Source organism: Lentzea sp. DG1S-22 (assembly GCF_036321065.1).
GTDB classification, from domain to species: domain Bacteria; phylum Actinomycetota; class Actinomycetes; order Mycobacteriales; family Pseudonocardiaceae; genus Lentzea; species Lentzea jiangxiensis.
Map to the genome: position 1 here is coordinate 2460649 of NZ_CP143276.1, position 112050 is coordinate 2572698.

Annotated in this window: 114 protein-coding genes and 3 pseudogenes (2 of these 117 cut by a window edge); 60 read left to right on the plus strand and 57 right to left on the minus strand. The window is 71.9% G+C overall.

Annotation, left to right across the window (positions count from 1 at the left end; translation table 11 throughout):
* Positions 1-86, minus strand: partial view of a polyprenyl synthetase family protein gene (locus tag V1227_RS10580; RefSeq protein WP_329792328.1) — the beginning only. The gene continues 991 nt to the left of window position 1, outside the view; 86 of the gene's 1077 nt are visible here — the first part of the coding sequence; it begins with the start codon at positions 84-86; its stop codon lies beyond the left edge, outside the window.
* Positions 87-231: 145 nt separating this feature from the next.
* Here V1227_RS10580 and V1227_RS10585 point away from each other — a divergent pair, with 145 nt between their 5' ends.
* Genes V1227_RS10585 through V1227_RS10600 form a run of 4 tightly spaced genes read left to right on the plus strand, consistent with a single transcriptional unit; the run spans position 232 to position 3183 of the window.
* Complete coding sequence (locus V1227_RS10585) at positions 232-1158, plus strand: phytoene/squalene synthase family protein (protein ID WP_329792329.1); 927 nt, start codon at positions 232-234, stop codon at positions 1156-1158.
* Complete coding sequence (locus V1227_RS10590; RefSeq protein ID WP_442916483.1) at positions 1148-2131, plus strand: DUF5914 domain-containing protein; 984 nt, start codon at positions 1148-1150, stop codon at positions 2129-2131. The genes V1227_RS10585 and V1227_RS10590 overlap by 11 nt, the downstream gene beginning before the upstream one ends.
* Before the next feature lie 21 nt (positions 2132-2152).
* Positions 2153-2320 carry a WhiB family transcriptional regulator gene (locus V1227_RS10595; RefSeq protein WP_329792330.1) on the plus strand — a complete coding sequence of 56 codons (168 nt, stop codon included), beginning with the start codon at positions 2153-2155 and terminating at the stop codon, positions 2318-2320.
* Entirely contained in the window at positions 2317-3183 is an 867-nt protein-coding gene (locus V1227_RS10600; protein ID WP_329792331.1) for a MerR family transcriptional regulator, read from the plus strand. Before V1227_RS10595 ends, V1227_RS10600 begins: the two co-directional genes overlap by 4 nt.
* Here the strand turns inward: V1227_RS10600 and V1227_RS10605 are convergent.
* The 11 genes and pseudogenes from V1227_RS10605 to V1227_RS10650 all read right to left on the minus strand — a co-directional run bounded on the left by V1227_RS10605 (position 3180) and on the right by V1227_RS10650 (position 9988).
* Positions 3180-3581, minus strand: coding sequence for a hypothetical protein (locus V1227_RS10605; protein ID WP_329792332.1), 402 nt, complete (start codon positions 3579-3581; stop codon positions 3180-3182). The two genes, V1227_RS10600 and V1227_RS10605, sit on opposite strands and share 4 nt — an antisense overlap.
* A pseudogene (locus V1227_RS10610) lies at positions 3581-4329 on the minus strand (cryptochrome/photolyase family protein). Before V1227_RS10610 ends, V1227_RS10605 begins: the two are co-directional and overlap by 1 nt.
* Positions 4254-4619, minus strand: a complete 366-nt coding sequence (locus V1227_RS10615; protein ID WP_329792333.1) for a cryptochrome/photolyase family protein — start codon at positions 4617-4619, stop codon at positions 4254-4256. Before V1227_RS10615 ends, V1227_RS10610 begins: the two are co-directional and overlap by 76 nt.
* Positions 4616-5827, minus strand: coding sequence for an NAD(P)/FAD-dependent oxidoreductase (locus V1227_RS10620; protein ID WP_329792334.1), 1212 nt, complete (start codon positions 5825-5827; stop codon positions 4616-4618). Before V1227_RS10620 ends, V1227_RS10615 begins: the two co-directional genes overlap by 4 nt.
* A complete protein-coding gene (locus tag V1227_RS10625; protein WP_329792335.1) occupies positions 5824-7347 on the minus strand; it encodes an FAD-dependent oxidoreductase in 1524 nt (507 codons plus the stop codon). The genes V1227_RS10620 and V1227_RS10625 overlap by 4 nt, the downstream gene beginning before the upstream one ends.
* Entirely contained in the window at positions 7344-8036 is a 693-nt protein-coding gene (locus V1227_RS10630) for a class I SAM-dependent methyltransferase (protein WP_329792336.1), read from the minus strand. Before V1227_RS10630 ends, V1227_RS10625 begins: the two co-directional genes overlap by 4 nt.
* Positions 8023-8340 (minus strand): lycopene cyclase domain-containing protein, encoded by a 318-nt coding sequence (locus tag V1227_RS10635; protein ID WP_329792337.1) that lies wholly within the window; start codon positions 8338-8340, stop codon positions 8023-8025. The genes V1227_RS10630 and V1227_RS10635 overlap by 14 nt, the downstream gene beginning before the upstream one ends.
* Positions 8333-8659, minus strand: coding sequence for a lycopene cyclase domain-containing protein (locus V1227_RS10640; protein WP_329792338.1), 327 nt, complete (start codon positions 8657-8659; stop codon positions 8333-8335). The genes V1227_RS10635 and V1227_RS10640 overlap by 8 nt, the downstream gene beginning before the upstream one ends.
* A gap of 70 nt (positions 8660-8729) precedes the next feature.
* The gene (locus V1227_RS10645) at positions 8730-9173 is read right to left on the minus strand and encodes an alpha/beta fold hydrolase (protein ID WP_329792339.1); all 444 of its coding nucleotides are present in this window, start codon (positions 9171-9173) and stop codon (positions 8730-8732) included.
* A gap of 19 nt (positions 9174-9192) precedes the next feature.
* Positions 9193-9492, minus strand: a pseudogene (locus V1227_RS40625) (alpha/beta fold hydrolase); the annotation flags it as partial.
* A 46-nt stretch (positions 9493-9538) separates the two neighbouring features.
* On the minus strand, positions 9539-9988 hold the full coding sequence (locus V1227_RS10650; protein ID WP_329792340.1) for a hypothetical protein: 450 nt from the start codon (positions 9986-9988) through the stop codon (positions 9539-9541).
* Positions 9989-10203: 215 nt separating this feature from the next.
* Between V1227_RS10650 and V1227_RS10655 the strand changes: the two genes are divergently transcribed.
* A complete protein-coding gene (locus tag V1227_RS10655) occupies positions 10204-10794 on the plus strand; it encodes a histidine phosphatase family protein (protein WP_329792341.1) in 591 nt (196 codons plus the stop codon).
* Between the two features lie 66 nt (positions 10795-10860).
* Here the strand turns inward: V1227_RS10655 and V1227_RS10660 are convergent, their stop codons facing one another.
* From V1227_RS10660 to V1227_RS10680, 5 genes are all read right to left on the minus strand, one after another.
* Positions 10861-11049, minus strand: a complete 189-nt coding sequence (locus V1227_RS10660) for a hypothetical protein (protein ID WP_329792342.1) — start codon at positions 11047-11049, stop codon at positions 10861-10863.
* Between the two features lie 96 nt (positions 11050-11145).
* The gene (locus tag V1227_RS10665) at positions 11146-11466 is read right to left on the minus strand and encodes a DUF3040 domain-containing protein (RefSeq protein ID WP_329792344.1); all 321 of its coding nucleotides are present in this window, start codon (positions 11464-11466) and stop codon (positions 11146-11148) included.
* An 81-nt stretch (positions 11467-11547) separates the two neighbouring features.
* On the minus strand, positions 11548-12561 hold the full coding sequence (locus tag V1227_RS10670) for a sporulation protein (protein ID WP_329792345.1): 1014 nt from the start codon (positions 12559-12561) through the stop codon (positions 11548-11550).
* A gap of 27 nt (positions 12562-12588) precedes the next feature.
* Complete coding sequence (locus tag V1227_RS10675; RefSeq protein ID WP_329792346.1) at positions 12589-13641, minus strand: hemolysin family protein; 1053 nt, start codon at positions 13639-13641, stop codon at positions 12589-12591.
* A complete protein-coding gene (locus tag V1227_RS10680) occupies positions 13638-14936 on the minus strand; it encodes a hemolysin family protein (RefSeq protein ID WP_329792347.1) in 1299 nt (432 codons plus the stop codon). Before V1227_RS10680 ends, V1227_RS10675 begins: the two co-directional genes overlap by 4 nt.
* 378 nt (positions 14937-15314) lie before the next feature.
* Between V1227_RS10680 and V1227_RS10685 the strand changes: the two genes are divergently transcribed.
* Positions 15315-15485: a CsbD family protein gene (locus V1227_RS10685; RefSeq protein ID WP_329792348.1), complete on the plus strand. Its 171-nt coding sequence runs from the start codon at positions 15315-15317 to the stop codon at positions 15483-15485.
* A gap of 103 nt (positions 15486-15588) precedes the next feature.
* Here the strand turns inward: V1227_RS10685 and V1227_RS10690 are convergent, their stop codons facing one another.
* A complete protein-coding gene (locus V1227_RS10690) occupies positions 15589-15813 on the minus strand; it encodes a hypothetical protein (RefSeq protein WP_329792349.1) in 225 nt (74 codons plus the stop codon).
* 187 nt (positions 15814-16000) lie between these two features.
* The gene (locus V1227_RS10695) at positions 16001-16825 is read right to left on the minus strand and encodes an SDR family NAD(P)-dependent oxidoreductase (RefSeq protein WP_329792350.1); all 825 of its coding nucleotides are present in this window, start codon (positions 16823-16825) and stop codon (positions 16001-16003) included.
* Between the two features lie 81 nt (positions 16826-16906).
* Between V1227_RS10695 and V1227_RS10700 the strand changes: the two genes are divergently transcribed.
* Positions 16907-17815 carry a LysR family transcriptional regulator gene (locus tag V1227_RS10700; RefSeq protein ID WP_329792351.1) on the plus strand — a complete coding sequence of 303 codons (909 nt, stop codon included), beginning with the start codon at positions 16907-16909 and terminating at the stop codon, positions 17813-17815.
* On the opposite strand, the gene V1227_RS10705 is transcribed toward V1227_RS10700, so the two are convergent.
* Positions 17812-18555 carry an alpha/beta fold hydrolase gene (locus V1227_RS10705; protein ID WP_329792352.1) on the minus strand — a complete coding sequence of 248 codons (744 nt, stop codon included), beginning with the start codon at positions 18553-18555 and terminating at the stop codon, positions 17812-17814. The genes V1227_RS10700 and V1227_RS10705 overlap by 4 nt on opposite strands.
* Before the next feature lie 126 nt (positions 18556-18681).
* Here V1227_RS10705 and V1227_RS10710 point away from each other — a divergent pair, with 126 nt between their 5' ends.
* A complete protein-coding gene (locus tag V1227_RS10710; protein WP_329792353.1) occupies positions 18682-19074 on the plus strand; it encodes a hypothetical protein in 393 nt (130 codons plus the stop codon).
* Between the two features lie 120 nt (positions 19075-19194).
* Positions 19195-20415 (plus strand): cytochrome P450, encoded by a 1221-nt coding sequence (locus tag V1227_RS10715; protein WP_329792354.1) that lies wholly within the window; start codon positions 19195-19197, stop codon positions 20413-20415.
* A 12-nt stretch (positions 20416-20427) separates the two neighbouring features.
* Here the strand turns inward: V1227_RS10715 and V1227_RS10720 are convergent, their stop codons facing one another.
* Positions 20428-21834: a glutamate--cysteine ligase gene (locus V1227_RS10720; RefSeq protein ID WP_329792355.1), complete on the minus strand. Its 1407-nt coding sequence runs from the start codon at positions 21832-21834 to the stop codon at positions 20428-20430.
* A 346-nt stretch (positions 21835-22180) separates the two neighbouring features.
* On the opposite strand from V1227_RS10720, the gene V1227_RS10725 reads away from it, so the two are divergent.
* The 3 genes from V1227_RS10725 to V1227_RS10735 are packed head-to-tail and all read left to right on the plus strand — an operon-like array spanning position 22181 to position 23555.
* The gene (locus V1227_RS10725; protein ID WP_329792356.1) at positions 22181-22732 is read left to right on the plus strand and encodes a hypothetical protein; all 552 of its coding nucleotides are present in this window, start codon (positions 22181-22183) and stop codon (positions 22730-22732) included.
* A complete protein-coding gene (locus V1227_RS10730; RefSeq protein ID WP_329792357.1) occupies positions 22729-23196 on the plus strand; it encodes a hypothetical protein in 468 nt (155 codons plus the stop codon). Before V1227_RS10725 ends, V1227_RS10730 begins: the two co-directional genes overlap by 4 nt.
* A 41-nt stretch (positions 23197-23237) precedes the next feature.
* Positions 23238-23555, plus strand: a complete 318-nt coding sequence (locus tag V1227_RS10735) for an enolase C-terminal domain-like protein (protein WP_329792358.1) — start codon at positions 23238-23240, stop codon at positions 23553-23555.
* Positions 23556-23624: 69 nt separating this feature from the next.
* Here V1227_RS10735 and V1227_RS10740 read toward each other — a convergent pair whose 3' ends face one another.
* A complete protein-coding gene (locus tag V1227_RS10740; protein ID WP_176959741.1) occupies positions 23625-24239 on the minus strand; it encodes a glycoside hydrolase family 11 protein in 615 nt (204 codons plus the stop codon).
* Positions 24240-24852: 613 nt separating this feature from the next.
* Between V1227_RS10740 and V1227_RS10745 the strand changes: the two genes are divergently transcribed.
* Positions 24853-27168, plus strand: coding sequence for a beta-L-arabinofuranosidase domain-containing protein (locus V1227_RS10745; RefSeq protein ID WP_329792359.1), 2316 nt, complete (start codon positions 24853-24855; stop codon positions 27166-27168).
* Positions 27169-27189: 21 nt separating this feature from the next.
* Here the strand turns inward: V1227_RS10745 and V1227_RS10750 are convergent, their stop codons facing one another.
* Complete coding sequence (locus V1227_RS10750; protein WP_329792360.1) at positions 27190-27630, minus strand: hypothetical protein; 441 nt, start codon at positions 27628-27630, stop codon at positions 27190-27192.
* A 119-nt stretch (positions 27631-27749) separates the two neighbouring features.
* Here V1227_RS10750 and V1227_RS10755 point away from each other — a divergent pair, with 119 nt between their 5' ends.
* From V1227_RS10755 to V1227_RS10790, 8 genes are all read left to right on the plus strand, one after another.
* Positions 27750-28517: an IclR family transcriptional regulator gene (locus tag V1227_RS10755; protein ID WP_329792361.1), complete on the plus strand. Its 768-nt coding sequence runs from the start codon at positions 27750-27752 to the stop codon at positions 28515-28517.
* Between the two features lie 91 nt (positions 28518-28608).
* Positions 28609-29643, plus strand: coding sequence for an aromatic ring-hydroxylating dioxygenase subunit alpha (locus V1227_RS10760; RefSeq protein ID WP_329792362.1), 1035 nt, complete (start codon positions 28609-28611; stop codon positions 29641-29643).
* Positions 29628-29792 carry a hypothetical protein gene (locus V1227_RS10765; RefSeq protein WP_329792363.1) on the plus strand — a complete coding sequence of 55 codons (165 nt, stop codon included), beginning with the start codon at positions 29628-29630 and terminating at the stop codon, positions 29790-29792. Before V1227_RS10760 ends, V1227_RS10765 begins: the two co-directional genes overlap by 16 nt.
* Entirely contained in the window at positions 29789-30718 is a 930-nt protein-coding gene (locus tag V1227_RS10770) for a PDR/VanB family oxidoreductase (protein WP_329792364.1), read from the plus strand. Before V1227_RS10765 ends, V1227_RS10770 begins: the two co-directional genes overlap by 4 nt.
* Positions 30719-30855: 137 nt before the next feature.
* Complete coding sequence (locus V1227_RS10775; protein WP_329792365.1) at positions 30856-32103, plus strand: extracellular catalytic domain type 1 short-chain-length polyhydroxyalkanoate depolymerase; 1248 nt, start codon at positions 30856-30858, stop codon at positions 32101-32103.
* Between the two features lie 317 nt (positions 32104-32420).
* A complete protein-coding gene (locus V1227_RS10780) occupies positions 32421-32654 on the plus strand; it encodes a hypothetical protein (RefSeq protein ID WP_329792366.1) in 234 nt (77 codons plus the stop codon).
* A gap of 67 nt (positions 32655-32721) precedes the next feature.
* On the plus strand, positions 32722-33576 hold the full coding sequence (locus V1227_RS10785; protein WP_329792367.1) for a helix-turn-helix domain-containing protein: 855 nt from the start codon (positions 32722-32724) through the stop codon (positions 33574-33576).
* A gap of 28 nt (positions 33577-33604) precedes the next feature.
* A complete protein-coding gene (locus V1227_RS10790; protein ID WP_329792368.1) occupies positions 33605-34846 on the plus strand; it encodes an ATP-binding protein in 1242 nt (413 codons plus the stop codon).
* A 2-nt stretch (positions 34847-34848) separates the two neighbouring features.
* Here the strand turns inward: V1227_RS10790 and V1227_RS10795 are convergent, their stop codons facing one another.
* Complete coding sequence (locus V1227_RS10795; protein WP_329792369.1) at positions 34849-35346, minus strand: MarR family winged helix-turn-helix transcriptional regulator; 498 nt, start codon at positions 35344-35346, stop codon at positions 34849-34851.
* Positions 35347-35505: 159 nt separating this feature from the next.
* Here V1227_RS10795 and V1227_RS10800 point away from each other — a divergent pair, with 159 nt between their 5' ends.
* The 3 genes from V1227_RS10800 (at position 35506) to V1227_RS10810 (ending at position 37995) form a co-directional block, all read left to right on the plus strand.
* Positions 35506-35973 carry a cupin domain-containing protein gene (locus V1227_RS10800; protein WP_329792370.1) on the plus strand — a complete coding sequence of 156 codons (468 nt, stop codon included), beginning with the start codon at positions 35506-35508 and terminating at the stop codon, positions 35971-35973.
* A 106-nt stretch (positions 35974-36079) separates the two neighbouring features.
* On the plus strand, positions 36080-37018 hold the full coding sequence (locus tag V1227_RS10805; protein ID WP_329792371.1) for an NADP-dependent oxidoreductase: 939 nt from the start codon (positions 36080-36082) through the stop codon (positions 37016-37018).
* A 26-nt stretch (positions 37019-37044) separates the two neighbouring features.
* Complete coding sequence (locus V1227_RS10810) at positions 37045-37995, plus strand: alpha/beta hydrolase (protein WP_329792372.1); 951 nt, start codon at positions 37045-37047, stop codon at positions 37993-37995.
* Positions 37996-38001: 6 nt separating this feature from the next.
* Here V1227_RS10810 and V1227_RS10815 read toward each other — a convergent pair whose 3' ends face one another.
* Complete coding sequence (locus V1227_RS10815; RefSeq protein WP_329792373.1) at positions 38002-39165, minus strand: LLM class flavin-dependent oxidoreductase; 1164 nt, start codon at positions 39163-39165, stop codon at positions 38002-38004.
* A gap of 260 nt (positions 39166-39425) precedes the next feature.
* On the opposite strand from V1227_RS10815, the gene V1227_RS10820 reads away from it, so the two are divergent.
* Positions 39426-40748, plus strand: a complete 1323-nt coding sequence (locus V1227_RS10820) for an MFS transporter (protein ID WP_329792374.1) — start codon at positions 39426-39428, stop codon at positions 40746-40748.
* A gap of 124 nt (positions 40749-40872) precedes the next feature.
* Here V1227_RS10820 and V1227_RS10825 read toward each other — a convergent pair whose 3' ends face one another.
* The 3 genes from V1227_RS10825 to V1227_RS10835 form a co-directional block, all read right to left on the minus strand.
* Positions 40873-42084: a PP2C family protein-serine/threonine phosphatase gene (locus V1227_RS10825; protein WP_329792375.1), complete on the minus strand. Its 1212-nt coding sequence runs from the start codon at positions 42082-42084 to the stop codon at positions 40873-40875.
* Positions 42085-42190: 106 nt separating this feature from the next.
* Positions 42191-42607: an ATP-binding protein gene (locus V1227_RS10830; RefSeq protein WP_329792376.1), complete on the minus strand. Its 417-nt coding sequence runs from the start codon at positions 42605-42607 to the stop codon at positions 42191-42193.
* A gap of 122 nt (positions 42608-42729) precedes the next feature.
* Positions 42730-43188, minus strand: coding sequence for a MarR family winged helix-turn-helix transcriptional regulator (locus V1227_RS10835; protein ID WP_236218830.1), 459 nt, complete (start codon positions 43186-43188; stop codon positions 42730-42732).
* A gap of 129 nt (positions 43189-43317) precedes the next feature.
* Between V1227_RS10835 and V1227_RS10840 the strand changes: the two genes are divergently transcribed.
* Positions 43318-44496: a PP2C family protein-serine/threonine phosphatase gene (locus V1227_RS10840; protein WP_329792377.1), complete on the plus strand. Its 1179-nt coding sequence runs from the start codon at positions 43318-43320 to the stop codon at positions 44494-44496.
* A gap of 61 nt (positions 44497-44557) precedes the next feature.
* Positions 44558-45064 carry a mycothiol transferase gene (locus tag V1227_RS10845; RefSeq protein WP_442916527.1) on the plus strand — a complete coding sequence of 169 codons (507 nt, stop codon included), beginning with the start codon at positions 44558-44560 and terminating at the stop codon, positions 45062-45064.
* A 134-nt stretch (positions 45065-45198) separates the two neighbouring features.
* Here V1227_RS10845 and V1227_RS10850 read toward each other — a convergent pair whose 3' ends face one another.
* From V1227_RS10850 to V1227_RS10875, 6 genes are all read right to left on the minus strand, one after another.
* On the minus strand, positions 45199-45351 hold the full coding sequence (locus V1227_RS10850) for a hypothetical protein (RefSeq protein WP_329792379.1): 153 nt from the start codon (positions 45349-45351) through the stop codon (positions 45199-45201).
* Positions 45352-45581: 230 nt separating this feature from the next.
* Complete coding sequence (locus V1227_RS10855) at positions 45582-45854, minus strand: DUF3040 domain-containing protein (RefSeq protein ID WP_329792380.1); 273 nt, start codon at positions 45852-45854, stop codon at positions 45582-45584.
* Entirely contained in the window at positions 45844-46311 is a 468-nt protein-coding gene (locus V1227_RS10860) for a GreA/GreB family elongation factor (protein WP_329792381.1), read from the minus strand. The genes V1227_RS10855 and V1227_RS10860 overlap by 11 nt, the downstream gene beginning before the upstream one ends.
* 116 nt (positions 46312-46427) lie before the next feature.
* Positions 46428-46589 carry a hypothetical protein gene (locus V1227_RS10865; RefSeq protein WP_329792382.1) on the minus strand — a complete coding sequence of 54 codons (162 nt, stop codon included), beginning with the start codon at positions 46587-46589 and terminating at the stop codon, positions 46428-46430.
* Positions 46590-46596: 7 nt separating this feature from the next.
* Positions 46597-47856, minus strand: coding sequence for an NAD(P)/FAD-dependent oxidoreductase (locus V1227_RS10870; RefSeq protein WP_329792383.1), 1260 nt, complete (start codon positions 47854-47856; stop codon positions 46597-46599).
* Positions 47857-47941: 85 nt separating this feature from the next.
* Complete coding sequence (locus tag V1227_RS10875) at positions 47942-49483, minus strand: PucR family transcriptional regulator (protein WP_329792384.1); 1542 nt, start codon at positions 49481-49483, stop codon at positions 47942-47944.
* A gap of 66 nt (positions 49484-49549) precedes the next feature.
* Between V1227_RS10875 and V1227_RS10880 the strand changes: the two genes are divergently transcribed.
* The 3 genes from V1227_RS10880 to V1227_RS10890 all read left to right on the plus strand — a co-directional run bounded on the left by V1227_RS10880 (position 49550) and on the right by V1227_RS10890 (position 50678).
* Complete coding sequence (locus tag V1227_RS10880) at positions 49550-49978, plus strand: hypothetical protein (protein ID WP_329792385.1); 429 nt, start codon at positions 49550-49552, stop codon at positions 49976-49978.
* A gap of 85 nt (positions 49979-50063) precedes the next feature.
* On the plus strand, positions 50064-50372 hold the full coding sequence (locus tag V1227_RS10885; protein ID WP_329792387.1) for an STAS domain-containing protein: 309 nt from the start codon (positions 50064-50066) through the stop codon (positions 50370-50372).
* Between the two features lie 60 nt (positions 50373-50432).
* Positions 50433-50678, plus strand: coding sequence for a hypothetical protein (locus V1227_RS10890; protein ID WP_329792388.1), 246 nt, complete (start codon positions 50433-50435; stop codon positions 50676-50678).
* Here V1227_RS10890 and V1227_RS10895 read toward each other — a convergent pair.
* Positions 50657-52075: an amidase family protein gene (locus V1227_RS10895; protein ID WP_329792389.1), complete on the minus strand. Its 1419-nt coding sequence runs from the start codon at positions 52073-52075 to the stop codon at positions 50657-50659. The genes V1227_RS10890 and V1227_RS10895 overlap by 22 nt on opposite strands.
* 133 nt (positions 52076-52208) lie before the next feature.
* Between V1227_RS10895 and V1227_RS10900 the strand changes: the two genes are divergently transcribed.
* The 3 genes from V1227_RS10900 (at position 52209) to V1227_RS10910 (ending at position 55967) form a co-directional block, all read left to right on the plus strand.
* Complete coding sequence (locus V1227_RS10900; protein ID WP_329792390.1) at positions 52209-54017, plus strand: N-acetylglutaminylglutamine amidotransferase; 1809 nt, start codon at positions 52209-52211, stop codon at positions 54015-54017.
* Positions 54018-54141: 124 nt separating this feature from the next.
* Positions 54142-54819 (plus strand): GntR family transcriptional regulator, encoded by a 678-nt coding sequence (locus V1227_RS10905; protein ID WP_329792391.1) that lies wholly within the window; start codon positions 54142-54144, stop codon positions 54817-54819.
* Positions 54816-55967: an MFS transporter gene (locus V1227_RS10910; RefSeq protein ID WP_329792393.1), complete on the plus strand. Its 1152-nt coding sequence runs from the start codon at positions 54816-54818 to the stop codon at positions 55965-55967. Before V1227_RS10905 ends, V1227_RS10910 begins: the two co-directional genes overlap by 4 nt.
* A 4-nt stretch (positions 55968-55971) precedes the next feature.
* On the opposite strand, the gene V1227_RS10915 is transcribed toward V1227_RS10910, so the two are convergent.
* A complete protein-coding gene (locus V1227_RS10915; protein WP_329792394.1) occupies positions 55972-56397 on the minus strand; it encodes a DUF2231 domain-containing protein in 426 nt (141 codons plus the stop codon).
* A 147-nt stretch (positions 56398-56544) separates the two neighbouring features.
* Between V1227_RS10915 and V1227_RS10920 the strand changes: the two genes are divergently transcribed.
* Positions 56545-57285, plus strand: coding sequence for a GAF and ANTAR domain-containing protein (locus V1227_RS10920; RefSeq protein ID WP_329792395.1), 741 nt, complete (start codon positions 56545-56547; stop codon positions 57283-57285).
* A gap of 4 nt (positions 57286-57289) precedes the next feature.
* Here the strand turns inward: V1227_RS10920 and V1227_RS10925 are convergent, their stop codons facing one another.
* From V1227_RS10925 to V1227_RS10935, 3 genes are read right to left on the minus strand one after another with little or no spacing between them, the layout of a single operon-like run.
* A complete protein-coding gene (locus V1227_RS10925) occupies positions 57290-58111 on the minus strand; it encodes a carbohydrate ABC transporter permease (protein WP_329792396.1) in 822 nt (273 codons plus the stop codon).
* Positions 58108-59004 (minus strand): carbohydrate ABC transporter permease, encoded by an 897-nt coding sequence (locus V1227_RS10930; protein ID WP_329792397.1) that lies wholly within the window; start codon positions 59002-59004, stop codon positions 58108-58110. Before V1227_RS10930 ends, V1227_RS10925 begins: the two co-directional genes overlap by 4 nt.
* Positions 59004-60320 carry an extracellular solute-binding protein gene (locus V1227_RS10935; protein ID WP_329792398.1) on the minus strand — a complete coding sequence of 439 codons (1317 nt, stop codon included), beginning with the start codon at positions 60318-60320 and terminating at the stop codon, positions 59004-59006. The genes V1227_RS10930 and V1227_RS10935 overlap by 1 nt, the downstream gene beginning before the upstream one ends.
* A gap of 633 nt (positions 60321-60953) precedes the next feature.
* Between V1227_RS10935 and V1227_RS10940 the strand changes: the two genes are divergently transcribed.
* From V1227_RS10940 to V1227_RS10955, 4 genes and pseudogenes are all read left to right on the plus strand, one after another.
* On the plus strand, positions 60954-61181 hold the full coding sequence (locus tag V1227_RS10940; RefSeq protein WP_236219427.1) for a DUF2188 domain-containing protein: 228 nt from the start codon (positions 60954-60956) through the stop codon (positions 61179-61181).
* A gap of 153 nt (positions 61182-61334) precedes the next feature.
* Positions 61335-65866: pseudogene (locus V1227_RS10945) on the plus strand (HAMP domain-containing protein).
* Positions 65836-68160: a SpoIIE family protein phosphatase gene (locus V1227_RS10950; RefSeq protein ID WP_329792399.1), complete on the plus strand. Its 2325-nt coding sequence runs from the start codon at positions 65836-65838 to the stop codon at positions 68158-68160. The pseudogene V1227_RS10945 and the gene V1227_RS10950 overlap by 31 nt, the downstream one beginning before the upstream one ends.
* 100 nt (positions 68161-68260) lie before the next feature.
* On the plus strand, positions 68261-68665 hold the full coding sequence (locus tag V1227_RS10955; protein WP_329792400.1) for an ATP-binding protein: 405 nt from the start codon (positions 68261-68263) through the stop codon (positions 68663-68665).
* A gap of 270 nt (positions 68666-68935) precedes the next feature.
* On the opposite strand, the gene V1227_RS10960 is transcribed toward V1227_RS10955, so the two are convergent.
* A complete protein-coding gene (locus tag V1227_RS10960) occupies positions 68936-69358 on the minus strand; it encodes an ATP-binding protein (RefSeq protein WP_329792401.1) in 423 nt (140 codons plus the stop codon).
* Between the two features lie 205 nt (positions 69359-69563).
* Positions 69564-70001 (minus strand): MarR family winged helix-turn-helix transcriptional regulator, encoded by a 438-nt coding sequence (locus tag V1227_RS10965; protein WP_329792402.1) that lies wholly within the window; start codon positions 69999-70001, stop codon positions 69564-69566.
* Between the two features lie 75 nt (positions 70002-70076).
* Between V1227_RS10965 and V1227_RS10970 the strand changes: the two genes are divergently transcribed.
* From V1227_RS10970 to V1227_RS10995, 6 genes are all read left to right on the plus strand, one after another.
* Positions 70077-70607 carry a hypothetical protein gene (locus tag V1227_RS10970; RefSeq protein ID WP_329792403.1) on the plus strand — a complete coding sequence of 177 codons (531 nt, stop codon included), beginning with the start codon at positions 70077-70079 and terminating at the stop codon, positions 70605-70607.
* A gap of 55 nt (positions 70608-70662) precedes the next feature.
* Complete coding sequence (locus tag V1227_RS10975) at positions 70663-70872, plus strand: DUF2795 domain-containing protein (RefSeq protein WP_236219434.1); 210 nt, start codon at positions 70663-70665, stop codon at positions 70870-70872.
* A gap of 227 nt (positions 70873-71099) precedes the next feature.
* Positions 71100-72617: an NAD(P)/FAD-dependent oxidoreductase gene (locus V1227_RS10980; RefSeq protein WP_329792404.1), complete on the plus strand. Its 1518-nt coding sequence runs from the start codon at positions 71100-71102 to the stop codon at positions 72615-72617.
* Positions 72614-73447, plus strand: coding sequence for a carotenoid biosynthesis protein (locus tag V1227_RS10985; RefSeq protein ID WP_329792405.1), 834 nt, complete (start codon positions 72614-72616; stop codon positions 73445-73447). Before V1227_RS10980 ends, V1227_RS10985 begins: the two co-directional genes overlap by 4 nt.
* Complete coding sequence (locus V1227_RS10990) at positions 73444-74562, plus strand: glycosyltransferase (RefSeq protein WP_329792406.1); 1119 nt, start codon at positions 73444-73446, stop codon at positions 74560-74562. The genes V1227_RS10985 and V1227_RS10990 overlap by 4 nt, the downstream gene beginning before the upstream one ends.
* A 1-nt stretch (position 74563) precedes the next feature.
* Positions 74564-76036 (plus strand): phytoene desaturase family protein, encoded by a 1473-nt coding sequence (locus V1227_RS10995; RefSeq protein WP_329792407.1) that lies wholly within the window; start codon positions 74564-74566, stop codon positions 76034-76036.
* Here V1227_RS10995 and V1227_RS11000 read toward each other — a convergent pair.
* The gene (locus V1227_RS11000; RefSeq protein WP_329792408.1) at positions 75998-76714 is read right to left on the minus strand and encodes a CDP-alcohol phosphatidyltransferase family protein; all 717 of its coding nucleotides are present in this window, start codon (positions 76712-76714) and stop codon (positions 75998-76000) included. The two genes, V1227_RS10995 and V1227_RS11000, sit on opposite strands and share 39 nt — an antisense overlap.
* A 21-nt stretch (positions 76715-76735) precedes the next feature.
* On the opposite strand from V1227_RS11000, the gene V1227_RS11005 reads away from it, so the two are divergent.
* Both V1227_RS11005 and V1227_RS11010 read left to right on the plus strand, forming a co-directional pair.
* Positions 76736-77608, plus strand: a complete 873-nt coding sequence (locus V1227_RS11005; protein ID WP_329792409.1) for a YhjD/YihY/BrkB family envelope integrity protein — start codon at positions 76736-76738, stop codon at positions 77606-77608.
* 158 nt (positions 77609-77766) lie between these two features.
* Positions 77767-78339: a hypothetical protein gene (locus tag V1227_RS11010; protein WP_329792410.1), complete on the plus strand. Its 573-nt coding sequence runs from the start codon at positions 77767-77769 to the stop codon at positions 78337-78339.
* Between the two features lie 20 nt (positions 78340-78359).
* Here V1227_RS11010 and V1227_RS11015 read toward each other — a convergent pair whose 3' ends face one another.
* Both V1227_RS11015 and V1227_RS11020 read right to left on the minus strand, forming a co-directional pair.
* Positions 78360-79673: a jacalin-like lectin gene (locus V1227_RS11015; protein ID WP_329792411.1), complete on the minus strand. Its 1314-nt coding sequence runs from the start codon at positions 79671-79673 to the stop codon at positions 78360-78362.
* Positions 79674-79872: 199 nt separating this feature from the next.
* A complete protein-coding gene (locus V1227_RS11020; RefSeq protein ID WP_329792412.1) occupies positions 79873-81792 on the minus strand; it encodes a DUF1996 domain-containing protein in 1920 nt (639 codons plus the stop codon).
* A gap of 268 nt (positions 81793-82060) precedes the next feature.
* On the opposite strand from V1227_RS11020, the gene V1227_RS11025 reads away from it, so the two are divergent.
* Positions 82061-83107: a putative adhesin gene (locus tag V1227_RS11025; RefSeq protein ID WP_329792413.1), complete on the plus strand. Its 1047-nt coding sequence runs from the start codon at positions 82061-82063 to the stop codon at positions 83105-83107.
* 161 nt (positions 83108-83268) lie between these two features.
* Here V1227_RS11025 and V1227_RS11030 read toward each other — a convergent pair whose 3' ends face one another.
* Entirely contained in the window at positions 83269-84654 is a 1386-nt protein-coding gene (locus tag V1227_RS11030; protein WP_329792414.1) for a pectate lyase family protein, read from the minus strand.
* Between the two features lie 366 nt (positions 84655-85020).
* On the opposite strand from V1227_RS11030, the gene V1227_RS11035 reads away from it, so the two are divergent.
* The 8 genes from V1227_RS11035 (at position 85021) to V1227_RS11070 (ending at position 94465) form a co-directional block, all read left to right on the plus strand.
* A complete protein-coding gene (locus V1227_RS11035; RefSeq protein WP_329792415.1) occupies positions 85021-86715 on the plus strand; it encodes an RICIN domain-containing protein in 1695 nt (564 codons plus the stop codon).
* A 353-nt stretch (positions 86716-87068) separates the two neighbouring features.
* Complete coding sequence (locus V1227_RS11040; RefSeq protein WP_329792416.1) at positions 87069-88436, plus strand: glycoside hydrolase family 43 protein; 1368 nt, start codon at positions 87069-87071, stop codon at positions 88434-88436.
* Positions 88437-88447: 11 nt separating this feature from the next.
* Positions 88448-89887 carry a family 43 glycosylhydrolase gene (locus tag V1227_RS11045; protein WP_329792417.1) on the plus strand — a complete coding sequence of 480 codons (1440 nt, stop codon included), beginning with the start codon at positions 88448-88450 and terminating at the stop codon, positions 89885-89887.
* A 51-nt stretch (positions 89888-89938) separates the two neighbouring features.
* Positions 89939-90898: an arabinan endo-1,5-alpha-L-arabinosidase gene (locus V1227_RS11050; protein ID WP_329792418.1), complete on the plus strand. Its 960-nt coding sequence runs from the start codon at positions 89939-89941 to the stop codon at positions 90896-90898.
* 10 nt (positions 90899-90908) lie between these two features.
* Complete coding sequence (locus V1227_RS11055) at positions 90909-92372, plus strand: family 43 glycosylhydrolase (RefSeq protein WP_329792419.1); 1464 nt, start codon at positions 90909-90911, stop codon at positions 92370-92372.
* 38 nt (positions 92373-92410) lie between these two features.
* Positions 92411-93559, plus strand: a complete 1149-nt coding sequence (locus V1227_RS11060) for a hypothetical protein (RefSeq protein WP_329792420.1) — start codon at positions 92411-92413, stop codon at positions 93557-93559.
* Between the two features lie 61 nt (positions 93560-93620).
* Entirely contained in the window at positions 93621-93785 is a 165-nt protein-coding gene (locus V1227_RS11065) for a nuclear transport factor 2 family protein (RefSeq protein ID WP_442916484.1), read from the plus strand.
* A gap of 74 nt (positions 93786-93859) precedes the next feature.
* Positions 93860-94465, plus strand: coding sequence for a TetR/AcrR family transcriptional regulator (locus tag V1227_RS11070; RefSeq protein ID WP_329792422.1), 606 nt, complete (start codon positions 93860-93862; stop codon positions 94463-94465).
* A gap of 9 nt (positions 94466-94474) precedes the next feature.
* Here V1227_RS11070 and V1227_RS11075 read toward each other — a convergent pair whose 3' ends face one another.
* The 4 genes from V1227_RS11075 to V1227_RS11090 all read right to left on the minus strand — a co-directional run bounded on the left by V1227_RS11075 (position 94475) and on the right by V1227_RS11090 (position 96227).
* Positions 94475-95128, minus strand: coding sequence for a hypothetical protein (locus V1227_RS11075; RefSeq protein ID WP_329792423.1), 654 nt, complete (start codon positions 95126-95128; stop codon positions 94475-94477).
* Between the two features lie 101 nt (positions 95129-95229).
* Complete coding sequence (locus V1227_RS11080; protein ID WP_329792424.1) at positions 95230-95784, minus strand: hypothetical protein; 555 nt, start codon at positions 95782-95784, stop codon at positions 95230-95232.
* 45 nt (positions 95785-95829) lie between these two features.
* Entirely contained in the window at positions 95830-95970 is a 141-nt protein-coding gene (locus tag V1227_RS11085) for a hypothetical protein (RefSeq protein ID WP_329792425.1), read from the minus strand.
* Positions 95925-96227 carry a hypothetical protein gene (locus tag V1227_RS11090; RefSeq protein WP_329792426.1) on the minus strand — a complete coding sequence of 101 codons (303 nt, stop codon included), beginning with the start codon at positions 96225-96227 and terminating at the stop codon, positions 95925-95927. Before V1227_RS11090 ends, V1227_RS11085 begins: the two co-directional genes overlap by 46 nt.
* A gap of 399 nt (positions 96228-96626) precedes the next feature.
* Between V1227_RS11090 and V1227_RS11095 the strand changes: the two genes are divergently transcribed.
* Positions 96627-97739 carry a DUF3068 domain-containing protein gene (locus V1227_RS11095; RefSeq protein ID WP_329792427.1) on the plus strand — a complete coding sequence of 371 codons (1113 nt, stop codon included), beginning with the start codon at positions 96627-96629 and terminating at the stop codon, positions 97737-97739.
* On the opposite strand, the gene V1227_RS11100 is transcribed toward V1227_RS11095, so the two are convergent.
* Entirely contained in the window at positions 97724-98851 is a 1128-nt protein-coding gene (locus V1227_RS11100) for a hypothetical protein (RefSeq protein WP_329792428.1), read from the minus strand. The genes V1227_RS11095 and V1227_RS11100 overlap by 16 nt on opposite strands.
* Positions 98852-99089: 238 nt before the next feature.
* On the opposite strand from V1227_RS11100, the gene V1227_RS11105 reads away from it, so the two are divergent.
* On the plus strand, positions 99090-100049 hold the full coding sequence (locus tag V1227_RS11105) for a DUF3068 domain-containing protein (RefSeq protein ID WP_329792429.1): 960 nt from the start codon (positions 99090-99092) through the stop codon (positions 100047-100049).
* Here the strand turns inward: V1227_RS11105 and V1227_RS11110 are convergent.
* Complete coding sequence (locus tag V1227_RS11110; RefSeq protein ID WP_329792430.1) at positions 100030-100710, minus strand: class I SAM-dependent methyltransferase; 681 nt, start codon at positions 100708-100710, stop codon at positions 100030-100032. The genes V1227_RS11105 and V1227_RS11110 overlap by 20 nt on opposite strands.
* Before the next feature lie 186 nt (positions 100711-100896).
* On the opposite strand from V1227_RS11110, the gene V1227_RS11115 reads away from it, so the two are divergent.
* The gene (locus tag V1227_RS11115) at positions 100897-101991 is read left to right on the plus strand and encodes a glycosyltransferase family 4 protein (protein ID WP_236219459.1); all 1095 of its coding nucleotides are present in this window, start codon (positions 100897-100899) and stop codon (positions 101989-101991) included.
* Positions 101992-102096: 105 nt separating this feature from the next.
* Here V1227_RS11115 and V1227_RS11120 read toward each other — a convergent pair whose 3' ends face one another.
* The 4 genes from V1227_RS11120 to V1227_RS11135 are packed head-to-tail and all read right to left on the minus strand — an operon-like array spanning position 102097 to position 104897.
* Positions 102097-103119: a hypothetical protein gene (locus V1227_RS11120; RefSeq protein ID WP_329792431.1), complete on the minus strand. Its 1023-nt coding sequence runs from the start codon at positions 103117-103119 to the stop codon at positions 102097-102099.
* 4 nt (positions 103120-103123) lie between these two features.
* Positions 103124-103291, minus strand: coding sequence for a hypothetical protein (locus V1227_RS11125; RefSeq protein WP_329792432.1), 168 nt, complete (start codon positions 103289-103291; stop codon positions 103124-103126).
* Between the two features lie 2 nt (positions 103292-103293).
* Entirely contained in the window at positions 103294-104214 is a 921-nt protein-coding gene (locus V1227_RS11130; RefSeq protein WP_329792433.1) for a hypothetical protein, read from the minus strand.
* Entirely contained in the window at positions 104208-104897 is a 690-nt protein-coding gene (locus V1227_RS11135) for a hypothetical protein (RefSeq protein ID WP_329792434.1), read from the minus strand. The genes V1227_RS11130 and V1227_RS11135 overlap by 7 nt, the downstream gene beginning before the upstream one ends.
* A 142-nt stretch (positions 104898-105039) precedes the next feature.
* Here V1227_RS11135 and V1227_RS11140 point away from each other — a divergent pair, with 142 nt between their 5' ends.
* On the plus strand, positions 105040-106215 hold the full coding sequence (locus V1227_RS11140) for a polysaccharide biosynthesis protein (RefSeq protein ID WP_329792435.1): 1176 nt from the start codon (positions 105040-105042) through the stop codon (positions 106213-106215).
* On the opposite strand, the gene V1227_RS11145 is transcribed toward V1227_RS11140, so the two are convergent.
* The gene (locus tag V1227_RS11145) at positions 106216-110235 is read right to left on the minus strand and encodes an alpha-(1->3)-arabinofuranosyltransferase (protein WP_329792436.1); all 4020 of its coding nucleotides are present in this window, start codon (positions 110233-110235) and stop codon (positions 106216-106218) included.
* Positions 110236-110371: 136 nt separating this feature from the next.
* On the opposite strand from V1227_RS11145, the gene V1227_RS11150 reads away from it, so the two are divergent.
* Positions 110372-111082, plus strand: coding sequence for a class I SAM-dependent methyltransferase (locus tag V1227_RS11150; RefSeq protein ID WP_329792437.1), 711 nt, complete (start codon positions 110372-110374; stop codon positions 111080-111082).
* 18 nt (positions 111083-111100) lie between these two features.
* Here V1227_RS11150 and V1227_RS11155 read toward each other — a convergent pair whose 3' ends face one another.
* Positions 111101-112050: the 3' portion of a VWA domain-containing protein gene (locus V1227_RS11155; protein WP_329792438.1), read on the minus strand. 598 nt of this gene lie beyond the right edge of the window; 950 of the gene's 1548 nt are visible here — the last part of the coding sequence; its start codon lies beyond the right edge, outside the window; it ends in the stop codon at positions 111101-111103.

Genomic DNA, 112050 nt, shown 5'->3' on the forward strand with positions numbered 1-112050 from the left:
AGGAACTCGTGCAGCGCCTCGTCGAGGAGGACGCGGAAGTCGTCCACCTGCGACGGGCGGGCGTCCACGCTGGTCAGCAGCGACATCGGCGTTCCCTCTGGGAGTAGTCGGGCGTTCGGTGAACTGAGCTAAGCAGCGCGCCGGACGATCTGCATGATGAGCCGTGCCGTTGTGCGGAGCACAACTCGGGGACTTAGCTTGGAGGCACCTTCTCCGCGAAAGGACCGCTTGATGTCGGCTGAACGCGAACTGGACGCCGCGGGCATCACCGCACCGGCGTTGCGCGACGCGTACAGGCGCTGCCGTGAGCTCAACGCGCTGCACGGCCGTACCTATTACCTGGCAACGAGGTTGCTCAGCGCGGAGCAACGCCCCGCCGTGCACGCCCTGTACGGGTTCGCCCGCTGGGTGGACGACGTGGTCGACGACGTCCACAGTGGACCTGACGAGAAGGCGCAGGCCCTGGGCGCGATCGAGGTCCGCCTCCGGGACGCGTTCGAAGGCCGGGCGGGAGACGACCCGGTGCTGTCGGCGTTGATCGACACCGTGCACCGCTACGACATCCCCGTCCAGCACTTCCACGACTTCATGGCGTCGATGCGGATGGATCTCACCGTCACCGACTACCCCACGTTCGGCGACCTCGAACGGTACGTGCACGGATCCGCCGCGGTCATCGGCCTGCAGGTGCTCCCCGTGCTCGGGACCAGCACGTCCAGGGAGGAGGCCGAGCCCGCCGCGGCGGCCCTGGGCGTCGCCTTCCAGCTCACGAACTTCATCCGCGACGTCGGCGAGGACCTCGACCGCAACCGCGTCTACCTGCCCGCCGACGAGCTCGCGGAGTTCGGCGTGGACCGCGAGCGCCTGCTGCACGCCCGCGCGTCCGGCAAGGCGGACCGGCAGGTCAGGGCCGCGCTGCGCGACCAGGTGCGGCGGGCCCGGCGGATCTACGAGCAGGCGTGGCCGGGCATCGGCATGCTCGCACCGCGCTCCCGGCCGTGCGTGCTCACCGCCTACCGGCTCTACGGGCGGATCCTCGACCTCGTCGAGGACGCGGACTGCGACGTGCTGTCGCGCCGCGTCGTCGTCTCCCACGGCAGGCGGCTCGCCGTCGCCCTGCCCGCTCTGGCCAGGGCGGTGTTCGCCCGTGCCGCCTGAGAAGAAGTCGATCCGCGACCGGATTCCGCTGCGGATCTACTCGAGCCCTCCGTGGCGCGAGCAGAGGCCGACGTGGCAGGACGCGAAGCCTGCGCTCATCGAGGCGGCGCTCAAGCGCGCCACCGCGCGCCCGTCCGGCAACTGGTTCGTCGCGGGCGCGAGCAGCGACGTCGTGAAGGGCAAGCCCTGCGGACGCACGATCGCGGGTCAGGAGGTCGTGCTCTGGCGCGGGCCGCACGGCGTGCTCATGGCGGGTTCGGGCTCGTGCCCGCACCTCGGGGCACCCCTGTGCGACGGCGCGGTGGCCGAGGGCAAGCTGATCTGCCGCTGGCACGGGCTCGCGCTCGACGGCACGCGGTTCGGCGCGTGGACGCCGTTCCCGGCTCACGACGACGGCGTGCTGGTGTGGGTGCGCCTGGACAAGGTGGGCGGCGAGGACCCCTTGGACGCTCCCGTGCTGCCGGAGCGTCCGCCGGCCGGGTCGATCGACGCGGTGGCCACGCTGATCGGCCGGTGCGACCCCGAGGACGTGGTGGCGAACCGGCTCGACCCCTGGCACGGCGCGTGGTTCCACCCCTACTCGTTCGCGAACCTGCACGTCCTGGAGACCCCCACCGAGACGGAGGACCGGTTCCTGGTGGAGGTCACGTTCCGGCTCGCCGGACGGGTCGGGGTGCCCGTCATCGCCGCGTTCACCTGCCCGGAGCCGCGCACGATCGTGATGCACATCGTCGAGGGCGAGGGCCGGGGCAGCGTGGTCGAGACCCACGCGACCCCGATCCGCGAGGGCCGCACCGCCGTGGTGGAGGCGACCATCGCGCATTCGGAACGGCCGGGGTTCGCGCTGGCCAGGCCGGCGGCGGGCGCGCTGCGGCCGGTCATGAGGTGGGCGGCCGCCCGGCTGTGGCGCGACGACCTCGCCTACGCCGAACGCCGGTACGCACTGCGCCGGACAGGGCGGTTCCCCGACTGACGGGCTGACTTGCTTCGTTTCGTGCGCGATCAGCGGGAGGCCGTGGCGAAGGCCATCTGCCGACGCTGCCCGGTCATGGAAAAATGTCGCTCGCACGCGCTGGAAGTGCACAAGACCTCCGGCATCGGGGGCGGACCGGGTGAGGGTGAGTTGAGGGCGATGCTCGCGAAACGCGCGCGCAGGACGTGACGTACACGCCGCGCGCGGTGGCGGGGATGCTGGGCATCGCCCCCACCACGCTGAGAACCTGGGACCAGCGCTACGGGCTGGGCCCCTCCATCCGCACGGACGGCGGCCACCGCCGCTACGAGGACGCGGATGTCGAGGTGCTGCGCAGGATGGTCGTCCTGACCGCGCAGGGCGTGTCGGCGGCCGCCGCCGCCGTGCTGGCACGCCAGGAGCCGGTCGCGCCGTCCGACGGCCCGCGCACGCCGATCACCCCTGAGGAAGCGGTGGTGGCCCAGCGGGGGTTCCTCGCCGCCGCGAACCGGCTCGACGAGCCGATGATGGCCGACCTCGCCTCGAAGCTCATCACCGGCCACGGCGTCGTGTCGGCGTGGGAGGACGTGTTCGTCCCGGCCCTGGTGGAACTGGGCGACCAGGTCGTCCGCACGGGGCTGGGCGTGGAGGTCGAGCACCTCGCCAGCGGAAGCGTGCTGCACGCCCTGCGCGCCATCCCCCGCACGAGCAGTCCCGGTGTGCTCGCCGCCCTGCTGTCGTGCGCGCCCGAGGAGCAGCACTGGCTGCCCCTGGAGGCGTTGGGCGCGGCGCTGTCCGAAGAGGGCTGCCTGTGGGGCAACCTGGGCGCCCGCGTTCCCGCCGAGGCGTTGCGCGACGCGGTGACCCGTCTGCGGCCCACCGTCGTGCTGGTGTGGGCGCACCGGCCCGACCTGGCGCGGCGCGTGCCGCTGGAGCGGCTCGGCACCGGGTCGGACCCGGTGGTCGCGGTGGCCGGCTCCGGCTGGGAGGGCGTGCCGCTGCCGTCGTTCGTGCACCGGCCCCGGAGCCTGCGCGAGGCGGTCGAGCTGGTCCTGGACCGCGTGCGCGGTTAGAACACCTCGCGGTCGCGCTCCTGCACGCGCACCTCGTCCACGTCGGGGAGCCGCCGCAGACCTCGCACGGCGCGAGCCATCCGGTGGTTCCCGGCGACCTGTTCCTCGTGCGGGTCGAGCCACGCCCAGTAGCCCGCGGTGAACGGGCAGGCGCGGTCTCCCGTGCGCCGCCTGGGGTCGAACCAGCAGGTCCGGCAGTGGTCGGTCATGCGGTTGAGGTAGGCACCGCCGCTGAGGTACGGCTTGGTCGCGATCGTGCCGCCGTCCGCGTGCTGGCTCATGCCGATCACGTTCACCGGCATGACCCACGGGAAGCCGTCCACGAAGGACGTGACGAACCAGTCGTTGAGCGCGGCCGGGTCGTAGCCCCGTTGCAGAGCGTGGTTCCCCAGCACCATCAGCCGTTGGACGTGGTGCACCCAGCCGTGGCCGCGGACACCCTCCAGGGCGGTGCGCAGGCAGGCCGCCCGCACTCCCCCGGCCGCAGCTCGCTCCACCACCGCGGCAGCTCGGCCGTGGCGTGGAAGCCGTTGCGCCGCCGGTAGTCCTCGCCGAGGTGCCAGTACAGCTGCCACACGTACTCGCGCCAGCCGAGCACCTGCCGGACGAAGCCCTCGACGCTCGCCAGCGGCGCGTGGCCGCCGCGGTAGGCGTCCTCCGCCGCGTGGACGACTTCGAGGGGGTGCAGGAGCCCGTGGTTGAGCGGCACGGAGAGCAACGAGTGCGCCATCGTCCAGTCGCGCGTCAGCACCGCGTCCTCGTGCGGGCCGAAGTGCGGCAGGCGGTCCCGGACGAAGACCTCCAGCGCCCGCAGCGCTTCCGCGCGGGTGATCGCGAAGCGCCGCGGGCCGTCCTCGCCCACTGCGGGCAGGTCCATCGCGTCGAGGTCGGCGCGCACCCCGGCGTCGATCTCGTCCTCCTCCGGCCACCACGGGGTCGCGACGCCGAGCGCGCTCTGCTTCGGCGGCGGTTCGCGGTTCTCGGCGTCGAAGTTCCACCGGCCCCCGACCGGGGACCCGCCCTCCATCAGCACGTCGAAGCGGTGCGCTGGTAGCGGTAGAACTCCTCCATCAGGAACCGCCGGCGTGTGCCGGCCCAGGCGGTGAACTCCGCGCGGGACAACGCGAACCCGGGCGTGGGCAGCACTCGACGCCGAGCTCGGTCAGCATCCGCCGGGCGGCGTGCGAACCGGGCTGGTAGGCGGTGGCAGGGCCTTCGACCTTCCGGATCGCCTCGCCGTAGGTCTCCGCGCGGACCAGCGTGACGCGGCCGGGGAACTCGGCGGCGAGGTGGCGCATGCCGGACAGCACGAGGTGCAGCTTCTGCCGGTGGTACGGCTTTCGGCGCAGCGCGGTGGCCGACTCGACCAGCAGGATCTCGTCGTGCGTCGTGTGGAAGTGCGGCCCGAACTGGTCGCCGAAGAGCAGCAGCGTCACCGCGCACCGCGCAGGTCGGCGAGCACGACGCGGGCCGCCCGCCGTCCCGAGTGCAGCGCCCCCTGGATCGAGCTGGTGTCGCGGTGGTCACCGCACACGTACCGCCGATCGCCCGCGCGCACGGACTGCTTCAGCCTGCGCGGCGCGGTCATGGCCGGGATCGCCCGAGGGATGTCGTAGCGCCGCAGCACCTCCCACCGGCTGGTGTCCGTGCCGTACAGCCGGGCCAGGTGCCGGCGGACGTCCTGCTCACCGGCCTCGCCGACCACGGAAGCCTGCACCAGCGGGGCGTGCGGCGAGTACGGGCGCGACACCTCCGACATCACGGCGGTGTTCACGACCGGACCGCCCCCGGCGTCGACGACCAGGCAGCCGTCCCGCAGCGGGGAGCGCGGCGGGCGGAAGTACCACGTCGTGACGCCGTTCCAGAGCGGGTCGACGAGGCCGGGCAGCAGGTGCGCCGCGGTCGTGCCGTCCGTCGCGACCACCACGGCGTCCGCGGTGACCCTTCCACCGTCCTCGAGGTCCACGCCGTTGTCGTGCACGGCCCGCACCGCGGTCTCCAGCTGCACCACGCCCCTCGGCAGGCGTTCCGCCATCGCCTTGGGCAGCTCCCCCATCCCCAGGGCGGGCACCGCCGCGCCGCCACGGGCGAAGCTGCGCCAGACCAGGTGGAAGAACCGCGACGACGTCGTCAGCTCCCGTTCCAGGAACACCCCGGACAGGAACGGGCGGAACACCGCCTCGACCCCGCGGTCGGAGACCCCCAGCTCCCGCAACCCCTCCCAGGTCGTGCGGTCGGGCGCGCCGAACAGCGGCCGGACCGGGCCGAAGGCGTCCGGCACCGAGAAGCGCGCCACCGCGGCCACGTCCCGCGCGCTCAGGACGTGCTGGCGCAGGAACCCGTCCCACGCGGCGGGTCCGCTGCGCGGGTCGGCGAGCAGGTCGTGCCTGCCGTTGTCGTGCACGAACGCGCCCGGCCGGAAGTGCCGCAGCGGGAACGGGCCCAGCTCCAGCCGCTCCAGCTCGGGGTAGCCGGGCAGCAGGATCTGGAAGCCCCGGTCGAACCGCACGCCGTCCTCGACGTCGGTCCGCACGCGTCCGCCCACCTCGTCCGAAGCCTCCAGCACGGTGACCTCGAAGCCCGCCGCGGTCAGCTCCAGGGCGGCGTTCAGCCCGGCGAGACCGGCTCCCACGACGACGATCACAGCGTCCTCCAGCGACGGGCCGCCGAGCGCAGCAACGGCACCCGGCCCTCGGTCGGCACGCTCCACAGGTCGGTGCCGGCGACGCCCCAGCGGCTCAGCAGGTGGTTCGCGGCGGCGAACCCCGTGGTGGCGGCGCGTTCCATGAGCGCGACCGGCAGGTCGACGCGCACGAGGTCGCCCGCGACCACCACGTAGTCGTCCGGTGTGGTCACCCCCGGCCTGCCCGCGTACCCACCGGCCGGGAACAGCGGGCAGTCCTCGCGCAGCTCGTGCCGTTCGTCCACGATCCCCGCCTGCTTGGTCTCCGGGTAGACCTCGGTGAGCTGGTGCCACAGCCGGGCCCGCGCGGACTGCTCGTCCACGTCGGACGGCAGCGCGTAACCGTGCAGCTCCACGACGGCCCCGCCGGTCCGGGCGGCCCAGGCCCGTGCCTCGTGCTCGTAGTGGTTGAGCACGCTGATGTTGTCGAGCAGGTCGTGGCCGCCGGTGCCGAGGAAGCCGGGCCGGTCGGGGTCGACCGGGGAGTCCAGCCAGTACCGCGACACGAGGAACCGCGGCGCGGTGCGGAGTTCGCCGATCTTCTCGCGCCACGCGGCGTCGCCGAGCGAGGGCGAGCCGCCGACGAGACCCCGCAGACCGGGGACGTCGGCGGCGAGCACGACGGCGTCCGCCTCGATCGCACCGCCTCCGATGGTGACGGAGAAGCGCTTCTGCTCGCCCGGCAGCACCGAGCGGACCTCGACGCCCGTGCACACCGTGGTGCCCAGCGACGTGAGGTGGCGCCGCAGCGGTTCCCACAGCCCGTGCGGGAACGGGTCGGCGGCCACGTCGAACAGCAGCCCCTCGGCCGAGCCGAGGAAGTAGATGTGGAACATCACCGCGAGCTCGGCGGCCGACATCCTGGTCGGGTGCGCGAAGAAGCTGCGGGAGAACACCTCGAAGGCGAGGGCGTGCGCAGCCTCGGGAAAGCGGATCCGCTCCAGGTACGTGGCGGCGTCGATGCCGTCGAGCTCCTCGTACACCCTCGGCACGGACACGTCGAGCAGCGAGAGCGCGGCCCGCGCGTTGATGCCGGGCAGGTCGCGCCACCGGAACGTGGGACTGCTGCGCAGGAAGGCGAGCGCGTTCCACGGCACGGTCGTCGGCAGGTTCGCGAAGCCGTCCCGGTGGCCGGAGGCGTGCTGCAGCGGGTAGTCCGGCATGCCGACCAGGGCCCGGCCCGCCGGGTCGACGCGCCGCAGCAACGCCCGCAGGTTGTAGTACTGCCGGAAGAAGGCGTGGAAGCCGCGGGTCATGGTGACCTCGCTGCCGTCGGCGAGCCGGGTGCTCCAGCCGCCGACGCGCCCGCCGAGGTACTTCTCCCGCTCGCACAGCACCACCCGAGCGCCGCGTTCGGCGAGCAGCGTCGCGGCGGAGAGCCCGGCGATGCCACCCCCCACCACGGCGACCACGGGCGCGTCCCCGCCGAACTGCGCACGCCCGGCCGGCGCCGGGATCCGCACCGCCCTGCGATCCCTCACCGCTGCTCCTGTTCCGGCACGTGCCCGCGGAAGGTGTGCACCACACCGAGCTGCAAGCCGGGCAGCGGTGCGCTGCGCACGCCGTTGAAGCCGTTGCGCCGCAATCGATCGCGCAGCGCGGACGCGCCGTCGAAGTCCATCGCGCTGCGCCACAGGTAGGTGTAGAGCGAGCGGTCCCCGGTGGCGAGCCAGCCCGCGGGGACGATGAACCCGCACAGCGCCGTCCACACCGCCGTGCCGAGCAGCGAGTCGCGCACCGAGTACTCGTGCAGCACCAGCGTTCCGCCGGGCTTCAGCATCGAGCCGATCTTCCGCAGCACCGGGTCCGGGTCGGGCAGGTTGCGCACGAGGTAGGCGGCGAAGACCGCGTCGAACCGGCCCTCGTCGACGTCCTCGGCACGGCTGTGCACGAACCTGACCGTCCTGGGCCAGCGCTTCTGCCGCGCCCGCTCGAGCATGCCCTCCGACGCGTCCACGGCGACGATCTCCACGCCCGGCGCGGCGGCGACCAGGGCCGCCGTGGAGGCGCCCGTGCCGCACCCCAGGTCGAGCACCCGCATGCCGGGCTTCAGGCCGAGCGCCATCGCCGAGCGGCGCAGCGCCTGGTGGTAGCCGGGGTTGAGCCCGACGAGGAAGTCGTAGCCGCGGGCGGCGCGGTCGAACTTCCCCGGTACCTCAAGCTTGTTCACGTGCCAGCCTTCCCCGTTCCCACAACAACAACACGGCGGTGACCATCGCGAACCCGTAGAGGAAGTCCTCCACCGGGATGTCCCACGGCACCCGCACCCCGGTGATCGCCCAGTCCGCGTAGAGCACGACCGGCGCGTCGAGCTTCGTCAGCCATCCGTCCACCGGGACCTGGAAGCCGAGCACGATCGCCATCGTGACCCAGTAGGCGGGCCGCTTGAACAAACCGGTGCGCAACAGGCAGAACTCGAGCAGCAGCACCACCACGACCGCCGCCGTGGCGGCGAGCGAGTACTCCTCAACCATTGCGCGACCAACGTTCCGAATGGCCGCGCACGGCCTCGTACGTCAGCACCGCGCACAACGGGATCACCACGAAGAACAGGATTTCCTCGACCGGCAGCACCCCACCGACCAGCACGCCGGTCGTGGCCTCGGGGTGGAAGTGCCAGTGCCCGCGCAGGATCGCGACGACGTCCCAGACCGCGAGCACGAGCAGCACCGGCGCGATGGCACGCGCCAGGTCCGGGACGCGCCGGTACACACCGCGCCCCATCCACTCCAGCGGCACCGTGATGAGCACGCACACGCCCAGCACCGCCAGGTACTCGTACTGGCTTCGCATCGCCGACCTCCTGTGACGACCGTATGGGCGGCGCGGCGACTCTGCACAACGGACGCGGGCACTTTCGTGTTCACCTGAAGTCGCGCAGGAAGTCCAGCACGACACGGGCCGTGGCGCCGGGGTTGTCGCGGTGCGCGAGGTGCCCGGCACCGGGGACGACATGGTGCCGGACCAGCGGGTGCCGCCGCGCCCACTCCGGCGCCGCGGACGCGATGATGCCGGAGAGGTCGTGCTCGCCGTGGCAGACCAGCGTCGGCACCCGCAGCCGCCGGCGCGGGTCGATGTGCCGGATGGCGTCGACGAAGGATCCCCGGGCATGCACCAGCGTGCCGTCGCTGACGCGCCGCGCCGTTCGGTCGAGATGACCGCGTGCTCCTTCGGAACAGGTGCTGTGACCGGCGGCGCGCCGCCGCACCCACCGCTTCGGCGCGAGCCGCAGCAGGGGCACGGACAACCGCAACGCGATCATCGGCAGCAGCGAGGGCTTCAGGGTGAGGCTGGTGGCACCGATCACGACCAGCGCGTCGAGCCCGGTGCGGTGCCTCGATCGCCGCTTCCTCGCTGATGTAGCCGCCCAGGGAGTGCCCGATCAGCACAGCCGCCTCGTCGAGCAACCCCGGCAGGTCGCGGGAGGCCTTCGTCAGGTCGAAGTGCTCGCCGTCCTCGCTGCTGCCGTGGCCGGGCGGGTCCCACGTGACCGTGCGGTACCCGGCTTCCACGAAGAACGGAACCAGCGGGTCGAAGCTGTGGTGGTCGTCCAGGGTCCCGTGCGTGAACACGACCACCGCGCCGTCCGGGTCGCCACGCGTCCAGCACGGCGACAGGGCGGGCACGCGCGAGGGGTTGCCCCGCGGACTCGCCCAGAACCACAGGGTGTCGTCAGCTCATCTCCGCCTTCGAGATCGCGTAGTAAGCGTCGACCGTGTCGCCGTCGATGCCCACGTACGCGTCGATCCACGCCGCCGCGGCGCGCACCAGCGCCAGCAGGACGTCGAACTGCTCTTCCTCTCCCAGCACTCCCAGCACGAGCGCGACCCGTCCGTCGTCACCGGCCGCGAGCCCGCTCAGCACCTCGGAAGCCCGCACGCGGGCTTCCTCTCCCCGCGCCGCCGGACCGTCCACCTCGATCCGCGTGCCGGCGCCGAGCGAGCCGCGGGGAACTCCGCGCAGCAGGATCGCCGCACACGTGTCGATCGCGACGACCTTCGTCCGCTCTTCCGCCGCCAGACACCGGACGGCGTCGGCGGACCACGGATGATCCCGCCTGTTGACCGCTCCCACCGCGGCCAGCGTCAGTTCCCTGGCCTGCACGTCGTCGAGCCGGTGCATCGACTCCCGCCTCCTCCGCGTCGACCCCGACCGGGATGCGCCCCCGCGCGATTTCTGTATTGCTACAACCAACTCGGACATGGTCAAACGATCCGGTGCGCGGTGCACGACGATCGGGCAGCAGTTCACCCGTCCGCAGCGGCGCCAGTCAGGGGTACACGGTTCCAGATGTCATTATCATCGGGATGTTCTGGCCACTCGACTGAGCGGAGACGGTGTTGGCGACTCGCCACCTGTACCTGGTGCGGCACGGCGCGGCGGACCCGTTCGGCGAGCTCACCACGACCGGCGCGCGCCAGGCGCACCTGCTGGGCGACCGCCTCGCCCGGCTGACGATCGACGCGGTGTGGCACTCCCCGCTCCCCCGCGCCGCGCGGACGGCCGAAATCCTGGGCGAGCACCTGCCGGGCGTCCCCGTGACCGAGGCGGCGGAACTGGTGGACCACGTGCCGCACGTCCCGGAGAACCCGCCACCCGCGTGGGCCGGCTTCTTCGACGGCTACGACGCCGCGGAGGCCGCCGCCGGCGCCCGCCTGGCCGAGGCCTTGGTCGACCGGTTCGCCCACCCCGCGCCGTCCGAGACCCACGAGGTCCTGGTGACCCACGCCTACCAAGTGGCGTGGCTGGTGCGGCACGCCCTGGACGCGCCACCGGACCGCTGGCTGGCCATGAGCTGCGGCAACACCGCTCTCACCGTGGTCCAGCACCGCACGGGCACCCCTGCGGCGTTGCTGCTCTACAACGACATGGGCCACCTGCCGGCCGACCTGCGCTGGACGGGCTTCCGGCCCGGACCCCACCCCTGACGTCGCGGTCGGCCCCGTTGATCGCGTCGTGTCAGCCGGAGGCGGCGTTCGACCGGAATGCCCGCTTCAGCGCCGGAGCGCCCGGTAGCGCTTGAGCAGGGCGGTGATCCGCGCGGGATCGGCGGCGCCGTTCAGCTCGGCGAGCAGGTCGTCGGGGCACAGCTCGTAGTGGTCGCCCCACCACCGCCGCACCTTGCCGTCCCAGGTCCGGTACCCGCCGGGCACGCCCCTCGCCGCGTACCGCCGCTTCGCCAACCAGCCCTCCCCGTTCCGCCGTCCGCCACCAGGATCGCACCGGACGGCAAGCGGTGTACCGGGTTCGGCCTGGCCGCCGCGGCGACCAGGCCGCGCCTACCGCGAACGAGATCCGCGGGACAGACCCCCGGCGTTGCGCTGCCCACGCCACACCCAGACCACCAGGCCCGCGAAGACGCTCGCGCACACGACGGCGCCGAGCACGACCACCGGCACGGACGCCCACGTCACCCCGGCGATCACGACCAGCAGGCCGCAGAGGAACGCGGCCACCACGCAGGCCAGGAGCAGGGTCCTGCGGGAGAGGAACACGAAGACCGACGGCTTGGTCAGTTTCGCGGCGAACTCGGGATCCTCTTCGAACAAGCGCTGCTCGATCTCCTCGAGCTCGCGCTTTTCGCGGTCTGCCAGCGCCATCACGAACCTCCTCGTCCGTCGTGCTCCGTCCGCCGCCGGATCCGGCGCCCGCGAGGAGCGCCGGAACCGCGGTTGCTCAGCTCACTCCTCGCCGAAGGCGAAGTCCTCGCCCTCGTCGAACACCTCGTCCACGACCTCTCCGAGCACCATGCCACCGACGACCCCTGCCGCGCCCGCGGCGACCACGCCACCGATGCCGGGGCCGCTGCGGTGGCCGTGGTGGCCGTGCTGGTCGTATCCGTGGTGACCGCCATATCCGGGCTGGTGGCCGTACCCCGGCTGGCCTCCGAACGCCGGGTTGCCCCCGAACGCGGGGTTGGCGTGGCCGCGCTGCGCGACCTGGGCCAGCCAGCCGTTGACGGCCGAGGCCCAGTCGGTGCCCTGCGCCTCCTGGTGCGAGGCCCGGAAGTGCCCGAACGCGTCACCACCCGACGAGAACATCCCGCCGCGCTTGTCGGCCTCCAGGATCACGTACAGCTCGTGCGGGTTCGCCACGAAGGTCAGCTCGACCTGGCTGACCGAGCCCGCGAACTGCGCGGGCGGGAAGAACTCGATCTCCTGGTAGAAACCGAGCTCCTGCGGCACGCCGTGCAGACGGCCCGCCTCGACGTCGGCGCTGCGGAACGAGAAGCCGAGCTGACCGAAGGCGTTGAGCACCGCGTCCTGCGACGGCAGCGGGTGCACCTGGATCGGGTCCAGGTCGCCCTTGTCCGGCGCGCCCGCGATGACCAGCTCCGTGCGCACACCGACGGTCATGCCCGGCAGCTGGCCGCCGCCGACCGCGGTGATCGGCGTCTCCCACGGGAGCGGCAGCTGGAACGGGATCGCGACCAGCTGACCGGCCGGCACCCGCACGCCCTGCTGCACGACCGTGCGGAAGAACTCGGAGACGCCACCGAACTCGTGGTCGCCGTGCTCCACCTCGACCCGGGTGACCAGTGACAGCACGACCTGGCCGATCTCGGCGTCCGCGCTGCCGCCCTGGATGCGCACCTGCCCGGTGACCAGCTGGCCAGGGGCGGCGTGTGGCGAGTCCAGCACCGTGTCGACGGACGGTCCGCCGACGCCGAACGCGCTGAGCATCCGCTTGAACAAGTCTCCTCCTGCGGGACTGGGAGTGGATCAGTTCTGGCGCACCGCAACGCGCGGTGCGTCGGTCTCGTCGTCGAAGTCGCCGATGAGCTCTTCGAGCAGGTCTTCCAGCGCCGCGAGGCCGACGATGCGCTCGTCGCCGGACACCAGGGCGAGCTGGGCGCGGTCGGCCTTCATCGCGGTGACGGCCGCGGCGACCGGCATCCCGGCCTCCAGGGTGAGGACCGGGCCCATCAACGTGCGGGCGTCCGGGTCCTCGCCCCGCGCCGTCGCGCGCATGGCCTCGCGGATGTGCACCAGGCCGACGTAGCGGCCGTGCCGGTCGGTCACGGGGAACCGCGACCGTCCACAGGCGAGGCTGCGGCGCTCGATCTCGCGGGCCGTCGTGGTCTCGGTGACGGTCGAAGCCTCCAGCACCGGCACCATGACCTCGCGCAGCGTCGTCTTCTGCACCTGCAGCATGCGCGTCAGCAGCCGCTGCTGGTTCTCCGGGATCAGCCCGTGCTCGCCCGACTGCCGCACCAGCAGGCGCAGGTCCTCCGGCCGGTGCGCCTGCGCCAGCTCGTCCTGCGGCTCGACCTTCATCAGGCGCAGCAGGGCGTTCGTCGTGTTGTTGAGTCCACTGAGGACCCAGCGGACCGAGTGGGCGAACGCGCGGAACGGCAGCGCCAGCATCAGCGCGGACCGCTCGGGGTCCGAGATCGCCCACGACTTCGGCGCCATCTCGCCGACGACCATGTGCAGGAACACCACCAGCACCAGGCTGATCGTGAACGCGATGCCGTAGGCGACGGCGTCCGGCAGGCCGACCGCGGTCAGCAGCGGGTCGACCAGGTCGGCGACGGCGGGTTTGGCCAGCGCGCCGAGGCCCAGCGTGCACAGCGTGATGCCGAGCTGGGCGCCCGCGAGCATCAGCGACAGCTCGCGCACCCCCGCCACGGCGGCCCGCGCCGCGCGGGACGACTCGGCCTCCTGCTCCAGCCGGTGCCGCTTCGCCGCGATCAGCGCGAACTCGGCGGCGACGAAGAAGGCGTTGAGCGCCAGCAGGACGAACGAGATCGCGAGTGACATCCCGATGCTCATCGGACCTCCTCCCGAACCCGTGTCGTCAGGACGACCGTGTCCGGCACGTTGCGCGCCACAGCGGTGACCAGCACCGTCACCCCGTCCACGTCGACCTCGTCGCCCACCTCGGCGGTGCGGCCGAGCTGGTGCAGCACCAGACCCGACACGGTGTCGTACGCGTCGTCTTCCGGCAACGCGATCCCGGTCGTGTCCTCGACCTCGTCCAGCCGCATGCGGCCGGGCACGCGCCACCGGGCGTCGTCGAGGCGCTCGATGATGTCCTCGTCCAGGTCGTCCTCGTCGTGGATCTCCCCGACGAGCTCCTCCGCGAGGTCCTCCAGCGAGATGATCCCGGCGAAGCCGCCGAACTCGTCGAGCACGCAGGCGAGCTGGCGGCGCTCGGTGCGCAGCCTCTCCAGGACGGCCGGCAGCGGCAGCGTCGCGGGAACGACGAGCGCCGGCGCCGCGACGGCGCCGATGGGGGTGGTGGGCCGCTGCTCGGGAGTGAGGGTGAGGACCTCGGCCAGGCCCACGACGCCGCGGATGTCGTCCAGGTCGTCGCCGACCACGGGGAAGCGCGAGTGGCCGGTGTCGAGCAGCTCCACCACGCGGGAGGCGGGCTCGTCCGCGCGCACCGAGTGCACGTTCACCCTGGGCGTCATCGCCTGCTCGGCCGCCAGCTCGCGGAAGTCGAGGCCGCGGTCGAGCAGCTGGGCGAGCTCGGGGTCCAGGTGACCCTGCTCCCCCGCGTCGCCGACGATCTGCTTGAGGTCCTCCGGCGTGGCGCCCTGGGGCAGCTCCTCCACCGGTTCGATGCCGATCGAGCGCAGCAGCCTGGTGGCCGCCGCGTCGAACAGGCGGATGACCGGGCCGGCGATCTTGAGGTAGACCAGCGTCGACGAGCTCAGCCACTTCGCCAGGGCCTCGGGCTTCGCGATGGCGAGGTTCTTCGGCAACAGCTCGCCCAGCACCATCTGCACGACGGTCGCGAAGATCAGCGCCACGGCCATCGCCAGCGGCACGCCGAACGACTCGGGCAGGCCCAGCAGGTTCGCGAGCCCCGTGCCCAGCAGGGGCTCGGCGACGTACCCGACCAGCAGGGCGGTGACGGTGATGCCGAACTGGGCACCGGAGAGCATGAACGACAGCTTCTGCGTCACGCGCAGCGCCCGTTCGGCGGCCTCGTCCCCCGCTTCGGACATCTGCTGCAACCGGCCCCGGTCGACCGCCATGTAGGCGAACTCCTGGGCGACGAAATATCCCGTGGCGGCGGTCAGCGCCACGATCGCCAGCAGGCCGGAAAAGATCAACACGGCGTGCTCACCACTTCGAGCCGGGTTCGCCCCGGCCCACTACTACAGCCGTCCACGTCGGCATCATCAGGCATGCTCCTACAGTAACACGTAGCACTGTACGGTTCTGGAAGAGGTGCAGGTGGGCGGAGCGTTGAGGTTGGCAGGACTCACCTGGTTCAACGTCCGGAAGCCCACGAAGTTCCCCGCAACGGCACATCGGCGGCGCTGACGGCCCGGCAGACCGTCCCACGGCGGTTCTCGATCGCGTCCGCCGGCCTGCGGACCTCCGGACACGTTGCCGCCGCAGCGCTTCAGCTCACGTTTTGGTTTGAAACGTCAAGGGCATCCCCGTCACGACGCAAACGCATGACGTTCGGATGACAGGGAGAGGACATCATGGGCGCCGATGACAAGTTCGAGGCCAAGAGCGACCAGTTCACGGGCAAGGTGAAGGAAGGCGTCGGCGACGTCACCCACGACGAGGGTCTGCGCTCCGAGGGCAAGGCGGAGCAGGCCAAGGGCCAGCTGAAGGAAGCGGTGGAGAAGGTCAAGGACGCCTTCAAGTAGCACTCGCTCCCGAGCGAGAACGACGGAAGCCCCGCATTCGCGGGGCTTCCGTCGTTTCGGCTGAGCTTCCTCGCGAGCGCCGGCGAGTCGGGCTCGGCGACCTTCACCCGGTCCTCTGTGGACCGGACGCCTCCAGGAAGAGGCCGGTGTAGGTGGGCTGGGCCGCGCCGGCCACCGGACCGGACCCGGATCCGGTGTCCACGTGCGGATGGCTGAAGAGTCCCTGCGCCGGCAGAGCGGACAGCGGCTGCGGGCGAACAGGCACCTGAGCGCGGCCGTCGGTGCGGCCGCTGTCCGCACCCGAGCGCGTGATGTGCTGGATCTGCAAAGTGTCGACTTCCTGTTCCGAGCGAGGTGGTGGATCCGCTTCTTCGCGAGCAGACCTGCGCCCCTTCTCCGGCCTCGGTGGTACCGGCCGTCGGGTCGCGCGCACCGGGATGCCCGTTGTCGCAGGAGGTCAATCCTTCGGGCTCGTCCGATTTCGACGGACGGGCCGCGCACGCCGTCGCGGCGGGTCAGGTGCGGTTCTCCCCCGGTGTGCCGAACGCGGCGAGCGACACCGGTTGCCACTCGCGCCAGGTCCGCAGGCGTTCCTGGTACAGCTCCTCGATCACGGGGAACAGACGTCCGAGGAGCAGCCTTCTGGGCGGGTGCTCCGCGTCGACCAGGGCGAGGACCGCCGGTGCCGTCGCGGCGGCCTCACCGATCTCGAACTCCACGGCGTTCCCGGCACGGGCGCGCGCGTAGTCCGGCGACTCGGCGCTGCGGCGCGATCCCCGGTCGAGCCAGTCGGTCGCGTACGGTCCGGGCTCGACGCAGGTGACGTGGACGCCGAACCCCTCGACCTCCTGCCACAGCGCTTCGGAAAGGCCTTCGAGCGCCCACTTCGAGGCGTGGTAGGCACCGATGCCGGGGTAGGCGCGCACGCCGCCCTCGCTGGTCACCTGCAGCAGGTGCCCGCCGCCCTGGCGCCGCAGGACGGGCAGCACCGCCTGCGTGACCCACACCGCGCCGAAGAAGTTGGTCTCCATCTGCTGGCGCAGCTCACGTTCCGAGAGTTCCTCGACCATGCCGAAGTGGCCGTAGCCCGCGTTGTTGACGACGACGTCGATGCGTCCGAAGTGCTCGGCCGCGCGGTCGACCGCCGCGAAGACGCCCTCCCGGTCGGTGACGTCGAGTTCCAGCGCCAGCACGGTGCCGGGGAAGCGTTCCTCCAGGTCCCGCAGCTTCTCGGGATCGCGGGCGGTGGCGACCACGCGGTCACCCCGTTCCAGCGCGGCCTCCGTCCACAGGCGACCGAAGCCGGTCGACGTTCCGGTGACGAACCAGACTTTGCTCATGACCCGAGTCTGGGCGCCGGATCGGCATGCCACCAGAGAAAGTCGATCAACGCAGGTATTCCGCTCTGGCATACTGAGCTGATGCTCGACGTCCACCCCCAACTGCTGCGCGCGCTGCGGGCCGTGGTGGAGACCGGTTCGCTCACCGCGGCCTCCGAGCGCCTCGGGTTCACGCAGTCGGCGTTGTCCAAGCAGATCGCCGCGCTCGAAGCCGCCACCGGCACGCGGCTGTTCGACCGGGGACCTCGCGGGGTCGAGCCGACGGCGGCGGGCAGCCGGCTGGCGGTGCGCGCGGCGGTGATCCTCGACCAGTACGAGGTCGCCCACCGCGAGCTCGAAGACCTCCCGGCACCGCTCGGCGGCCGGATCGCGCTGGGCGGGTTCCCGACCACGGCCCTGCGCCTGGTGCCCCGCGCGATCGCCCGCGTGCGCGCCGACCACCCGTCGGTCGAGGTCGAGTTCCTGGAGTCGTCGACGCCGGTGCAGATCCGGCGGTTGCGGGCCGGGCGGGTGGACCTGGCGATCCTCGCCTCCGGGGAGGACCTGCCGGACTGGGACCTCACGGGCGTCGAGGTGCAACCGCTGCTCTCCGGCGCGTTGCTGCTCGCGGTGGGACGCCGGCACCGGCTCGCCGGTGCGCGGAGGGTGCCCGTGGCGGAGCTCGCCGGAGAGGGGTGGGTCGTCGGTAGAGGAGCACGCGGGGAACCGCAGTTCGGCGCTTGGCCCACGGTGCCGCGGCCGCGGGTGGTGGCCGAGCTCGGTGACTGGTCGGCCCGGTTCGGGTTCGTCGCCGCCGGACTCGGGATCACGACGATCCCCGGTCTCGCCGCCTCCGCGCTGCCCGACGGGGTCGTCTGCGTGGAGGTGGACGACCCGGGGTGGGCGGGGCGCTCGATGAGCCTCGCGTGGATCGGGAGCCTCACCGCCGCGGCCGCTGCTGTCCGCGCCGCGCTGGTCGAGGAGGCACGGCTGATCGCCGAGCGTCGTTAGCCCAGGATGAGCCGCGCGGTCGCCTCTCCCCTGCGGAACGGGAAGGTGTGCGCACCGCCGACGACCTCCGACCGCGCGTCCCGTGCCGCGGCGGCGAGGCGGTCGACCCAGGGCTGGGGGGCGAACGCGTCGTGCTCGCCGCGTGCCAGCAGCACCGGGCAGCGGACCTCCTCGATGACGTCCTCCGGCGCGTCGTGCTGCGCCGACCGGATGAAGCGCGTGATCTCCGCCGGTCCGCCGCGCAGGTAGTCGGGCACCGTCGCGGGCACCAGTGCGGGCGACTCGTGCAGGAAGTTGCGCACGAACGCGCGGACCAGCTTTTTCACGCCGCGTTGTTCCGGTGGGAAGGTCGGTCCGAGCAGCACCAGTGACCGCACGAGGTCCGGCCGTGCCGCGGCGACGTGCAACGCCGCCTGGGCACCCGTCGAGTGCCCGACGAGGACCACCGGAGCGCTCGGCACCTCGTCGATCCAGCCGCGCACCGCCCCGGCGACGGCGTCGATCCCGGCCGGGCACACCCGCGCCGCCCGGTGCCCGAAGCCCGGCACGTCGAGCAGGTGCGCCGTGGTCCTGCCGCCGCAGGCGTCGAGGGTGTCGACCAGGTAGCCCAGCGCCCCGAGGCCGGGCACGAGGACGACGTCCGGCGCGTCGCCGTGCCGCCGTCCCGCCCGCAGGCTGCGGAACTCGCGCCCGCCGACCCGGTCCCACCGCTCGCGCACGTCCCGCCGGCGGTCCGGCATGGCAGGCCTCCCTTCGTCCCGCTGGAACTACCGCGGCGGGAGCCGCCGGAAACGTGGGGACGCCGGTTGCGAGCGGGCTCACGAAAGAGATCGATTGGCCGCGCGCCCGCCGGGTACACGGCCGTCATGGCAACACATGACTCGAACCCGGGAGACGACCTGGCGTCCTACGCGCCACCGCACGACACCGGCGCCCCCGACGCCGTCGAAACGGACCCCGCCGCCCTGAACAGCGCGGAGGACCTCGACGAGGACCGCCTCCGGCTCGACCCGCTCGAGGCGGGCATGGACCCGCCCGAGCGGTGGAGCGGCGTCGACAAGTACGGCATGACGCCGTACGAGCAGGCCCACGCCCGTCCGCTGGACGACCGTCTCGCCGAGGAGCAGCCCGACGTGCCCGTCGCACCGGAACCGCTGGACGAGGAGGTGCTGGCGGAGGCCGCGGGACGCGGGCAGCTCGCCGACGAACCGGGCGGCTCGGTCGCCAGCACGGCGCGCACCCCCGACGAGCCGGTCTGAGCCCGGCCGGAGCCGGGGCGGGTGTCGCGCGGTGGCCCGGACGCCGCGCACACCCGCCGCCGGATTTCGCTCCGATCCGCGTTTGAGGCGCGGCGACGCGGGCACAGGCTGCCCATGGAGATGCGAGGACGTCGCTGGGACCAGTCGTTGCCCGCCCTGCTCGACGGTTACGCCTGGCTGCCGGGACTGCGGCGCGCCGCCGGCAGCGACGTGGTGCGGACACGGGTTATGGGCAAACCGGCCCTGGCGTTGTGCGGGCCGGAAGCGGCCCGGTTCTTCTACGACGAGAAGCACGTGCTGCGCTCCGGTGCGATTCCGAGCCCCGTGCTGAGCACCTTGTTCGGGCACGGTGCGGTCCACACCCTCGACGGTGACGCTCACCGCCGGCGCAAAGCCCTCTTCCAGTCGGCGGTCACGCGGGACTCGACCGCCGCACTGGTCAGCAGCGTCGCGGCCGCCTGGGAGGACACCGTCGTGGGATGGCGTGCGGGCCGCCCGGTCGTGCTCTTCGACGAGGCGAGCCGGGCGCTGACCGCGGGTGTGCGCCGCTGGGCGGGCCTCCCGGTCGCGACGCACGACGTGGGCGACCTCGCGGCGGACCTGGTCGCGATGGTGGACGGTTTCGCCACGGCCGGACCGCGGCACTGGCGCGCGCGGCAGGCGCGCAAGCGGCGCGAGGCGTGGCTCGGCGCGCTGGTGGACCAGGTGCGGCACAACGAGTTCGACGCGCAGCACGGCTCGGCTCTCGAAGTCGTCGCGGGGCACCGCGACGCCGACGGCGAACCGCTGGACCCGCACACGGCCGCCGTGGAGCTGCTCAACTTCATCCGGCCGACCGTGGCGGTGTGCTGGTTCGTCGCGTACGCCGGACACGCCCTGCACCGCTGGCCGCAGCACCGCGAACCGCTGAAAGCAGGCGGTGACTTCGCTGTCGCGTTCGCGCACGAGCTCCGCCGCTTCTACCCGTTCGCACCCTTCGTCGGTGGCCGTGCCGCCGAGGACCTGACCTGGCGGGGCGAGCAGGTCCCGGCGGGTTCTCTGGTGCTGCTGGACCTCTACGGGCAGAACCACGACAGTCACCTGTGGACGGACCCCTACCGGTTCGACCCGCACCGGTTCCTCGGCCGCGAGATCGGGCAGTGGGACCTCGTCCCGCAGGGTGCCGGCGATCCGCACACCGGGCACCGCTGCCCCGGCGAGCCGTTCACCGTGGCCGTGCTCGCCGAGCTGTGCACCCGCCTGGCGCACCAGGACTACGAGGTGCCGGACCAGGACCTCACCATCTCGCTGAGCCGCATCCCGGCCCGGCCGCGCAGCGGGGTGGTGCTCGTCCCGCGGTGAGCCCCGCGACCGTCATCCCGCCGTCGGAAGAGGCCTCTCCGGCGGCACGTGCAGCGGCAGCAGGGTGACCATGGCGGTGGCGCGCAGCACGCGTGCCACCGCCTCGCTGGCCACGACGCTGATCGGCACGCGGCGCTCGAGCCCGAGCGCGCGGATCCGGGCGAGCGCGGTGATGCCGGACGACCCGAAGAACGTGACCCCCGAGAGGTTCAGCACGACCTCCTCGGCGCCCGCGGCCACCGCCCGCGCACAACGCCGTTCCAGCTCGTCGCAGTTCGACAGGTCCACCTCGGCGAACGACTTCACCTCGACGACGCCGCGAGGTGAACGGCTCCGCGCCTCGCCGACCTCGACCAGTCCCAGCAACGCTTCGACACCGCCGTCGCGGTGCGCCCGGCGCTGGCGGTCGGCACCGCAGCCGTCGCGGTCCAGCACGCGCAACCCCCTCCGCACCGAAGGCAGGTCACCGTTTGCCTCCAGCACGGGCGTCAGCCGCGAGACCAGGTCGTCCAGCTGCCGGCGCAGCGGAACCAGCCGGCCGGACAGCACGTCGAGCGCCCCGCCCGCGAGGCCGTCCCTGGCCGCCCGCCAGCAGGCCTGGCGCAACGTCTCGGCGGGAACGGGGACGGGCGGCACGCCGCGGCGGACGTCCGCCACGGCCTGGGTCACGAGAGCGCGGACCAGCGCCGCGAGCAGCACCACGTCGTCGATGCCGGCGGCGACGTCCGCGACCCGCACCTCCACCGTCGGCCACCGCGCGGAAGGCCGCACGTCCCAGTAGACCATCGACGGGTCCAGGGCCGTGCCGGCGCTGAGCATCATGTCGCAGAGGGACTCGTAGTGCTGCCACGAGGCGAACACCGGCGGCGGTCCCGAAACCGGCCACCGCGACCACACCATCGACCGCCAGCTCGCGAACCCGGTGTCCGCGCCGCCGGAGAAGGGCGAGTTCGCGGTGACCGCGCCCAGCACCGGCAACCAGGGCCGCACGTGGTTGCAGACCTGCACCGCGGTCTCCCGGTCGGGCACCGCGACGTGCACGTGGCACCCGCAGATCAGCTGCTGGCCCGCGAGCACCCCGAACTCCCGCGCGATGCGCCGGTACCGCACGTCGTCCGTGATCGTCCCCGTCGTGTCCCCGAGCGGCGGCGCACCCACCGCGACCGCCCGGCAACCGGCCTCCCGCGCGGCCAGCGCGACCGTCCGCCGCAGGTCCAGCAGCTCGCGGCGCACCTGGTCCGCGTCGCGGCAGACCGAGGTCTTGACCTCGACCTGGGTGCCGGTCAGCTCGTGGTCCAGGTCGAGCCCGAACACCTGCCGCGCGACGGCGACGACCTCGTCCGCCCGGTTCACCGCCACACCGGTCACCGGGTCCACGAGGAGGAACTCCTCCTCCACGCCGACCGTCGGACCGGACACCGAAATCGCTTCTTCCACGCCTCACCGCCCTGCTCGCAACACTGCGCCGGCGCGCTGCTCGACCGGTGAACGCCTTCCCGCCGAAGCGGGAGGGACACCTGGCGACTACCCCTGCCCTTCACCGCAAAACGCATCCGGGTCCACAGAGAACTGATCGTGTGCCGGGTGGAGCGGGACGTGCACCTGCCTCCGCACGACCGGCTGTACCGAGGAAGACCGAGCGCCAGGGCGTTCCCGAGCTCGTCCACACCGGAGGCGGTGCGACGAGCGGCGATCCGGCCTCGGTGAGAGGTCACGTGCGAGACTCCTGCGCGGCGATCACCACCGCGAAGCACCACCGAGAGGCATGCCGATGATTCCCGAGGACCTCGCCGTCTGGCGCCGCCGCCAGGACGCGGACGAGCCGAACCCGTGGTCGGAAGGCCTGCGGCTGCTCGCCGAGGACGAGCGGCCGGCCGCGCTGGACACGAGCTACCTGACCGCCGCGGACCTCGCCGACCCGGACGTCGCCGCCAACACTCGGGCGATCGCGGAGACGGCCGCGCTGATCACGTGGGTCGCCGAGGACGAGGACGAGGGCCGGGCGTTCGGCTACTGGCGCGGGCCGGACGACCTCCCGCTCTCCGGGGCGCCCGTGGTCAGCCTGGACAACGAGGGCCAGTTCCACCTCCTGCGCGGTGGCACCCTCAGCGAGGCGCTGAGCGGCGAGTACGGCGAGTGGGCGGACGACGGCTACTCCGGCGTGGTGGGGCGGTGCCGGGCCGCGGGTGTGCCGATCGGCGCCGAAGACCCGGACGACCTCCCCGAGCCGGTGGTGTCGCCGACTCCCGCGGACCACCACGTCGCCCGGTACCGCGAGCTGCTCGCGGCCGGCGGATCCGCTGCGGCGCAGGGGTGACCGGCACCGGCTCGTCCCCGCTCGTCGAGGACTTCCTCTCCGGCGACGGGAAACGCGTCCTCTCCGCGGTGTGGACGGTCTTCCGGACCCGCGACCCCGCGGTCCTGGCACCGGTGTCGCGGGCGTTGCCCGCCATCGAGAAGGCGGCGGCGGACGCGGACCTCGGCGGCGTGTTCGTGTCGAACAACGCCAACCTCGCCCACGCGCTCGACCGGATCAGGCTCTTCGCCCAGGGCCGCTGTCTCTGCGCCGCTTACCGTTCGCACCAGTTCTACGACGTCGAGAAGGAGGAGGCCCAGCGGCACGTCCTGGTCGTCGGGACGGTGCCCAACGACCGGCAGTGGGTTCCCGACCGCGTCTGCGAGTGCCTCGGCTGCGGTAAGCGCTTCCAGGTCGAGCAGGGCGAGTACCACTACCCCTGGTGGAAGTGGACCGAGTTGAAGGCGCCCAAGACGATCGTCTGACCACTAGGCTCGGATCGAGGTCTCATCGAACTCTCCGGCCCGTGCGGCCGACGCGGATCCGAGGGAGCTACCTCGCGGAGATGCACTACATCCCGTTCGCACCACACCTGGTGTCGACGCCGCCGGGGACGATGGCCACCTCGCACCAGTGCGGGGCGATCCCCAACTTCTTCGTCCAGGAGTGGCACGCCCTGGAGGAGCGGGAGGTGTGGGACAGCTACGTCCACGCTCCCGACGGGAGCGGCTCGATCGTGAAGGACGGCTACATCACGCTCCCCGACGCCCCGGGCATCGGCGTGGAGCTCGACCTCGACGGGGTCCGGGCGCACGCCGTCGCGGGCTACGGGGTGTTCGAGTAGGTGCCGCCGTCCCTCACCGCAGGTCGTGCGGTGGGGGACGGCGGTTCCCGTCGCGAGGTGACGGGACGCTCACCTCACGGTGATGTTGGAGTTGCCACTGCTGCGGTACCCCTCCGTCGCCATGATCATGTAGTAGCTGAAGTTGCCGAGCCGCATGTTGGCGCGGCTCCACGCGTCGAAGTGGTTGCCGGTGGTGATGGACCCGCCGGTCCGCCTCTGCTGCCGGACGCTCCAGAACTGCGGGAAGGTCTTGTTGTCGCCTTCGACGGAAGGCGCGTTGTAGCGCATCGTCTCGTAGATGTCGTACGTGCCGCCGTCGGTCGTCACCGTGCCCCTGTAGTTGCCGGTGGGCCGGTAGTTGCCCCAGTTGTCGACGATGTAGTACTCGACGAGCGGGTTCGACGTCCACCCGTAGAGGGTGAGGTAGGCGTTGCCGGACGGGTTGAAGCTGCCGGAATAGTTCACGGTTCGCCGCGAACCGTTGCTCCAGCCCTTGCCGCCGACGAAGTTGCCGACGTTGCTCCACGACGTGCTGTAGTTGCCGCCGCTGCCGAACTCCATGCAGACCCGGCCGCCGCCGTCGGTCCAGAACGAGTAGTAGTAGCCGCCGTTGTTGCCGGTCTGGCTCGAGCAGGTGGCGGTGATCCCCACGTCGGCGGCGGCGACGCCGGGGGTCAGTGCCATCACCAGCGCGATGCAGGCACCGCGGACCCCTGCTGCGAGACGGCCGCGGGCGCGGCTCGGTCGGGCTGTGGCCTGAACCATGTGCGGTACTCCCTCCTCATCGAGAGTGGTACGGCAGCGGACGGCGCTAAATGACCGGCGAGGTAAGGGGCGACGATTCCGACACTAGCAGCGCCGACAGTGCGCCGAAAGACGGTCAGGCCATTTCCGGAAGTTTCGAAAATTCTCCGACCACGGACTGTTCGAGTGGGGAAACATCTCGAAACTCGCTAAAACTTTTAGCCTCGCGGAAGTGGGCTCAATTTGCCCTCGACCGCACTCCTCGCGCTTTTCCCGCCATTTCCCCACTTGCCGAACACCGAACCGCGGTCGCCCGGCCAGGCCACTCGTGTCGATCTCCACTCGAAGTGTGAGCGCTAACAGAATTGTGCGGCTGACATCGATCGCGCGCATGGAGAACGCCGTGTCGATGGCTGATCAGGCATGGTCGAACGCCTCGTCGATCTACGTTAGCGCTAACAACAGGCGTTGACTGAGAGACTGCATCATGGCTAGGTTCGCTCGCAGAGCCGTCCGCCGCCGGTGCCGTCAGCCGAGCAACTGGAGCGTTCCCATGTCCTCACCGTTGAGTCGACGCAGGTTCCTGAACGCCGCCGGCGTGGCCGCCGTCGCCACCGCCGTGCCTTTACCGGCGGCAGGATCGGCACAGGCGGCCACAACGCCTCCGGTCCGGGGCGACCTGGGCGTGTCGGCTTTTCCGTTCGACCTCTCCGAGGTGCGGCTCACGGCGGGCAGGTGGCTCGACAACCAGAACAGGACGCTGTCCTACCTGCGTTTCATCAACCCCGATCGGCTGCTCTACAACTTCCGCGCCAACCACCGGCTGTCCACGGGCGGCGCGGCGGCCCTGGGGGGTTGGGAGGCGCCGAACTTCCCGTTCCGCACCCACAGCCAGGGCCACTTCCTGACGGCCTGGGCGCAGGCGTGGGCGGTGCTGGGCGACACGACGTGCAGGGACAGGGCGAACTACGTGGTCGCCGAACTGGCCAAGTGCCAGGCGAACAACTCCGCGGCCGGGTTCAACACCGGGTACCTGTCGGGTTTCCCGGAGTCGGACCTCGACGCGATGGAGGCCGGGTCCCCCAAGGCCGTTTCGTACTACTCGCTGCACAAGACCCTCGCCGGGTTGCTGGACGTCTGGCGGTACATCGGCAACACGCAGGCGCGCGACGTCCTGCTGCGGTTCGCCGGGTGGGTGGACTGGCGCACGGCCCGGCTGTCCTACAGCACGATGCAGAGGGTGCTGGGCACCGAGTTCGGCGGGATGAACGCCGTGCTCGCCGACCTGTACCAGCAGACGGGCGACGCGCGCTGGATGGCGGCGGCGCAGCGGTTCGACCACGCCGCGGTGTTCGACCCGCTGGCCGCCAACCAGGACAGGCTGGCGGGCCTGCACGCGAACACGCAGGTGCCGAAGTGGATCGGCGCGGCCCGCGAGTACAAGGCGACCGGGACGACGCGTTACCGCGACATCGCCGTCAACGCGTGGAACATCACCGTCGGCGCGCACACCTACGTGATCGGCGGCAACAGCCAGGCCGAGCACTTCCGCTCCCCCAACGCCATCGCCGCCTACCTCAACACCGACACGTGCGAGGCGTGCAACAGCTACAACATGCTCAAGCTGACCCGCGAGCTGTGGCTGCTCGACCCCGGCCGGGCCGCGTACTTCGACTACTACGAACGCACCCTGCTCAACCACCTGATCGGCCAGCAGAACCCGGCGGACCCGCACGGCCACATCTGCTACTTCACCGGCCTGAACCCCGGCCACCGGCGCGGCAACACCGGACCGGCGTGGGGCGGCGGGAACTGGAGCACCGACTACACCACGTTCTGGTGCTGCCAGGGCACCGGGATCGAGACCAACACCAAGCTCGCCGACTCCGTCTACTTCCACAACGGCACCACGCTCACGGTGAACCTCTACACGCCGTCGGTGCTCACGTGGTCGTCGCGCGGCATCACGGTCACCCAGAGCACGAGCTACCCGGCGAGCGACACGACGACGCTCACCGTCACCGGCAACGCGGGCGGGTCGTGGACCATGCGGCTGCGCATCCCGGCCTGGACGGCGGGCGCGACCGTCAGCGTCAACGGCGTCGCCCAGAACGTCGCCACCACGCCCGGCACGTACGCCACCCTCACGAGGTCGTGGGCGTCCGGCGACGTGGTGGCGCTGCGGCTGCCGATGCGCGTGATCGTCCAGCCCGCCAACGACAACCCGAACGTCGTCGCGGTCACCTACGGCCCGGCCGTGCTGGCCGGCAACTACGGCAGCACCGCGCTGTCCGCGCCGCCTTCCCTCGACGTCAACTCCGTCACCCGCACCAGCTCGTCGTCCCTGGCGTTCACCGCGAGGGCGAACGGGGCGCAGGTCAACCTCGGGCCGTTCCACGACGCGCACGGCTTCAACTACACCGTCTACTGGAACACCGGCGGTGGCGGCGCGACGAGCCACCGGCTGGTCAACGCCGGCACCGGCCTCGTGCTCGGCGTCCAGAACATGTCCACGGTGGACGGTGGACTCGCCGTGCAGTGGCACGACAGCGGCACGGCCGACCACAACTGGCAGCTGATCACCGACGGGGCGGACGTGCGGCTGCGCAACGTCCACAGCGGCAAGGTGCTGGGCATCGAGAACATGTCCACCGCCGACAACGCGCGAGCGCTCCAGTGGTCGGACAACGGCACAGCCGACCACAGGTGGACGTTGATCTCCAACGGCGACGGCACCCACAAGCTCCGCAACGCCCACAGCGGCAAGTTCCTCGGGATCCTCAACGGGTCCACCGCCGCGGGAGCTCAGGTGGTGCAGGACTCCGACAACGGCTCGGCGGACAACCGCTGGCGGCTGGTCGCCAACTGACGGGAGCGGGCGCAGGTGCGGTCAGGCGGGGGTGCGGGTGATCGGCACGATGCCGGGCGGGTCTCCGCCGCCGACGAGGTCGGAGGTGGTGGAGCCGCCCGGTTCGGGCGGCTCGGCCACGCGGACGGCGGAGCCGGTCCGGGTCACCCGCACCCCCGCGGCGCCCCGCACCCGCTGACCGCCGGGGAGGGTCCGGTCGAGGACCTGGTCCCCGACGGGCGAGGTCCCCGCGTCGGCCACCTCGACGACCGCGCGGAACCCTCCCTTCACGGTCAGCGCGGCGGAGCACGTCGAGGGGGCGGAGGTGCCCAGGGCGGTGCGGGACTTCCGGCCGTCCGCGGAGACCGAGAAGGCCTCGATCGAGTTGCCCGCTCCGCCGCGCCACAGGGTGAAAACCACCGCGATCAGGTGGTGCTCCCGCGAGACCTGGCCGCGTGCGAGCCGGTGCCACACCGGGTTCATCCGCGCTCCTCGATCGGAGGTCCTCGGAATGCGCCTCCGCCGACAGCAGGGTCCGTCCCCGGCGCACGCGGGACCGTCCATCCTGGCCGCTGCCGTGGACCGCGGTGGAAGATGACGCGATGAGCACGCAGCGCCGCGGCCGTCCGAAGGGTCCCACGGGCCCGGTGATCGGCCGCGCCCTGCAGCTGCTCGACGCGTTCGACGCCGAGCACCGCGCGCTGACGCTGAGCGACCTGGCCCGCCGCGCGGACATGCCGCTGTCGACCGCGCACCGGCTGCTGCAGGAGCTGTGCGCGTGGGGTGCCGTGGAACGCGACGACGACGGGCTCTACCAGGTCGGCCTGCGGTTGTGGGAGCTCGGCTCGCTCGCGCCCCGCGGCCCGGGCCTGCGCGAGACCGCGCTGCCGTACCTGGAGGACCTCTGCCAGATCACCAGGGAGAACGTGCAGCTCGCCGTCAGGGAGGGCACGGAGGTCGTCTTCGTCGAACGGATCGCCGGGTTCGGCGCGGTGCCGGTGCTCACCCGCGTCGGCGGCCGGTTCGCCCTCACCTCCACCGGCGTCGGCCTGGTGCTGCTCGCGCACGCCTCACCCGAGGTGCAGGAGGAGGTCCTGAACGGACCGATCGACCACCACACCGACAAGACCGTCACCGATCCGGTGCGGCTGCGCAGCATGCTCGCGGCCGTGCGCTCGAACGGTTTCTCGGTGAGCGACCGCCAGGTCACGATGGACGCGCTGTCCGTCGGCGCGCCGATCCGCGACGGCAGCGGTGAGGTCGTCGCCGCGGTGTCCCTGGTGGTGCGGTACGGCAGCACCACGGCGCACGCGCTCGCCGGTCTCGTCCGCACCTGTGCCCAGGCGATCTCCCGCGCTCTCGCCACGTGATCCGGCAAAGCTTCCATTTTCCGGAAACGGTGCTACGGCTCGGGCCCCGGTCTCCGCCACCCTGTGGCTCCCACCACGAGGAGGAGTGCCGATGAGCTGGTTCCCGCGTGACCAGTGGTACGTCGCCGCCTACGGCTCCGAGATCACCCACGAGCTGTTCTCCCGCACCGTCTGCGGTGAGCCGGTCCTGTTCTGGCGCACCCGCGACGGCGTCGTGACGGCCATGCCCGACCGGTGCGTCCACCGCCGGTTCCCCTTGTCCCAGGCACCTTCCCGGCTGGTCGACGACCAGGTGGTCTGCGGCTACCACGGTTTCACCTACGACGCCGGCGGCAGGTGCGTCGCCGTGCCGGGGCAGACCCGCGTCCCCCGCACCGCGCGGCTGCTGCCGTACCCGGTGGTGGAGCAGGACTCGTTCGTCTGGGTGTTCATCGGCGACCCCGCGAAGGCCGACACCGCGAGGATTCCGCGCGCACCGTGGCTCGTCGACCCCGGCTACACGACCGTCAGCGGCATGGAACCGTTGAACGCCAGGTACGAGCTGCTCGTCGACAACCTGCTGGACCTCTCGCACGAGACGTACCTGCACGGTGGTTACATCGGGACACCGGAGGTCGCGTCCACCCCCATCACGACGGAGGTCGACGAGGACGCCGGGATCGTCTACGTGTCGCGCCACATGGACGACGCGGAGTGCCCGCCGTTCTACGCCAAGTCGACCGGCCTGCAGGGCAGGATCGCCCGCTGGCAGGACATCGAGTACACGCCGCCGTGCCTGTACAAGCTGCACAGCCGCATCGCACCGGTCGGGTCGGTGCCCCGCGCCGACGGCACCGACCCCGACGCGTTCCACGTCGAGGTCGTCTACGCGATCACACCGGAGACCGAGACCTCGACGCACGACTTCTGGGCCGTGGCGCGGGACTTCGCCCTCGGCGACGAGGAGGTCTCCGCGTTCCTGGCCGACAGCAACCGCACCGTCGTGCTGCAGGACGTCGTGGCGTTGAACGTCCTGGAGAAGGTGATCGCGAACGAACCCGAGGGCTACCAGGAGCTGTCGATCAACATCGACACCGGCGGGCTCGCCGCGCGCCGGATGCTGGGCCGGCTGTGCGGCCGGTCGTGAGCGCGGGCAACCGGGTGTTCCGCATCCACTGGGTGCCGGGCACCGACCGGCTCCACGCGGTGTGCCACTGCGCCGCCGAGCGCGAGTTCGAGGACCCGGTCGAACTGTGGGAGTGGCTGCTCGGACACCCGGTGGGACACACGTCGTGAAACTGGTGCTGGACAAGAAGGACCGAGTCGCCGACGGCGTCGTGCTGCTCACGCTGCGGCGCCCGGACGGCGGCCCGCTGCCCGCCTGGACTCCCGGCGCGCACGTGGACCTGGTGCCGGCCGGGGGTCCGGTGCGCCAGTACTCGCTGTGCGGTGACCCGGCGGACACCTCGGCCTGGAAGGTGGCGGTGCTGCGCGAAGCCGGGGGGCGCGGCGGATCACGGCACGTGCACGACGTGCTCGCCGTAGGGCAGCACGTCGAGGTGAGCGAGCCGCGCAACCACTTCGAGCTCGTCGAGGCGAAGCGCTACCTGTTCATCGCGGGCGGCATCGGGATCACCCCGATCCTGCCGATGATCGCGTGGGCGCGGGCGGCCGGGCAGGACTGGCGGCTGGTCTACGGCGGCAGGACGCGGTCGTCCATGGCGTTCCGCGCGGAACTGGAACGGCTGGCCGGCGTCGAGATCCACCCCCAGGACGAGTGCGGGCTGCTGGACCTCGACGCGGTGCTGGGGCAGCCCTCGCCGGGCACCGCGGTGTACTGCTGCGGGCCGGAAGCGCTGCTGCGTGCGGTCGAGCAGCGCTGCGCGGATTGGCCCCGCGGTTCCCTCCACGTCGAGCGGTTCTCACCGAAGATCGTTGCGGCACAGGGCTCTTCGGAGGAGTTCGAGGTCGAACTGGCGCAGACGGGCACGGTCCTGCGCGTCCCCGCCGGGAGGTCCGTGCTCGACGTGGTCGAGGCGGAGGGCGTGCCGGTGCTGTCGTCCTGCCGGGAGGGCACGTGCGGCACCTGCGAGACGGTCGTGCTGGACGGCGTCCCGGACCACCGCGACTCGGTTCTCACGCCGGAGGACCAGGAGTCCGGTGACGTGATGATGATCTGCGTGTCCCGGTCGCGTTCGACACGTCTCGTGCTCGACCTCTGAGCAGGTCGGGCGCCGGGTTCGCCTCCTGACGTTCGTCGAACGGCGCAGCATGATGTTCGTCAAAAAATTGACGTCCGTCAGGGATCTGAATACCTTCGGGCCGCTCGGAGATCCGGAACCCTGACCGGAGGTCGACGATGACGACACGTGGCACCACCTGGAAAGCACTCCTCGGCAGCGCCCTGCTCGCCTGCGCGCTGGTCGCGCCGCAGGCTTCCGCGGCGGCGCTGACCGAGGTGACCGGTTTCGGCGACAACCCCGGCGGCATGCGCATGCACGTCTACGTGCCGGACGCCCGCCCCGCGAAGCCCGCGGTCGTGGTCGCCATGCACGGCTGCGGCGGCTCCGGACCCGGCTTCCACTCGAGCAGCGAGTTCGCCTCGCTCGCCGACCGGCTCGGGTTCGTCGTGATCTACCCGAGCGCCCAGCAGGAGGCGGGGTTCGGCAAGTGCTTCGACACGTGGTCGGAGGCGGCGAAGAGGCGCGGTGGCGGTAGCGACCCCGTCTCGATCGTCTCGATGGTCAACCACGTCGTGCAGCGCTACGGCGGTGACGCGAGCCGCGTGTTCGCCACCGGGTCGTCCTCAGGCGGCATGATGACCAACCACATGCTCGCCCTGTACCCGGACGTCTTCAAGGCGGGCGCGGCGTTCATGGGCGTGCCGTTCGACTGCTTCGCGAACGCCGCCGACTACCCGCCGGGCCGCAGCCGGTGCACGGGCGGGAGCATGAACCGCACGCCGCAGCAGTGGGGCGACTCCGTGCGGCGGGTCAACCCCGGCTTCACCGGCCCGCGCCCGAAGGTGCAGCTGTGGCATGGCACCGCCGACACGTTGGTGCCGTACTCCTTGCTGCAGGAGTCGATGGAGCAGTGGACTGACGTGTTCGGCGTCGGCCAGACGCCGACGTCCACCGACACCCCGCGCCCCGGCTGGAACCGCAGCCGCTACGGCGCCGATGTCGAGGTCTACAGCGTCCAGGGCGCGGGGCACACCCTGCCGTCGTCCGGGATGGCCGCCGTCGCACTGGAGTTCTTCGGCATCACCGGCTCCCCCGGCCCGGCCCCGGGACCGTGCTCGGTCAGGGCGAAGGTCACCGCGTGGAACAACGGCCTGGTGGAAAGCCTCACGATCACCAACACCGGCAGCACTCCCGTCAACGGCTGGTCGCTCGCCTTCACCCTGCCCGCCGGCCAGACCATCACCTCGGGCTGGAACGCCACCTACTCCCCCGCCACCGGGCAGGTCACGGCCCGCGACACCGGCCACAACGCCGCGATAGCGCCAGGAGGAGCGGTCGAGATCGGCTTCCAGGGCACGCACACGGGCAACACGGCGGCTGCCTCGGCGTTCGCGCTCAACGGAACGGCCTGCGCTGCCGGCTGAACCGCGTCCCTGTGCGTCCGCTCGGTTTTTCGACGGACGCACAGGGACGCATGCGTGGCGCCGTCCCGAACCGGCTGAACCGCATCTGGCGGATCCGCGCACCCGGAGGTTCGGCCGATGAGGCGCGTCGGTTCGCGGTGGCGGGCCCACTTCACCTGAAGGTGTGACCCGGACCAAGGCGGCAGTTGGTCCGATCAGGCCTCCCGAACGCCTCGGCTCCTGTCTACGGTCACGGTTGCATCACGCCGGAGGGGGAACCAGTGCCGTCGTTGCGGGCCGGGCTCGTCAGAAGCCACAGGGGCAAGAAGATCGTCGTCTTGAAGACCGGTTTGACCGCCGACGGCGAGAGCGCCGTCCTGATCGCTCCGCTCATCTCCACCAAGCCCTCCGCCGGCACCCCCAACGTGGACGCCAAGACCGTCTGGGCCCACTACCGGGTCCTGGTCGGCCAGGCGAGAACGGTCAAGGCGAAGGAGATCGGCACCACCTGGTACGGCCCGGAGAAGCTCAAGCCCCACCTGCTCGACGCCGTCCTGAAGGAGCTCGGCTGACGCAGGCGATCGCGTTCGCGAGAGACGGTCGAGACGCCGCATCCGCTCCATAAGGGACACTGGCGTCATGGCGTTGCAGGATCTCGGCGCGGAGGTGCGCCGGTTGCGCGAGACCACGGATCCCGCCGCGATCGGACTGCCGCCGGGGCGCAGGCGGGCCCGCGGTGTGCGGCGGGAGGAGCTCGCCGAGCTGGCCGGGGTGTCGGCCGACCACGTGCGGCGGCTGGAGCAGGGGCGCCGGCACCCGTCGGCCGCCGTGGTGAACGCGATCGCCCGTGCCCTGCGGCTGGGACCGGTGGAGTACGAGCGGCTGTGCGCGCTGGCCGGGTACGCCGCGGCGGACGGGCGCGTGCCGGGGGAGGCCGGGGTCTCGGCCGTGCGGCTCCTCGAACGGTTCGCCGACACCCCGGTGTTCCTGACGGACGCGGCGTGGAACGTCGTCGCCGTCAACAGCGCGTGGTCGGCACTGGGGGCCGGCGCGTCGAACCGGCGGCCGCGGGACTGGAACATCGCCTGGCGCACGTTCTCCGACGTCCACGGCGGGATCAGCCGCGACGACGACCAGGCGAGGATCTTCCGGGTGGCGCTCGCCTCCCGGTTGCGCGACGCGGTCCTGCGCTATCCCGCCGACGAGCCGCTGGCCGAGCTCGTCGACGAGCTGCGGACCACGAGCCGGTCGTTCGACGCGCTGTGGCGTGCGCCGCGAACCGTGGGCTCGTACGACACTCGTGCCGTGTTCCGGCATCCGGGCGTGGGGGACATCGCGCTCGACGGCACGATGCTGGAGGTGCCCGGCGACAACCTCCAGGCTGTGGTGCTCACCGCCGCGCCGGGGTCGCCCGACGCGGGCCGGCTGCGCGAGGTCGTCCGCGCCTCCACCGGCCCCCCGGTCGTCAGGGTGGGACAACCCGGCCCAGGCTGACCGCTCGCGCCGAGGCGATCCTGGGGCGGTGCCGATCACAGCCTCGCTCCGGAACTCGGACCTGGTGGGCAGGGATGCCGAGGTGGCGGTGCTCGACCGGGTGCTGGCCGGCGGCTCGCGCGTGGCGCACCTGCACGGGCCCGGCGGCATCGGGAAGTCCGTGCTGCTGCACCACTTCGCACGGCAGGCGCGGCTCGCCGGGCGCGAAGTGGTGCACGTGGACGCACGGGCGGATGACGATCAGCGCCGTGTCGAGGAGGCCGCAGCGCTCGCGTGCGTGCAGGCCGGCGCGGTGCTGTTGGTCGACGGCGTCGAGCGGTGCCGGCAGCTCGAACCGCGGCTGCGCGCCACGGTCCTGCCCCGGCTCGCGGAGGGCGGTGTCGTGGTGCTCGCGGGCAGGACGGCTCCCGATCCGGAGTGGACGCTGGATCCGGGATGGGCACGCCTCTTCACCGCGCTGGTGGTGCGTCCGCTCGACGCCGCCGCGTCCGACGCCCTGCTCGCGGCACGGGGGCTCGCCCCGCACCGGCGCGGCGCCGTGCTCGCCTTCGCGGGCGGCAACCCGCTCGTCCTCGCCCTCGCCGCGTCCACCGCGAGCTGGGAACCCACCGGTGACGTGCTCACGACGCTGGTCGACCGGCTGGTGGGCGAGGTGCCGAGCCCCGTTCACCGGCGGGGGCTCGACGTCCTCGCGCTGGCCCGCGTCACGCGCGAGTCGGTGCTACGCGTGGTGCTGGGCGACGACGACGCCGCGACGGTGTTCTCGTGGTTGCGCCGGCAGCCCTACGTCGAGGCCGCCCCGGATGGGCTGGTACCCCACGATGCGGTGCGGGCCACTCTCGACGCCGACCTGCGCTGGCGGGACCCCGGCCGCCACGAGGACCTGCGTGCCGTTGTCGCGGTGCGTCACACCGCGACAGCACGCGATCCGTTGCCGCGCAACGCTTTCGAAGACGGGGTGCTCGAAGCGCTGCGCACGTGGCGTGTTCCGCGCGAGTTCGAGACCAGCGCCCTGCTGCGGTCGCACCTCGTGCCACCCGACTCGGCCGATCCCGTCTCGGACCTGCGTGCCGCCATCACGACGGCCGTCGAGGCGTTGCGGACCGATCCCGCCGGGGTCAAGGCGCACGACGCCGTCACCGCCACCTACCTCGCGGCGTCCGGCACCCACAGGGCGACCGCGCGACGGCTGGGCGTGCCCTACGGCACCTACCGGCGCCACCTCGCCCTGGCCAGGGAGCGGCTCGTCGAGCACCTCCTGACCCGGTGACGTCAGCCCTTGCGGCGGCGGGGCGCCGCCGACCGCGGCGGCGCGGACCGCATGTGGTCGCGCACCGGCGCCAGCAGCCCGGCCAGCGCCTCGACGTCGTCGCGGGAGAGCGGTTCGAAGAGCAGGCCGCTGACGACCTCGACGTGCCCCGGCAGCACCGCGGCGAGCAGCGTGCGCCCGGCTTCGGTGATGGTGACCGTGACGCTCCGCTCGTCGTCGGCGGACGGCGCCCGTTCGACCAGCCCCGCCTTCTCCAGCAGGCCGACCTGGTAGGTCAGGCCGCTGCGGCTGTAGACGACACCGTCGGCCAGGTCGGTCATGCGGTGGCTGCCCGTCGGCGAGTCCCCGAGCCGCGCCAGCAGCTGGAACTGCACGTAGCTCAGGTCGCCGGCTTCCTTGAGCTGCTGCTCGACGGCGTGGCGCAGCAGGCTCGCCACCTCGACGAGGGCGAAGTAGGCGCCGAGCTGAACGGGGTCGAGCGACGGCGGTGAGTCGGCCATGGCCGCAGTTTACTGCTTCGAATTCGAAGGAGCAGGGCCGAGCTGGGCAGGGTTGGACACAGGTGGGCACCGCGAGGCCGTGGCCACCGGACGGCGACGCATACCAGGGTTTGCGGGCAGGGGGACGAAAGCACCGTCCCCACCGGCCCGAGGACGATCTTGAGCATTCCCCACCTCGCCCAGCGCGAGGACCAGCAACGACTCGAGTGGATCGGCGGGAGCGTGGTCAGCGTCCTGCTCGACGCCGAGGCGACCGGCGGGCAGTTGACGGTCGGCCGCTTCGACGCCGGCTTCGGCGAAGCGCCGCCGTGGCACCTGCACCACAACGAGGACGAGGTCTTCCTCCTGCTGTCCGGCTCCGCGCTGGTGTGGGCGGGCGACGAGGAGCACGAACTGCGCGAAGGCGGCATCGTCTTCCTCCCCCGTCGCGTCCCGCACAGCTACCGGATCACCTCCGAGAGGGCCGACCTGCTGCTCATCTCCACTCCCGGCGGACTGGAGAAGATGTTCCGCCACGCCGGCCGCGACCTGCGCACGCCGCGTCCCGACGGGTTCGAGATCCCGCTGTCGCTGCTCGCCGAAGCCGCCGAGATCTCCGGCAACGTCGTGCTCGGCCCTCCCCGCTGACCCACCTCCCACGACGTGCCGCACGTCACTTTGCTTCGAATTCGAAGCAGGTCTAATCTCAGATCCAGATGCTTCAACTTCGAAGCAAGCAGCGAGGAGAGCAGTCATGAAGGCAGTGCGCTTCCACGAGTTCGGCGGCCCCGAGGTCCTGCGGTACGAGGACGTGGAGCGGCCCGTCCCCGCGGCCGGTGAGGTCCTGGTCCGCGTCGCGGGCACGACGTTCAACCCGGTCGAGGGCAACATCCGCCTGGGCGTCATGCAAGGACCGATCCCGGTCGGCCTGCCGCACACCCCCGGCCTCGACGTCGCCGGCACGGTCGACGTGCTCGGCGAGGGCGTCGAGGGCCTCGCGGTCGGCGACGAGGTGATCGGCTTCCTGCCGATGACCAAGCCCGGCGCGGCGGCCGAGTACGTGATCGCCCCGGCCGCCGCCCTGTCCCCGGCGCCCCGGAAGATCCCGCTGGCCGACGCCGCCGCGCTGCCGGTGGTGGGCCTCACCGCCTACCAGGCGCTCTTCGACCACGGTCGGCTGCGGGCCGGGCAGCGCGTGCTGGTCAACGGCGCGGGCGGGCCGGTCGGCGGTCACGCCGTCCAGCTGGCCAAGCAGGCCGGCGCGCACGTCATCGCCACGGCGAGCCCGCGCAGCGCCGAGTCCGTGCGCACCGCCGGTGCCGACGAGGTCGTCGACCACACCGCGGTGGACGTGCTCTCGGCGGTGACCGAGCAGGTCGACCTCGTGCTGAACCTCGCCCCGGTCGCCCCGGAGGTCCTGGCGCAGCTGCCCGCGGTGGTCCGCCCCGGCGGAGCCGTCGTCAACACGACGATCTGGATGCCCGCGCCGACCGACGAGGACCGCGACGTGCGCGGCGTCAACCTCTACGTCCGCAGCGACGCCGAGCAGCTCGCGAAGCTCGTGGCGCTGGTCGACTCCGGTGACCTGCGCGTCGACGTGGCCTGGCGCGTGCCGCTGACCGACCTGCCCGAGATCCACGCGCAGGCGGCGTCGGGCGAAGTCGCCGGCAAGGTCGTCTTCCTCGTTTCCTGACCACTCCACCCGAGAAGGAGCACACCATGCCACTCGGGCTGGACCCCGAGATCGCCACCGCGCTGGCCCCGATGGCCGGCGCGATGGCGGAAGCCACCCCACCGGCCGTGGGCGACGTCGAGGCGCGCCGGGCCCTGTGGGAGCCGATCATCGGCGCCGCCGGGACGGCCCAGCCGATCCCGGCCGACGTGACCACCACCGACCACCACGCCACCGCGGACGACGGCGCGCACATCACGATGCGCTGGTACGCCAAGGAAGGCGCGGCGCCCGGTTCGGCGGTGCTGTTCTTCCACGGCGGCGGCTACATCTTCGGCCACATCGACCTGTTCGACGGGCCCGTCTCGCGGTACGTGTCCGCGAGCGGCGTGCCGATGCTCTCCGTCGAGTACCGCCGCGCGCCCGAACACCCCTTCCCCACCCCGCTCGAGGACGCCTACACGGCACTGCGGTGGCTGCACGACCACGCCGCCGAGCTGGGCGTCGACCCCGCGCGGATCGGGGTGATGGGCGACAGCGCCGGAGGCGGGATGGCTGCGGCGCTGGCGATCCTCGCCCGCGACCGCGGCGGCCCGGCCATCGCCCGGCAGGTCCTCGTCATGCCGATGCTGGACGACCGCACCACCGAGGTCGACCCGCACGTGGCGCCCTACGCGTTGTGGTCCTACGACGACAACCTCACCGCGTGGCCCGCGCTGCTCGGTGACGCCGCCGGCGGACCCGACGTCCCGGCCACCGCCGCACCCGCCCGGCTGGAGGACGCGACGGACCTGCCGCCCGCCTACGTCGAGGTCGGCCAGCTCGACGTCTTCCGCGACGAGGACCTGGCCTACGCGGCGAAGCTCAGCCGTGCCGGGGTCCCGGTCGAGTTCCACCTGCACCCCGGCGCACCGCACGAGTTCGACTCGATCGCCTTCGACTCCGGCGTGGCCAAGCGGGCCGTCGCCGACCGCGTCCGCGTGCTCAGGTCGATCTAGCGGCCGTCAGGACCGGTCGAACTCCGGGATCAGCTCTCCGATCAGCCTGATGCTCGTCATCACCTCGTCCGCCCCGATCGGGCCGATCTGCTGCAGGCACATCAACCGGTCGATCCCGAGGTCCGCGTAGGCGCGCAGCTTCTCGCGGCACGTCTCGGGGCTGCCGACGATCAGCGACTGCTGGGCCGAGAGCACCTCGAACAGCTCGTCCTCCGGCACGTCCTCGCCCTGGATGATCCGGCCGATCACGAGCTGCGCCCCGGTGGGGGCGGCGTCCACCTCGGCGCGCAGGAACTCCCCGGTCAGGCCGCCGTCGCCGGCCGCGAGGATGTCCTGGTGGCGCTGCATGGTCGCGGCGAACTCGGCGGCGGCGTTGAAGAACCGCAGCGCCGTCACCGTGTACCAGGCCGCGGCGGCTGCCGCCCCGTTGCGCATCGCCTGCTCGTCGGTCTCGGCGCAGTGCACGAACGTGAAGTAGGCGACCTGGTTGTTGACGAACGACCCGACCGGCGAGGTGCACTCCGCCGCGGCCGCGCGGTAGAGGTCGATCATGCGGGCGACCCGGTCGATCGACTCCCAGATCGTGGTGCCGAGCACGCCGACGCCGCGGCGGCCGGCCTCCTCGAAGGACGTCGGGGAGGCGGCGGCCTGCCACAGCGGCGGGTGCGGGGTCTGCAGCGGCTTGGGGATGATCGAGACGTCGGAGATGTCGTAGTGCTCGCCGGAGTGGGAGAACCGGTCGGTGGTCCACATCTTCGGCACCATCTCGAACGCCTCGGCGGTCTGGGCGCGGGCGTCGGCGGGCTCGATGCCGAACAGGTTCCACTCGGGGATGGTGGAGCGGGTGAGGCCGAGCTCGACGCGGCCACCGCTCAGGTGGTCGAGGGTGGCGGCGCGTTCGGCGACGCGGATCGGGTGGTTGAAGCGGCCGGGGGCGAGCACGGCGGCGTGACCGAGGCGGATGCGGGACGTCTGCTGCGACAGAGCGGCGAGCATCAGTTCGGGAGCGGAGGACAGGCTGAACTCGCCCGCGCCGTGGTGCTCGACCTGCCACCAGCAGCCGTACCCGAGCTCGTCGGCGAGGCGGGCCTGGTCGAGGGCCTGCCGGAAGCGGAACTGCTCGGAGGCGGAGCCGGGGTTCTGGATCTCGTTGAACAGGTCGATCTTCATCGGCGGACCTCCACCTCGCGCGGACACCAAGGCTGATGTCTCCGTGAGCGAGCGGGCCGTTACGCCGGGCGACGCGAATCTCCCGAACGGAGCAGTCCGCGGGATGCCGTCGTGGCCCACAACGGGGTGAAGCGTCCCGGTTCGGCGATCCGATGACCCGGCAGGCCCGGCTGCGCGATGATCGAGCGGTCGGCGCCGGCGAGCGCCACCACCGCCGAGCCGACGCGGTCCACGGCGATCGTCGAAACGGAGAGGTTCCGATGTCCGAACCAGCCCGCGACACCGTCCACGCCCCGAGGTCCGCCAGGACGCGGGAGGAACGCCGGGTCCTGGCGAGCACCCTCGCCGGCACCACCGTCGAGTGGTACGACTTCTTCATCTACGCGCAGGCCGCGAGCCTGGTGTTCGCGCCGCTGTTCTTCGCGCCGGCGAGCGCGGAGTCGTCCGGGCTCGCCCAGCTGGTCTCGCTCGCCACCATCGGCATCAGCTTCCTGTTCCGCCCGCTCGGCGCGATCGTCGCCGGGCGATTTGGCGACCGGCTGGGGCGCAAGAGGATGCTCGTGCTCACGTTGCTGATGATGGGCCTCGCGACCACGCTGATCGGTCTGCTGCCCACGTACGCGAGCATCGGCGTCACGGCGCCGGTCCTGCTGGTGCTGCTGCGGATCGTGCAGGGTTTCTCCGCGGGCGGCGAGTGGGGCGGTGCGGCGCTGATGGCCGTCGAACACGCCCCCACCGGCAAACGCGGGCTGTTCGGCGCCTACCCGCAGATCGGTGTCCCCATCGGACTCGTCCTCGCCACCGGCATGTTGTGGCTCACGACGACGCTCACCACCGAGCAGCAGTTCCTGTCCTGGGGCTGGCGCGTCCCGTTCCTGTTCTCGGTCGTCCTGATCGCCGGCGGGTACGTCATCCGCCGGATCGTCGAGGAGAGCCCGGTCTTCCAGGAGATGCTGGCGCGCAGGGCGCACTCGTCGGCGCCGCTGCGCGACCTGCTGCGCGAGCACACCCGTAACGTCGTGCTCACCGCGCTGATCTTCGTGGCGAACAACGCCGCCGGTTACCTGCTCATCGCGTACTTCATCGGCTACGGCACGAAACTGGGCCTGTCCCGCCCGTCCGTGCTGGCCGCCACGGTCGCGGGCGCCGTCGGCTGGCTCGTGTTCACCCTCTGGGCCGGCGGCCTGTCCGACCGGATCGGCCGCGTGCGCACGTTCCAGATCGGGTACGCCGCGCTGTTCGTGTGGATGATCCCCATGTTCCTGCTCATGCAGACCGCCGACCTGCTGCTGTTCGTGCTGGCGGTCGTCGTGCTGTCGTTCGGCCTCGGCCTGTCCTACGGGCCGATGTCCGCCATGTACGCCGAGATGTTCCCGACGCAGGTCCGGTACTCGGGTGTGTCCATCGGCTACGCGCTGGGCGCGATCCTCGGCGGTGCGTTCGCCCCGACGATCGCGCAGGCGCTGGTGCAGTCGACGGGCACGGCCGTGGCGGTCGGCGTCTACATCATGGTGCTGTCGGTGGTGTCGTTCGTCGCGGTGTCGCTGGTCCGCGAGCCGCGGGGAGTGGACCTGCGGACCTGAGCGGTCCACCGCCGGGTCCGAACGGCAGCAGTGCGGGCCCGTCGAGCGCGCCCGCGTGCTCCCGACGGACTTGGGGACCAGCTCGTCGACAACGGCGGCGGCAGTCGGCACGAACCCGTTCTCGCTACGAGGGCCCCTGGAAGCGAAGACCGAGCAGGACGGTGTCGTCGGTGTAGAGCACGACGTCGTGCATGTCCTCGACGATGGCGGAGAGCGACGTGCCGACGGGCTGCCGTGACCGGGCCTTGGCGGTGTCGGCGAGGCGGATCTCGCCCTCGTCGACGTCACCGCGGCTCTCGACGAGGCCGTCGGTGTAGAGCAGCAGCAGGTCGCCGGGCGAGAGCGTGGTGCTGTGGATCTCGTGGCTGCCGGGGTCGGGGAAGCCCACGCCCCGCCCCTTGGCCTGCAGGTAGGCCGACTCCCCCGTCGCGGAGACCAGCAGGGCCGGCGGGTGGCCGCCGCCCGCCAGGCGCAGCGCACCGGTGCGCGGGTCGAGCCGGGCGACCAGCACGGTGGCCATGAGCGTCTCGTTGATCTCGGCGGCGCGGCGGACCAGGTCTTCGAGCGGGTAGCCGTCGAGCGTGAGGGTGCGGATGGTGTGCGTGACGTTGAGGGCGTTGCGGGTGCAGGTGACCCCGTGGCCCACGGCGTCGACGATCGTGATCTGCAGGGTGCCGTCCGCGAGGACGAACCAGTCGTAGAGGTCGCCGCCGGTGGGCGCGTCCCTGTCCGCAGGCCTGTAGTGCACTCCGAGCTCGACGCCTTCGACGGTGGGAGGTGGCGGGCGCAGGGCGTCCTCCAGCTCGCGGAAGATCACCGCGTGCGCGGTGCGGAGCTGCTCGTCCCGGTTCTCCAGCTCGACGTACATCGCCACGACACCGCTGTTGGTCTCGGCGAGCTCGTGCTTGAGCTGCAGGTGTTCGCGCTCCAGGGCGTCCGTGCGCGCCACGAGGGCGCTCAGCTCGGCCTCGGTCGCGCTCTGGTCGTCCGCCGGGTCCGGCCCGCTGTCGCCGCGCGACCCCGTCCACGCCGGCACGCGCCACACGGCGGCGGGTGCGTCCACGGGTTCGGGGAGCAGGGGGAGGTTCAGCGGACGGGTGCGGTCCAGAGGCGCCGCCAGCGGCACGGTCACGACGAGGACCGGTCCGTCGAGCTGACCGTGCGCGGTGAAGGGCTCGGCCACGAGGCCGTCCCGGGCGAGGAGCGTCGTGCTGAGCACCAGCCGGGCGCGGAGTTCCACGGAGACGTCGTGCTCGTCGCACAACGAGCGGACCTGTGCTCGCAGGGCGCGAACCGCATCGGCCGTGACGGAGGTGATGGGTCCCTCAGCTGTCATCAGATCGAACTCCGTAGCAGGTGCCGGGCGCCGGGGTGGGGCGGCACGGCGGATGTCTCCGAATCCGCGGGGCGGCCGGGTCGCGACCGGCTCGCGGCGGGTGCGGTCACGAGGCCCACCCCACGACGGTGACGGTGGTGCCCTCGTCCACCACCGTGTCGATGGTGAACTCGTCGACCAGTCTGCGCGCTCCCCCGAGTCCGTGGCCGGGTCCCACCCCGGTGCTGAAGCCGTCGACGAGCGCCGCGTCGACGTCGCCGATGCCGGGACCGTGGTCGGTGACCCGCAGCCGGAGTCCGCGGCGGCCGCCCGCCGCCACGAGGTGGGTGATGGTCATGGCGCCCCCGCCGCCGTGGACGTAGGCGTTGCGGACCAGCTCGCTCGCCGCGGTCACGACCCTCGTCTGGGCGATGAGGTCGAAGCCCGCCAGGACGGCGGCCTCACGCACCGCGTGCCGGGCCCTCAGCAGATCCTCCTCCGACTCGATCCGGCGAGTCCGCCCGGCAGGCTCCCCTGTCGCCACTCGAGCCCCCGCCGCTCATCGTGCTCGTCACTAAACTATTGTCGCACGACAAACGTTAGCAGTGGAGGTCGCGTTGCGGGCACCGTCCTGGCACGGCGGGTGACGGCGTGTCGTGCGCGAGGTCAGGCGGTCTGCGTGCCCGTCGTGTCCTGCTCGTCGTCGAGCGGGTGCACCGACGACGCCGCGTCCCGCAGCCGGCGCAGGCCGGAGACCAGCGTGGACCGGGCGGACGGCGGCAGCGCGTCCACGACGTCGCGGAGGTGCTCGCGCCGCCGGTCGCGCAGTTCCTGCAGGTAGGCGCGCCCGCGGTCGCTCAGCGCCAGCACGACCTCGCGCCGGCTGGTCGTGCTCAGCCCGCGTTCGAGGAAGCCGACCGCCTGCAGCCGGTCGCAGAGCCTGCTCACCGACGACGGCGCGGCGTCGAGCGCCTCACCGAGGGCCCGCAGGTTCGCACCCTCGGAGTTCTCGAGCACGAACATCACGCGCAGCTGGGACACCGACAGCGGAGCGGGCGAGGCGTCCTTGCTCCGCTCCCACATGACCTCGATCTGCTCGACGACCTGGGTGAGAACCTGGAGCACGTCGTCAACAGTGGCGTGTTGCCGGATCCGGTTCACGTGTCCACTGTCGCATCCACGTGGTCCCGTGTCATGTTCGGCCACGTCCGCGATGCTTGACCGGCACCCGCACAGAGAAAGCAGGAACACACCGTGACCGCACAAGCGGTGAACAGATACCTCGTCGTCGAGGAGGCTCTCAGAGCCGCGGCACCGCACGCGCTCCTCGACGTCGCGCGCGTCCACCTGACACAGCTGTACCAGGCGGACGAGGTGCAGCTCCTGCTCGCCGACTACGCGCTGACCATGCTGCAGCCGGTCGCCGAGCTGCCGTACACGAGCAGGCCGATCCCGGTGAACGGCAGCACGCCCGGCCAGGCCTTCGGCGCCCAGCAGGCGTTCGTCGAGCACCGCGGCGGCACCGCGGTGACGGTCCACCTGCCGGTGACCGTCCGCGGCGACCGGCTCGGCGTGCTCGCGCTCGACCTGCCGGACGTGCCGGAACCGGGCGACGTGGCGGAGCTGACCAGGATCGCGCAGACCCTCGGCCACGAGATCGTCGTGGCGGAACGCGACACCGACCTGTACCTCCAGGCGCGGCGTGCGGCGCGTCTGACGCTCGCGGCGGAGATGCAGTGGCAGCTGCTGCCGGGCAGGTCCTGCCGGCGTCCCGAGTACGACCTCGGCGGGCAGCTGGAACCCGCCTACGCCATCTACGGCGACAACTTCGACTGGTCGGCCTCCGCCGAGCACCTCACGCTGGCCGTCACGAACGGCATGGGCGAGGGCATCGACGCCGCCCTGCTCACGAACCTCGCCGTCAACGCGCTGCGCAACGCCCGCCGTGCCGGGGTTTCCCTCGCCGACCAGGCGGCGCTGGCCGACCAGGCGATCTACGGCCAGCACGCGGGCCGGCTGCACGTCGCCGTCCTGCTGCTGCAGTTCGAGCTGAAGACCGGGCGCGTCGAGGTGATCGACGCGGGCTCGCCCAGCGTGTGGCGCCTGCGCGACGGCGCCGTCGAGTGCATCTCGTTCGAAGACCAGCTGCCCCTCGGCATGTTCGAGGACACGCAGTACGCGCCGCAGGAGTTCCAGGTCCGCCCGGGCGACCGCCTGATCTTCGTCAGCGACGGCGTCCACGACGTGGCCTCCCCCGCCGGCGAGCGCTACGGCGAACGCGCGCTGGCGCGGGCGATCAGCGTGACCCGGCTGCTGCCCGCCGCCCAGGTGCCGAGGGAGATCCTCCAGCAGCTCTCCGGGCACCGCAGCGACCGGATCGCCGAGGACGACGCGATGGTCCTGTGCCTCGACTGGCACGGCGCCGGGGCCTGATCCGCCGGCCTGCGGCAGGTGCAGGACCACGCCGCCGCGGGTAGACGGGATCATGGGTGAGATCAGCGCGGCGGACGTGGTGCTCGACGGCTTCGACCGGGTTCAGCAGGCGGTGGGACGAGTCCTCGAAGGACTGTCCACCGATCAGCTCGCGCACCGCGTGGGCGGTTCCGCGAACTCGATCGCCTGGCTCGTCTGGCACCTGACCCGCGTCCAGGACGACCACGTCGCCGACCTGGCGGGCACCGGCCAGGTCTGGACCGCCGACGGCTGGGCGGACAGGTTCGGCCTGCCGCTGCCGCCCGAGGACACCGGCTACGGCCACGACGACGAGCAGGTCGCCGCCGTGGTCGCGTCGTCCGAGCTGCTGCTCGGCTACCACCGGGCCGTGTACGCCCGCACGCGCGAGTACCTGCGCGGGGTGGAGCCGGAGGCCATGTCCGAGGTGGTCGACGAGTCGTGGGACCCGCCGGTCACCCGCGTCGTGCGCCTGGTCAGCGTCATCGAGGACGACCTGCAGCACGCCGGGCAGGCCGCCTTCGTGCGCGGGCTCCTGCCGGAGAGCTGACCGCTCGGAACGCACCGGCGGAGATCGCCATGCTGTCGCACCGCTCGCCGCCCCCAACCGCGATGGCGCGGCCACGAACGGGAACGTGTGGCGTTCCTCCTCGGCGCAGCCCGCCGCCAGGTCGGTCGGGTCGATCAGCGGCACCCCCGGGCGGGCCGAGCTGACCCGGTGCGGCGGACCGGGCAGCGCGTGGTCGAGGGGCGGCCGGGGTCGCCCACGTACACCGCGATGTCGTTGCGCTGCAACCACTTGGCGTCGAGGGTCAGTCCCGGGATGCGGCGGTCCATGCTGGCGGCGTGGTTCCGCGGAGCACCAGCGCGTCACCGCTGCGCACCTCGACACCCTGCTCGAAGATCGCGGTGGAGCCGTGGCGGTGGCCCGCCGGACCGCCCGGCTCGTCCCCGGTTGGTCGGCGGTTCTTCGGCGGTTCTTCGCTCACCTGCGGCCCTCCGGTCGTGGGTCCAGGTGGCACCCACTCTGGTCTCACGTGCCGTGGTTCCGCGTCGGCAAGACCTGCCTACATCCGGTGGCCCGGAGCCTTGGTGCCGGTCAGGTGTTGCCGGGCGGCCCACGCCCACCCTGCCACCAGCGCACAGGCGATCGCACCGGTCAGGTGCCCGGTCGCCAGCGCGACCAGGGTGAGCGCCGCCGAAACGACCATGATCGCCGTGCGGACGCGCCGCGCGGCGGGCCGCTGTGCGCTTCCCAGGGTCCGGGCGAGCCCCGGGTCCTCGTCGGAGAGGGTGCGTTCGATCTCGCACAACGTCTCGCGTTCGCGGTCACTGAGCACGACGCACCTCGTGGGCCCTGCCGTAGGGCACGGCGCCGATCAGGCTGACGACGACCGCGGCGCCGCTCGGAGTCCGGTACGTGCGCCGCTCCCCCTGCCGGGCACCGTTCAGGGCCGCTCCCAGCGGGGAGTCCGGCGAGCAGACCTCGATCGTCCCGTGCTCCGCGCCGCGGGTGCCGAGCAGGAACGTCTCCGTCTCGCCGGTGTCGTCGAAGCGGACGGTGAGCACCATGCCGGGTTCGGCGACGCCGTCGTCCGGCGGGTCCTCGCCGACGATCGCGTGGGTGAGGAGGTCGTTGATCTGGCGGATGCGGACCTCCCGGTCGCGGCGCGAGGTGAAGCCGTGGTCGTCGTTCTCCTCGCTGGTGCGGGGAGACGCGAGAAGGGCCGCGAGCTCGTCGCGGAGCCGGTGGTGCGCCTGCGGCGACAGCCACACGCGCGGGGTCGTGCTGGTCATGATGCCTCCGTGGCGGAAGGTGCCGTCAGGGCGGACTGGGGAGGGCTCCGCCCTGACGGCGGGATGTCCGTGCGAGCCGGCGGATCGGCTCACGGCCCGCACGGACCGGAAAGGGGTCAGGGGTCGTTGCGGCGCAGCACCGCTTCGAAGTCGTGGGCGTAGTCGCTCGCGACGCGCAGGAGGATGTCGCGTTGGACGCGGAGGAAGTCGTTCTCCTTGCGCAGCCGCGCGAGCTCGGCCCGCTCGTCGTCGGTCAGCGGCGCGTCGGTCAGGTCCACGCGGCGGTCACCTCAGCGGGTCGAACTCGCGCAGCGCGGCGGGCTGCTTGCCGGTGGTGACCTGCTCCGCCAGCAGGCGCCCGGTGACGGGTCCCTGGGCCAGGCCCCACATCCCGTGCCCGCCGGCGACGTACACCCCCGGCACCCGCGTCGCACCGATGAGCGCGCGACCGTCCGGGGTGACCGGACGCGGACCCACCCAGACGTCCGTGCGCTCCTCCCACCGCACGCCGTCGAGCAACGGCCGGGCGGAGGCGATGATCGCGTCCACCCGCGCCTCGTCCAGCGGCGCGTCCGGGTCGCGGAACTCCATCGTGCCCGCGACCCGGAGACCACCCCGGTAGGGCGTGCAGGCGACCCGCACCTCCGGCAGGTAGACCGGACCTCGCACCGGCTTCTCCACCGGCACGGTGAACGAGTAGCCGCGTCCGGCGCGGACCGGCGTGCGAACCCCGGCTCGGGCGGCGAGCCGCGACAGCCAGGCACCGGTGGCCACCACGGCCACGTCGGCGGAGACCGCCTCGCCGTCCTGCCCCGTCACGACCACCCCGGCGCCGTCCTCGCGGACGTCCGCGACCTCGAAGGTGCGGATCGCGGCGCCGCGGGCGGCGACGGCGCGGCCCAGCGCCCGGACGAACTCGCCGGGAGCGACGAACCGCTGCCCGTCGATGCGCACACCCACCGCGAGTGCGGAGGACGCGAGCGGAACCTGGTCGCGCAGGTCCGTTGTGGACAGTCGCGTGTGGTCGACCGGTTGCCCGGCCGCCGCGAGGCGTTCCAGCTCGTGCACCAAGCCCTGCGCCTGCGCCGCCGAGGTGAAGACCGCGGTGATCGGCGCGTCGGTGGTGGGCGCTTCGACGCCGTTCGCGGTGAGCACGTCGTAGGCCTCGAGGCTCTCCTCGTTGAGCGGCAGGTTCGCCTTCGCCACCCTCGTCCACGACGACCACCGGCAGTGGGCGGCGAAGCGCGCGAGGAACGACCAGAGCCCCGGGTCGGCGGTCAGCGGGAGGTGCAGCGGCGCGGCCGGGTCGAACACCGACCGCAGGCCGTAACGCAGCACGGCCGGCTCGTTCAGCGGGATCGCGAGCCCCGGTGCGATCCAGCCGGCGTTGCCCCAGGACGCGCCGGCGGCGACCCCGGTCCGGTCGACGACCGTCACCTCGACCCCGCGCTCCTGCAGGAACCACGCCGTGGACAGCCCCACGACCCCCGCACCGACCACGACCGCTGAGCGCGGACCGCCGTCAAGGCGCTCGACGCCGTCCATCCCTGCCTCCTGTCATCGCTGGGTTGCGACTCCAGAGTGCGTGGATGACGAGGCGTACCGGTTGTCCTGTTCCTACAATTTCGGCTCAGCGGTTGTAGGGATCCGACACCGTCGCCGCGAGGTCGATGGTCATCGCGACCCGTTTCGCGGCGTCGTCCAGGTCGAGGCTGGTCACCTCGGCCATCTTGCGGAGCCGGTTGCGCACGGTGTTGCCGTGCACGCCCAGCCGCTCCCCCGCCTCGGCCAGGTCGCCCTGCGCCTCCAGCCAGGCCCGCAGGGTCGCGACGTAGCCGGTGCCGTGCTCGGCGTCGTGCCGGCGCAGGTCCGCCACCGGTCCGCGGGCCGACGCCCTGCCGACGCGCGCCGCGGTGCGCAGGCGTTGCAGCAGGATCTCGTCCCACGACTCGTCGTAGGCGGGCGCGTCGTCGGAGCGCCCCTCGTGCAGCGCCAGGCACTCGTCGGCCTCCTGGCGGGCGGCGGGCAGGTCGGCCGGCCCGGCGGCGGCGCTGATCCCCGCCGACGTCAGGACGTGCCCCGGCAGCGCGGCTTCGAGCGCCGCCAGCCAGGTCCGCGCCGCGGCGACCCCGTCGCCGGGCAGGATCGTGTAGACGGTGTTGCCGGACAGGGCGCTGCGCCCCGGCCGCGACCAGCCGAAACCGGTGGTCGCCTGTTCGAAGGCCAGCAGCACGGCCGCGTGCCGTTCGTCGCCGACGTGCGCGCGGACCGCGACGACCCTGGCGGGTCCCGGCGGCAACCCGAGCTGGCTGATCACCGTCGCGGCGTCCGCCGTGCCCTCCAGCAACCGGATCACCCACTCCGACTCGACCTGGCGTTCCAGATCTGCGCTGGCGCGCGACCGCAGCAGGTGCAGCGCCACGATCCGGGCGCCGTCGGTCAGGGCGGTGCGCCGATCACCCCGCAACGGCTCCGGGCACGTGACCCACACGGTTCCCAGCAGCTCGCGGCCGACGCGGACGGCGACGACCATCCGCCCGGTCAGGCCGCGCACGGGGTCGCCGGGCACGAAGAGCGGTTCGTCGGACGCCAGCAGGTGCGCGGGCACGCCCGCCGCGTCGAACAGCTCCCGGACCCACGCGGGCACCCGGCGGCCCAGGATGGTCTCCAGCCGTGCCGCGTCGGCCTCCTGCTGCGGGCCCGAGTACGCCAGCACGCGCGACACCCGGTCCTCGATGGTCACCGCGCCCCCGGTCGCGGCGGCGAGGCTGTCGGCCAGCGCGAAGAGGTCGGTGGGGCCACGCCCGGACTCGGTCTCCCTGCCCTCCAGCACGAGGCCGTAGACGACGCCCGCCAGCTGGCTCCACGACAGCGCGGGATCCGCCAGCGCCACGGCGATCCCCTCGGCTTCCCCCGTCGCGACGGCGTCCGCCAGCAGTTCCTCGCCACCCCGGACGAGCACCACGACCGCACGGGCCGACACCGCCGCGTGGACCGCCTCGGCCACCGACTCGGCGCCGACCGCGAGGTAGACGTCACCGACCTCGGGCCGGCCGTCCGTCACGTCCCGCAGCACCACGCCGCGCAGCTCGGCCGACCGCGGCACCGGGCAGCAGCACAACCGGACCCCGTACCCACCCAGCACGTTGACCAGACGGTCCAGCCTCACCACGACCCGGAACTCCCTCTTCCTCCGCAACGGCGACCCCGCTCGAGGTGCTGCCGATCGAGAACGTACGTGATCCGAGTTGTCCACAGGGCCGAACGCGGCGGAACCGCACAGCGGGGTGAGGCTTCATCAGCGCTGTGGAAGGCGGCGAAGGAGGAGCACTGGGCGCAGCCGGGCGCTCCGGGCACGGGAGGCGGCGGACGACGTTCCCCCACGACAGCGCGTCAGCAGCCGCAGGCGTGGTGGGCGGACCTCCACGCCAGAGGTGCGCGGCTGGACCAGGTCGCCGCGGAGGTCTCGAAGGTGCGGATCCGCGGCGCCGACCTGTCCCCCGCTGACATCGCCGAGCAGGACTCCGACGAGGTGGTCGCGGCGGGACAGCGGCGCACCGGCAGGTCCCGGGCGTTCGAGGACGAGCCGCCGATCGACTTCACGGAGGACGCCTTCCAGGCGTCGGGCGACCGCTCGGTGTACCCGCCGCCGAGGCCGTCAACCTGATCACGGGAAAGTGTTGCGCCACGCCATGTTCCGGCGGACAGCGGGTATTCACCGCCTCCGCGTCGGCTGTGGAGGCAGGTGCACCGTGTTGCGGATTCAGGTCGTGGGTACCTCGGCGGCGCAGACCGAGGTGCAGCTGACCGGTGCTCTGGACGTGGCGGGCTCGGAGGTGCTGCTCGCGAAGCTCGACCGGCTGATCGAGGCGGGCCGCCACCACCTGGTCGTCGACGTCTCCGGCGTGACCTTCTGCGACTCGAGCGGGATCAGCGCGCTGGTCCGGGGCCGTGCCAGGGCCGTCGAGATGACGGGGTCGCTCCGGCTGACCTCGCCCAGCCCGGCCGTGCGGCACGTCCTGGAGATCAGCGGCCTGGCGTGGATGTTCGAGCGTGCATGAAACCGCCCGGACGGGGTATCCGCGCGTTGCACCGACTCCCCGCGTGTCGAAAGGGCATCGATGACCCCGCTCAGGCAGGCTCCTGTCCTTCCCCCGACGGCCCGGCCGCAGCACCGTGACGACGTCCCCCGGTGGCAGCCGAACCAGCGGGCCGTCCGGTGGGCCGTGGACCTCCTCGGCGTGCTCGGCGTCGTGGTGGGCATGGCCACGGACACGTTCACGCTGAGCTTCGGCGGTGCGGTGGTCCTGCTGGCCGGCATGTGCCTGCACGCGTCGGACGCCGGTCAGGAGACCCCGGGCAGGTAGGCGGGCGTGCGGCGGGCCCGCGCCGCGTCCTCGAAGGCGGCCGCGAAGCGCAGCACCGCCTCGTCCGCTCCCCGCCCGCCGAGGAAGGACACGCCGAGCGGCAACGGCCCGGCGAAGCCCGCGGGGACGCTGACGTTCGGGTAGCCCGCCACCGCCGCGGGCAGGGCCGTGCGAGGTCCGGACGGGTCGGCGCCGCGCGCGAGCCACGCGGGCCCGTTGCTGGGCGCCATGACGAGGTCCAGGCGGTGCGCCGCCAGGGTCTCGTCGAGGCAGCGGCGTGCCAGGCCGGTCGCGGTGCGGCGCTGGTGGCGATAGACCGGGTCGGTCAGCGGCCGCGCCTTCTCGGCGTCGTGCAACAGCTCCTGGCCGAACAGCGACAGCTCGACCGGATCCGCCTCGTTGAACTCGACCAGCTCGCGCATCGTGCGCGGCGCACCGGTGCGGGTGCGCAGGTACCGCTCCAGGTCGTGGCGGAACTCGGCGACCATGGCCGGGCGGTCGGCGGCCTGGATCTCGTCCTGGTACGGCAGGTCGACGTCGACCGTGGTGGCGCCGAGGTCCCGCAGGAGTTCCACGGTGGACGCCACGACGCGGTCGACGTCGGGGTCGAACCCGGTCCTGCGCCACACACCGATCCTCGCGCCGCGCAGCGTGCCGGGGGTGAACGAGGGGCCGGTGCCCTCCATGGCCGCCATGAGGATCGCGGCGTCCACGACGTGCCGTGCCATCGGGCCCGCGGTGTCCCGCAGAGCCGTGATCGGCACGATGCCCGCGTTGCTCACCCGGCCCGGCGTCGGTTTGAACCCCACGATCCCCGCGTGGCCCGCCGGGGACACGATCGAGCCGTTCGTCTCGGTGCCGACCGCCACCTGCGCCAGCGACGCCGCGACGGCGACGGCCGAGCCGGACGACGAGCCGCACGGGGTGCGGTCGAGCACGTGCGGGTTCGCGGTCTGGCCGCCCACCGCCGACCAGCCGGAGCTGGCCCACGGCGAGCGGAAGTTGCCCCACTCCGTCATGTTCGTCTTGCCGAGCACGACCGCGCCCGCCGCACGCAGACGCGTCACCACTTCGGCGTCGGCGTCCGGAGGCACGCGCAGCGCCCGTGACCCGGCGGTGGTCGCCAGGCCGCGGGTGTCGATGTTGTCCTTGAGCAGCACGGGGATGCCGTCCATCAGGCCGCGCGACTGCCCGAGCGCGCGCCTGCGGTCGCTCTCCTCGGCCTGGCTCTCCGCCGTGGGGTCGACCGCGACCACGGCTCGCAGGCGGGGGTCGAGTTCGACCACGCGGCGCAGGTAGGCGCGGGTCAGACCGGCCGCGGTGAGTCCACCGTCCGCCATCCGGCGCGCGAGCTGCGGGATGGTCGCCTGGTCGAGGTCGGCGGCCGAGAGATCCATGGGGTCCATTGCCGGGCCACCGGCCTGCTCGCGTCAACCTGCGAACGGGCTAAACGGTCGTGGGTTTGCTCACACGCGAGCCCGGCCACAGCCGGGACGTGAACATCGGCATTCGGGGTATTCGGAGGACATCTTGACAGCCGAACACCCCGAGGAGAACTCCATGTGCGGAATCGCCGGTGAGATCGTCCATGGTCGGGACCGGCCGGACCTCGACGCGGTCGAGCGCATGACGCGGACCATGTACTCGCGCGGGCCGGACGGAGCGGGCCACTGGTCGGAGGGCCGGGTGGCGCTCGGGCACAGAAGACTGTCGATCATCGACCTGTCCGACGCCGGCGCGCAGCCGATGGTCGACGACGAGCTCGGGCTCGCGGTGGCGTTCAACGGGTGCATCTACAACTACGAGCAGCTCCGCGAGGAGCTGTCCGGCCGCTACCGCTTCCGGTCCACGAGCGACACCGAGGTGATCCTCAAGGCGTACGACCACTGGGGCGAGGGGTTCGTCGACCACCTCGTCGGCATGTTCGCGATCGCCTTGGTCGACCGGCGCCGCGACCGCGTGCTGCTGGTCCGCGACCGGCTCGGCATCAAGCCCCTCTACGTCGCCGAGGTGCGCGGGCGGACGCGGTTCGCCTCCACCCTGCCGGCGCTGCTCGCGGGTGGCGGTGTCGACACCGAGCTCGACAGGGCCGGTCTGCACCACTACCTCACCTGGCACTCCATCGTGCCCGCGCCGCGCACCGTCCTGAAGGGAGTGCGCAAGCTCCCTCCCGCCACGATCCGCGTGTTCGAGCCCGGTCAGCAGCCGCGCGACCGCGTCTACTGGCAGCCCTCGTACACGCGGCGACCGGAGCACGCGGACTGGACGGCGCAGGACTGGCGGCAGGCGGTGCGCGAGGCGTTGCAGGTCGCGGTCCGCCGCCGCACGGTGTCGGACGTGGAGGTCGGCGTGCTGCTGTCCGGCGGCCTCGACTCGAGCCTGCTGGTCGCCCTGCTGTCGGACGAGGGGCACCGGCCCAGCACCTTCAGCATCGGGTTCACGAGCCGCGGCGACGTGGAGGGCGACGAGTTCGTCTACTCCGACGCCATCGCGCAGAAGTTCGGCACCGACCACCACCAGATCCGCATCGGTGACGAGGAGATCGCCTTGGCGGTCTCGGACGCCGTGGGGTCGATGAGCGAGCCGATGGGCAGCCACGACGTCACCGCGTTCCACCTGGTGTGCCGGGAGGTCTCGAAGCACGTCAAGGTCGTGCAGTGCGGTCAGGGCGCCGACGAGGTGTTCGCCGGGTACCGCTACCACCAGCCGGCGGCGGACGCGGCCCGCGGTGAGGCCGCCGAGGTGCTGCGCGACGCGTTCCACGACCTCGAGCACCACGAGCTCGCGCACGTCCTGGAACCGCAGTGGCTCACGAGCCGCGACGTCAGCGGTGAGCTCGCCGCCGAGCACCTCGCGGAGTCGGGCGCCGACACGGCGCTGGACGCCGTCCTGCGCACCGACACGCACCTGCTGATGCCCGACGACCCGGTCAAGCGGGTCGACAACATGGCGATGGCGTGGGGCGTCGAGGCCCGCGTGCCGTTCCTCGACCAGGACCTGGTGGAGCTCGTCGCCGCGTGCCCGCCGGAGCTCAAGGCCGACCAGAACGGCAAGGGCCTGCTCAAGGACATCGGGCGCGACCTGCTGCCGCACGAGGTGGTGGACCGGAAGAAGGGCTACTTCCCCGTTCCGGCCCTGACCCGGCTCGACGGCGAGGTGCTCGACCTGCTGCGTTCGACCATGAGCTCCCCGGCCGCACGGCAGCGCGGGGTGCTGCGGCGCGACTACGTCGACGAACTGCTCGCGAACCCCAACGGCCACGAGACCAAGGCCGGCGGGAACGAGCTGTGGCACCTCGGCGTGCTGGAGCTCTGGCTGCAGCAGCACGGGATCCAGTGAGCACCGGCGGAGGCAGGTTATAAGCTCGTCTGCCTGCCTCCGCCTGCATATTCAGAGAGCAACGCCACAGCGAGCCCTCGATCGAGGCGTCAGGTTATAACCTCCGCGGCATTGGGAGGTTCGCATGACGCAACCGGCTGAGCCGCACACGACCAAGAGCGACTTCGCGTACGCCCACGTGCGCGAACTGATCCTCTCCGGCGCCCTCGAACCCGGCTCCGTCCTCAACCAGGCGCTGCTCGCCCAGCAGATCGGCATCAGCACCACTCCCCTGCGCGAGGCCCTGCGCAGGCTGCGGCAGCAGGGACTGGTCGAGCTCGACGCCCACCGGGACGCCCGCGTCACCGCGCTCACCGCCGAGGAAGCGCGCGACCTGCTGGAGGTGCGCCGCTCGCTGGACCCCATGGCCGCCTCGCTGGCAGCGGAACGGCGCACGAGGCAGGACATCGCCGAGATGCGCGCCGCCCTGGAGGACCTCGAACCACTGCCCGGCGACCCGACCACGGCGCACCTCATGGCGCACCGGCGGTTCCACGCGGCGATCTACCGCGCCTCGCACAACACGATGCTGACCGGCGTGCTCGACGGTCTGTGGGACACCAGCGACCGCTACCGCCGGCACGGCCTGCGGGTCGAGCGGAGCGACGAGGAACGCGCCGCCAAGGCGAACGAGCACGCCCTGCTGTTCCAGGCGGTGCTCGAAGGCGACGGCGAGACCGCGGCCGACGTGATGCGAGCGCACATCGAGACCAGTCTCGGCGCCAAGGCGGCGTGGCGCCTGGCCCAGCCGGACCCGCGGTGACCGGCGGTCCCGGACGCCGCGTGCTCGTCCTGCTGCTGGTCCACTCGGTTCTCGCCCAAGCCATCACGTTCGTCCTGCGTCCGGCCGTCACGTACCGGGCGATCGAGCTGGACGTCCCCGGCGGCTGGCTGGGCGCGCTGGCCGCGTCGTTCGCGGTGGTCCCCCTACTGCTGGCGGTGCCGTCGGGGCAGGCGACCGACCGGTTCGGCGAACGGCGGGTCATGATCGCGGGGGCGCTGCTGATGACGGTCTCCGCCGCGGTGCTGCTCCTGGCCGGGTCGGCACCGGCCGGGCTGGCGGCCGGGATCGTCGTGCTCGGCACCGGGCACCTGCTCTGCGTCGTGGGGCAACAGGCGGCCGTCGCCAACGCGGCCCCGCCGGACCGGTTCGACACGGCGTTCGGCCACTACACCTTCGCCGCCTCCCTCGGGCAGGCGCTCGGCCCCGGCCTGATCGTGCTGGCCGGGGGCGGGCAGGCGGTCCCCCACACCGGCGCCCTGTTCGCCGCCTCGACCGGCATCGGGCTGGTGCTGACGCTGAGCGCCCTGTTCCTGCGCCTGCCCGCCGGGGCGGCCGGGGCGCGGGAGCGGGAGGACGGCGGGATGCGGACGCTGGTCCGGCTGCCGGGGCTGCCTCAGGCGTTGCTCGTGAGCTGCATCGTGATCGCCGCCGTCGACATCACGCTGGTCTACCTGCCCGCACTCGGCGCCGACCGCGGTCTCACGGCGGGTTTCGTCGGCCTGCTGCTGACCCTGCGCGCCGTCGCGTCCATGGTGTCGCGGTTCTTCCTCGGCAAGCTCGTCGCGCTCCTGGGCCGCCGGCGCCTGATGGTGGGCACCGCCGCCCTGTCGGCGGTGTCGATGGCCGCGCTCGCCCTGCCGCTGCCCGCCGCCGCGATGGCCTGCCTCGTGGTCTTCCTCGGTCTCGGCCTGGGCGTCGGGCAGCCGCTCACCATGGCGTGGCTCGCCCACTCGACGCCACCGGGTCTGCGCGGCCGGGCGATGTCCCTGCGCCTGACGGGCAACCGCCTCGGCCAGGTCGTCCTGCCGAGCGCGGTCGGCGCCGTCGCGGTCAGCACCGGAGCCGCCGGTGTCCTGTGCGCCACGGCGGCCGCGCTCGCCGCGGCCGCGGCACTGGCCGGCCGGTGACGGCTCAGGCGGTGCGCAACGCCCCGGCGGTGTCCGGCTGGACGTCCTCCTCGACCGGCCTGCCGCCGAGCGCTCCGCCGAACGCCGCCACGAACACCCCGGCCCACGAGAGGGCGAGCGCCGGCCACGCCGGTTGCCAGCCCTCGACGCCGAGCCGCAGCGACCAGCTGGCGGCGAACAGGACGAGAACGCCCGCGGTGACGAGGCCGTGGCGCAGAAACGCGCGCCGCTCCCGTGCGTCGAGCGGCGCGCCGAAGATCCGCTCCAGCCAGCCGATCGCGGCGGTGACCACGCCGAGCAGCAGTCCGGCCGCGATCAGGTGCCCGGCGGCGGAGGAGAAGCGTTCCTGGCCGGTGAGCAGGTGCACCACGTCCACCACGGCCGACGTGACCAGCAGACCGAACGGGATGACGAGGGCGCGACTGGGCATGAAGGTTCCTCCTGAGGCCTGACCTGCCGCACAGGTACCCAGCGGGCCGCTGGTCAACACGCGGTTGGACGAGGGTGGCCTCACGCCCTCGTGCCCCGGTCCAGGCGTCCCGGACTACTGGGCGCCGGTCCTGGGTACTCCTCCGCAATGGTCGAGATCACCGCAGGTCCGCTGTCCGCCGAGGCCGCGCCCGCCGGCAGCGGCGGGGACCTGGCCACCCACTTGACCGAGATCGCGCTGGCGCTCCGGGGACAGCAGGGCGAGCAGGACACCATGGACGCGATCGTGCACACCGCGGTCGGGACCATCCCCGGCGCCGGGCACGCCGGCATCATGACCGTGGTCGGGAAGAAGGAGATCCGCACCGTCGCCACGACCGGGGAACTCCCCTGCGCCGTGGACCAGGCCCAGTTCGACACCGCCCAGGGACCGTGCCTGACCGCGCTGTTCGACGAGCAGATCGTCTCCGTGCCCGACGTCGTCCACGACGAGCGGTGGCCCGCGTTCGGACGCAAAGTGGCGGAGCTCGAGGTCGGCAGCATGCTGTCGTTCCAGCTGTACGTGCAGGGCGAGGACCTGGGCGCGCTCAACCTGTACGCGGGCGAGCCGAACGCCTTCGACGACGAGTCGCGGCACGTCGGCAGCCTGTTCGCGGGGCACGCGGCGATCGCGCTCGCCGCCGCCCAGGAGCGCAGGCAGCTCTCGGCGGCGGTGGAGACCCGGGACCTGATCGGCCAGGCCAAGGGCATCCTGATGGAGCGCCACAAGCTGAGCGCCGACCAGGCGTTCGCCGTGCTGGTCCGCGCGAGCCAGCACACCAACCTCAAGCTGCGCGACATCGCCGAGCAGCTCACGTCGACCGGGAAGTTGCCGGGCGCGGAGCGCTGACCGCCTACTCCTCGACGCGCTGGGTCACCACCCCGCGCACGAAGTACCGCTGGGCCACCAGGAACAGCAGGACCATCGGCACGGTGGCGACCACGCTCGCCGCCATCACGAGCTCCCACTGCGCCTCGCCACCCTGCCCGAACCTGTCGAGCACCGCCTTGAGCCCGCGCGGCAGCGTGTAGAGCTCGGGCTCGCGCAGGTAGATCAACGGCCTGATCAGGTCCGTCCACGCGGCCTTGAGCTCGAACACGAGCACCACCACCAGCCCCGGCCGCGCGAGCGGCAGCGCGATCGAGCGGAACTGCCGCCACGGGCCCGCCCCGTCCACGCGCGCCGCGTCGAACACCTCGGCGGGCAGGCCGAGGAAGAACTGGCGCAGCAGGAACACGTAGAACGCCGAGCCGAAGAGGTTGCCCGCCCACAGCGGCACCTGCGTGGTCGCGAGGCCCACGGCGTGCCACTCCAGGTACACCGGCACCATCGTGACGGCCCCCGGCAGCATCATCGTGGCGAGCACGAGCCCGAACAGGGCGTCGCGGCCGCGGAACCGGAAGCGGGCGAACCCGAAGGCCACGACCGCGCTCGACACCGTGGCGGCGACCGCGGCGGCGATCCCGACGGCCACGCTGTTGCCCACCCACGCGAGCAGCGGGACGGCGCGCCACACCTCGGCGTAGTTGGCGAAGTCGGCCGGTGACGGCAGCAGGGCGTTGTCGAAGACGCGCGAGCGGTCCTTCAGCGACGCGCTCACCAGCCACCAGAACGGGTAGGCGAACAGCAGGCCGATCGCGAGCAGCGCCGCCACCACGGGCACGCGGCGGATCATGACCTGTCCTCGTAGTGCACGTAGCCGCGGGACAATCGCACCTGGACCACCGTGATGACGGCGATGACCAGGAACAGCACCCACGCCAGCGCCGAGGCGTACCCCATCCGCAGCGAGCCGAACGCCTCCTGGAACAGGTAGATCACGTAGAACAGCGCCGCGTCGCCCTCCGCGGGCGTGGACGGCCTGGCGCCGAAGAACATCGTGTACGCCTCCGTGAACACCTGCAGCGAGGCGATGGTGTTCACGACCAGCGTGAAGTACACGGTGCCGCTGATGCCGGGCAGCGTGACGTGCCAGAACTGCCGCCACGCGGAGGCGCCGTCCAGCCGGGCCGCCTCGTAGCGCTCCGCCGGCACCCTGGTCAGCGCGGCCAGGTACAGCACCGCGGTGCTGCCGACGGTCCACAGGCTCATCAGCACCAGTCCCGGCTTGATCCACGCCGGGTCGGTCGTCCACTGCGGGCCGTTGAACCCGAACCAGCCCAGCACGGCGTTCACCGCACCGTTCTGACCGTTGAGCAGCAGCAGGAACAGCGCGGCGAGCGCGACCGGCGGGGTCATCGTGGGCAGGAAGAGGACCGTGCGGAACAGGCCGGCCGACCGTCCCGCGCGGCGCAGCAACGACGCCAGTCCCAGCGCCAGGACGATCTGCGCCGGCACGTGCAGCACCGTGTAGAAGACGGTGTTCCACAACGCGGTCGCCGCACGGCCGTCGAGGAGGATCTCCCGGTAGTTCTCCAGGCCCGCGAACCGCGGCGGCTTCAGCAGGTCGTAGTGCGTGAACGACAGGTACAGGCTGTAGAGCATCGGGCCCGCTGTCAGCAGCAGGAAACCGGCCACCCACGGCAGCACGAACAGCCAGCCGGCCCGGGCCTCGCGCGTGCTCACCATCACCGGCCTCCCACGCGGGTGATCGCGCGGTCCGCCTCGCGCTGCGCCTGCCGCATCGCCTCCTGCGGGGACTGCCCGCCGAGCAGCGCCCTGGCGACCGCGGACTCCCAGGACCGCACGAGGTCGCTGGCGGCGGGACTCGGCGGCAGCGCGAAGGACCTGTCCTGCACGGATTGCAACACCCGCACGCCCTGTTCGAGCACGGGGATGCCGCGCGGGTCGTACACCTCGGCGAAGATCTTCTCGTCGGCGACGCGGTTGGCGGTGAACGTTCCGCTGTAAGGCTTTCCCTTTTTCGCGAGGGCGTCACGGCGTGCTTTCGCGGCGGTGACCCAGGTGTCCGCCGCGGTCATCGTCGCGATGAACTCGCAAGCCAGTTCGGGGTGGCGGGCTCCCTGCGGGATGGCCCACGCCTGACCACCCGCCTCGGTGAGGACGGCGCCCTGCCGGTCGGTGAAGGGGGCGACGGTGACGTCGACCTGGGGCGAGTTCGCGGCCAGGGTGTTGACGTACCAGGAGTCGATGGCCATCGCGGCGACCTGTCCGGTGACGAGCTCGTTGCTCGCGCCGAAGGAGTCGAAGGTGTCCCGGAACGCCCGGAACGCCGCCCAGCCGCCCTGTGCCCGGACCAGGTCCGCGGTGTAGCGGACGGCCTCGACGACGCGCGGGTCGTCGAGGTGCGGTCCGTCCGAGACGAGGTCGGCTCCGTTGGCCTTGCTCCACAACGCCAGGAACTCCGGCATGCGGGGGTCGAAGCCGATTCGTTCGATGCGGCCGTCCTGGACCCGTGCGAGCTTCTCCGCCAGCCGCGCGAGCGCCGTCCAGTCCGATGTGGACACCGAGGCCGGGTCGATCCCCGCCTCGCGCAGCACCGGGTTGTTCAGCACGAGCACGCGGACGGTGAAGAAGTCGGGAACGCCGTAGACCACGTTCTCGTAGGTGACCTGCCGGACCGCCGCGGCGCGGTACCGCGCCAGGTCGACACCCTGCCGCCGCAGGCACGGTCCCAGGTCCTGCACCGCCCCCCTGGCCGCGTAGCCGCCGAGCTTGCGCCGGTCGGCGTAGACCAGGTCCGGTGGGTCACCCGCCGCCACCGCCGAGAGGAACTGCTGTTCGTCGAACGCTCCCTCGTTGATCCGGAGGTCGACCTCCGGACGCCGCTGCCGGAACACGTCCACGCGTGCGGTGGCGTGCTCGTCCGGCAACCCGAAGCCCGTCGTCACCAGGGTGTCGGGACGGTCCGCGGCGCTCGGGCCGAGACCTCCGCACCCCGCCACGAGCAGGGCCAGCAGCCCGACGACCGGCCACCGGGTCATGCCCGGACGGGACGGGTCGTCGGAGCGCAGGGGTGCCGCAACGTCATGATCGCCGCCTTCGTTCGCCGCCGCCGGGAGCGGACGCCGGTCCCCCCGGCGCCGGTCGCGGCTACCCGCCGTTCCGCCCGGCAAAACGTTGGGGCTCCAGGACTTCCGGGCTTCACCTGAACGGCGGCGTGGTCCTCACCCCTGATCGGACGAGGGCAGGCCGGGGCGGAAGCCCGGCGTCGGCGCCGTCCGCGCGGTGGCGCGAGCGGTCGGCGCGGTAGCAGCGGTCGAAGACCCGGCACGCCTGGTCTGCCGCGAGACCGGGAGCGGGACCGCGGCGGGCGACATCGAGCACCGCGGGGCCTTCCAGCCGCTACGGCGTGAACACGGTGGCGACGCCGATCCGCATCTCACCCCGCACCGGATTCCCGGCGCCGCAAGGCATGTGCCCCGGCCCCGCCCCGGCGGTCTCCCGTCGCCCGCTCGGGTGATCTTGACGAGAAAGGTGGCGGCACGGCGGCGACGGCCGGACCGGAACGCGATCACGTTGCGCCCCAACGGAAAGCAGGCGTTCGTCATCCGGCGGTGTCGAAAAGGCCGGAGCTGGGAACCCCTCCGACCACCACCACGACGAAGGAGGCCGTGATGAAGGGCGACGTCGAGACGTACCAGGAGAACGGAACCTGGAAGAACAAGGTCGAGGGCAACACGCAGGCCTCCAGCACGCACGACACGAAGGCCGAGGCGACCGCCAGGGGCCGCGAGATGGCCGTCGAGCGCGGTGTCGAGCACATCATCCGCAAGCAGGACGGCACGATCGGCGAGCGGAACACCTACCCGCGCGAGCGGGACCCGAAGAACATCCCCGGCTGATCGAGTTCGCCGGCACGCCGAACCGCCGGGACCGCGCTCACGTCGGAGCGCGGTCCCGGTTCGAGTAAGGTCGTTCGAGTTCGCTGAGGTGAGCTTGAGCAAACAGGCGTCCACCTCCACGTGGTTCCCGCCGTGCAGTGGAGGACGCTGGAAATGAGTGGCACGAGTGCGCCTGCCGAGGCATCGGCTGGTCAGGACGTCGCCAGACGGGCAACCGACCTGCCGGAGCTGCGGCAGTTGCTCGCCGGTCTCACGGCGGTGCGCGACGGCGACTTCGGCATCCGCCTGCCCGACGACTCCGACGGGTTGCTCGGCGAGATCGCCACGGTCTTCAACGGCATGGTCGACCAGCTCTCGCTGTTCACCTCCGAGGTCACCCGCGTCGCGCGCGAGGTCGGCACGGACGGGCGGCTGGGCGGCCAGGCCGAGGTGCCGGGCGTGTCCGGCACGTGGAAGGACCTCACCGACTCGGTGAACGCGATGGCGGGCAACCTGACCAGCCAGGTCCGCGACATCGCGCAGGTCGCCACGGCCGTCGCCCGCGGCGACCTCAGCCAGAAGATCGACGTCGACGCGCGCGGCGAGATCCTGGAACTGAAGAACACCGTGAACACGATGGTCGACCAGCTGTCGTCGTTCGCGGACGAGGTGACCCGCGTCGCCCGGGAGGTCGGCAGCGAGGGGCGGCTCGGCGGCCAGGCCGAGGTGCCCGGCGTCGGCGGCGTGTGGCTCGACCTCACGAACTCCGTGAACTTCATGGCGGGCAACCTGACCGACCAGGTCCGCAACATCGCCCAGGTGACCACGGCGGTCGCGCAGGGCGACCTGAGCCAGAAGATCACCGTCACCGCGCGCGGTGAGATCCTCGAGCTCAAGAACACCATCAACACGATGGTCGACCAGCTCTCCTCGTTCGCCGACGAGGTCACCCGAGTCTCCCGCGAGGTCGGCACTGAGGGCGCGCTGGGCGGCCAGGCGGACGTGAAGGGCGTGTCCGGCACCTGGCGCGACCTCACCGACTCGGTGAACTTCATGGCGGGCAACCTGACCGCCCAGGTCCGGTCCATCGCCCAGGTCGCCACGGCGGTCGCCAGGGGTGACCTCAGCCAGAAGATCACGGTCAACGCCCGAGGCGAGATCCTCGAACTGAAGAACACCATCAACACGATGGTCGACCAGCTCTCCTCGTTCGCCGACGAGGTCACCCGAGTCTCCCGCGAGGTCGGCACGGACGGCCGCCTCGGCGGCCAGGCGGACGTCAAGGGCGTCTCGGGCACGTGGAAGGACCTCACCGAGTCCGTCAACGTCATGGCGGACAACCTCACCGCGCAGGTGCGCTCGATCGCCCAGGTGACGACGGCCGTCGCCCGCGGTGACCTGAGCCAGAAGATCCGCGTCGACGCGCGCGGCGAGATCCTGGAGCTCAAGGAGACCATCAACACGATGGTCGACCAGCTGTCCGGCTTCGCCGACGAGGTCACCCGCGTGTCGCGCGAGGTCGGCACCGAGGGCAACCTGGGCGGCCAGGCGACCGTGCGCGGCGTCTCCGGCACGTGGAAGCACCTGACGGACAACGTGAACGTCATGGCGTCCAACCTGACCAACCAGGTGCGCTCGATCGCGCAGGTCGCGACTGCGGTCGCCCGCGGCGACCTGTCCCAGAAGATCACCGTCGAGGCCAAGGGCGAGGTCGCGGCGCTCGCGGGCGTCATCAACACGATGGTCGACACGCTCTCGGCGTTCGCGGACGAGGTCACCCGCGTGGCCCGCGAGGTCGGCACGGAGGGCATGCTCGGCGGTCAGGCGCGCGTGCCGAACGTGGCGGGCACGTGGAAGGACCTGACCGACAACGTCAACTTCATGGCGAACAACCTGACCAACCAGGTCCGCAACATCGCCCAGGTCACCACCGCCGTCGCGCAGGGCGACCTGACGAAGAAGATCGACGTCGACGCGCGCGGCGAGATCCTCGAGCTCAAGACCACGATCAACACGATGGTCGACCAGCTGTCGAGCTTCGCGGCCGAGGTGACGCGCGTGGCGCGCGAGGTCGGCAGCGAGGGCCGCCTGGGCGGCCAGGCCGAGGTCGAGGGCGTGTCCGGCACGTGGAAGCGCCTGACGGAGAACGTCAACGAGCTCGCCGGGAACCTGACCCGGCAGGTGCGCGCGATCGCCGAGGTGACCAGCGCGGTCGCCGAGGGCGACCTGACCCGGTCGATCACCGTCGAGGCCTCCGGCGAGGTCGCCGAGCTCAAGGACAACATCAACTCGATGGTCGGGTCGCTGCGCGACTCCACCAAGGCGAACCAGGACCAGGACTGGCTGAAGTCCAACCTGGCCCGGATCTCCGGCCTGATGCAGGGCCGCCGGGACCTGGCCGTGGTCGCCGAGCTGATCATGGACGAGCTGACCCCGCTGGTGTCGGCGCAGTTCGGCGCCTTCTACCTCGCCGACGACACCGAGGACCGCCAGGAGCTGCGCCTGATCAGCTCCTACGGCCACCCCGACGACGGCTCCAGGCCGACCCAGTTCCGGTTCGGCCAGTCGCTCGTCGGCCAGGCGGCGCGCAGCCGCCGCACCATCGCCGTCGACGAGGTGCCGGCGGACTACGTCGCCATCTCCTCCGGCCTCGGCCGCACGGCACCGGTGAACCTCGTCGTCCTGCCGATCGTGGTGGAGGAACAGGTCCTCGGCGTCATCGAACTGGCGTCGGTGCACCACTTCACCGCCATCCACCGCGACTTCCTCGACCAGTTGATGGAGACCATCGGCGTCAACGTCAACACGATCGTCGCCAACGCCCGCACCGACGAGCTGCTCGTCGAGTCGCAGCGCCTCGCGGGTGAGCTGCAGTCCCGGTCGGGCGAGCTGCAGGTGCGCCAGGAGGAGCTGCAACGCTCCAACGCCGAGCTGGAGGAGAAGGCGGCGCTGCTCGCCACCCAGAACCGCGACATCGAGGCGAAGAACCTCGAGATCGAGCAGGCCCGCCAGGAGCTGGAGACCCGTGCGCGGGAGCTGGCGCTCGCGTCGAAGTACAAGTCGGAGTTCCTGGCCAACATGAGCCACGAGCTGCGCACCCCGCTCAACAGCCTGCTCATCCTCGCCCAGCTGCTCGCGCAGAACCCGAGCCGCAACCTCACGCCGAAGCAGGTGGAGTACGCGGGCATCATCCACTCCGCGGGCTCGGACCTGCTGGGCCTGATCAACGACATCCTCGACCTGTCGAAGATCGAGGCGGGCAAGATGGACATCACGCCCGAACGCGTCTCCCTGCGGCAGCTGCTGGACTACGTCGAGGTGACGTTCCGCCCGCTCACGTCCCAGAAGGGCCTGAGCTTCCAGCTGACCACGTCGCCGGGCACGCCGCCGGAGCTCGTCACCGACGACACGCGCCTGCAGCAGGTGCTGCGCAACCTGCTCTCCAACGCGGTCAAGTTCACCGAGACCGGCGGGGTGGAGCTGCGCATCGAGGTCGCCGACCCCGGCGAGCTTCCCCCGCCGTGCGCGCCCACGGCCAGGCGATCATGTTCCGGGTCAGCGACACCGGCATCGGCATCGCCGAGCACCAGCTCGAGTCCATCTTCGGCGCGTTCCAGCAGGCCGACGGCACCACGAGCCGCAAGTACGGCGGCACCGGACTCGGCCTGTCGATCAGCCGCGAGATCGCCTACCTGCTCGGCGGGTCGATCACCGCGGAGAGCACGCTCGGCAAGGGCAGCACCTTCACGCTCTACCTCCCGGTGCACAGCACCGACTTCGCCGAACCCGTGCCGGCCGCGGTCGAGGCGGCCGCTCCCGCCGTGGTGGAGGAGCCCGCTCCTGCCGTGACCCACAAGCGGCGGCTGCTGGTCGTCGAGGAACGGCCGCAGGGGCTGCTGTCGCTGGTCGCGCAGAGCGCCGTGACCGACCTGTCCGCGAGCAACGACCCGCGCGGTCCCGTGGAGGTGGTCACCGCGGTCGGCCGCGAGGAGGCCGCCGCCGCGCTCGCGACCGAGCCGTGCCACTGCGTCGTCCTGGAGCTCGACATGCCGGACGGGGCCGCGCTGCGGTTCCTGGAGGCGCTCGACGGCGACACCGCCACCCGCACGATTCCCGTGCTGGCGCACAACAACCGCAGGCTGGCTCCGCAGTACGAGCAGCAGCTGCAGAGCCGCAGCAGCACGCGGCCGCTGGAGCTGCTGTCCAGTTTGGACGAACTGCGGGAGCGGATCGCGCTGCACCTCAACGCGGACGCGCCGGAAGACGTCCTGCCGCTCGTGCGTCCCGAGCAGCCGGCACCGGCGGCCACGCACCGGGTGAACGGTCAGCTGGCCGGCCGGACGGTGCTGATCGTCGACGACGACGCGCGCAACCTCTTCGCCCTCAGCAGCATCCTGGAGCTGCACGACATGCGGGTCCTGCACGCCGAGAACGGCAGGGAGGGGATCGAGGCGCTGGTCGGCCACCCCGAGATCGACCTGATCCTGATGGACGTGATGATGCCGGAGATGGACGGGTACACCGCCACGGCCGCCATCCGCGCCATGCCGGAGCACGCGAACCTCCCGATCATCGCCGTCACGGCGAAGGCGATGCCGGGTGACCGCGACAAGAGCATCGCCTCGGGCGCCAACGACTACGTCACCAAGCCGGTCGACGCCGAGAACCTCCTCGCGTGCGTGCACCGGTGGATGCGCACCAGGTGACCGGCGACGAGGTGGGCGTCGGCCGGCTCGCGGGCACCGTCGCCCGGCTGCGCGACGAGATCGAGGAGGCCAGGGCCACCGCGGACGGCCGGGCCCTGGTCGAGCTCGCCAAGGGCGTGCTCGTCGAGCGCCTGCGCTGCGGTCCGGTGCAGGCCGCCGAACAGCTCGCGTTGCTCGCGGAACGCGCGAACACCACGCAGCTCCAGCTCGCCGTGGAGATCGTCAACGAGGTCTCCGGCGACGAGCTGACCGCTCCCCCGCTGCCGGACGGCCGGCCGGACGCCACCGCGGCGGTCCGCCTGCGCACGGCGGAGAGCGGGGCGCTGCACGCGGACGACACGCAGTCGGCGGCGCAGTCGCTGTTCGCCCACGCCCTGGCCCCGCTGGGCGCGAGCGCCGTGGCGATCTGGCTGGCGGGCTCGGACGCGTCGCTCACCCTCGCGGGCCACGCCGGGTTCACGCCCGGTGAGGCGAGCCGCTGGCGGTACGTCCCGCCGGGAGTGCCGACGCCGGCCCGCCGTGCGCTGATCGGGCGCGAGGCCGTGTGGATCGCCGACCTGCACGACTCCGGCCTGCCGTCGATCGGCGCCGACCTGCCCGGCCGGGTCACCGTGCCCGCGGGCACCGGTGGCCGGATCACCGGGGTGCTGGAGATCTGCTGGCCCTCGACCCTGCCGCCGCAGCCGCTGAGCGTGCACAAGCAGGTGGAGGCCCTGGCGGAGCTGTGCGCGGCCACCCTCGACACCACGGCGACGGCCCGTCTCGCCGACCACGGCGCGCCGGCCCCGTCCGAGCTGGTGGACCTCGCCGACGGACTGCTCGACCCGGCGCTCGTGCTCGGCCCGGAGCTGTCACCGGACGGCACCATCACCGACTTCCGCGTCCACCACGTCAACGGCCGGTTCGTCGACCTGGCGGGCAGGCCGCGGGCCGCGGTGGCGGGCAAGACCCTGCTGGAGGCCTACCCGCTGGCCGCGGCCGGGGGCGGCCTGTTCGACAAGGTCGAGCACGTGCACGCCACCGGTGAGCCGTTCCGCACCGAGCACATGGACCTGGCCGCGCTGATCGACGAGGTGTCGCTGCCGGTGACCGCCGGGGTGAGCATCACCCGGCACGGCGTGCTGGTGCTCGTGGTGTGGCGGGTGCAGGACGAGACCGCGCGCCTCGCGAACCTGCTGCAGCACGCCCAGCGCCTCGGCCGCGTCGGCGGCTTCGAGGAGGACCAGCACACGGGCGCGATCGTGTGGAACAGCCAGCTGCACGCGCTCTTCGGCCGCGAGTCCGCCGCCGACCCGGTGCCGCTGGCCCAGATCGCGGCGCACGCCCACCCGGACGACGTGCTCGCGCTCAACGGCTTCGTGCAGACCGTCCTGCACGACCACCGCAGCGGCTCGGCGGCCTTCCGCCTGCAACGACCCGACGGTGTCACCCGGCACGTCCGCGTGATCGCCGAACCCGTCCTGGACTCGCACGGCACGCTGCTCGCCGTCCGCGGCGCCTACCAGGACGTCTCCGCCCAGCACTGGACCGAGGTCGCGCTGTCGGCCACGCAGGACCAGCTGGCGATCACCGCGCAGGAGGCCGCCGAGCACAACAAGCTCACGCTGCAGCTCCAGCAGGTCATCATGCCGCCGACGCACCCGACGCTCGACGCGTTCGGGCTCCGCGTCGGCGTGCGGTACCGGCCGGCGGCGCAGGAGGAGCTGGTCGGCGGCGACTGGTACGACGCGGCGGTGCTCCCGTCCAAGCAGATCCTGGTGTCGGTCGGCGACATCACCGGCCACGGCATCAAGGGCGCCACCGGCATGGTCGTGCTGCGCAACGCGCTGCGCGGCCTGGCCGCCACGGGCGCGGGCCCGGCCCAGCTGCTGACGTGGCTGAACCTGGTGGCTCACCACCTCGCCGACACCATCTTCGCCACCGCGATCTGCGGCCTCTACGACCCGAACACCCGCGTGCTGCGCTGGGCCCGCGCCGGCCACCTGCCGCCGGTGCTGATCAGGGACGGGCACGGCGACCTGCTGCCGTTCCTGCCGGGCATGATGCTCGGCGCGATGTCCGAGGCGTCGTACGCGGAGGGCGAGATCGTGCTCGAAAGGGGCGACACGCTGCTGCTCTACACCGATGGCCTGGTCGAACGCAGGGACGTGCCGCTGGACGAGTGCCTGCAGCACCTCTGCGAGGCCGTGCGGGAGCCGCGGGCCGACCTCGACGACCTCCTCGACCACCTGCTCGCCCTGAGCGAGTCCGACACGGACGACGACACGTGCGTCGTCGGTGTGCAGCTGCCCTGACGACCGGCAGTTCCGCGGTGCGAGCCAGGTCACCGGTTTTCACACTGTTCACCGGAGGTAACCCATCTGCGTGAAGCCAGACGAACGGGGAGGCCACGCCTTGGCAGACGCGAACTCCGCCGGCGGGTGGCACGTCATGGAGCTGGCGAGCACCGCACCCGACACGGCGAAAATCCGGCGATGGGCTCAGTCGATCCTCTCGAACGTGCGCGAGGACGACGTTCTCGACGTGCTGCTCGTGATCACCGAGCTCGCGTCCAACATCTTCGACCACGCGCGGCTGCCGGCACGGCTGAAGCTCCACAGGTCCGACGAGCCCTGCACCGTCAGCATCGTCGCCGAGGACGCCTCACCTGTTCCTCCGCAGCTGCAGCCGTCGCGGCCCGACTCGGTGCGCGGCCGCGGCCTGGTGATCGTGAACCGGCTGGCCAAGCAGTGGGGCGTGGCTCAGCGCAACGCCGGGAAGGCCGTGTGGGCCGTCATCCCGTGCGCGGCGGCGACCTAGGGAGCCGAAGACCGTCACGGCCCCGAGACGCGCCGGCGACCACCCCGTCGTGGTCATCCGCCCGCGATGCCCAACCCCGCGCTGGAGTTCCCCGGCCTCGCGGTCCTCGTCGAGACCGACGACCACGCGGCGCAGCGGCGGACCCCGTTCGCCTGCCGCTGACGCTCACCGAGCTGGACGGCACGCTCCCCTGTTCGGCAGCGTGCCGGAGGCGGTCTCGTCACCGCGAGCGGCAGGACCGGAGGCCGTGACATCACCGCTGCTCGACCGCTAGCCGCACCGCGCGGTCCCGTCCTCCGGGCACCTCACCACGGCGAACACGGTCTTGCCCCCGGCGGCCGACCGGGTGCCCCACTCGCGGGCGAGGTTGTCGACGACCACGATCCCCCGCCCCCGCAGGTCCCCCAGCCGCGACCGCCCGCGCACCGGCAGGACCGGCGACCCGTCGTCGACCTCGACCGTGACCTCGCACCGGGTCGCGTGCCTCAGGACGCGGAGGCGGCCGAAGCCCGACGCGTGGTCGAGGACGTTGCACACCAGCTCGGTCACGACCAGGAGGACGTCGTAGACGTGGTCCCCGCCCAGGTCCGCGAGGGCGGAGGTGAGCTGACCGCGCAGCTCGGCCATCGCGATGGTCGGCTCGACGGGCGAGTCGAGCACCAGCGACTTCGAGTCTTCGTCAACGGTCTTCACCAGGCGCCTCCGCGAAGGCATGAACACGACCTGCGCTCTCCGGATCAGGAGACGTCCAGGATCCCACGGATGTTGCTCCGACACGGACACCGCACCGAAATCGGGCACGACCGGTCGTGACTTCGGGCTACCGCGAAAGCTCGTGGCTGCGCTCAGTCACGCATAACTGCCGATAACGGACAATCTCCACACCTGACCGCGTCCACTACCGTCGCGGCGCCTTCGCGTTGAGGATGCGCGTCTGCTCACGCAGCACCTCGATCGTGTTCGCCACCCAGTCGGCGATCACGGCCTGCTCGGCGGGCGAGTAGCGCTCGGCCAGCTCGGCCATCGCCTTGCCCAGGCCCGCGAAGGCGTCCCCGAACGCGCCGGGGACGGCGGTGATCACCAACCGGCGGCGGTCCTCCGGGTCGGGCATCCGGGAGGCGAGCCCCGCCCGCACGAGCCGGTCGACCACCCCCGTGACGGCTCCCGGCGTCAGACCGATCTCCTTGGCCAGCTCTCCCGCCGACACCGATCCCGCCCCGGCGATCACCGCGAGCGCACGCTGGTCGACCGCCGTGACCCCGAGGCTGGCGCCGACCGCCTCGTGGAACGCCACCACGGCGGTGCTCAGTGCGCGTCCGGCGTCTCGATCTCCCACACCCGCCACTTTACCCCAGCAAACATTTCAGTATGCTGAACTAAATTGTTGAGCGGACTGAAGCATTGGGGGATCATGAGCGAGTTGAAGCTGGCGCTCGAGGTGCCGAGGTGGACCTGGCACTGCTACACCCGCCACCTGGCACCGGTGGTGGCGTTGTCCGCGGTGGCCTCGGTCCAGCGGCTGGTGGTCGTGAACTGGACGGGGGAGATCGACCCCGCACTCGCGACGGCCTCGGAGTTCGTGGTGCTGGCGGCACGTCTCGCCCTGGTGGTGCTCGTGTGGCGCATCGCGATGGCCGGCCGGACGTTGCGCTGGGGCGCCGCGCGGGCCTTCGTGCGGCGGCACTGGCGCAGCCTGCTGTGGCAGGTCGCCTTCCTGAGCGCGGCGTTCGCCGTGTTCGAGGTCCTCGCCGAGCACGTGGTGTCCGGCCTGCTGCCGGAATCGGCGAGGCAGACCTACCTCGCCGTGCTGCTGTTCCTCAAGAACCCGACGGTGGTCGCGCTGACCCTCTTCTGGTGGATCGGCGTCATCCGGCAGGTGTTCGAGGCGCGTCCTGCACGACCGCAGGAGACCTTCCCCTCAGCCGGGGCGCTCGGGCGTTAGCCGTGCGGGGCGCACGGGTAGCCGGTGGCGTCGAGAACCGAGCTGGAGGAGAGCGATGAGCGACACGACCACCATCGACCGGCTGCGCACGGTGCTGGGCGACGTGACCTACCCCGCCGACAAGGGGCAGCTCGTCGACCACGCTTCCCGCAACAACGCCGACGAGGACACCGTGCACGCGCTGCACTCCGTTCCGGACCGGGTGTACGGATCGTTCGACGAGGTCCTGGACGTGGTCGCCGTCGACCAGAGCCGCGAGGCCTGAGTTCTCGCCGCTCTCGTCGTGCAGGGCGGGCCGACTGCCCATACGGTCGAGGCAGGCGTGAAGAACCACCACGAGATCGGCGCCGGAGCACCTCCGGCGCCGATCTCGTCACCTCGAAGCAGATGTCCGGCGCACCGGGCGCGAGCCGGCCGCGTGGCCGTCGCGGCGGTGGAGCACGCCCTGGGCATCCGGGCGTCGGACGGCCGCGGGCCGGACAGGGAGCACCGATGAAGGATCGCAAGGCGGTGCGGATCCCCGCGCCCGCGGGACGGCCGCGGCTGGACGGCGACGTGCCGGTCGTCGCGGTCGTGGGCGGCGGCATCGCCGGGCTGTCGGCGGCCACGCTCCTCGCGGAACGCGGTGCCCGGGTCGTGCTGTACGAGCGCGAGACCTACCTCGGTGGCCGCGTCGGCGGGTGGCAGACGCAGCTCGCGGACGGCAGCGACGTCACGATGACCCGCGGCTTCCACGCGTTCTTCCGGCAGTACTACAACCTGCGGTCCCTGCTGAGGCGGGTCGACCCGGACGGCCGTGCGCTCACCGCGATGCCGGACTACCCGTTGTGGCACGCGCGGGGTGCCCGCGACTCGTTCGCCGGCATTCCGACGACGGCGCCCTGGAACGTGCTGGCGTTCCTGCGGCGCAGCCCGACGTTCCGCTGGCGCGACCTCCCGGAGATGAACCCCGAGGCGGCCCTGAAGCTGCTGGACGTGTCGGTTCCCGGGGTCTACGACGAGCTCGACGGTCTCAACGCGGCCGAGTACCTCGAACGCGTGCGGTTCCCGGAAGCGGCGCACGCGCTCGCGTTCGAGGTGTTCTCGCGCAGCTTCTTCGCGCACCCGCGCGACATGTCGGCCGCCGAGCTCGCGGTGATGTTCCACATCTACTTCCTCGGCTCGAACGAAGGGCTGCTCTTCGACGTCGCCGCGGACCCGTTCCCGCACGGCCTGTGGGACCCGCTGGGGCACCGCCTCACCGAGCTGGGCGCCGACGTCCGCACCGGCGTGGACGTGCATTCGGTCGTACGCGGTGGGAACAGGCGCTTCGCCGTGACCACGGAGGACGGCGTGCTCGACGCCGACGCCGTGGTGCTGGCCGCCGACGTGAACGGACTGCGCGCGATCGTGCGGTCCTCCCCCGGTCTGGGCGACGCGGGCTGGCGGGCGAAGGTGGACGGGCTGCGCACGGCTCCCCCGTTCCTGGTGTCGCGGTACTGGCTGGACCGCCCGGTCGACCGTCCCGGCTTCATCGGCACGAGCGGCTACGACCTGCTCGACAACGTGAGCGTGCTCGACAACTACGAGCACGAGGCGCGGGCCTGGGCGGCACGCACCGGCGGCTCGGTCGTGGAGCTGCACGGCTACGCCATTCCGTCCGATGTGGACGAGGACGAGGCGAAGAAGCGGCTGTGGGACCAGCTGACCGAGGTCTACCCGGAGACCAGGGGCGCCACCGCGGTCGACGAGCGGCACGAGTGGCGGTCGGACTGCCCGCTGTTCCCCGCCGGTGGCTACGAGGACAGGCCCCGGGTCGGCACGCCGGACGACTTCCTCGTGCTGGCGGGCGATCTGGTGCGCATCGACCTGCCCGTGGCGTTGATGGAACGCGCGGCCACGACCGGGTTCGCCGCGGCGAACCGGCTTCTCGGCCGGTGGGGCGTGACCGGAACGGACCTCTGGTCGGTGCCCCTCGAAGGTCGCGTGCCCCTGCTGCGCGCCGCGGCCCGCCGGCGGAGGCCGGCGTGAACCTCGGTGCTCCGGGCGTCGCCGTCCGCAGGCCCGGCGGTGGGGTGCGCGTACTCGCGGCGGTGGCGTGGATCTGCGGTGCGCTCGTCGTGCTGGCGCAGATCGTCTACTCCAGGACCGAGCCGGACGAGCGGCTCTTCACGACGGTGGCGTCGGTGAGCGCCTTCGCGGTGGCGTCGGTCTGCGACGCGCTGGCCCGCTTCGGCCCGCGCGCGGCGGTGCTGCTGGTGGCGGTCGCCGGAGGCGGTGGCCTGCTGGCCGAGACGATCGGCGTGCACACGGGCTTCCCGTTCGGCGACTACCGCTACACGGGCACGCTGGGCCTGGAGGTCGCCGGGGTTCCGGTGGTCGTGGCCCTGGCCTGGGTGATGATGAGCTGGCCCGCGTTGCTCGTCGGCCGCGCGCTCGCGGGCCGGGCGCGGGTGGCCGCCCCGTCCTGGTTGGTCGTCGGGATCGGCGCGTGGGCGCTGGCGTCGTGGGACGTGTTCCTCGACCCGCAGATGGTCGACGCGGGCCACTGGGAGTGGGCCGACCCCAGCCCGGCACTGCCCGGTGTGGACGGCATCCCCCTCACGAACTACGCCGGCTGGCTGCTCGTCTCCGTGCTGATGATGACGGCGCTGCACCGCGGCGTCGGCCGGCCGCGCGTCACGAGGGAACTGGACCTGCGGGTGGGACCGGCGCCCGTGCTGTACCTGTGGACCTACGGTTCGTCGGTGTGGGCCCACGCGGCCTTCTTCGGCCGTCCGGTGGTGTCCCTGGTCGCCGGTCTGCTCATGGGACTGGTGGCGGTGCCCTTCGCCGTGTCGCTGTGGCGGGCTCATCGGTGAAGCGGTTCCTCGGTGCGGCGGTGCGCGGTGCCGCCGTCGGTTCTGTTGTGGCAGCGGCACACGCGCTGGTGAACGCGCGGTTGATGAGGGTCCCGGCCGCGGATCCGCCGCAGTGCCGCGAGGCGGTGTCGGTCTTGGTACCCGCGCGCGACGAGGCGCACCGGATCGCGCCGACCGTCGAGTCGCTGCTGGCCCAGCGCGGTGTTCCCCACCTGGAGATCATCGTGCTGGACGACGGCTCGGCCGACGGCACCGCCGACGAGGTGCGCCGGGCCGCGGGTGGTGACGAACGGCTGCGCGTCGTCACGGGAAGCGCGCCACCGGACGGGATGCCGGGCAAGCCCCACGCCTGCGCCCAGCTCGCCGGCCTGGCACGCGGTCGGGTGCTGGTGTTCGTCGACGCCGATGTCGTGCTCGCGCCCCACGCGATCGCCTCCGCTGTCGCGCTGTTGCGCGAGAACGACCTCGACGTGGTGTCCCCGTTCCCGCGTCAGCTCGCGGACGGCGCCGGAGCGCGCCTCGTCCAGCCGTTGCTGCAGTGGTCGTGGCTGGTCTTCCTGCCGTTGCGGCTGGCGGAGCGCTCGCCCCGGCCGTCGCTGTCGGCGGCGAACGGGCAGTTCCTGGTCGTGGACACCGCCGCGTACCACCGCAGCGGAGGCTTCGAGGGCATCGCCACGGCGGTGCTCGACGACATCGCGCTGATGCGGGCGGTCAAGCGCAGCGGTGGCCGCGGTGTGGTCGTCGACGGCAGCACGGTGGCGGTCTGCCGGATGTACGAGGACTGGGCCGAGGTCCGGGACGGGTACGAGAAGTCGCTGTGGTCGGCCACCGGCAGCCCGGCGGGGGCGGTGGCGCTGTCGCTCGTCCTGGCGTGGCTCTACGTCCTGCCGCCGGTCGCCGCTCTCGCGGGATCGCGGGCCGGTGCCGTCGGCTACGCGGCCGGGGTGGTCACGAGGGTCGTGACGGCACGGCACACCGGCGCACGCGTGTGGCCCGACGCCCTGGCCCACCCGGTGTCGGTGGGCGTGCTGCTGTCGCTCGTCGCGCGGTCGTGGCGGGCCCGGCGGGCGGGACGGTTGCGGTGGAAGGGTCGATCGTTGCGGGAGAGCAGCTGAGATGGCACGGGTAGCGGTGATCGGCGCCGGCATGGGGGGCTTGGCGGCGGCCGCGCGCCTCGCGACGTCCGGGCACGAGGTGACCGTGTTCGAACAGGCCGCGAGCCACGGCGGCAAGCTGGGGACGGTGCGGCGCGACGGGTTCACCTTCGACACCGGGCCATCGTTGCTGACGCTGCCCCACGTCTACCGCGACCTGTTCGCGGCCACGGGCGCGCCGCTCGACGACGTCGTGGAGATCGTGCCGGTGGAGCCGACCTGCCGGTACCGCTTCCCGGACGGCTCCGAGCTCGACATGCCGCACGCCGAGGAGGACGTGGAGGCCGCGCTGAGCGACGCGATCGGCCCCGAAGCCGCCCGGCAGTGGCGTGCGGTGCTCGCCGACGCCGACCGGTTGTGGGACCTCGTCGGCGAACCGGTGCTGCAGAACCCGCTGGGCGGGGTGCGGGACCTGGTGCGCCGCTCGGCGAGCGTGCGCGACCTGATGGCGATCGCGCCGTGGCGCACGATGCGCGGCGTGGGGGAACGAAGGCTGACCGACCCGCGGCTGCGCATGCTCCTCGACCGCTACGCCACCTACAGCGGTTCCGACCCGCGCCGCACGCCCGCGCTGATGACGGTGGTCCCGTTCATCGAGCAGCGCTTCGGCGGCTGGTACGTGCGCGGCGGGCTGCGCCGGCTCGGCGACGCCCTGTTCGACCGCTGCGCCGAGCTGGGCGTGCGCTTCCGCTTCGGCGCGGCGGTCACGGCCGTCGAGTCCGGCAGCGGCGGGGTCACCGGGGTGCGCCTGCGGGACGGCGAACGGCACGCCGCCGACGTCGTGGTGTCCGATGTGGACGCCGAACACCTCTACGGCGAGCTGCTCACCGACCGGCGTTCGCGCCGTCCACGCCGGACTCTGCGCAAGACCCAGCCGTCGCTGTCCGGGTTCGTGCTCCTGCTCGCGTTGCGGGGCAGGACGCCGGACCCCGCGCACCACCGCGTGCTGTTCCCCGCCGACTACGACGACGAGTTCGACTCCATCTTCGGACGCCACCCGCGGCCGGTGCCGGACCCGACGGTCTACGTGTGCGCGCCGGACGACCCGGCCATCGCGCCTCCGGGCGACGAGGCGTGGTTCGTGCTGGTCAACGCACCACGACAGGGCGACGTCGACTGGACGGCACCGGGACTGGCCGACTCCTACGCCGACCGCGTCCTGGCGGTGATGGCCGACCGGGGGCTGGACGTGCGGGACCGGGTGCGCTGGAGGGAGATCCGCACACCGGCGGACTGGGCTCGCGACACGGGTTCGGTGGGCGGCTCGATCTACGGCTCGTCGTCCAACGGGCCCCGCGCGGCCCTGCTCAGGCCCGCCAACCGCTCCCCCGTGCCCGGCCTGTTCCTCGTCGGCGGCTCGGCGCACCCCGGCGGCGGGCTGCCGCTCGTGGCGATGTCAGCGGGGATCGTCGCCGGCCTGGTCGGGCCGGCCTGACGCGAACGGCCCCGTCCACGGCCGGTCGGCGAGCTCCCGCCGGATGCCGGCCGCGAGCTGGCCGAACCCGGCGACGGCGCACCCGGCCCACACGAGAGCGGACACGGCGGCCCAGCTCCAGCCGGTGACCGGGGTGCCGCCGGGCGCCAGACCCGTTCCCGCGCAGGCGATCGCGACCACGATCACCCTGATCGGACGTTCCGCCACCGTGATCACGCCCGCCGACGCCATGCCGACGGCCTGGGCCTTGGCCCGCGCGTACTCGTGCAGCAGCACCGAAGCACCGATGGCGGCGCACCACCACGCCTCGGCGCCGAGCACCAGCAACACCAGCACCAGGGACAGGTCCGCCAGCCGGTCCGCGACCGCGTCCACCACGGCACCCAGCGGCCGCACCCGCCCGGTGCGCAGGGCGACCGCACCGTCCAGGCCGTCGAGCAGGCCGGTGGCCACCACCAGCACCAGCGCCAGCAGCGCCCAGCGCCCACCCGCACCGGCGACGGCGACCGCGCCCGCCGCGACCACCACCCCCGCCGCCGACAGCACGTCCGGGTGCACGCGGTCCAGCGGCCGGGCGAGCGAGTGCACGAGCCTGAGCCAGCCGACGACGAGCCTGCTGCCGGACACGTCCTCACCGTGGAGCCGGGACCAGCCGGCGACGGGGTTCTCACCGGTCACCACACCACCGTAGGCGCAGGGGTGACCCGGCGCAGGTTCGGGTACTTCCCGATCATGCATGTACTCCGCGCCGTGGCGGCGGCCACCTCGAGCGCGCTGCGCGGGCGCGACCTCCTGCTGTGGGCGGCCGGACTGACGTTCTTCTCCGCGCTCGGCCTGGTGCCGCTGCTGCTGCTCGCCCTGCGCGGGGTGGCGCTGCTGTTCGGCCAGGACCTCGTGGTCGACGGCGCGCGGGCGCTCGGCGGCGCGCTGCCCGCGGCGCACGACCCCACCGGCGTCCTCGTCGGGCTGGCGGAGGCGGCCACGACCGCGTCCTGGCCGCTGCTCGCCGCGTCGCTCTTCCCCGCCTCCCTCTACGGCGAGGGACTGCGCCGGGCGCTCGTGCAGGCAGCCGGTGAGCACGTGACCAAGTGGACCGGGTGGGCGGGGCGGATCGCGTTCCTCCCGGTGCTCCTCCTCGCGCCCCTGCTGGTCGCGCTCCCCCTGGCGTTCGCGTCGGTGGTCGGTCCGCTCTACGAGGCCGGTGGCTGGTCCAGCGTGCTGGGTGTAGTGCTGTCGTTCCACCTCGACATGGTCCCGATCTGCGCGACGGTGGCCCTGGTGTTCGCGTTCGTCGGGCCGGTCGCCCTGCCGGTCAGGACGGTCCTGGCGGCGGGCGTCGGTCTCGGCGCGGTGCTCACCGGCTTCCTGCACGGTTTCGCGGTGTTCCTCGCGATCCCCGTCGACTGGGCGATCCCGTACGGCGGCCTGGCGGTCCCCGGCGGGGTCGCGGCGCTCGGGCTGTGGCTGTTCCTGCTCCACGGGCTGCTGGTGTTCGGGTACCGGATCACGCTCAGCACCCACGACGTCCTCACGGCTTCCGGAACTGAGTCGAGCGCCGGACCTGCTCTGTAGCGCACCTCGCGATCGTGCCGACTTCGTTCAGCGACGACCGAACGAGGGCGGGACGTGACCGGACCGGATCCGCGGGACGAACAGGCGCAGATCCACAACCGCGCGCGGGCGGGCCCGGAACCGTCTTCCAGGCCGGGCACGTCCACGGCAACGCGCACGTGGGGAACTCGCGCACGACGACAATCAGCCTGCCCGCCTTCGGCGTGGTCATCGGGGTGGTGCTGACGCTCGTCGCCGGGTTCGCGGTCTGGAAGCTCACCGGCAGCGGCGAGACCACCACGCCGCCGGTGACCACGACCCGGGACGCCGCGGCGAGCCCGCCACGTCCGGTCGTGACCAGCTCCCCTGCCGAGCAGCCCGCCGGCGGGTCCCGCGCCAGGGAGGTGCGGCTGGCGCGCAAGGCCGGTGCGGACGTCGACGCCGACGGGCCGGTGGTCCAGCGCACCGACGGCAACACCCGCGCGACCGACCTGTACCTGACCGGGATCAACCTGCTGCAGGCCAGCGGGAACGGGCTCTTCGAGGACCGCGGCCAGGAGAAGGACGCTCAAGCCCGGTGCATCGAAACCGTTGCCACAGCGCAGGAAACGCCTGTCATCCCCGCGGCGGCCGGGCTGCAGTACTGCTTCGTCACCTCCGAAGGACGACTCGCGTGGCTGCGGGTGCGGAGCGCGAACCTCGCGACCCTCGACTCGTCCGCCTATCTGGCGGTCATGGTCCGCGTGTGGTGACCACGACGGCTGTCCGGCGGTCAGCCGACCCGCGTGAAGACCACCCCGAGCGAGTCGACCTCATTGCCCGCCCGGCCGTGGAAACCGGCGATCTGCCAGCCGTCCGGCGCGGTGTAGGTGGCCGAGGTCGACGTCGTACCACCGCCCGCCACGGTGCGACCGGCGCTCGTGGTGAAGGCGGCGCGGAAGATCCTCGTACGCCCGTCGCGCTGTCCGGAGTGGAGGGTGACCGACTTGAGGTGCTCCCCTTCGGCCAACGCCAGCTCCTGGAGCGTTCCACCGCTGCCGCCGTGGCTGAACGCCGAGCCGTCGGCGAACGTGAGACCCACCTGGTCCACGCGCGAGCCGGAGCGGAGACCGAGCTTCGTGACGCGGTGCGCCGGCGGAACCGAGGGCACGTCGGTGAAAGCCGTTCCGTGCGGGCCGCCGAAGGTGTCGCTGAGCGAGAGCGCGGGGTTGAGCGTCCACCGGAAGCCGGCCGCGATCGGGTAGTGGTCGGACAGCATCTTGTCGTCGGCGGTGCGGAAGGCCGCGTTCTCGTTGGCGTAGCGGGTGAGTTCGAGGGTGATGTACCTGTTGCCGCGGAAGAGGATCTTGTCGACCACCTCGCACGCGTCGGTGACGTTCCGGTCGTCGCACACCAGCGCGGGATCGCCCGCCGCGGGCGGCGTGCCACCGCGTTCCTCCTGCACCCAGGCGTCGGTGAGGCCGTTGGCGGACACGAGTTCGCGGATGTTGTCACCGGCGCGGGTGTAGCGGGTGTTCGTGTCCCCCGCGATGACGACGGCGTTGCCCGCCGAGTGGGCGGTGACGAACCGGGAGAGCTCGCTGATGTTGTCGCGGCGGGCGGCGAGGTCGGCCTCGGTGCTGCCGGCGTTCGAGTGCACGTTGTAGAAGTCGACGAACACGCCCTCCGCCAGGCGGATCCGCGACCACGTGAACCCCTTGGGGGTCAGGCAGTCCGTGCCGTTGCAACGGTCCCACCGGTCGCGGGTGAAGTCCGAGTACGCGTGGTCGGACAGGGTGTTGAGACCGTCGCCGAACGGAACCCCGCCACTGGTGGGCGTGCGGTGCGGGTGGGTGTTGTTGGTGTAGAGGGACGCGTGGTAGTTGAAGTCCTCCTGCACCTGCACGACGTCGTAGGGCCGGATCCGCTGGCCGATGATCGGCGTGTTCACCCTCGGGTTGCCGCTGGACAGCCCCTCCGGCAACCCGGCGATGTTGTAGCTCAGCACCGAGAACGTGCCGCTCGCCGGCGGTGCCGCCACCGCCTGCGGCACCGTGCTCGCGATCAACAGGCCCACCGCGGCTACCGCCCACCTGGCCACTCGCATCGCAGAACTCCTGACTCGGTCGGAGGAGGACGTGGCGAGGCTAGGACAACACGAGAAAGTTTCGGATCTCGTGGAGATGACAACACCGTGTCCACACCGTCACAACACCGGGAACACGCTCCGGCGCGCACGCAAAGGGTGGGACCCCGCCGGAACACAAGCCCGGCGAGGCCCCACCCAGGGGTGGATCAGGCGACGGTCAGGAGCACCTGCGCCCGTCGTTCACGCACTTCACGATCTTCGCCATCGTCTGGTCGGAGTTGACGTTCGCGAAGTCGTTGTGGTCGGAGAACGGGTTGTGCTCCTCCTCCGGGAACGCGTCGAGCTGGTACTGCCCCTTCTGCTGGATGTCGCGCGAGATGTTGTAGGAGATGCTGATCCGCAGCTGCGGGATGGCCTTGAAGCCCTGCGGGCAGGCACCGGTCTGCTTGTCGGCGAACCGGACGTGGTCGCGGTGGTTGGCGCTGTCCGCGTTCTGACCGTCCCAGCAGCCGGCGAAGTCGTGCACGCGCATGACCTTGCTGCCGTTCGGGCAGATCACGTACTTGTCGGACAGCCGGTCCTCGAACCCGCTGCAGGTCCACGTGGCGCGGGCGTTGGCGGGGCCGCGGCTCGTCGGCTTGGCGTCACCGGTGACCATCTTGAGGAACTTCGGCATGGCCGTGACCTTGCTGGTCGCGTTGCCGCGGTACTCGATCTTCACCTCGGCCGGCCGGACGATCTTGCCGTTGTTGCCGACGAGCTCCAGGTTCTTGCCGGTGGGCGCGGCCAGGGGCGGCGGGGCGACCGTCGTGGTGGTGGCACCACCGTTGTTGCCGCCGTTGTTGTTGCCGCCGTTGTTCCCGTTGCCGTTGTTGCCGCCGTTGTTGTTCTCGCCGCCCTCGTCACCCTCGTTGAGGCCGCACTTGGCGAGCTTGTCCAGGCCCTGCGGCTTCTCGGCGTTGCGGCCGATCGCGATGGCGATCCGGTCGATCGTCGCGACGCGCTTGTCCTTCAGCGGCCCGAGGATCGCGTTGTCGATGAAGTTCGGTCCGCCCTGGCCCTTGGTGGTCACCAGGCGCTGGTTGGCCTCGGCGATCTGCTTGTCCAGCTGGTCCAGGTTGCCGTCCACCTCGTCGAGGGCCTGGTCCGGCACACCGGGAAGTGCTTCGCGCACCGACGGGCACTTGATCGTCGGGGTCGCGGCGTCCTGCTCGGCGCCGTTCTGCCCCGCGGTGTTCTGCTCGTTGCCGTTCTTCTGGTCGGCGTTGCTCTCGGCGGTCTGCTCGGGCTGCTGCTGGAGAACGCCCTCACCGGCGAACTTGCGCGGCTTCGAGTGGGTGCCGTGGCCGCCGCCACCGTGGTTGCCGTGGCCCCAGCGCAGGTCGCAGTCGGCGAGCGGGGTCAGGTTCGGCTTGCGCCCGGCCCGGCTCATCGCGGTCGCGATGCGGTCGAGCGTGGCGGCCCGCTTGGCGCGCAACGGACCCAGGACGGTGTTGTTGACGAAGTTCGGGTCGGCGGGGTTCTGCGCCTTCGACACCCGGTCGTTGGCTTCCCTGAGCTGCTGGGCGAGCTGCTGGAGGTTCTTGACGACCTCGTCCCGCACCCGTTGCGGCACAGCGGGAAGCCGGTCCGCGACACCGGGGCACGCGACCTCGCCAGGCCCGTTGTCCTTGATCTTGTCCGGGTTGGAGCCGACCGACTGCGGGTTGGCCTTGGGGTTGATGCGCACGACCGGCCAGAAGTAGGACGAGCGGTCGCCGTTGCGGCAGGTCGTCTCCGAGTCGACCAGGCTCTCGTCCGTGGACTCGGCGCTGATCGACAGGTTGCCCACGAAGTCGTGGACGTGCTGGGCGCCGTGCTTCAGGCCCGGCTGGGCGACCGGGTTGTCAGCGCTGAACTTGCCGTTCTCGTTGGTGCCGCAGTCGACCCTGAAGACGCCGGAGGCGCCGTTCTTGCCGACCTTCGGCTCCACGACGTTCTTGCTCACCTGCTCAATGGGCACGAACGCACTCACCGGCGCGGGCTCACCGTTCTTGGCGGCGAGCGCCACGGTGGCGGTGCCGGCAGCGACAACGGCCACCGCCGACAACGAAGCGATCAGGCGGAACTTCCGCCTGTCGGTCACGCGGTGCGTCATTCGTCCTCCTCGTTCATGCGGCGCATGACCGGGGATACGTACGGGATGGCACATCGGCTCAAACTTGATGTTCCATTCGCACCGGATCGACCGTGACGGCCCTCGCCCGTCGCCGCCGCGGCCGTCCCTCCACCGCACGTGCAGACCCCCCAGGCCGACATCGCGCCACCCTCATTCGGTGTCGCGCTGAGCCGTTCGTGTCCGCCTGTCACGCATCTCCCGGCGTCGACGATCACCTCCAGTAGGCGACGGGTGGAGGACCGTGATGGTGGCAGGCGTTCTGATCGGGCACGGGTCGTACGACGGACCGGAGACGGTGGTGGTGCCGAACGGGCTGACGGTGCACTTCTTCGTCGACGAGGGGACGTCGATGACGATCGTCAACCTCCTGGCGTTGCTGCAGCCCGACAACCCCAGGATCCCGATGCACTTCGCGATGTCCGGCAAGTCGGTGCCCAACTACCGGTACACGCCGTTCAAGGAGCACGAACGGCGGGCGATCACCGCGCTCAACCGGTACCCGGGACCGGCGATCGTCGTCGGGTCCGCGGAGACGCCGGACACCCTGAGGCTGTGCGCGAACCCCGGGGGCTGCCCGCCGCAGGGCCCGCACACGTGCGCCGGCGTGTTCGGACGCGCCGCGAGGGCCGGCTGGAGCTACCTGCTGGTGTTCTCGTGCCGCATCGACGTGCGGCGCAACCTCCCGCCGACCTTGGACCTGATGAAGCCGCACGGCGTACGGGACCGGTCGGTGCACCAAGCGCTCGTCGACTGGGTGCAGAGGTTCGTCGGCCTGGGCAGGGCCGAGCAGGACGACCTGTGGAACGACCTGCACCCGGACGAGAAGCTCCGGCTGGTCGCCTCGGACGACGAGGTGCGCGAGTGGGACGACTGCCGGGCGCTGCGAGCGGCGATGGCCGCGGCGAAGGATCCCGCCGCGGCCGCGGCCGACGCGCCGGACGCCGTCAAGATCCGCCTGATCCGCGACTACCCGCGGCACCGCGCGGCGGTCCGGGCCGGGCTGCGCCGCGATCCGGCCGACGCGCAGGACATCGCGGAGTTCCTGCCGCTGTCGTTCGACGGCAGGGTCGGCCGGTGGCTCGACCTCACGGTGCCCGAGCAGGCGCGGTGGATGGCCGACGAGGAGGTCACGCACTGGGCGGCCGGCTTCAACGCGTGCGAGCTGTTCAGCTACGGCCTGCGGGGCGAGAACCTCCTCGGGCTGTTGCGCGGACTGGAACCACCGGCCCTGGCGGTGGCCGAGATGGAGCCGGAACTGACCACGTACCTCACCCTCAACTCGATGCGCGTGTGACGAAGCCCGGATCCTGCCGACCCCGGCGCGTCGAGGTGCGCGGTTCCGCGCACCTCGACGCGCCGCCGGAGTGGCCGATCACCTCGTGCGAGCGGCAGGAGTCCGGGCCGTGCCCGCGAACAGCGTGCGGCAGGTGATCAGGCGGCTCGACGCGGGCTCCCTCAGATCCGGCCGGCGCCGGCGCCGGCCGTGACGGAGGCCTTGACCGTGCCGGAGGCGTCCGCCGTGTAGCGGTACGGGATGGCGGCGACGGTGCCGTCGGCCTCGCACGGCCCGGAGCCGGTGAGCGAGTTGTCGCGCGCGACCAGGCGGCCGGGGCCGGAGTCCGCGTAGCCGCTCTTGGACCAGCACGCCTGCCGCACGTTCTCGAACACGTTGCCCTCGACGAGGAGGCCCGCGTCCATCACCGACGCGATGGCGTAGGAGTCGGCGTTGTTGTCGATGTTCGAGTAGTAGTTGTTGAAGACGTGGACGGTCTCGCCGAAGCGCACCCGCGGGCTGCGTTCGAAGGTCCGGTCGAACCAGTTGTGGTGGTAGGTCACGCGCAGGTGGCCGCGGTCCTCGCCGCCGTTGCCGTCGGAGTGGCCGACCAGCGAGGTCTTCCAGTGGTTGCGGACGACGTTCCACGACACGGTGATGTAGTCGGCGCCGTGCGTGATGTCGAGCATGCCGTCGTAGTGATCGGGGTCGTTCTCGATCGTGCTCGACATCGTGTTGTGGTCGATCCAGACGTGCGAGGCGTTCTCGATCTGGATCGCGTCGTTGCCGCGCACGCCGCGGATGTTCATGTTCTGGATGATCACGTTGGCGGGCTTGGCGTCCTCGATGTTCAGGGTGGTCCCGGAGATGCCCGAGCCGGCGCCGACGCCGCGGATGGTCTTGTGCGGAGCGATCTCCACGGTGCCGGAGCCGCTCAGCGACCCGTTCACGAGGATCGTCTTCGCGCCCGAGGACTGCGCTTGGGCCTTGAAGTCGGCGAACGTGCTTACGGTGACCGTGGTGCCTCCCGCACCGCCGGTGGTGCCGCCCGCCTGCGAAGCCCAGCCGACGGGACCTCCCGGCGGCGGAGGCGTGGTGCCACCGGCCTCGAAGTCGAGGTGGTCGATGTTCGCGAGGCCGCCCGAGGTGGTCGGGTTCAGCCGGATCGTGTTGGTGCCCGCGGCGACCTGGACGCTCAGCGTCTTGGTGACCCAGGTCGACCACGCGCCGGTGCCCTCGAACGACGCGGTCTGCGCGGTGGTCCCGTTCACGACGACGTCAGCGGGTCGCGCGGTGGTGGTGCCGTTGGCGAACCGGATGCCCAGCGTCGCCGTGCCCGCCGCCGCGGCGGTCACCTGGAACTGGGCGTGGCCGCTCGTGGAGTTGGTGCCGTTGCAGAACCCGCTGCCGGTGAAGCCGGCCCAGTTCGAGTCGATCGCCCCCGAGCAGACCGCGGGCGAGGTCTCCGCCTCGTACCGGACCGGCGCGGCCGCCGCGGTCGAGGACGACACCGCGGCCAGTGCGCCCGGGAAAAGGACGGCGCAGACGACCAGAGATTTTAGGCGCATGGGAATTCTCCGTGGATCTACTCGTCGGAAGACAGGGTTTGACGTGATCCGTGAGCGCTCACCTGCACGCTAACGGCAGCCGCGAGAAAAACGCAATGCACTACACCGGGATGCCGGAGGAGTTCATGGTGGTGAACCCAGGAATAGCTCGTTTCGTTCACGAGTGTGACCAGCGGATATTCTCCGCCTCACGGCGTTGATCGATTCGATGGCCGGTGACCTGGCCATTCGATTCGTTCGACTTAGGCAATCGACTACACTCGCGGAATTCCACCGTTGACCCGGCGCCGAGAACGCTCTTAGCATCCGACGGAACCCGCCGCGCATCCGACCGGGCAACCTTTCTCAACGTTGAGTGGAGTCTCCATGGGCATTTCGCAACAGCCCGCGCACCCGGCGCGACAACGACGCGTCCGCGCCGGGCTGGTGTCGGGCGGTGCCGTCGTCGCGCTGGTCACCGCGCTCGCGGCGTGGCCCGGCGCGGCGGCGACCGCGAACGCGGCGGGCACCTACGTCCTGAAGAACGCCGGCAGCGGCCTGTGCCTCGACGCGGGGGCGAGCCCGGCGAGCGGGACGCAGCTGCGGCAGCAGGCGTGCGCCGGTCAGGAGTGGGTCCTGACCGACGTGAGCGGCGGTGTCCGGATTACCGCGGGCGGCCTGTGCGTCGGCGTGCGCGACGCGTCGACCAGCGCGGGCAAGCCGGTCCAGCTCGAGACGTGCAGCGGTGCGACGAGCCAGGTGTGGGCGCTGACGCCGAACGGCACCGGCCACCGCCTCGTCAACGCCAACGGCGGCAAGTGCGTGAACGTCAAGGACAACTCGACAGCAGCGGGTGCGTTGGCGCAGACCAACTCCTGCGACGGCGCCGCCACCAAGCAGTGGACGCTCACCCCGGCGGGTGGACCGACCAGCACCACCACGACCACCACCACGACGACCACCGGTCCGACGACCACCACGACCAGCACGCCCCCGGCCGACGCCCTGTACGTGTCGCCGACGGGTCGCGACAGCGCCTCGGGCACGATCTCCGACCCGACCACGCTGACGGCAGCACTCCCCCGCGTCGCCGCGGGCGGCACGATCTTCCTGCGCGGCGGCACCTACAGCTTCTCGCAGACGGTGACGATCCCGCCCACCAACAGCGGGACGGCGGGCGCCCGCAAGAAGCTGGCGGCCTACCAGGGCGAGACGCCGGTGCTGAACTTCTCCGCGCAGGCCGAGGACCCGGCCAACCGGGGCCTGGTCGTGAACGGCTCGTACTGGCACGTGTTCGGCGTCGTCGTGGAACGTGCCGGGGACAACGGCATCTTCGTCGGCGGCAGCCACAACATCTTCGAGCGCACGATCACCCGGTTCAACCGCGACACCGGCCTGCAGCTGTCCCGCATGCTCTCCACGACTCCCGAAGACCAGTGGCCGTCCCACAACCTCGTCCTGAGCGCGGAGTCGCACGACAACGCCGACTCCGACGGCGAGGACGCCGACGGGTTCGCCGCCAAGCTGACCTCCGGGCCCGGCAACGTGTTCCGCTACGCCGTGGCGCACAACAACATCGACGACGGCTGGGACCTCTACACCAAGTCGGACACCGGCCCGATCGGCGCCGTCACCATCGAGGACTCGCTGGCCTACGAGAACGGCACCCTGAGCAACGGCGGCCAGGCCGGCAACGGTGACCGCAACGGCTTCAAGCTCGGCGGCGAGGACATCGGCGTCAACCACACGGTCCGGCGCACGATCGCCTACGACAACGGCAAGCACGGCTTCACCTACAACCGCAACCCCGGCTCCATGACGGTGTCGAGCAACCTCAGCATCGACAACGGCGAGCGCAACTACACCTTCGACGCGGGCAGCTCCGTGTTCCGCTCCAACACCTCCTGCCGCAGCGGCAGCGGGAGCAACGACAAGGTCGTCGGCAACGCCGACTCCACCAACCAGTTCTGGAGCGGCACCAACGGCTCGCGGTGCTCCGGCTACTCCGGAGCCCTCGGCTGGTCGTTCGCCTCCGACGGCAGGCTCGTCGTCACCCTCGGCGGCAAGCCCATCGTCCTCTGACCCCGCCGCCACCCGTCCGGGCCGGGCCGACGCGTCAGCCGCGCCGGCCCGGCCCGGACCGCGTTCCCCGTGCAGAGGTGGAACCGGGTCGATCGCGGTGGAGAACAGCGTGGCGTGGGCAACGGCTGTCGGCCTTCTCTTGGCCCGCGAGCGGTGCCCGTGTCGGCGCGCTTGGACTGACGACCTCCCTCCGCGCGAATCGTCGAACCGTCGTCGAACATCGTCGAAACACACTGCTTGTTATCGCTAACTCGATCTTCAACGGATTCTCACCATTGCGTTGCGGAACAGGCTTAGTTCATAGTGTTAGCGTTCACCTTCCGGAGCCTCTCAATGGTGCTAGGAGCCGGTTCATGCGCATCCCCCTGCCGCGCGCTGCCCGTTCGTCCAGGAAACGCCTGGTGGTCGCTGTCGCTGCTGCCCTGACCACGACGGCGGCCGTCGTCACCGCTCCCGCGGCGCCGGCCGCCGGGCCGGTACCGCACTACCTGATGACCGCGTTCACGAACAGCAGCGAGTCGAACATGTACGTCTACGACTCGGCGAACGCGGCGAGCTTCACCCAGGTCAGGGCGAACGCCTACACCCCGCCGTCGGGCCTGATCCGCGATCCCAGCGTCATCAGGCACACCGACGGCTACTACTACATCGTCTACACGACGAACTGGACCGGCGACACGATCGGTTTCGCGCGCAGCGCGGACTACGTGACGTGGACGTTCCTGCGCAACGTCCGGGTCGGACTCAACGGGTCCACCGGCAGCACGTGGGCACCGGAGTGGTTCAAGGACTCCGACGGCAGCGTGCACGTGGTCTTCTCCGCGTCCACGGCCGGGACGGCGGGGCAGTTCCGGCCCTACCGGATCACCGCGACCAACGGCGACCTGTCGGCGTGGAGCAGCCCGGTCGCGCTCGGCATCCCGGCCAACTACATCGACAGCTTCCTGGTGAAGGTGGGCGGGACGTACCACAACTTCCTCAAGAACGAGACGACGAAGTACATCGAGCACGCCACCGCCACGTCGCTGAACGGGCCGTGGACGTTCGTCGGCACCGGCAACTGGGCGGGCTGGGGCTCCGGTCTCGAAGGACCCGCGCTCGTGCGGCTCCCGGACGGTCGCTGGCGGATCTACTTCGACCAGTACGGCCAGCGGCGGTACTTCTACGCCGACAGCACGAACCTCACGAGCTTCGGCGCCAAGGTGGAGCTCACCGGGTTGTCCGGCGTCGCACGGCATTTCACGGTGCTGCGGGAGGACTCCGGTGACGGCACGGCGGTGGCGACGGGCGCCCGGTCGTTGCGCTCGGTCAACGTTCCCGACCGCTACGTCCGGCACCGCGACAACCTCGGCTACGTCGAGCCGGTGAGCTCGTCCAGCACGCTCCCTGCCCGCCAGGACGCGACGTTCACCGTCGTGCCCGGGCTGGCCAACACGAACTGCCACTCGCTGCGGTCGGTGAACTTCCCGGACCGCTACCTGCGGCACTACGACTTCCGGGTCCGGCTGGACGTCAACACCGGAGACGCGGTGTTCGCCCGCGACGCCACGTTCTGCGGCAGGGCAGGGCTGGCGGGCGGCGGCAGCACGTCGTTCGAGTCGTACTCCCACCCCGGCCGCTACCTGCGCCACCGCGACTACGAACTGCGCGTCGACTGGCGCACCTCCGACTCGGCGTTCGCCGGTGACGCGTCCTTCGCCGTCACCGCGCCACTGGCCTGAAAGGACAGTCGATGAAGACGGTTCTCCTCCGCCTGGCGGTGCTGGTTCTCGCCACCGTGACCTGCGTGGCCGGGATGCCCGTGCCGCAGGCGGGTGCGGCGCCCGCCGTGCGCTACACCAACCCGATCGCGGAACGCCGCGCCGACCCGCACGTCTTCAAGCACACCGACGGCTTCTACTACTTCACCGCGACCGTCCCGGAGTACGACCGGATCGTGCTGCGCCGCGCGAGCACGATCCAGGGTCTCGCCTCGGCGGCGGAGACGGTGATCTGGCGCAAGCACTCCAGCGGTGAGATGGCCGCGCACATCTGGGCGCCGGAGATCCACTTCATCAACGGGAAGTGGTACGTCTACTTCGCCGCGGGCCGCAGCGACGACATCTGGCGCATCCGGATGTACGTGCTGGAGAGCTCGAGCGCCAACCCTCTGACCGGGTCCTGGACCGAGCGAGGCCGCATCACGACACCGTGGGACACCTTCTCGCTGGACGCGTCCACGTTCGTCCACAACGGTGTGCGGTACCTGACCTGGGCACAGCAGGAACCGGGCATCTCCACGAACTCCAACCTCTACCTCGCCCGCATGGGCACGAGCCCGTGGACGATCACCGGCGCGGTGACGCGGCTGACGGTGCCGACGCTCGCGTGGGAGACCCGCGGGTACAAGGTGGCGGAGGGGCCGTCCGTGCTGCAGCGCAACGGGAGGATCTTCCTCACCTACTCGGCCAGCGCCACCGACGCGAACTACTGCCTCGGCCTGCTGACCGCGTCGGCGTCCGCCGACCTGCTCAACCCGGCGTCGTGGAGCAAGAGCCCCAACCCGGTGTTCGCCACCAACGAGGCGACGGGCCAGTACGGGCCGGGACACAACTCGTTCACGGTGTCCGAGGACGGCGCGAGCGACGTCATGGTCTACCACGACCGCAACTACCGGGACATCAGCGGCGACCCGCTCAACGACCCGAACCGCCGCACCCGCGTGCAGAAGGTCTACTACCGGGCCGACGGGACACCGGACTTCGGCATCCCGGTCCCCGACGGCGCCACCCCGGTGCGGCTGCGGTCCTACGCCGCCCCCGACCGGTTCGTGCGCCACTGGGAGTACCGCGCCCGCGTCGAGGCGAACGTGGCCCCGCTGGCCGACTCGCAGTTCAAGCTCGTCACGGGGCTGGCAGGCTCCGGCTCGGTGTCGCTCGAGTCGACGAACTTCCCCGGCTACTACCTGCGGCACCGCAACAACGAGCTGTGGGTGGAGCGCGGCGACGGCAGCGCGTTGTTCCGCAACGACGCCAGCTTCTCCCAGCGCGCGGGACTCGCGGCGGGCTCGGCGGTGTCGTTCGAGTCGGTGAACTTCCCGGGCCGCTACCTCCGCACCACGTCCGGCCTGCTCACCCTGCAGACCGCGACCGACGCCCAGGGCAGAACGGACGCCACGTTCGTCCTGGAGTGACCGCGACACCCCGCCGCCGCGACAACCCCGTCCAGGAGATCGAGGTGTCTCATGGCCGTCCTGAGGAGAACCGCACTGGTCGTGACGGTGGTCCTGACCGCCGCCGTCACGACGGCACCGCCCGCGGCCGCGTACCCCCTGCCCGGCCGCGTGACCGGCGACATCAGCGTCCACGACCCGAGCGCGGTCAAGCGCCCCGGCGGGGGCTACCTCGTGGCGCACACCGGCCACGGCGTCGCGCTCAAGACGTCCACCGACCGGATCGCCTTCCGCAACGCGGGATCGGCGTTCCCCGGTGGCGCGTCGTGGACCACCCCGTACACAGGCGGCGACCGCAACCTCTGGGCGCCGGACCTGACCTACCGCGACGGCCGGTACTGGCTCTACTACTCGGCCTCGACGTTCGGCTCGAACCGGTCGGCGATCTTCCTCGCCACCAGTCCGAGCGGTGACTCCGGCACGTGGACCCACCGCGGGCTGGTCGTCGAGTCGCGGACGTCCGACGACTTCAACGCCATCGACCCCGACCTCGTCGTGGACGACCAGGGTCGCTGGTGGCTGAGCTTCGGCTCGTTCTGGTCCGGCGTCAAGATGGTCGCGCTGAACCCGGCCACGGGTCTGCGGTCCGACTCGGTGGTCCGCCCGCTCGCCGGCAGGAACGGCGGCCCGGTCGAGGCGCCGACCATCGTCAAGCGCGGCGCCTACTACTACCTGTTCGTCTCGTTCGACTACTGCTGCCGCGGCGCGTCCAGCACGTACCGGGTGATGGCGGGCCGTTCCAGCAGCGTCACCGGTCCGTACGTCGACCGCGGCGGCACCGCGCTGACGTCCGGCGGCGGCACGGAGGTCCTCGCCGGGCAGGGCAGCGTCCACGGTCCGGGACACCAGGACGTCTTCGGCGACGTCGACAGCGACGTCCTCGTCTACCACCACTACACCGACTCCGGTGCGTCGCGGCTCGGCATCAACCTGCTGGCCTTCGACTCAGCGGGCTGGCCGTACCTGCGATGAGGAGAAGACCTTGACCTCCACCACCAGCCGATGGCGCAGCGCCACCGTCCTGGTCGCGCTGCTGGGCGGTATGACCGCCGCGGTGCCTCCCGTGGCGTCCGCCGCCGTCGTCGACACCAACGCCTCCTACGCGTTGGTCAACCGCAACAGCGGCAAGGCGCTGGACGTCTACGAGCTGTCCACTGCGGACGGTTCCCGGATCTCGCAGTACACGCGGAACGACGGGGTCTGGCAGCAGTGGCAGTTCGTCGACTCCGGCGGCGGCTTCTACCGGGTGAAGTCGAGGCACAGCGGCAAGGTCCTCGACTTCCCGTCGACCGCGGACCGGGCAGGGCTCGTGCAGACCACCGACGCCGGCCGCACCGGCCAGCAGTTCCGGCTGGCCGACTCCGCCGACGGGCACGTCCGCCTGATCAGCCGGGCGAGCGGCAAGGCCGTCGACGTCCTCGACTTCTCGTCAGCCAACGCCGCCCAGCTGATCCAGTGGCCCGACACCGGCGGCACGAACCAGCAGTGGCGGCTCGTGAAGATCGGCGCCCCGGGCAACTTCACGAACCCGGTCAAGGGCAGCGGCCCCGACCCGTGGCTGCAGTTCCACAACGGCTACTACTACCTGGCCACCACGACGTGGAACTCGACGATCACGATGCGCCGGTCCCGCACGCTGGCCGGTCTGTCGAGCGCGGCGGACACCGTGGTGTTCTCGCTGTCCGGGCGGCCCAACGGGTGCTGCAACATGTGGGCACCGGAGTTCCACCTGCTGAACGGCCGCTGGTACCTCTACTACGTGGCCGGGCAGAACGTGCCGGACTACAACCCCACCCAGCGCCTGCACGTGCTGGAGAGCGCGGGCTCCGACCCGATGGGCCCGTACGCGTTCAAGGCCGACCTCGGGAACACCTGGGAGCTGGACCCGAGCATCTTGCAGCACAACGGGAAGCTGTACCTGATGGGCAGCGCGATGGACGGAACGCAAAGCCTGACCATCACCCCGATGTCCACCCCGTACACGATCAGCGGCGCGCGCCGCACGATCTCCCAGCCCACGCTGGCGTGGGAGCGGCAGACCGCGGCGGTCAACGAGGGCGCGGAGCCGTTGTACCGGGGCGGCCGCACCATGATCGTGTACTCGGCCAGCGCCTGCTGGGGCCCCGACTACAAGCTCGGGCTGCTCACCCTCACCGGCACCGACCCGCTCAACCGCGCGCACTGGACCAAGTCGCCGAACCCGGTGTTCCAGCGCAACGACGAGCACGGCGTCTTCGGGCCGGGCCACAACGGGTTCTTCAAGTCCCCCGACGGCACCGAGGACTGGATCGTCTACCACGGCAACACCAGCGCTTCGGCCGGCTGCGGCATGGAGCGCTCGACCCGGGCGCAGAAGTTCACCTGGAACGCCGACGGCACACCGAACTTCGGCACACCGGTCCCGCTCGGCGTCCAGCTCCCCGCCCCCTCGGGTGAGCCCGCCTGACGTCTCGAACCGCCGCCGCCCCCGAGAAAGGAGTTCTCATGGTTCCCACCGGATGGCGCGTCGGCGCCGTCGTGGCCGCGGCGGCGGTGCTCGGCGGGCTCGCCCCCGCCGCCACCGCCCAGCCGCAGGTCCTGGCGTGCGGCGACCGGACGTTCAACGCCGAGGCGGTGCTGAACGGCGGCACCTGGACCTCCCGCAACGGCAGCCGGACCGTCTACACCGGCACCGACATGCGGGCCGCGGTCCAGGCCGCCCTCGACAGCCTCACCTCGGGACGCACGTCGAAGCAGTGGGTCCTGGTGCGCGGCAGCGGATCGATCAGCGCCGGCTCCCGGATCTCGTTGCCCAGCTACACCGGCATCGACGTCTGCGGGACGATCAACGTCACCGGTTCGGGCACCGGTGACCAGGCACCGATCTACTCCCGGGGCACCCGCGACGTCGAGGTGCGCCACCTCAGCGTCACCGGCCGCCCGCTGTACGGGATCTTCCTGCGCAACGTCGACAACGTCGTGCTCGGCCAGATCGACCTGCGCCTGTCCGGCGGCCTCGGCGTGCGCATCGACAACCGCGGCAACACCGGCGTGCGCAGCCGCAACATCAGGATCGACACCGTGTACGCGTCCGGCGCGAGCAGCCACGCCGTGGAGACCTACGGCGTGGACGGCCTGACGATCGGCACCGTCACCGCCCGCAACGTGGGTGAGTCCGGGCTGTTGCTCAACGACACCATCAACGCCTCCGTCGGCACGGTCGACGCGGAGAACGCGGGCGCGGGCACCGGCTACGCCGCGTTCCGCACCGCCAACCGCAACGGCCGCATCGGCACCTCCTACCCGACGAACATCCGGGTGGGCACGGTCCGGGCGCGCGGTGGTGGCCGCGGCGTGTTCTGCGTGTCGGAGAGCGGTGGCCTCACCATCGACCGGATCGACCTCGCCAACACCGGCAACAACGCCGTGCTGATCGAGAACTGCACCAACGTGGTGCTCGCGGCGCAGAGCGGGACGGTGAGCGGCGGCGGCGAGATCCGGCTCGCCGCGCGGTCGGAGTTCCCGAACAACCGGGACATCACCGTCCAGAACCTGACGGTGACGAACTCGGCGGTGCGGGAGAGTCCTTGCGGCACGAACACGACGTTCCGCAACCTCACGCTGAACAACAGCACTTCGAACGTGTGCGCCTGACGTTCGGACCGGACGGTGGCCTGCCCGGGAACGGGTGGGCCGCCGTCGCGGCCGAGGCCTGGTGACGCGACCGGGCTCATCGAGCCCGTTGAGCGCGTACGTCGGAGTACTCCGCGCGCGCTTCGCGCCGTTCAAGGCGACGCACCACGCCATCACCGGTCACGCCGTGCGGATCGACGGTGACACCGCGAGGATCTACGCGCACGTCCGCGCCGCGTCGGGCTGACCGCGGTCCGCCAGGAGAACCAGCCGCGGAACCTCGTACCCTCTGAGGGGTAGGCGAACAAGGAGAACGACCAGATGCCGCGGATCAAAGCCGCCTCCATCGAGGAACACCACGAGATGGTGTGGGCCGACCTCACCGAGGCGTTGCGGCACCTGCTGCTCGAACGCGACTACGACTCGATCACCCTCGGCCACATCGCGGCGCGGGCCGGGCTCGCGCGCAACACCCTCTACAACTACGCCCGCGACAAGCGAACGCTGGTGCTGGAGCTCGCCCGCCGGGTCAGCCGTCCGCTGGTGCAACGGGTGACGTCGATCGCCGGACGCACCGCGGAGCCGGCAGCGGACCGGCTGCGGGAGATCGTCGAGGTGGTCCTGTCGGCGTCCACCGACCAGGCCATGGGCCCGCTGTTCCTCCCGAACTCGAGCCCGCTGGTCGCCGATCTCCCGGCCGGAGCGGAGAACCCGTTCACCGCTCTCGTCGTCGAGGTGCGCAACGTCGTCCGGGACGGCCTCGACGCCGGTGAGTTCCACGGCGTCGACGACGTGGAGCTCACCGTGGAGCTGCTGTCGGGCGCGATGCGTTCCGGCACCGAACGCGTCGCTCGCGACCCGGCCGCGCTGGCCGCCACGGTCCGTGCGGCACAACACATCGTGCTCGCGTCGCTCACCCGCGGCTGAGGTCCCGCGTCAGCGCGCGAGCACCGCGGGGTCGGTGAAGGCGGGCTCACGCGGCGTCTCGGTGCGGAACTCCTCACCGGACTCCCAGTCGAACTCCTCGGACTCCCCGGCCAGCCGCTCGACCAGCTCGAAGAACCGGCTCTCTGCCGGCCGCAGGCCGGCGACCACCTCGGTGAGGTCGCGCGAGGCGACGAACCGCGCCCCGTCCCCGCCGACCGACAGCACCGAGAGCCAGCCGCGCGAGTCCGCAGGCAGGAGGGTGGCGCCCGTCTCCGCCCAGAACAGCACCACGCCCTCGGCGTCCTCGGCCTGGAACCGCCCGGCCGCGGCGAGCACGAGCAGGGCGGTGTGGATGCTCCACGCGGAATAGCCGAGGTGGAAGAGGTACACCTCCAGGGCGCCGTCGCGGTGCAGGACGACGCCGCACTCCTCGTTCCCGCCGCAGGAGTCGTCGACGCGCTCCGAGAAGTACCGCCCCGGCGTCGTCCCCACGCCCGCCGAGTCCCAGTCGGGCTCCCGGTCGCGACCGTTCCAGAACCACCCGTCGAACATCGCGCCGGGGTTGGAGATCACTCCCAGGTCCTCGACCGGGGTGCGCAGCCACGCCTCGAACCCCTCGCGCGACAGGGGGATGCGCGCGGCCACCAGGAAACTGTCCGACATGAGCTGCTCCCCCTGTGAGCCCTTGGGCTGGAGCGCACTTGATATCACAGGAGCCCGATCCGCCTGCGGCTGCCCGGAAACGGGCGGCCGCAGGCACCACCTCACCGCGTCGAGTACTCGGCGACCACCGCCTGCAGCCGGAGCGGGCTGGTGCCGGGCAGGTCCGCCGAGCCCACCGCGATCACGCGGTTCGTGCCGGGAACGGCGGTGACGGCGTTGTAGACGGTGCCGGACGAGCCGGGCGGGGCAGGAGCCGCGGTGGTGCTCCAGCCCGCCGGGCCGTGGGAGCTGAAGCTCGCCATCGGGAACTTGCCGACAACCCACGGGGTACCGTCCGCGCTCACCGCGATGCCGGGCGTGGCCGAGACGTTCGGCCCGCCGACGAGCTGCCAGCCGGCGCCGTCCCGCTTCACCACCAAGTAGCCGGGACCCGTACCGCCGCCGTCGCCGACCGCCCAGATGTCCTGCGAGGACAGTCCGTCGATCCCCTGGAGGCTGAACGGCCGCCCGTTCAGACCGGCCTCGACGACCCGCCAAGCCGTGCCGTCCCAGTGGAACAGCAGCGGACCCCGGTAGCCGCTCCACATGCCGTTGCCCACCGCCCAGACGTCATCGGGGGCGAACGCCTTGACGGCGTTGAGAGTGCAGAAGTTCACGAAGCCCCCGCCGCGGACGCACTCCGCGGGCGGTACGTGCTCCTGTCAGGAGGAGCCCGTCCACTCGTGGAACACCGGCGCGTTGCCGCGGTACCCGACCAGCCAGGCGCGTCCGTCCACAACGGACATGTCACGGATGGTCAGCGTGCTCGCGGTGGCGCCCTGCGGGTACGGACCTCGGTCCACGTCGTGCCGTCGTAGCGCCACAGCAGGGTGATGTTGCCGTGCGGCAGGATCGGCGCGCCCTTCACCCACACGTCGTCCGCGGACGACGCCGCCACGCGCTGGAACGACACCCGGCCCGGCACCGCCGGGAGCGACGTGCGCGACCACGCACTTCCGTCCCACCGCAGCACGACCGGATCACCGGTCGTGTACTGGCGGTCGGGGTCGTACCCCTCCAGGCCGACCGCCCAAGCGCTTCCAGCGTCGACCGCGGCCACGTCCCGGAGGATGCTCGTCGGCGCGGTCTGCGGGGTCGGGGCCAGGCGCCACTCGGGCACCGCCGGGGCCGCCGGGCCAGCCCGTTGCTCCCACCACGACCGCGACCGAGAAGGCCGCGGCCACCCATCTGCGCACTCCCACAAGTCCCCTGGGTCCGTCGACCTGACCAGGACTGACACGCCGATCATGCTGGGCTCCGCGCCGCTGGCCACGGGATCGCGATGCCTTGACCCAACCGAGCGGTGACCGTGACCCAGCCGCTGCGGTGCGATAACCCGAATGGGATTCAGGTATGCCCTTGTGATCTAGGTCACCAGACGAGTAGAACAGAACGAACGGTTACCGGAAATCGCGCCTCACGACCACCCTCCCTGCCGACCGAACACCTGTGAGGACCAGTGCGAACCGCAGTCGTCGTCACCCTGCTCGGGCTCGGTGCCATCGCCGTGGCCGCCGGACTGGTGCTGCAGCTGCACGCCTATCCCCTGCTGGCCAAGCTGCGGCACGACATCGACACGGTCTCCGTCTCCGAGGGCGAAGGAGTCACGGCCGTCGTCCACCCGCCCGGCAAAGCGCCCGAAGTCCGCCACAACCTCCGCCTCACCGCGACCACCCACGTCGAGGGCGACCTCGCCGCGCCCGAGGTCAAGAAGAACGGCGACGTCACCGTGTGGAAGCGGGCGACGATCGTCAAGGAGGACGCCGAGAAGCTGGTCCTCAGCGCCGAGGTGCGCAGGATCTGCCTCGACCGCCGCACCGGCGAGGCCGTCGCGCCCTGCCACGGCGAGTTCTACGAGACCGAGCAGGGCAAGCGGATCACCGCGCAGGACAGGCAGCTGCTGCAGCCCGGCCTCAGCTTCGTGTTCCCGTTCGACACCGAGCAGCGCGACCACCGTTGGTACGACACGGTTCTCAAGCGCCCTGTCGACATCCACTTCGCCGGCGAGCAGCTGTTGCAGGGGCTCGACGTCTACCGGTTCCAGCACACCGTCCCGCCGACCGCGCTCGACCGGCTCGCGGTGCCGGGGTACCTGGTCGGCAGCCCGGAACCGTCCGTCGACGTCACCCAGTACTACGGCGTGACCCGGACGTTGCTCGTCGAGCCGAGGACAGGGGCGGTGCTGTCCGTCCGGGAGGACATCCGGCAGGAGCTGCGCACCGACGAGCAGGCCGAAGGCGCCGGAACGCCCGTGTTCGCCGGAGAGCTGCGGCTGACCAACGCCTCGGTCACCGCGAACGTCGACCAGGTCAAGGAGAACCTGCCCCGGCTGTTCATGATCACCGTTCTGCCGGCGGTCCTGTGGGCCGGAGGCGCCGTCCTGCTGGTGGCCGGGCTGGTCCTGCTCGCCCTGCGGCGACGCGGTGTCGCCGCCGGATCGCTGGCGCTGGTGATCGGTGCGTGCCTGGCGGCCGCGATCACCTACGGCGTCACCACCTCCAGCGACCCCGACGACGCGCTCGACCTCGAGAACGTGGTGTCGTCCTCCAACGTCGACTACGGCCTGCGATGAGCTCCGCGTTCCTCCTCGATGATCCGGGCGACGCCGAGCAGCTCGCCCTCCGCACCGGGCACCGCGATCAGGGTGACCGGCAGCGGGTTGCCGTCGGCGTCCGAGCCCGCGTGCACGGACACGGCCGGATAGCCGCTGACCCGCCAGAGCGGGGAGAACGGCGTGGTGGCGCCGGTGCGCACCAGCACGCCGCCGGGCAGCGGCACCGCCTCGGGCGGACCGGTGTGCCCCGGCGTCACGAGCACGTCGACGCCAGCGAACATGTGGTTCAGCATCACCCGCTCCGCCGCCCTCATCGACCGGCAGACACCCTTGAACGGCCGGGGCACCCACCGGTCGAGCAGCGCCAGCTCGCGGGGTCCTGCCGCCAGGTGCGGCGCGAGGAGCAGCCGGGACTCGCCCGCGAGGTGCGGGTCGTGGTCCACCACCTCGCCGACGTGCAGGGACAACAGCGCGGCGACGTCCTCGACCACCCTGCGCATGGGCGCGCGGGTGCGCGTGGTCACCGACAGTCCGCGCAGGGACACGCCGATCCTCAGTGGACGGTCGGCGGGAGCGGCGGTCCAGCCGATCCCGCCCACGACGTGCGCCACGTCGGCCACGCTCCTCGCCACCACGCCGGACCCGCCGGAGGTCTGGAAGCCGACCAGGCCCACCCCTCCGGCGGGCACCTGCCCGGCTCCGGGTGCGCGGCGGGCCAGCGCCGCGGACACCACCCCGGTGGCGACGGCGACGGCGGTGCCCGACACCCTCGGGTCCAGTGCCGTGGCGGCGAGGCCGATCATCGGGTTGCGGTGCCTCTCGAGCGACGACGTCCGTCCGATCACGACGGCTCCGGTCGCCGCCAGTGCGTCGAAAACCGAACGGGGCAGGGAATCCTCCACCGCCAGAGGCAGTCCGAGGAGAACTCCGCGCTCGCCCTCGGCCAACCGCCGATCGGCGTCCTGCGCACTGCGCCGGGCGGTCGTCAAATCGACATCTGTGAAAACGTGCTTCGACGAGTCGAGGCGGCGTTCCGCCGTCGCGAGGAGTTCTGCTGCGGTCGTCGCACCGCGGGCGAGCAGCCGGGCCTGCTCAACTGCTCCGGGATAGCACACAGGGGTTTCTGCCACGTGTCTCTTCCTCCGGCCTCGTCGCCGATGGGTAAGGAGCTGGGTCGTTCAGCCGCTACCCGTTGGCCTGCAGGGGTTCCGCCGAACGGCTCTGCGGTTCGACGGCCGAGTAGCTGCTTTCTCCACGCGGACCGATCAAGATGACCTGGGTCACCCCGGTCGAAGGGTTGCGCAGAGGTTACTGTCCGGTAGTTTCCTCGCCACTGTGACGTCCCTCTCACACCTGGAAGGAGGACGAGTGCGACGCATTGCGAGCCTCGTGCTGGTAGGACTGGGGATCTTCTCTCTGGCACTTGCAGCAGTCCTGCGCTTGTACGTGTACCCCGAGCTCGCGGTCGTGCCGCTCGACCAGAAGACGGAATCCGTGGCGGAAGGCGCGGCGAAGGTCTTCTACCCCCAGGAGCTCGTCGTCAAGGACGCCCAGCTGACGGCCACCCGCAAGGTCGAGAGCAACCTGACGCTGCCCGAGGCCAAGGTCGGCGGCGACGTGATGGTGTGGGACCAGGGCCTGGTCGTCACCGACTCCGAGAACAAGCTCGTCTCCGCGATGGAACACCGGGTGTGCCTCGACCGGCGGACGAACATGGCGCTGCAGCAGTGCAGCCAGCAGTACGTGACCGACAGCGAGGACGGTCCGTCCAAGGACGACAGGGCGGTGCACCAGGAGGGGCTCAACTACAAGTTCCCCTTCAACACCCAGCCGCAGGACTACGAGTACTTCGACACCACCCTGCGCAAGGCGTCGACCGCGCGGTACGAGGGCACCGAGACGCTCGCCGGCCTCGAGGTCTACAAGTTCGTGCAGAAGATCCCGTCGACCAAGTTCCGCGACCAGGAGGTGCCCGGCACGCTGGTCGGCAGCACCGAGGCCTCGGTCAAGGCGGAGCGCCGCTACCAGAACACCCGCACCATGTGGGTGGAGCCGGTCAGCGGCATCATCGTCAAGGGTTCGGAACAACAGCGCCAGGTGCTCGCCGGACCGGACGGAAAAGAAGGAACGGTGCTGCTCGACGCCACTTTGACCTTCAACGAGAAAACTGTCGACGAATCGGTGGCGCGCGCCTCGGAAGCGCGTGACAAATTGACCCTGATCAGCACCACCGGCCCGGTCGTCCTGCTTTCCGCCGGCCTGGTGATGCTGCTCGCGGGAATTGCGCTCGGGATGTTCGGGCGGCGGGCTAGGCACGTCGTCGCCTGAGCACGACCACGAAGTTCCAGGAGGCGATCTCCCGGACCCCCGGCACGCGGGTGATCCACTTCGCCCACCACGGGTGGTACCGGGGGAACGTCTCCACCACGTCGGCGACGGTCTGGCGGTGAGCCCACCGCCGGACCGCCCCGACGCTCACCGGGAACAGCGACGTGCCGAAGGCGTTCTTCGGCGGCTTGCCGTTGCGGCGCTCGTAGCGGCGGCGCGCGTAGTGCCCGCCGAGGAAGTGCCACGGCGCCGTCTCGTGGCCGCCCCAGGGTGAGAACCAGGGCGTGTAGGACACGAAGATCGTGCCTCCGGGCCTGGTCACGCGCACCATCTCGGCCAGCATGAGCCACGGGTCGTCCACGTGCTCGAGGACGTTGGACGAGTAGCAGACGTCCACCGAGCCGTCCCGGAACGGCAGCGCCGTGCCGCTCGCGCGGATCATGCCGGGGTCGGGTTCGCCGCGCGCGGACAGCTCGCCCACGTCCGGGTCGAGCCCCACGTACCGGGCGCCGGCTCCGCGGAACGCCTCGGCGAAGTAGCCGGGACCGCCGCCGACGTCGAGCACCACCGCACCGCCCAGGGACACGTACGACGAGACCTGGGCGACCGAGTCGTCCGCGAGGATCCGGTAGAAGTGGTCGGGGTCGGACTGTTCTTTCAAAAATGCGCGAAAAAGCTGAACAGAGCGCTCGAAAGTTGGCTTCCGCAACTTTTTCCGGGCCGAAACTGAACCGATCTCGACCATTGCCATCCCCCGCATTCCGTCTACCATGGCTACTTGACAGTAACCTAGCACCGGGAGAGGCAGATGTCGCGTGCTCCGCATTACCGGCCGAGCATTCTGCTGGTGAATTGGCGCGACACCAGACACCCCGAGGGCGGCGGTTCCGAACGCTACGTCGAGCGCATCGCCGAGGGGCTCGTCCGGCTCGGCTACCGCGTCTCGATCCAGTGCGCGGGCCACGACCGCGCCCCGTCCGGCGACTGGGTGGCGGGAGTGCGCTTCCGCAGGCGCGGCAACAAGTTCACGGTCTACCTGCACGCCCTGCTGGCGATCCTGCGCTCCGACGCGGACGTCATCGTGGACGTGCAGAACGGAATGCCCTTCTTCAGCCGCCTGGTCGCGCGCTGCCCCGTCCTCGTGCTGGTGCACCACGTGCACCGCGAGCAGTGGCACAGCGCTCTGGGCCCGTTCCTCGGCAGGATCGGCTGGTGGATCGAGTCGTGGCTCGCTCCGCGGCTGTACCGCAGGTGCCGCTACGTCACCGTGTCCAACGTGACGCGGGACGAGCTCGGGCAGCTGGGCGTCGAGCTGCGGCGCACCGCCGTCGTTCCGAACGGCCTCGACGCACCGCCCGCGGTGACCGCGCGCCGCACGGAGGCGCCGGTGCTCGTCGCGGTGTCGCGACTGGTACCGCACAAGCGCCTGGAGCACGCGATCGACCTGGTCGCGCAGCTCCGTCCGAAGTGGCCTGACCTGCGCCTCGAACTGGTCGGCGAAGGCCCGTGGAAGGAAGTGCTGCAGCAGCACGCGATCGATCGCGGTGTGCAGGACAGCGTCGTCCTGCACGGCTGGGTCGACGAGCAGACCAAGCACGAGATCCTCGCCGGGGCGTGGGTGCACCTGTGCCCGTCGGTCAAGGAGGGCTGGGGCATCGTGATCATGGAGGCCGCCGCGCACGGCGTGCCGACCATCGCCTACCGGTCGGCGGGCGGTGTCGCCGAGGCGATCGTGGAGCACGAGACCGGATTGCTGGCCGACGACTTCGACGAGTTCGTGCGGCACGCGGACACGCTGCTGCGCGATCGGCCGTTGCGCAAGGCGATGGGCGCTGCCGGGCGGCGGCGCGCCCGGCAGTTCAGCTGGGAGGAAAGCCTCGGCGCGTTCGAGACCGTCCTGCACGGCGCCCTGCGCGCCGGTGCCGACCCTCGTGGGCGCTGAGGAACGCGCACCGCGGGTGAACGGGAGACTCGCGCACCCGATTGGGAGGGTGTAGCGCAGTCCGCGCGCACTCTCTCGGTAAGGGAAGAACGTCCCCGCACCGCGCTAGCGCTGGACCTTTTGGTCGCCGAGAACCGCCTCGCACAACAGGTCCAGCAGTCCCGCGGCGGCGGCAGCGTCGAAGTCGCGGCGTCGCACGCGCACCGTGGCCGTGGTGACCTCCCCTGTCGTCACCACGCCGAACGCGACGCCGGACCGGCCGCTCGCCGCGGGGAAGAAGCGCAGGCCGGCGACGCCGGCTTCGACGACACCGAGGTTCGACGCGAGGAACGTGCTGCCGAGCCGGGAGGCCAGCACCCTCATCCCCCACTGCGCCAAGGGGTTGTGCGCGCTGGGGAACCCGACCTCGGGCGCCGCTGCCGCGAGCAGGGCGCGCACGTCCTCCTCGGTCGCCCCGGCGGGCAGGCGCAGCCTCAGCAGCGCGCTGTCGGCCTCCGGACGCGGATCCGCGCCACCGCGCCAGGAGGCGCCGATCGCGGCGACGACGCGGCCGTGCGGGACGCCGCGGGCGGTGTTCCACCTCCGCGTCGCGTCGAGCGCGGCGGACGTGAGCCTGGCGCTGCCGAGCTTCACGGCGGGCAGCGCACGGGAGACCAGGTGGTCGCCGATCTCGTTGCCGCGCAACGACGGCTGGATGCGCGTGGGGGGCGTCCACACTGCTTCACGCACGCGGTCGAGCGCGCTCAGCAGGTAGGGCCGGTCGGGGCTCCTCGACGCCACACCGGTGGCGGAGCTGCGCACGGGCCGGCCGAGCGCGAGACCCAGCAGCGCGAGCAGTCCGAGGCCGTCGACGGCACCGTGGTGAGCCGCGATCATCAGCGAGTGGCCGGCGAGCGCGACCCGCACCAGCGGACCGCCCTCGCGGTAGCGGCCGTCGGCGAACTCCGCGCGCACACCGTCCCAATCGGACGGACGCCGCACGACCGCGGCCGGGCCGAGGTTCGGGAACTCCTCGGCGGCACGGCACATCCGCGCGGAGACCGCCGCGGGATCCGGCGCCTCGCGGAGGTCCGCCTCCAGCAGGATGCTCCAGGACGCCGCCGGGTCCCCGGAGAAGGCCACGGTCACCCGGTCAGCGGGAGCCGTAGTCGAGGACCTCGGGCTCCTGGGCCTGCACGCCCTCGTCGAGCCGCTGCTCGATCACCTTGTCGGGCTTGTTCTGCTCGACCACGAGCACGCCGACCCCACCGGCGAGCGCGGCTCCGGCGACGATCGCGACCAGGACCGAAACCAGTTCCACGTCTACTCCTCACGTCGGGGTGCCGCGAATCTACCGACCGGTAACCATCTCCACAACAGGCTTGCGCCGATCAGTGACCCAGCCGCGACCCAGGCGAGCACAACGGGCGCAACGGGTGGGCCGTTCGGTTCAGCGGGCACTGCTCCGGGAACGCGGTAGAGCGCCAGGTCGGGACCGTCGTGGACCTTTTCCAGGCGTGCCAGGAGGTTCTCGTCCACCCGGCCCGGCGTCCCGCGCTCGACCAGCACCCAGCCGATGCCGCTCAGGTCGCCGCGTCGCAGCCGCGCCGCCCGCGGGTCCTCCCCCGCCACGACCCGGCCGCCGACGGACAGCGAGTCGTCCACGACCGTGGTGCCGGGCAGGAAGCGCGGGGCGGGATCGAGCTGGGTGCGCCGGTCGTTCCAGTCGAACCGCCGGAACGCCGACAGCGGGTACACGGCCACGTCGCCGGGCCGGCCGGCGAGCTTCTCCCGCACCGCCGCCCAGTCCGCCGGGTAGTGCACCGGTTCCAGCCGCCCGAACCCGCCCCAGGCGAGGTCGGGCAGCAGGCCGAGCAGCAGCACCGCCACCAGCATCCGCGCGCGCAGCCGTTCGACCGCGACCGCGAGCCCGAGGGCGAACGGCAGGGCGAGCCACGCCACCCACTTCTGGCTGTCGCGCAACAACCCCGCGCCCGGCACGTGCTCGATCAGCGCCTCCAGCGCCGCCACACCGCCCGGCAGCACCGCGACCAGGGCCAGCACCACCCCGAGCGCCCCCAGCCCCGCCAGCGGCCACACGGGCATGCGCTTCGCCAGCTCCCGCAGCCCGAGGACGGCGGCGCCGAGGAGCAGCACCGTGACGACGGGCAGCACCGGGTTGGCACGGCTGTCCGGGACGACCTCCGCGTTCCAGATCCCGCCCAGGCCCAGCACGCTCAGCACCGGACCGCCCCAGTTCTCCCCCGCGCGCTGAACGCCTCGACACCCGCCGGGTCGGAGAGTCCGTTGTGCAGCAACGAGGGCACCCACCACGGCGCGTTCAGCACGACACCGATGGCGAGGACCTTCCCCACCCCGCGGCGGCCGGCGGTGGCCAGAGCCGTGCCCAGCGCCAGGATCCCGCCCGGCGCGGAGAGCACCGCCGGCAGGCAGGCGAGCACGAGCCGGGTCCACGCGCGCGGTTCGCCGGCGCGCATCCTCAGACCCGCCATGGCGACCCACGGCAGCGCCGCGTACCCCAGCAGCAACGTCCAGTGGCCGATGAAGAGCCGCTCGGCCACGTAGGCGTTCCACGAGTACGCCACGGCCGCGACGATCCGTGCGCCCGTCCGGTCCGTCGGCACCAGCAGCCCCGCGCCCAGCGCACCGGCGAAGACGATCGCGAGCAGCGCGATCTTCTGCACCACCTGGCCGGGGACGACCTGGGTCAGCAACGCCACCACGGCGTCGACCGGCACCGCCCGCGGCAGGGCGTCCCCGAGCCCGAACGCCGCCGCGTTGAGCGGCTGTTCCGGCGTGAACACCATGTCGTAGACGAGGACGTGACCCGGCCACAGCACGGGCGCGAGAGCCGCGAGGGCCAGCGCGGCGCACGTGGCGTAGAGCTTCGGTCCGTTCGGCCGCACTTGCTCCCCCTCCGGGCCCGCCGGGGCTACAGTCGCCGAAACTACCGGCCGGTAGTACTCGCGGGTAGGGCCGGCGCCGAAGTTCGGACCACGGGGTTCGGCCCCGCCCACCGCGGCAGACCTGCCACCGGAAGGATCCCGCGTGTCCGCTCCGGCAACGACGACGACCCGCCTGGACGCCCTGCTCATCACCGGCGCTCTGCTGGGCGCCAACGCGGCGAGCTACGTGCTGACCATCGCGGCCGCGCGTGCGCTCGCCCCCGCGGTCTTCGGCGAGCTCAGCGCCCTGCTCGCGCTCGTGGTGATCGGCGTGGTGCCGGCCATGAGCCTGCAGACCGTCGCGGCCCTGCGGGTGACGAGCCTCGGCCCCCGGCCCCTCTTCGGGCTGGGCCTGGCCGTGAGCGCGGGGATGACCGTGCTGACGCTCGCGCTCGTGCCGCTGCTCGCCCGCCTGCTGCACCTGGACGGCCCGTGGCCGGTCGTGTGGCTGGCGCTGTCCCTGGCGCCGCTCACGGTCCTGGGCGTCCTGCACGGCCTGCTGCAGGGGACGCACCGGTTCGGCGCGCTCGCGTTGCTCGTGTCGCTGGAGGGGCTCGGCAAGGTGGGCGGCGGCGTGACCGGCCTCTGGCTCTCCCCCTCGTCGACCTCGGTGCTGGCGGGCACGGCGATCGGCTCGTTCCTGGTCGTGCTGACGGGGTGGCGGCTGTGCGGCGGCCCCCGGCCGGCCAGGCCCGCCGGTGGGCCGGACGTCCTGCACGCGTCGCAGGCGATGCTGGCACTGGTCCTGCTCGTCAACCTCGACCTCGTCCTGGCGCGGCACCAGCTCGCCGGCCAGGCGGGCGGCTACGCCGTGGGCGCGGTCGTCACGAAGATCGCGTACTGGCTGCCGCAGGCGGTGGGCGTGCTCGTGCTGCCGCGCATGGCCGTCGCGGACGACCGCCGCCGCATGCTGCCGAAGGCACTGGCGGTGTGCGCGGGCCTCGACGCGTTCGTGGTGGCGGGCTGCGCCCTGTTCGGGCCGCTGGGCGTGTCGCTGATCGGCGGCTCGAACTACCACGGCGACTCGATCCCGTTGTGGCAGTTCGCGCTCGTCGGGTCGTGCCTAGCGCTGGTGCAGCTGCTGCTGTTCTCCCGCATCGCGAGCGGGGACCGGCGTTCGACCGTCGCCGTGTGGATCGCGGTCGCCGCCGAGGTCGCGCTGATCACGGTGTGGCTCAACGGGTCCGTCGGCCAGGTCGTGACCGGTGCGCTGCTCGCCACCGCGGGCCTGGTGGTGGCGGGCACCGTCATCGAGGCGCGCGGCTCCAGGACCGCCTGATCAGTCCGCGACGACGTCCACGGGCGCCGTGCGTTCGGCTTCCTCCTCGGTGCCCGGCCCGTGCCGCGGGCCGAACGGGCGGAACGAGGCCGCCACCACCGCCGAGACGGCCACCAGCAGCGCGGCCTGGGCCGGCGGGACGTAGGCCCACTCCTGCCCGTGACCGAGGATCCGGCCGAGCACCGCGACACCGGAGCCCAGCGCCACGCCGCTGAACGCGATCACCTTCGGCGCGGCGGGCCAGAACTCGCGCGCGAGCAGGCAGGCGATCACCGCGACGATCGGCAGCATCCCGCCGAGCACGGCCAGCAGCACCAGCATCGCGACGACCGGCCACCGGCTCGGTGACGGCGCCACGAACTCGACCCGCCGCCGCACCGGGAGCGCGGCGAGCACGAGGACCGCGAGCACGCCGATCGCGCCGGCCAGCAGGCCGGTGCGGTACCGCGCGTCCGGGCCGAACTCCAGTGCGACCACGCCGCCGTCGCCCTCGGGCAGGACGTACGCCTGCTGCCAGCCGTCGACCCTGACCTTCTCCAGCACCTGCCCGTCCAGGGTCGCGGTCCAGCCGTCGTTGACGTTCTCGGGCACCACGAGCAGCGCCTCCGCCCCCGGCGCGACCGTGACCTCGCGTTCGGTGGCGTCCCAGGTGCCGATGGTGACTTCTCGGTGCGTGGCAGCGGGTTTCGCGAGTTCGAGGTGCGTCAGGGACACGTCCTGCACCACGAACGACTCGGAGCGCGACGTGGTCAGCACGTGGTCACCGGCGGGCAGCTCGAGGGCGGTCGCCAGGTCGTCGTCGCACAGCACCGCCTTCAGCGGCCGGTTGGCCAGGACGTCGCCGAACACGCCGCTGACCGAGCTGTTGATCTTCTTGCCGTCGACGTCGATGACCGGCCCGCGGCCGCACGGCACCGTGAACGGCGTCGTCGCGGGCACGGGCTTCAGCACGCCGTCGAGCGCGGGCACGCGGAGCTCGCCGATCTCGGCGGGACCGGTTCCGCCCGCCTCCCGCACGACGAGTTCGAGCTTCTGGGTGTCCGCCGCCCTGATCGTGACGAGACCGTTCTCGCCGACCCGCGCCACCTCGGTCCCGGCATCGGTGCGCACCTCGAGCTCCACGGGCCTCTTCGCGCCGCGGACGGTCTCGATCCAGAACTCCGAGACCGAGCGCTTCCCCTGCCACGCCAAGGTGAGCGTCGGCCGCAGGTCCGTCACGTCCGGCACCCACGACGTCCCGGGGTCACCGTCCACAGCGGACAGCGCGCTCGCCGCGACGTCGCCCGCGACCGAGGACGAGCCCGTCACCGCCACGCCCTCGGGCGACACCGGGTTCTTCGCACCGGCTGCGGGCACCACGGTGGCGTTCACCGCGAACTTCCCGTCGGCGGAGGTGCGGAACAGCCGCGTGAGCCCGGTGACCTCCTCGCCGAACCGCGACAGCGACGAGTCGCAGCGCACCGCGTCGTCGGTGCGGTAGCAGGCGGGGCGCGACTGGCTGCCGCGGGTGAACGAGAAGCCCTGCCTGGCCGCCTCCCGGTCGCGCGGCACGCGCAACGCCCGCTGCGCCGTCATGCCCGCGACGCTCAGCTCCTTGATGCCGACGTTGCCGTCCTGGCGGTCGGCGGCGACGCCGAGGACCGTCACCCGCACGCTGCCGGTGAGACCGGGGCTGACGGCGTAGGCGTGCCGGCCGCCACCGGGTGGGACGACGTGGTCGCTCCGGCCGGTGTCCGTGGTGATCCTGATCCGGGTGACCGCCCACCCGACGCGCAGGTCGTCGACGAGGTCCAGGGTCACCTCGCCGACCGCGCGCGGGGTGTCGAGGTCGATCTGCAGCCACTGCCCGACAGGACCGGTGAAGCTCGACGAGTGCCAGGCGGACCCGCCGTCGCCGTCCACCGCGGCGAACGGCGAGTTGGCCGGGTCGATCGCCCCCGCGGCGTCGGCGTAGGCGGTCGACGTGGACGCCCGGACGGCCCGGATCCCCCGGTACTCGGCCACGGTCTGGTGCTCGACGTCCTGGAACGGCGACACGTCCAGCGCGACGCGGCCCTGTCTCGAGGCCTCGTCCGCGGACATCGTCTGGCTGAGGTTGTCCGACACCCTGCCGACGTTGCGCTCCTTGCGCCGCAGGCCGTCCGTGACCAGCACCTGGTCGGACCGCTCCGTCGCGTCACCGGCGAGGACCACGGGCTGGTCGGCCTTCACGAGGCCCTGCGAGAGCAGCGGCAGCAACGACTCCGGCCCGCCGCTCACGGTCGGCACGTCGGCCGCGTTGACCGCCGTGACGACCGGGACCGGCCGCTTCACCTCGAAGACCTCGAGCGACCTGCCCGTCGCGGACGCGTCCACCGAGCTGACGAGCCGCTGGTCGCGCATCCGCACCTCGGGCCCGAACTCCGCGACGCGTTCGATGCCGGGCGAGCCCCGCAACGCCTGGCGCAGCACCGCGAGCGGCGGCGCGCTCGTCTGTTCGCGCGCGATGTCGTTGCGCAGCAGCAGGAACCGGTACCCGCCCCGCGCCAGGAAATCGGCCAGTCCCGCCGACCCGCGCCCGTCGGCGAGCGCGTCGTAGACGGCGTCCATGTACCGCGTGTTGCCCTCGGACCCCAGCGGCACCTGGTTGCGCACGGCCCACGGGGCCTCCGCGAGCGACTGCATCGGCTCGTCGACCGTCCGGCCCCACGTGTACTGGCCGAACCCGGTGGCGGGCAGCAGCAACGTCCGCGCCCGGCCGTCCTTCTCCGCGAGCCACGACGCCGCCTCGCGCCAGTGACCGGGCACGTCCGACCACCCGAGGCCGGGTCGCAGGGTCAGCAGCCACGCGGGCGCCGCGACGACGGCGATCAGCAGCAGGGCCACACCCGTGCGGACCCGGCGCCGCCGGTGCTCGGGAGCGGCGCGCAGCCCGGTCGGCCGCGACAGGTGCAGCCCGTGGACGAACCCGAGGACCAGGCACAGCCGCAGCACGGGCTCGAACTTGTGCACGTTGCGCAGCGGCGCGAGCGGACCGTCCAGCAGCCCGCGGACGACCTCGGCGAGCGGCGAGTCGAGCGACCCGACGTAGCCGACGGTGAGCAGCGTGAGCCCGGCGAGCGTGCCGAGCACGAGGAACCGGCGTTCCGGCAGCCCGAGCCTGGCCAGACCCACGACGCCGATCAACGCCACCAGCGCCGTGCCGGCCATCAGCACCGGGTTGTCGACGAGGATGAACCCGTTGGGCCACCACGGTTCGCCCTGGAGCACGTAGGCGACCCACTGGTTCGTGCCGCGCAGCACCTGGAACAGCGACATGGGCGCGGTGGTGTTCGCCGCCGACTCGATGTAGTCGAGGAAGGGCAGGCTGTACCGCCCGAGCAGCAGCAGCGGCACGATCCACCACAGCGCGACCGCGAGGACGCAGCCCGCCCACCACAGCACCAGCCTCACGTGCTGCCGGTTCCACCGCCGGGTCAGCAGCCAGATGCCGGGGAGCACCAGCGCCATCACGACCATCGCGCCGTTGATGCCGCCCATCCCCAGCACCGCCAGCGCGGACAGGGCGGCCGCGCGGCGCGGTGAGCCGATCCGGTCGGCCAGCACCAGCGGCAGCAGCACCCACGGCAGCATCACGGCGGGCAGCATCTCGGCCGACAGCGGCCCGATCTCGGTCAGCACCCGCGGTGCCAGCGCATAGGCGAGCGCGCCGGCGTACCTCGTCGGCTCGTGGCCGATGCCGAGCGCGCGGGCCAGTCTCAGCACCCCGTAGAACGCCAGGCAGAGCAGGAGCGCGCACCACAGCCGCTGGGTGATCCAGGCCGGGACGCCGAGGATCTGGCCGGCCGCGAAGAACGGCCCCATCGGGAAGAAGTAGCCGTACGCCTGGTTCTGCAGCTCACCCGCCGTCGCGGCCGGGTTCCACAGGTGCAGCGCCCTGCCGAGGAAGCCGACCGGGTTCACGGCCAGGTCGAGCTTGGTGTCGAACGTGGCCGTTCCGAAGCGTTGCGCGAACGACAACACCGTGAGTGCGATGAGCACCCACGTCGTCGGATTTCGGCGTGCGATCTTCAGTCTCTCGATGGCGCAGGAAGTTACCACCGGGTAGTGCTCGCGGGCGACTGTCGCTATCTTGGGCCACCACGACCGTGCTGGGGCGCACTCAGGCAGGTGGGCGATGACTTCTTCGACGGCGTTCGAGCAGGCGTGGGAGCTGGGCGACCAGGTCCCAGGGTGGCTGACGGTGGACCAGGCCACCATGCTGTGGCAGGCCGCGCTGCGGCTCGGCCCCGGCGCCCGGATCGTGGAGATCGGCAGCCACCAGGGCAGATCCACCACCGTGCTCGGCATCGCGGCCCGCTCGGTCGGCGCGACGGTGGTCGCGGTCGACCCGTTCGTCGAGGGCAAGCTCTTCGGCGGCACGCCCACGCGCGTCCGCTTCGAGAAGAACGTCGCCCGCGCGGGCCTGACGGACGTCGTGCGGCTCGAAGCGTCGTACAGCACCGAACTGCGCAAGCGCTGGGACGAGCGCATCGACCTGCTGTACATCGACGGCAAGCACGACTACTGGACCTACACCGACGACATGCTGTGGTCGGAGAACCTGGTGCCGGGCGGCGAGATCCTGGTGCACGACGCGTTCTCGTCCATCGGGGTCACCCTCGGCATCCTGGTGAAGGTGTTGTGCGGCAACCGGTACGTCTACGTGGACCGTGCGGGCTCCCTCGCGCGCTTCCGTTTGTCGCAACCGGGCTGGACCGACCGCGGGCGTGTGCTCGCCGAGATGCCGTGGTTCCTGCGCAACGTGGGCATCAAGATCCTGCTGCGGCTGCGCTTGCGCCCGGTCGCGCGCCTGTTCGGCCACGAAGGGCCGTACGACCCGTACTAGCGGCTCCGGTGCCGGTGTCTACTGTGGACGGCACGTGGGCGGTTGGCACAGCATCGTGCTGAGCGCCTGCGCGAAGATGTCGCTGATGCCGGCGGGGTCGACGGTCGTGAACGCGTGACCGCCGGTCGCGTCGGCGATGCGGGTCAGCTCCTCGACGTCCACGTCCGGCCCCATGCCGATCGCGATGACGGGCAGCGGCCGGCGCTTGTCCTGCAGCTTGCCGAGCTCGTCGAGCAGCTGCCTCTGGCTGATCGAGTCGGGGTCCTCGTTGCGGCCGTCGGTCATGATCACGAGGATGTTGATGCGGCCGAGCTCCCAGTTCCTCCTGGCCTCCTGGTACGCGGCGAGGGTGGTGTCGTAGAGGCCTGTCGCCCCGTTCGCCGTCGCCCGCGTCGCCCGCACGGCGGCGACGGCCTGGCCGTTCGCGACGTGCTCCTTGACCGACGCGAACGGGAGGACCTGCTTGTAGTCCTTGTCGCCGTCGAGCTTCGTGGAGAACTTCCACAGGCCGATCTGCGTGGCGGGCTTGAACAACCCCAGCCCGCGCTCCGCGGCGGCGACGGCGAGCGCCATCCGCGTGGTCCCGGTCCGCGGCACGAGCTGGTTCATCGACCCGGACACGTCCAGCACGGCCAGCACCCGCGCGGTCAGCGTCAGCCCGCTCCACAGCCGCAGCGTCTCGTCGACGAAGTTCTGGTCCAGTCCGGCGGCCCCGTCGTCCGGCGCGCGCAGCCCGAACTTCCGCAGCTCCGTCCCCGACCGCAGGTGGTTCAGGAACTTCTCCGCCCCTTGCCGCTGCTCCTGCCCCGCGTCGGGCAGCACGACGTACGGGAAGTCCAGCGGTGGCACGGGGTTCTCCGCGGCGACCGCCGTCAGCCTCGCCGCGCCCGGCGTGGAGTTGTGCCTCTCGAGGGCCTGCTCGGACGTGGGGAACACGTCGAGCGGCCGGCCGAACAGGTCGTCGGCGC

What these genes read in the sequence shown, in the direction of transcription:
- V1227_RS10860 (WP_329792381.1), bottom strand. Translation starts at nt 46,311, where the DNA reads ATGACCAGCACGACCCCGCGCGTGTGGCTGTCGCCGCAGGCGCACCAC.
- V1227_RS10675 (WP_329792346.1), bottom strand. Translation starts at nt 13,641, where the DNA reads ATGAGCATCGGGATGTCACTCGCGATCTCGTTCGTCCTGCTGGCGCTC.
- V1227_RS10930 (WP_329792397.1), bottom strand. Translation starts at nt 59,004, where the DNA reads ATGGTGAGCACGCGCGAGGCCCGGGCCGGCTGGCTGTTCGTGCTGCCG.
- V1227_RS11020 (WP_329792412.1), bottom strand. Translation starts at nt 81,792, where the DNA reads ATGACGCACCGCGTGACCGACAGGCGGAAGTTCCGCCTGATCGCTTCG.
- V1227_RS10705 (WP_329792352.1), bottom strand. Translation starts at nt 18,555, where the DNA reads ATGCCGGACCGCCGGCGGGACGTGCGCGAGCGGTGGGACCGGGTCGGC.
- V1227_RS10710 (WP_329792353.1), top strand. Translation starts at nt 18,682, where the DNA reads ATGGCAACACATGACTCGAACCCGGGAGACGACCTGGCGTCCTACGCG.
- V1227_RS10970 (WP_329792403.1), top strand. Translation starts at nt 70,077, where the DNA reads ATGAGCGAGTTGAAGCTGGCGCTCGAGGTGCCGAGGTGGACCTGGCAC.
- V1227_RS10810 (WP_329792372.1), top strand. Translation starts at nt 37,045, where the DNA reads ATGCCACTCGGGCTGGACCCCGAGATCGCCACCGCGCTGGCCCCGATG.
- V1227_RS10825 (WP_329792375.1), bottom strand. Translation starts at nt 42,084, where the DNA reads ATGACAGCTGAGGGACCCATCACCTCCGTCACGGCCGATGCGGTTCGC.
- V1227_RS11035 (WP_329792415.1), top strand. Translation starts at nt 85,021, where the DNA reads ATGGGCATTTCGCAACAGCCCGCGCACCCGGCGCGACAACGACGCGTC.
- V1227_RS10665 (WP_329792344.1), bottom strand. Translation starts at nt 11,466, where the DNA reads ATGGCGCTGGCAGACCGCGAAAAGCGCGAGCTCGAGGAGATCGAGCAG.
- V1227_RS11060 (WP_329792420.1), top strand. Translation starts at nt 92,411, where the DNA reads ATGGTTCCCACCGGATGGCGCGTCGGCGCCGTCGTGGCCGCGGCGGCG.
- V1227_RS10605 (WP_329792332.1), bottom strand. Translation starts at nt 3,581, where the DNA reads ATGGTGCTGGGGAACCACGCTCTGCAACGGGGCTACGACCCGGCCGCG.
- V1227_RS10755 (WP_329792361.1), top strand. Translation starts at nt 27,750, where the DNA reads ATGAGCACGCAGCGCCGCGGCCGTCCGAAGGGTCCCACGGGCCCGGTG.
- V1227_RS10935 (WP_329792398.1), bottom strand. Translation starts at nt 60,320, where the DNA reads ATGACCCGGTGGCCGGTCGTCGGGCTGCTGGCCCTGCTCGTGGCGGGG.
- V1227_RS10725 (WP_329792356.1), top strand. Translation starts at nt 22,181, where the DNA reads ATGCCGATGATTCCCGAGGACCTCGCCGTCTGGCGCCGCCGCCAGGAC.
- V1227_RS11070 (WP_329792422.1), top strand. Translation starts at nt 93,860, where the DNA reads ATGCCGCGGATCAAAGCCGCCTCCATCGAGGAACACCACGAGATGGTG.
- V1227_RS10695 (WP_329792350.1), bottom strand. Translation starts at nt 16,825, where the DNA reads ATGAGCAAAGTCTGGTTCGTCACCGGAACGTCGACCGGCTTCGGTCGC.
- V1227_RS10905 (WP_329792391.1), top strand. Translation starts at nt 54,142, where the DNA reads ATGACGCAACCGGCTGAGCCGCACACGACCAAGAGCGACTTCGCGTAC.
- V1227_RS10805 (WP_329792371.1), top strand. Translation starts at nt 36,080, where the DNA reads ATGAAGGCAGTGCGCTTCCACGAGTTCGGCGGCCCCGAGGTCCTGCGG.
- V1227_RS10820 (WP_329792374.1), top strand. Translation starts at nt 39,426, where the DNA reads ATGTCCGAACCAGCCCGCGACACCGTCCACGCCCCGAGGTCCGCCAGG.
- V1227_RS10715 (WP_329792354.1), top strand. Translation starts at nt 19,195, where the DNA reads ATGCGAGGACGTCGCTGGGACCAGTCGTTGCCCGCCCTGCTCGACGGT.
- V1227_RS11030 (WP_329792414.1), bottom strand. Translation starts at nt 84,654, where the DNA reads ATGCGCCTAAAATCTCTGGTCGTCTGCGCCGTCCTTTTCCCGGGCGCA.
- V1227_RS10785 (WP_329792367.1), top strand. Translation starts at nt 32,722, where the DNA reads ATGGCGTTGCAGGATCTCGGCGCGGAGGTGCGCCGGTTGCGCGAGACC.
- V1227_RS11040 (WP_329792416.1), top strand. Translation starts at nt 87,069, where the DNA reads ATGCGCATCCCCCTGCCGCGCGCTGCCCGTTCGTCCAGGAAACGCCTG.
- V1227_RS10635 (WP_329792337.1), bottom strand. Translation starts at nt 8,340, where the DNA reads ATGGTTGAGGAGTACTCGCTCGCCGCCACGGCGGCGGTCGTGGTGGTG.
- V1227_RS10980 (WP_329792404.1), top strand. Translation starts at nt 71,100, where the DNA reads ATGAAGGATCGCAAGGCGGTGCGGATCCCCGCGCCCGCGGGACGGCCG.
- V1227_RS11050 (WP_329792418.1), top strand. Translation starts at nt 89,939, where the DNA reads ATGGCCGTCCTGAGGAGAACCGCACTGGTCGTGACGGTGGTCCTGACC.
- V1227_RS10850 (WP_329792379.1), bottom strand. Translation starts at nt 45,351, where the DNA reads ATGGACCGCCGCATCCCGGGACTGACCCTCGACGCCAAGTGGTTGCAG.
- V1227_RS10890 (WP_329792388.1), top strand. Translation starts at nt 50,433, where the DNA reads ATGACCCCGCTCAGGCAGGCTCCTGTCCTTCCCCCGACGGCCCGGCCG.
- V1227_RS10775 (WP_329792365.1), top strand. Translation starts at nt 30,856, where the DNA reads ATGACGACACGTGGCACCACCTGGAAAGCACTCCTCGGCAGCGCCCTG.
- V1227_RS10995 (WP_329792407.1), top strand. Translation starts at nt 74,564, where the DNA reads ATGGCACGGGTAGCGGTGATCGGCGCCGGCATGGGGGGCTTGGCGGCG.
- V1227_RS10925 (WP_329792396.1), bottom strand. Translation starts at nt 58,111, where the DNA reads ATGATCCGCCGCGTGCCCGTGGTGGCGGCGCTGCTCGCGATCGGCCTG.
- V1227_RS10640 (WP_329792338.1), bottom strand. Translation starts at nt 8,659, where the DNA reads ATGCGAAGCCAGTACGAGTACCTGGCGGTGCTGGGCGTGTGCGTGCTC.
- V1227_RS11150 (WP_329792437.1), top strand. Translation starts at nt 110,372, where the DNA reads ATGACTTCTTCGACGGCGTTCGAGCAGGCGTGGGAGCTGGGCGACCAG.
- V1227_RS11075 (WP_329792423.1), bottom strand. Translation starts at nt 95,128, where the DNA reads ATGTCGGACAGTTTCCTGGTGGCCGCGCGCATCCCCCTGTCGCGCGAG.
- V1227_RS10745 (WP_329792359.1), top strand. Translation starts at nt 24,853, where the DNA reads ATGTCCTCACCGTTGAGTCGACGCAGGTTCCTGAACGCCGCCGGCGTG.
- V1227_RS10815 (WP_329792373.1), bottom strand. Translation starts at nt 39,165, where the DNA reads ATGAAGATCGACCTGTTCAACGAGATCCAGAACCCCGGCTCCGCCTCC.
- V1227_RS10700 (WP_329792351.1), top strand. Translation starts at nt 16,907, where the DNA reads ATGCTCGACGTCCACCCCCAACTGCTGCGCGCGCTGCGGGCCGTGGTG.
- V1227_RS11045 (WP_329792417.1), top strand. Translation starts at nt 88,448, where the DNA reads ATGAAGACGGTTCTCCTCCGCCTGGCGGTGCTGGTTCTCGCCACCGTG.
- V1227_RS10760 (WP_329792362.1), top strand. Translation starts at nt 28,609, where the DNA reads ATGAGCTGGTTCCCGCGTGACCAGTGGTACGTCGCCGCCTACGGCTCC.
- V1227_RS10915 (WP_329792394.1), bottom strand. Translation starts at nt 56,397, where the DNA reads ATGCCCAGTCGCGCCCTCGTCATCCCGTTCGGTCTGCTGGTCACGTCG.
- V1227_RS10920 (WP_329792395.1), top strand. Translation starts at nt 56,545, where the DNA reads ATGGTCGAGATCACCGCAGGTCCGCTGTCCGCCGAGGCCGCGCCCGCC.
- V1227_RS10795 (WP_329792369.1), bottom strand. Translation starts at nt 35,346, where the DNA reads ATGGCCGACTCACCGCCGTCGCTCGACCCCGTTCAGCTCGGCGCCTAC.
- V1227_RS10940 (WP_236219427.1), top strand. Translation starts at nt 60,954, where the DNA reads ATGAAGGGCGACGTCGAGACGTACCAGGAGAACGGAACCTGGAAGAAC.
- V1227_RS10740 (WP_176959741.1), bottom strand. Translation starts at nt 24,239, where the DNA reads ATGGCACTGACCCCCGGCGTCGCCGCCGCCGACGTGGGGATCACCGCC.
- V1227_RS10685 (WP_329792348.1), top strand. Translation starts at nt 15,315, where the DNA reads ATGGGCGCCGATGACAAGTTCGAGGCCAAGAGCGACCAGTTCACGGGC.
- V1227_RS10750 (WP_329792360.1), bottom strand. Translation starts at nt 27,630, where the DNA reads ATGAACCCGGTGTGGCACCGGCTCGCACGCGGCCAGGTCTCGCGGGAG.
- V1227_RS10650 (WP_329792340.1), bottom strand. Translation starts at nt 9,988, where the DNA reads ATGCACCGGCTCGACGACGTGCAGGCCAGGGAACTGACGCTGGCCGCG.
- V1227_RS10585 (WP_329792329.1), top strand. Translation starts at nt 232, where the DNA reads ATGTCGGCTGAACGCGAACTGGACGCCGCGGGCATCACCGCACCGGCG.
- V1227_RS10870 (WP_329792383.1), bottom strand. Translation starts at nt 47,856, where the DNA reads ATGGACGGCGTCGAGCGCCTTGACGGCGGTCCGCGCTCAGCGGTCGTG.
- V1227_RS10975 (WP_236219434.1), top strand. Translation starts at nt 70,663, where the DNA reads ATGAGCGACACGACCACCATCGACCGGCTGCGCACGGTGCTGGGCGAC.
- V1227_RS11015 (WP_329792411.1), bottom strand. Translation starts at nt 79,673, where the DNA reads ATGCGAGTGGCCAGGTGGGCGGTAGCCGCGGTGGGCCTGTTGATCGCG.
- V1227_RS10895 (WP_329792389.1), bottom strand. Translation starts at nt 52,075, where the DNA reads ATGGATCTCTCGGCCGCCGACCTCGACCAGGCGACCATCCCGCAGCTC.